This window comes from Pelomonas sp. Root1217 (assembly GCF_001425705.1).
Classification (GTDB): Bacteria; Pseudomonadota; Gammaproteobacteria; order Burkholderiales; family Burkholderiaceae_C; genus Pelomonas.
This window is the reverse complement of the sequence record NZ_LMDC01000027.1, coordinates 172,724-287,580: the sequence shown is the minus strand read 5'-3', so window position 1 is coordinate 287,580 and position 114,857 is coordinate 172,724. Positions and strand designations below refer to the sequence as shown.

Here is a 114,857-nt window from a genome sequence, read left to right as displayed (position 1 = left end):
CGGCATTGCCACGGACTGGGATGCCACCCAGCGTGGTGTCGATACCGAACTTGGCGTAGGCGGTGGCGACCTTCTCGGTCACGACCCAGTTCTTGTTGGCGATGTCCGGCACCAGCTTGGCGGCGATGGTGTAGACCGAGCCGATGGAGCCATCCGGGTTCCAGGCCACGTAAGGCGTGCCCGTCTGCGGGCCGACGGCAGCCGCGCCACCCGGGACCGCGACGCCAGCGAACGGGTCGCTGGCCGCAGCCACCAGCAGGCGGCCTTCCACGTAGGTGCGCGTCTTCTTGCGGTCCGAATAGTTGAAGCCGAGATCCATGTCGGAGAAGAAGCCATCACCCAGGCTGCGCTTGGCGCTGAGGCGGAAAGAGTTCAGCTTGTCGTCCGTGGCGGCCACCTTGGAATAGCCGGCCTGCGGCAGGTTCGGGCCGCCGCCCCAGCCTTCCACGTCAGTCAGCTTGATCTTGCTGACGTCGTCCAGGGCGTACGGGAACGTGTACTTGGCGCTTTGCACGTTGTTGCCGTCAAAACCCGTCCACGAGACGCTGCCGCACAGCGCGGGGTTGGCCTTGCAGTTGCCTGTGAGGCCGGCAGTGGTCTCCAGGTGCGGCGCGTCGCGCTTGGCTTGCGAGGTCGCCAGGTCCAGCACACCGGTCCACTCGCCCATCACGAGCTGGTTGTTCCAGCCGATGGAGTGCACCTTGTCGTGATTGGCGTTCACGTCGTTGCGCGACACGGCCTTGAAGCCATTGATCGAACCGGCGGTGATGACGCCACCGGTCACGGTCGTCGGTGTGACGGTCGTGCCGCCATAGTTCTGGCCCCATTCGGGGAAGGCCGGCGCCAGCGGGATCTGAGCGCCCTGCTCCAACTGCGTCTGGTCGAACTTCGTATAGAACAAGTCCAGGGTGCTGTTGAAGTTCTTGTTGGGCTTGTACTGCAGCGTGCCCATGAAGGCGTCGCGCTTTTGCGTGCCGCTGTCCACCAGGTCGTTGAAGCCGCCCGGGGCCTTGCCCAGCGTCGCCACCGGGCAGCCGTTGTTGTTGCCGACCGGGCAGACGTCGTTGATGCCCCAGGAGCCGAAGTTCTGTTGCACGCCCAGCGTTTCCTTCAGGCGTGCAAAGCCCAGGGCCACACCGATGGTGCGGTCGGCGAACTGGTCGATGTAGGCCAGGTTGATGCGCGAGCCATTGCCGGCTGGCGTGCTCAGCCCCTTGCCCAGCTTCTCATCGCGGTAGTTCAAGGCCACGACGCGGTTGCTGAAATTCAGCGGGCGAGCCGATTCCATGTTGACAGTGCCCGACAAGCCTTGGCCCACCAGACCGGCGTCCGGCGTCTTGTAGAGGGTCACGCCGCTCATCAGCTCGGACGGGTACTGGTCGTACTCGACGTAGCGGCTGTCGCCGGTGGAGACCTGCTCGCGGCCGTTCAGCAGCGAGGTGGCGAAGTCGGGCGAGAAGCCACGCACGCTGATGCCCGATGCACGGCCCGTCGCGGCGTTTCGCTGAGCCGCCACGCCAGGCAGGCGGGCGATGGACTCGGCGATGCTGGTGTCGGGCAGCTTGCCGATGTCTTCAGCCGAGATGGCTTCGACGATGGAGTCGCTGTTGCGCTTGACCGAGATGGCGTCCTCGATGCCCTTGCGAATGCCGGTGACCGTCACGGTCTCGAGTTGCTGCGGTTGCGCCTGCTGCGCCATCGCGCCAGTGGCGGCGATCAGCAGCGTGCAGCCGATGGCCACCGGGCTGATGCGGAAGGACGCTGCGCCCCCGCGCTTGTCTTGGCTCATGGTCATGGATGTCTCCTCTAGTTCATTGGAAAACGGCTTGGCCCGAAGTCCGCCTCCGGGGCCACCGGCGCGCGTCTCGTGGGCGAGAACCCAACGTCTCGAGCAGGTTTGTATCAAAACTAGATTTTTTCCAGCATCTGCGTAAACCCTAGACGTTGCGAAGAAACGACCCGATTTCAGTCAAAAACCGCGGGTAAACCAGCATGGAATTGACACTGCCGGCGAAACATCAGGGCGAACAACTACGCAAGAAGTCAAAACTTGTAGCGCAACTACAGCATCAACTTAGGGGTTAACAACAGGTCTGCCGGCGTGACCAATCGCGTCCGGGCGACGCAAGGCGCAAGGGCGGTCATGCAAGGCGAGAGCACGCAAGGCGAAGCCACACCGGCCGCGCGGCGGCGGCGTGGTGCCAAAGATCGCGTGTGAGAAGACGGCGCGCGCAGACCGCGCGCGCCGTGTCAGGCGTCGGCCTGCTCCAGCGCCAGGGCGGCGCCGGACAATGCGGCCAGCGTGTCGGTGATGAGGGCCGTGGGGATGCCCGCCAGGAAGGGCTGGAAGCGCCCCTTGGCCTCGAAACGGGCGCGAAACTCCGATTGGAAGAAGCGCTCGCCCAGGCGCGGCACGATGCCGCCGCCGATGAAGACGCCGCCGCGCGAACCCAGCGTCAGCGCGACGCTGCCGGCGAAACCACCCAGCATGGCGCAGAAGAGATCCAGCGTGCGCACGCAAGCAGTCGATTCACCGGCCAGGCCCCGGGCGACGATCTGCTCGGTCGGCAGCGAGCTGACGTCTTCGCCCTCGCCGAGCGCGGCCGCGACGGCGCGGCACAGCACCGGCAGGCCGATGCCCGACAGGAAGCGCTCGGCCGACACATGCGGGAACTCGCGGCGCGCCTGGCTCAGCACGGCGCTCTCAAAATCGTCCGCCGGCGCCAGCGTCGCGTGCCCACCCTCACCCGGCAGCGCCAGCCAGCGCCCGGGTGCGCGCACGACGCCGCCCACGCCCAGGCCCGTGCCCGGGCCGATGACAGCCATGACCGTGCCCACAGCCACATCACCTGTCGCCGGCGGGGGCGCACCCCAGGCGCGCAGCTGGTCGGCCCGCAGCCGCGGCAGCGACAGCGCCTGGGCCTCGAAATCATTCAGGCAGAGCAGCGTCTTCAGGCCCAGTTCGGCCTGCGTGCCGGCGCGCGAGAAGCTCCAGGCACCGTTGGTCAGCTCGATGTGATCGCCGTCCAGCGCCGTCGCGAGCGCAAAGGCCGCACTTTGCGGTTTGGCCTTGCCGGCTGGCTGCCCCTGCAGATAAGCGCGGACAGCGGCCGCCGGGCCCGCATGGCCCGCCACCGACAGCACCCGCACGTCTTCCACTGCGGCGCCGGGGCCGGCCACGGTGCCGAAACGCGCATTGGTGCCGCCGACGTCGGCCACCAACCAGGGGTAGGCGGCACTCATACAGGAACTCCCGAAACAAGGAGGGGCGCAAGGCAGCGGATATTCAGGAGTCGGACAGTGGCAAACACAAGGCTGAAAAGGGTGTAGTACGGTCGCGGCGGACGGTAGCAAAACTACATCAAATCGACAATACATACTCGCCCTTGGAACCAAATCTCGAATGAGAAATCGCTTTCAACTCCCGGCAAGCCAGCCATCGCCCTGGGGAAACTCGATTGCCGAGGCTCTGTAGTGAAGCTACAACCTGTTTGAGCTTCCACACCAGGAATCGCGCCCGAAAGGGTCCAAGGCAGGTCGCCTGCGCGCCTGCTGATAATCGCCCGTCTTTCCTCAGGTTCCTTCAGCGCCCATGCCCCGTTTCGACAGCCCCCGCCTGCTTGCCGATATTGGCGGCACCTATGCCCGTTTCGCACTGGAAATCGGCCCGGGCGAGTTCACGCAGATGGCCTCGCTGCGCTGCGCCGACCACGCCGACTTCCACGCCGCCGTGCGCGCCTATCTGCAAGGTCTGAGCTGGCAGGACGGCGGCGCACAGCAAATCGCGCATGCGGCCATCGCCATCGCCAACCCGGTCGAAGGCGATCGGGTGCGCATGACCAACTACCACTGGCAGTTCTCCATCGACGAGATGCGCCAGCGCCTGAGCCTGGACACCCTCGTCGTCGTCAACGACTTCACTGCGCTCGCCATGGCCCTGCCCCGGCTGGCCGAAGTGGATGTGCACCAGGTCGGCGGCGGCCAGGCACGCCGGCCCAGCGTCATCGGCCTGCTGGGCGCGGGCACGGGCCTGGGCGTTTCAGGCCTGATTCCCGCCGGGGAAGGCTGGATTGCGCTCGGCACCGAGGGCGGCCACGTCAACTTCGGCCCGCGCGACGAGCGCGAGATGGACATCCTGAAGTTCGCCTGGAAGACGCTCGATCACGTCTCCTATGAGCGCCTGATCTCCGGACCCGGCCTGGAGCTGATCTACAAGGCCCTGGCCGACCGCAACGGTGTGACCACCGAGCCGCTTCAGGCGCCTGCCATCACCCAACGCGCGCTGGAGGACGGCGACGCGCTGTGCCTGGAGACGCTGGAAGTCTTCTGCGGCCTGCTTGGCACCTGCGCGGCCAACCTGGCCGTCACGCTCGGTTCGCTGGGCGGCATCTATATCGGCGGCGGCATCGTGCCGCGCCTGGGCGAGTACTTCGACCGCAGCCCGTTTCGCGAGCGCTTCGAGGACAAGGGGCGCTTCCGCGACTACGTGTCGGCCATCCCGACCTTCGTCATCACCGCCGAGCACGCCACTTTCAAGGGTGCCTCGGCCATCCTCGAGAACCAGTTGCGCAACCTGCAGGCTTCGCCCGGCTCGGCCATCCTCGGCCAGATCCGCCGTGCGCGCAGCGAGCTGTCGCCGGCCGAGCTGCGCGTGGCCGACCTGGTGCTGGCCCAGCCGCGCTCGGTGTTGAACGACCCCATCGCCGAGATCGCCCGCGCCGCCGGCGTCAGCCAGCCGACCGTCATCCGCTTCTGCCGGTCGCTGGGTTGCGAGGGCCTGTCCGATTTCAAGCTGCGCCTGGCCTCGGGCCTGACCGGCACCGTGCCCGTCACCCACACCCAGGTCAACACCAACGACTCCATGCTGGAGCTCGGCGCCAAGGTGCTGGGCAACACCGCCAGCGCCATCCTGCAGGTGCGTAGCCACCTGAACCGCGACACCATCGACCGCGCCATCGACATGCTGCTGTCGGCCCACCGCATCGAGTTCTTCGCACTGGGCCATTACGGCGTCGTCGCCCAGGACGCGCAGTTCAAGTTCCTGCGCTTCGGCATGCCCTGCGGCGCCTACACCGACCCGCGCCTGCAGCTGCTGGCCGCCGACGTGCTGCGCGAGGGCGACGTGGCCGTCGTCATCAGCAGCGGCGGCCGCCTGCCGGAGCTGCTGTCTGTCGTCGAAAAGGCGCAGGAGCGCGGCGCCAAGGTCGTGGCCATCACGGCCAGCCAGAGCCCGCTGGCCAAGAAGGCCGACGTGACGCTGATCGTCGACCACATCGAGGACATCGCCACCCACCTGCCGATGGTCAGCCGCATCCTGCACCTGCTGGTCATCGACATCCTGGCCGTGGGCGTGGCCATGCGCCGCAGCCCGGACAGCATCGCCGCGCTGACCGTCGGCGGCGAGGACGACGACGGCAAGACTGCGCGCGGCGCCAGCACGGCGGCCCCCGGGGTCAGCATGGCTTCGCCGCTGGCGCGCCTGACGTCGCACAGCCGCTGAGCCTAGGGATTGAGGCCGCAACGCCTGACCCCACATGACTTTTGCCAAGCGGCGCTTTACTCACGACGATGGGTGAAGTGGGGCCGCCCGGCTCCGTTCAACTGCTACGCTAGCCGACCCATCACGCCAATGCCGGCCGGAAGGGGCGAATAAGACCCCATCGTCCTGGGAGGGACATGAAAGCTTCTTTTCTGAAACGCTGGCGCGTGCGCCTGATCGTCATTGCCGTGCTCGCCGCTGGCGGGGCCACCTGGTGGTTCACCCGCACGCCGCCGCCGCCACCACCGCCGCCCAGCGGCCTCGTCGCCCTGGCTGACGTGACCCAGACCGTGCAGGCCGCCGGCGTGCTGCAGGCCAAGACGCGCGTCGACGTGGGCGCCCAGGTCAGCGGCCAGGTCCAGACCATCCACATCGAGCTGGGCCAGCAGGTCAAAAAGGGCGACCTCCTGGTCAGCCTCGACCCCGAGCTGGCGCGCAGCGACGTGGCGCAAGCCGAAGCCGCCGTGGCCCAGGCCAGCGCGTCCATCGACAGCCGCCGCGTCGACGCCGAAGCCGCTCGCCGCGAACTCAAGCGCCAGCAGCGCCTGCTGGCCGGCCAGGCCACTTCGGGCAACGAAGCCGAGAAGGCCGAAATCGACATCGCCAAGATCGAAGCCGACCTGCGCGGCCAGGCCGCCAATCTCACGCGCTTGCAGGCCGAGTTGGACAAGAAGAAGGTCAGCCTCTCCTACACGCGCATCACCGCGCCCATGAACGGCACCGTCGTCAACCTGCCCGTGCAGGTGGGCCAGACGCTGATCTCCGTGCAGATCACGCCCGTCATCCTGACGCTGGCCGATCTCGACACCATCACCGTGCGAACCAAGGTGCCCGAAGCCGACATCCAGGCCATCAAGGTCGGCCAGACGGCGCGCTTCACGACGCTGTCGGGCGAAGGCAAGCGCTACGAGGGCAAGGTGCGCGTCATCCAGCCGGTGCCGGAGCGCGCGGGCAATGCGGTCTTCTACAACGTGCTGTTCGAGGTCGACAACCGCGAGCGGGCGCTGTTCAGCGACATGACGGTGCAGGTCGACATCGAGACCGGCTCGGCCAAGCAGGTGCTCGCCATGCCCATCGTCGCGCTGGGTGAACGCGGCAAGGATGGCCGCTTCACGGTGCAGGTGCTGGACGCGGCGAACAAACAGACGCCGCGGCAGGTCAAGGTGGGCCTGCAAGACGGCGCCAAGGTGCAGGTGCTGGACGGCCTGAAGGCCGGCGAGAAGGTGTTGCTGGCGCCGCCAAGTGCGGCGGATGCAGCCTCCGCTCCCGCCAGCGCAGCGTCCACCTGACATGGCTCTCATCGAGCTGAAGGACGTCGCCCGGCACTACCAGCTGGGCGAAATCGACGTCCCCGCCCTCGACGGCGTCAGCCTCAACATCGAGGCCGGCGAATTTGTCGCCATCATGGGCCAGTCCGGCTCCGGCAAGAGCACATTGATGAACGTGCTCGGCTGCCTGGACAACCCCACCAGCGGCAGCTTCGTCATCGACGGCCAGGACGCCAGCACCCTCGGCCCGGATGAGCTCGCCGCACTTCGCCGCGAGCGCTTCGGCTTCATCTTCCAGCGCTACCACCTGCTGCCCCACCTGGACGCCCGCGCCAACGCTGCGCTCCCTGCGGTCTACGCTGGCGTCGGCACCGGAGCGCGCGGCGGGCGGGCCCGCGCGCTGCTGGAGCGACTGGGCCTGGGTGACCGCCTGCATCACCGGCCCAACGAACTCTCGGGCGGCCAACAGCAGCGCGTGTCCATCGCCCGGGCGCTGATGAATGGCGGCCAGATCATCCTGGCCGACGAGCCCACCGGCGCGCTGGACTCCGCCTCCGGCGCCGAGATGCTGCGCCTGCTGGAAGAGCTGAACCAGCGCGGCCACACGATCATCCTCGTCACCCACGATGCCGCCGTGGCCGCCCATGCACGGCGCGTCATCGAGCTGAAGGATGGCAAGGTCGTCGCCGACAACGGCACGCCGGCCGGCCACATCGCACCCACCGAACTGCCCAGCGATGCGCCGCCGGTCAAGGAAGGCGGCCGGCTTCGTCGCCTGCAGGTGCAATGGCGCGAAGCCATCGCCACCGCGCTGCTCGCACTCAAGGGCAACCGGCTGCGCACGGCCCTGTCCATGCTGGGCATCAGCATCGGCATCGCCTCCGTCGTCAGCATCGTCGCGCTGACCACCGCCGCCCGTGACTCCATCGAGACCGACCTCAGCAGCCTGATCTCCGGCCGCATCCCCGTCTGGCGCGGCAACCCCGCGCTGCCGCCCGGTGCCGTGCCCCAACCCTTCCGGCCGCACGAGATCGACTCGCTGCGCGCGCTCAACGGCGTCAAGAGCATCACACTGAACCGCCAGATGCAGCTGACCGCCCGCCACCAGTCGCGCGACGCGATGCTGGAGGCCATTGGTGGCGACACGGCCACGCTGAAGGCGCGCAAGCTCAAGCTCGTGCAGGGCCGCTACCTCAGCGCGATGGACTTCGAGACGCGCAGCCAGGTCGTCGTCCTCGACGAGAAATCGCGCGACGCGCTGTTCAAGAAGGGCGAATCGCCGCTGGGCCAGCTCGTCTTCGTCAACCCCGGCATGGCGCCTGACGCCCAGGCCGCCCAGCAGCCAGGCGCGCCGCCACCGCCCACGGCCGCCCTGCCCTTCACGGTCGTCGGCGTCGTCGCCCCCGAAGGCGGCGCTTTCAGCTTTGGCAGCTGGCTGGGGCAGCTCTACATCCCGCACACCACCTTCTCGCGCAAGCTGGACGCGCGCGCCGACGTCGACAACTTCGACGTGCTGCTGGACCTGACCGTGCCACCGCAGCAGGTGCGCGAGCAGATCATCCACCGCCTCAAGGCCCTGCATGGGCGCGAGGACTTCGGCACCTGGAACGGCGAAGAGGAGTTCCGCAAGTTCCAGAGCGTCACCAGCGCGATGGCGGCGCTGTTCGCCGGCGTCGCGGCCATCTCGCTGCTGGTGGGCGGCGTGGGCGTCATGAACATCATGCTGGTGTCGGTCTCCGAGCGCACCCGCGAGATCGGCATCCGCATGGCGGTCGGCGCACGCCAGGGCGATGTGCGGCTGCAGTTCCTCATCGAGGCCGTCGTGTTGTGCTTCCTGGGCGGGCTGGTGGGCGTCTGCCTCAGCTGGCTGGCGGCGCAGGCCGTCAACGCGGCCCAGCAGCACCTGCATGTCGTCATCAGCTGGGCGGCCCTGGGCGTGGCCTTCGCGGTGTCCAGCGGCGTGGGCCTGGTGTTCGGCACGCTGCCCGCGCGCCGTGCGGCGGCTCTCAGCCCGGTCGACGCGTTGGCACGGGAGTAGAAATGGAGCCCCTCGTCCAAGGAGAACCTTGGCCGGTCCCCCGAGGGGACGGCGATGCTTGCGGCATCAAGCCGCAAGCACATCGCCAGAGCGGGCCGGCTAGGGAGCGGCCCGTCGCTCGTCCCGCCAGATTCACGACGTATGCGACGCGAGGCGAATGGACAACTGATATGAAAACGAGACAGACCCTGATCGTCCTGGCCGCCGCCCTGCTGCTGGCCGGCTGCGCGAATGGCCCTGCGGCCAAGGCACCCGACGTGGCCATGCCCACTGCCTGGAGCCTGGGCAGCGGCGACGTGGCGCCCGACTGGGCCGGGCTGCTCGATCCCCAGCTCGCCGCGCTGCAGGCCCGCGCACTGGAGGCCAACCGCGACATCGCCCGCGCCGCGCTGAGCTGGAAGCAGGCGCAGTTGCTGGCCGAGCAGAGCGCGCTGCGCTGGTCTCCGAGCGCCAGCCTGTCCGCCAACGCCAGCCGCCCGATCGAGACGCAGAGCAGCACGCGCAACGTCGAGGTCGGCGGCGTGACGATCCCGGTGACCACCTCGACCGGCTGGAGCCGCAGCTATGGCGCGTCCGTCGGCGTCGGCTACGAGCTGGACCTGTGGGACCGCCTGGCCCAGAGCACGGCCGCCCAGCGCGCCAATGCCGAGGCCACGCGCACGGACATCGATGCCGCCCGCCTGTCCATCCGCAGCCAGGTGGCCGAGGCCTACTGGACGCTGGCCGCCATCCGCGCGCAAAAGCCGCTGGCCGAGACCCAGCTCGCGCTGACCCGCGAGACGCTGGAGCTGACGCGGCAGCGCGTGCGTGAAGGCAAGCTGCTGCCCATCGAGCTCGACAAGATCGCGGTCAATGTGCAGGCCGCCGAGTCGCGCCTGGCCGACCTCGCCGCCGACGCGCAACTGCAGCGCCAGATCCTCGCGTTGCTGCTCGACGAGCCCCTGCCCGGCCCTTCGCCCGAGGCGGCGCTGCCGGCTGGAGAGCCGCCACGCTGGCGCCTGGCCGAGCCCGCCGAGGTGCTCGCGCGCCGCCCCGATGTGCAGAAGGCCCGCTTCGGTGTGGATGCGTCCCTGGCGCGGCTGCGCGTCAGCGAGGCCGACCGCTACCCGCGCCTGTCCTTCTCCGCGGGCCTGAGCACTGGCGGCAGCCATGCACGAGACTGGTTGTCGCAGCCACTGGCGTCTCTCGGCACCAACCTCATCGTGCCGATGATCGACTGGCAGCGCCTGGCCCTGCAGCGCGACGGCGCCCGCACAGAGCTCGATGCCGCCGCGCTCGCCCTGCGCGATACGCTGCAACGCGCGCTGGCCGACATCGAGACCCAGCGCATCGAGGCTGAGCGCGTGGCCCAGCAGCTTGCCGCCAACGAAGGCCGGCTGCGCGAAGCGACCGAGAACGAGCGCCTGGCCGCGCTGCGCTACGAGGTAGGCGCCGTGGCCCGTGCTGACTGGCTGCAGACGCGCAGCGCCGTGCTCGACGCGGAGCAGGGACGCATTCGGTTGCGCCTGCAGCAATGGGTCCGGCAGGCGGCGCTGTTCAAGTCGCTCGGCGGGGCATGAGCCAAGACAGGCTCAAGGTCCTGTTCATCTGCAGCCGCAATCAGTGGCGCAGTCCGACGGCCGAGCAGGTGTTCCGCCGCCACCCGGCCCTGCACGTGCGCTCGGCCGGCACCAGCGCCAGCGCGCGCAAGCAGGTCAGCGCTGCCGACCTCGAGTGGGCCGACGTCATCCTCGTCATGGAAAGCAAGCACCGCTCGCGCCTCATGCAGGACCACGCCACATCGCTGGCGGGCAAGGAACTGCATGTGCTGGACATCCCGGACGACTACCGCTTCATGGACGCTGAGCTCGTCGAACTCTTGCAGACAGCTGTGCCGCCGCTGCTTCGGCTAGGCTGACGGCATGCGTTCTACCTTCTCCTCTTTTCTGCAGCGGCGCGCTGCCCTCGCGCTGATCGCTGCGGCATTGACGGCGCCAGTCATCGCCGCCACGCCCGTGCAGGGCTTCAAGGTCGTCAAGAGCTACCCGCACGACGGCGATGCCTTCACCCAGGGCCTGTTCTTCCACGATGGCTTCCTGTTCGAAGGCACCGGCCTGCGTGGGCGCTCCAGCATCCGCAAGGTCGAGATCGAGACCGGCAAGGTGGTCCAGCAGGTGGACCTGCCGGCCGAGGTCTTCGGCGAAGGCATCTCGCAATGGGGTGACCGCCTCATCGGCATCACCTGGACCGAGCAGACCGCCTATGTGCTCGACCTCAAGACCTTCAAGCTGTGGCGTAAGTTCAACTACCCCGGCGAGGGCTGGGGCCTGACGCACAGCGACAAGGAGCTGGTCATGAGCGACGGCAGCCCTGAGCTGCGCTTCCTCGACCCGCTGACCTTCAAGGAACTGCGCCGCGTGAGCGTGACGGCGGATGGCAAGCCCGTTGACCAGATCAACGAGCTGGAATGGGTGGAGGGCGAGGTGCTGGCCAACATCTGGCAGACCGACCGCATCGCCCGCATCGACCCCAAGACCGGCCGCGTGACCGCCTGGATCGACCTGAGCGGCCTGCTGCCTGACAACCTGCGCAGCAGCCCGGATGCGGTGCTCAACGGCATTGCCTATGACGCCAAGACCAAGCGGCTGTTTGTCACCGGCAAGCTGTGGCCGAAGCTGTTCGAGATCCAGCTGACCAAGAAATAGCCGAGTGCCACCAAGCTCACCTCCTCCAATCCATGGTCAATAGACCTGCGCCTCATATGCCGCCGAAGCGAAGCCTTGCCGTTTTGATCATCCTCGCAACGCTGGGCGCAGGCGCACAAGCCCTCGAACCCAACCCCAAGCTTCGCGAGATCGCCGCCGCGGATCAACAGGACAGGGCGGGTCCCATCGAGGGCATCGACTACACCCAGTTGGCCGGTAGAGATGCCGAACGCCGGATCCAGGTCAGGCGCTTGCTGGAGCAGGGCGAAGTCCGTGCCGCCGAAGACTATTTCTACGCCGCGCTCGTCTTCCAGCACGGCGAAACGGTGGAGGACTTCAAGCTTGCCTTCTCGCTGGTCAGCATCGCCGCAGCGCTGCGACCCGAACGCCCTGGCCCCAAGGCCGCCGCCTGCTCCGCGTGGGACAGGTTGCTCCTGCGGTCAGGAAAACCGCAGTGGTATGGCACGCAGTTCGAGCGTTCAGCAAAGACGGGGAAGATGGAACTCTCAGCCGTCGATGAGTCCGCAGTGACGGACGGGGACCGGAAGGCCTGCGGACTGCCAACGCTGCAAGAGTCTCGCGACGGCGCCGGTCAGCTCAAGTAGCCTCGCGTGAACTGCAGGACGCGCGCCTGAACGGCGCTCTCGCGTCGCTCGGGAACGATCAGCGGCAGACTTCCGTCCCGAAGTCAAAAACGATCTCCCAGCCACCCGCCGGCTTGCGCCGCCACACTGACTGGAAGCGCGCCGTCACCTTGCCCTCGGTATCAAGCACCGGCCCGGTGGTGCGGGCCAGGTCGCCGCTGGGCAGCACCAGCACCAGGTCGGGGGACCAGCTGAAGGGCGGCTTGGGCGAAGTGAGCATGCCGGTCCAGGCCGCCATGACGGCGTCGGGACCGTGCAGCGGTGCCTTGCCCATCCAGATGGTGTCCGGCGCCAGCAAACGCCGGAAGCCCGCCACGTCACGTGCTGCGAAGGCCGCGGCAAAGGCGGTCTCAGCGGCGCGAGCCTCTTCGACCCGCCTGGCGATTTCGTCGGTTGACGGCCAACCCGGTTGCGACGCGGCCGAAGCAGCGGCGGGCAGCGTGGCGGCGGCAAGCAAGGCATGGCGGCGGGTGGTCATCGGCTTCTCCGTGTTCTGGAAGCCGAGAGCATGCCTCTTGGGCCAAGCCGTGCCTCAAGTCACCCAGGGCGGTTGCGGTCTTGCTCGTGTTGCTCGGCACCCGGGATCGGCAGCAACCACGGCTCGCGGCGCTTTACCCACAGCTCGTAGCTCGGCACGAGAGCGGTCGGCGCCTGCGACAGCGCACCAAGCTTGACCTCCGCCTCCCGGTCGTCGACCGCGAAGAGACGGGACCCGCAGCGCGGGCAGAAATGCCGGCCGCGGAACTGCGCGGTTTCTCCTGCGCGTTCAAACCGGGTCGCAGGCCAGACCCCGAAGAAGGTGAAGGCCGAACCGCTCTCCTGCCGGCAGTCGGTGCAGTGGCAGATGCCTGTGCGAAGCGGCTCGCCGCTGACTGAAAACTTCACCTGCCCGCAAAGGCAGGCCCCGGAAATCACCGCCATGGCTATCCCCTGTCCGCTGAATCGGTTCGATTGAAGAACAGCGGCGGCGCGCCTGCCAGCTCAGGGCAGCGCGGCCTCGCGTCAGCCCAGTCCGACAAAGCCCCCCGCTCACGCCGCCTGGCGCTTGCACGTGAAAAAACCGTTCAGCGTGAGGCGGCCTCGAAGCGCGTCGGAGCTCAGCAGCGCGGGCTGATCCACATCAGGCGAATGAAAAAGGGATCCGTCGTAGAAGATGGCGCGGTTCCAGACCGCGAGGACTCTGGCCACACGCGCGAAATGCGCGTTGTCGCCTTTCATGTACCCCGGCTCCACACCATAGCGTGCACTGAAGGTCGGGCCGTCCAGCTTGAAACTGTCCTCCAGCACGCGGTCGATCTCTTGCGGATCTCGCAGTGGGCGATAGAAGCTGGTCCCCCCCAGCGCAGGGTCATGAAACAAATACAGCACACTGGCTGCGCACAACAAACTTCGGTCGACGAGCACAACGTCGCGGTGGCACAGCCAAAGCCGGTGATCAAGCGCCTCGGGAGGCGTGTTCAGCAATGACAGCCGCGCCTCCTGATGCAGCGTGCGACGGCCACCGAGCGGCGCACGCGCATGCTCCGCGAAGAAATCGGCCATCCGCTCGCCCAGCACCTTGGGCGCGTCGAGCACCAAGCCCGGATAAGGAAAGTGCGTCGGCGGCCGGAAAGCTTGCGAGGCCGCCCATTGGCGCACGCCTTCCGGATTGGCCAGGGCGTTGTCCACCACCACGCAGTGGCTGCCATGCGGCAGAGGCACGACCCGCACGCTCGGCTCGGGATGAAAAAAACGACCCTCGGCGTCCAGCCACTCTGTCAACACGGCGCTCCTCCCCAACCTGTCTTGTGTTCGTTCATCCTGGAAACCGCGGCGGGCTCGTCCGAAGGGCTGCGATGGCGAGGTGCGCAGTTCTGCCCGAAAGGAAGGAGCTACGCGGCCAGCGTACTGGCAGCGTTGTCTTTCGACTGGTGAATATGGCGGTGAGCCAACACGGCTGACGGCCCCTCAACTGCGGTGTCCAGAATGATAGGTGAGGCCAGCGCTGGCGCCGGTCGTCCAGCCTGCCGGGGACGCCCGTCAGCCTTCCAATTCTCAGAACGCAGCAATCCCCGTGATCGCCCGGCCCAGGATCAACGCATGGATGTCGTGCGTGCCCTCATACGTGTTCACCACCTCCAGGTTCACCAGATGGCGGGCGATGCCGAACTCGTCGGAAATGCCGTTGCCGCCGAGCATGTCGCGCGCCATGCGGGCGATGTCCAGGCTCTTGCCGCAGCTGTTGCGCTTCATGATGGACGTGATCTCCACCGCCGCCGTGCCCTCGTCCTTCATGCGGCCCAGGCGCAGGCAGCCTTGCAGGCCCAGAGTGATCTCGGTCTGCATGTCGGCCAGCTTCTTCTGCACCAGCTGGTTGGCGGCCAGCGGCTTGCCGAACTGCTTGCGGTCCATCGTGTACTGGCGGGCCGTGTGCCAGCAATCCTCGGCCGCACCGAGCGCGCCCCAGGCAATGCCGTAGCGAGCCGAGTTCAAGCAGGTGAACGGGCCCTTGAGGCCTCGCACCTCGGGGAAGGCGTTCTCCTCGGGGCAGAACACGCTGTCCATGACGATCTCGCCGGTGATGGACGCCCGCAGGCCCACCTTGCCATGGATGGCCGGCGCGCTCAGGCCCTTGGCGCCCTTTTCCAGCACGAAGCCGCGGATCTGGCCGCCATCATCCTTGGCCCAGACGACGAACACGTCGGCGATGGGGCTGTTGGTGATCCACATCTTGCTGCCGGTCAGCTCGTAGCCGCCGTCCACCTTGCGGGCGCGCGTGACCATGGAGCCGGGGTCGGAGCCGTGGTTGGGCTCGGTCAGGCCGAAGCAGCCGATCCACTCGCCGCTGGCCAGCTTGGGCAGGTACTTCTGCTTGGTGGCCTCGTTGCCGAACTCGTTGATGGGCACCATGACGAGGGACGACTGCACGCTCATCATCGAGCGGTAGCCCGAGTCGACACGCTCCACCTCGCGGGCGATCAGGCCGTAGGACACGTAGTTCAGGCCGGCGCCGCCGTATTCACTGGGGATGGTCGGGCCCAGCAAGCCCAGCTCGCCCATCTCGCGAAAGATGCTCGCATCGGTCTTCTCGTTGCGGAAGGCCTCGAGCACTCGCGGCTTCAGGCGGTCGGTGCAATAGGCCGCAGCGGCGTCGCGCACCATGCGTTCATCGTCGGTGAGCTGCTCGTTCAGCAGCAGCGGGTCGTCCCAGTGAAAGCCTGCCTTGGTGGCCATGGTGCGCGTCCTGATGAGCAACGCCCGGCAAAAGCGCCGGGCGCGAATGGCAGAAGTATTGCGCCGCGGACCGATTCGTGTCCAATTCAAGAAACGACTTCGACGATTCGCAATGCCTATCGACACAGCTGCAGCCGCCACCCGCTCGCTGGAGTTCCGCCACCTGCGCTACTTCATCGCCTTGGCCGAGGAGCTGCACTACGGCCGCGCCGCCCAGCGCCTGGCCATCTCTCAGCCGCCGCTGTCGGTCGCCATCCAGCAGCTGGAGGCCAGCGTCGGCGCACGCCTGTTCGACCGCGACAGCAAGGGCGTGCGCCTCACGCCCGCGGGCGACGCCTTCCGCACCAGCGCCCAAGCCCTGCTGGACCGCGCCGAAGACGCCTGCGCGCTGGCCCGCGAGGTGCAGGCCGGTGAGGTGGGCCGGCTGCGCCTGGGCTTTGTCGGCTCCACGCTGTTCAACGGCCTGTCCACCTGGTTGCAGGCCTTCCAGGCCAGCCATCCCAAGGTCGAGGTGATCGTCATCGAGTTGAACTCGCAGGACCAGATCGAGGCCTTGCTCCGCGAGGAGCTTGACCTCGGCCTCGTCCACACCGACCGCCTGCCGCCCGCCCTCACCTCGCAGCCGCTCTACAGCGAACCCTTCCTCGCCTGCCTGCCCGCCAACCACCCGAGCGCCAAGCTGAAGAAGATTCCCTTGGCGACGCTGAGCGACCAGCCCTTCATCCTCTTCTCCCGCAAGGGCTCACCCGACTACCACGCCCGCATCGTCGAGATCTGCCGCCAGCACGGCTTCTACCCGCGGCTGCAGCACGAGGGCCGGCACTGGCTGTCCGTGGTGTCGCTGGTGGCCCAGGGCATGGGCGTCAGCATCGTGCCGGCGGCCTTCCAGCGCGCGGGCGTGCAGGGCGCGGTGTTCAAGCCGCTGGCCGAGGCCATCGAGCCATCGGCGGTGTTTGCGGCGTGGCGGGCTGACTCGACTGGCGTGTTGAGAGAACGTTTTCTCGACGCCAGACCCGGCCGCTGAGCGCGACCGCTTGTTTCACATCAGCGGGTAAGCCCGATGGTCGAACTAATTGTTCGCGGCTCGAATTTATTTGCCCATGACAACGCTGCCATTCACAAGGTAGCGGTCATGGGCGATGACCCTTTCAACCATAACGGAGACATATGAAATCAATCCACCGCGCGTTGGGCGCTGCCGCCTTTGTCGTCATGTCCCTCGCCTCCCCGGGCGCGCAGGCCGCCACTTGGGGGGCCTCCTCGCCCGCCACGTCATCCTGCTCGGCCCCCAACCTGTTCGCCAGCTGGAACTACGGCAGCTACAACTTCAACAACGACGTCTGGGGCCCGTGCGGCGGTGCCGCCGTCGGCCCGCAGACCATTTGGGCCAACACGAATGCCGACTGGGGTGTCTGGTCCGACCAGCCCAACACCGGCGGGATCAAGTCGTACCCGCACATCGGCTACGCGGTCAACCGCACCATCAGCTCGCTGTCGCAGTTGTCGTCCACCATCTCCGCCACCACGCCGGGCGGCGGCGCCTGGTCATCGACCTTCGACGTCTGGGTGGGCAACAACGCCCACGAGATCATGCTGTGGCTGAACTACACCGGCACCGCGGCCGGCTGCGGCAACGTCAAGCCCATCTCCTACAACTGGAACGCGCAGGGCTGCGCGATCCCCGTCTACACCAACGTGAACGTGGGCGGTGCCACGTGGAACGTCTACCGCGGCAACAACGGCGCCAACATGGTCTATTCCTTCCTGCGCACCTCGAAGACGAACAACACCACGATCGACGTTCTGGGCATCCTCAACTACCTGAGGAACCTCGGCTGGATGGCCGACCTGGTCGTGGGTGACGTGCAGTACGGCTTCGAGATCACGTCGTCGTCGGGCGGCATGAACTTCGGGTCGAGGAACTTCTCCGTCACCGTGAGGTAGCCGAGGCAAAGCGCGGCCAGCACGGCCGCGCTTACATCCCCGTACACCTGGGCGTGCTCGCTGCGACGCACTTGTTTCAACATGGTCGCCGGCACTTCGGCCGGCGCCCTGTTGAAGAAGAACAAATGCAAAGCGACCCGATCAAGAAGAGCATCGGCGGGCTCGTCCTGCTGGCCACGGCCGTCGGCCTGACGGCCTGTGGCGGCGGTGGCGGCAGCCCACTGCCGCCGCCAGCCCCATCGCCCGCTCCCACGCCCTCTCCTGCGCCGCCGCCACCTCCGCCGGCCCCTGCTCCGGCTCCTGCTCCTGCTCCTGCGCCCTCCCCTGCACCCGATGCCTCGCCGCAGATCGGCGGCTGCGATGTCTTCCCCGCCACGGCGGTGTTCAACACGCGCATCGACGATGCCCAGCGCTTCCCCGTGCACGCCAGCAGCGCGACGTGGATCAGCAACATCGGCACGACGAGGTCATTTCATCCGGACTGGGGCACCAGCGAGAACCAGCAGCAGCCGGCCGACTACTACGGCATCCCGTACAACGTGGTGGACGGCAGCACCGCGGCCACGGCCACCACCAGCTGGCCGACGGTGGCCTTCAATCCCACCGACCCACGCGCCGGCAGCGGCGACGGCGCGCCCGACGAGAGCGACTGCGGCGCACCCGTGGGCGGCGGCTACAGCCTCGTGCGCGACTGCACGACGCTGACCGCGCCCAACCGCCGCTTCCCCTTCCCGCGCGACGACCTGCTCAAGGCCGAGGGCGGCGCCTGCAATGACGCCCAGCAATGCAGCGACCGCCATGTGTTGGTGGTCGAGCAAGGCAGCTGCCGGCTGTGGGAGAGCTACGCCAGCTTCAAGCTCAACGCGCAGTGGTACAGCTACTCGACAGCCGCGTGGGACCTGAAGAGCAACGCGATGCGCCCCGACACCTGGACCTCGGGCGACGCCGCCGGCCTGCCCATGCTGCCCCTGCTGGCGCGGGCCGCTGAAGCCAGCGCGGGCGAGATCCGCCATGCCTTGCGCGTCACGCTGCGCGACAGCGTGCTGGCCCGCAGCCACGTCTGGCCGGCGCGCCATCACGCGGGCGGCGAGACGGCCGGCGGCGTGCCCTTTGGCGCCGTGATGCGCCTGAAGGCCAGCTTCTTACCGCCAGCCTCCTGGAGCGCCCAGGCCAAGGCTGTCGCGGTGGCGATGCAGCGCTATGGCCTCTACGTCGCCGACATCGGCTCCGACCTGTACGTGCAGGGCGAGCCCAGTGCGCAGTGGCAAGACGCGACGATCTCCAGCCTCAAGACGCTGCGGGCGTCGGATTTTGAGTTTGTGGACATGGGCGCGGTCACGGGGGATAGCCGGTTCAGTGGGGATTCGTTTCAGGCGAGCTGGTAGTCATCTCTCGGTCTGGCGGCAGCCGACCGGCGCCTGACGCACCACACGGCCGCTAACGCCGCCAGCACAAGGGCCGCGCTTGCGGGTTCAGGGTTGGTGCGGTGCTCGGGCGACTCCGCGATGGCGGCAAAGATCGTGCCGCTGCGCACGTTGCCCGTGACCGGGCTGAGGTACTGAACGGTCAGGGCGCCCGCCAACTCGCCGAGGCGTGCGCTGGTGGACTTGCCATCCTCCGGATCGATATAGCCAATGTTCGCGGCCTCACCGGCGTCGATGCTTCCGTCGCCGTCGTCGTCGCTCCAGAACAAAGAGGTCAGCGTGACGTAGTGGCCACCGTCGGTGCCGAAGTCGAGCAGCAGCTCGATATCCTGGTTGTGGCTCAACTCGTTCAGCAGGAATTGCGGCGTCGGGTTGGTTTCGTCGATGTTGTCGGGCTTGGCACCGCCCTCAACCGGATCCCAGTCCTTCACTTGCCCGTGGATGACAGTGGTGTTGGGCGCCACCGTGTCGAAGTACTTCTGCTTGCCGTTGATGAAGTTCGTGATGTGAGTGCCCTTCTCACAGCAGGTGTCCATGTAGTTCTTCGCCAGGTCGGCGGCAACCGCAATAAGTTCGGCTTGAGTGGGCTTGGTGCCATCGACTGCCGGGATCAGCTTGGAGCCGTAGATCAGGGAGTACTCGCGCTGCAGGAAGACAAAGGAGTTGACGGCTGCCACCGGCCCGCAGGCCATGTTGGGACAGGGAGCCACATTCTTCTGAGACAGATCACCGAACTTGTCGACGTCCTCATGCTCAAAATGCACCACCGGCACGGGGTCGGCCAGCGCTGGCGTACAGAGCAGGAGGCCTACAAGTGCGGCAAGAAGCCAAGAGCTGCGAACCGCCTGCGAAACGTCGATGTTCATGCTGCGCCCCCGCGTGCCGAATCCGGCAACGTCCCGTTTTGCGCCTGCATCGCTGGCCTGTCAACGGCAACAGGCGCTGGTCGCGCCCGGCACATCCTCTACCTGCACGATGAATTGCTCGCGGGCAAACGGGCGTGCACGATGCCCGGTAAGACTTAAAAGTTGAGACCTGACCCCGATCCTGCGCGAAAGCATGCGAACCTCCTGTGAGCTCGACGCCGAGCACTCCACAAGGAGGAAACGACGCCCCCGGAAATACCGGTACGCCAGCGGGCGGCTGGACGGGAGGTTCAATTTCTCCCCCTGCGGGTTGCACAGGAGCTTGTGGAGGCGGGGGTAGTTTGGTTAACGTTACCGATCCCGTCCCGGTTCAGACTAGCAAATAAACTCCGCGGAGAATTGAAATGAAAAAGCGGCGTTCAGTCGGAATGATCTTATTCTCCGCACCAATTTTTTTGTGGTCTACGGTTGAATTTTCAAAGTATGAATGGATATGGAATCGGACACAATATAGCATTGTTGCCGGCACAATCGCCGCCCTACTCAGTTTCATTGTTATGACTTTAGGGCTCTACTTTTTTTATGGCTCACATCAAAAAATAGCAGGACGGACAGTCTTATTGGGCGCCGCAATTCTAACCATTCAGCTCTTCAATATCGGAACAGATGGCTTTGCCCAAATGAGCAAGACCGAATCTATAGGGGATGGAAGTGAAGCGTTTGCTTTACGTTACGCAGCATTAGGAAGTTCCTGGACCGACTTATACGTAACAAGAGCGAAATGGCTGATACTTCGGGAAACCGATCATATTCATCAATACAGCTCGCCAACTGTCACACAGTTACAACGGAATGCCAACGGCATCCTTGAAGTACATCTAACTGAATATGGAAAACCAGATAGAGTTGATCGCTATTCGCCGAGCGATTTGCAGAATAAGCAGCACTCTCGCTAGCGGGCTTTATCGCTGTGATTTTGATTCAACTGCGCTTGGTGCAAACTTTTCAATCTATCTCACGGGGTCGAGGTCAAGTCTCACCGAGTGACCCTTTTGATTTTGGCATTCGGCTGTTGGCTGTTTCGCCTGATCCCTTGAAGAGGCCGAGCGTCGTGCGCAGCACGCTTCGTGAACTGACTCCGCGCAACTGTTTGACCGGAGCGTAGCGGCCGGAGTTTTGCGCGGGCCTCGGCGACCAAGACTAAGAAGGGACCGAGCGCAGCACCTGCGTGCTGCGCGACGCCTGTCGAAGGCCATGCCGCTTGCAAGCGGCATGCGGAAGCCGGCAAATACGCACTATCCACATCGGCACTACGCCCTGCGCCAGTGCCTCGCATGCTTGAATGAGCGCTCCCGCAAGCAGGCCGCCAAGAGCCCGCCGCAGCCAGGGGCAGCCAGGAGACAAACCATGACCACACTTCGGCAGCAGGCCAGCCGCCTCTTCGCCATCGCCGTCACGGCAACAGCCGCCCTCGCCACCACCGCCCACGCCGACCTCACCATCGGCCAGACCGCCGGCCACACCGGCCAGGTGGCGGCCAGCGTGGGTGAGGCGACGAAGGGCGCCAAGCTCTACTTCGACATCGTCAACGCCGGCGGCGGCGTCAATGGCCAGAAGATCAACCTGGTGTCGCTGGACGACAAGTTCGACCCCAAGATCGCCGTCACGAATGCCAAGCAGCTGATCGACCAGGGCGTCATCTCGCTGTTCCTGAACCGCGGCACGCCCCATACGCAGGCCATCATGCCGCTGCTGACCGAGCACAAGGTGCCGCTGGTGGGGCCGTCGACCGGCGCCATGGTGCTGCACAAGCCGGTGCACCCGTGGCTGTTCAATGTGCGCGCCACCTACCAGCGCGAGGCCGAGCGGGCGATCGAGCACCTGAGCCTGATCGGCATGGAGCGCATCGCCATCGTGCAGGTGGACGACTCATTTGGCGACGATGCCGTGCAGGGCGCCATGGCCGGGCTGACCAAGACGAACAAGAAGCCCGTGGCCCACGAGAAGTACGACCGCGCCAAGCCCGACTTCGGCCCCATCGTGCCCAAGCTGCTGGAGAAGCAGCCCCAGGCGGTGATGTTCATCGGCTCGGGCACGGCCGTTGTGCAGGGCATGAAGGCGGTGCGCGCCGCGGGTTCGAATGCGCAGCTGGTGACCCTGTCCAACAACGCCTCGATGGGCTTCATCAAGGACCTGGGCGACATCGGCTATGGCGTCATCGTCAGCCAGGTGTTCCCTTATGAACGCTCCATCGCCAAGCCCATCATCAAGGAGATCTCCGAGGCGGCCCAGAAGGCCGGCGTGGACGTGACGCCCACCGTCGTCGAGGGCTATGTGTCGGCCAAGGTGCTGGTGGAAGGCCTGAAGCGCGCCGGCAAGCAGCCCACGCGCGACGGCCTGCGCAAGGCGCTGGAGGGCATGAGCCGCTATGACCTGGGCGGCATCGAGCTGGGCTACAGCCCGACCGACCACAGCGGCCTGGACTATGTGGACCTGGCCATCATTGACCAGAACGGCAAGTTCCGCCGCTGAAGCGCTGACCCTGCGATCGCCCGCCCTCGCCTTCTTCTTCGCCCTCTTCCTCTTCTGCTAACGGCGCGGCTTCGCGCACACCCCAGCACCCCCCTCTTCCTCCCGATTGATGAAGGCGCCGGAGCGCACCGGCGCGCGCGGCCATGGAGGGCCGCCCAACTGCCCGCTCCCGCCGTGTGTTCTGCGGGATGGCGCCCGCTCGCCCCACGTCCAACAGTCCGCCGCCTAGGCCGGCGCATGCATGGGCCGCAGCAAGGCGAGGCAGGGACGTATGAAGAGCATCAAACAACATCTGTCCGACGACAAGCTGCTGGCCCAGCTCATCACCAGCGTGCCGGTGGACGCGCTGCTATCCACGCTGCAGATCGTCTCCACCACGGTGCTGTCCGATCAGACCGAAAAAGGCAGGATGTTGCTGGCCGCGGACGAGCAGGCGTTGGGTGTGTTCAACCTGCATCTGGTTCCACCGCCTGATGCAGTTCCCGAACGCGACTATTTCCTGTCCTTCGACGGCGCGCCTGGCGCGCGCACGGGCTTCCGGCTGGCGGTGTCGCTGGAGGAAGGCGCGCAGCGGCCGCTATTCAACCTGGCGCGCTCGGTGGCATCGCACGGCCTGGTGGCAGCCACGCTGGCGGCAGACGGCCAGTCGCTGACGGCCGCCCCGGGCAACCCGCCGGTGCAGCTCGTCGGCCAGGGCCTGTTCCTGGTGCTGCAGGGGCAGGCGCGTGGCAGCGTCAAGCTGAGCCTGTCACCCAACCGCGAGGCGCCGGACGACGTCGTCGTGCTGCAGGTGCAGCCGCCCACGGTGCTGCTGGGTGGCACCACCTTCGGGTTCGAGTTCACGCACGGCATCGTGCTGGACTTTTCCAGCGAGGCCGGGCCGGCGGACGGCGTGGTGGTCGACGGCGTTGCGCTTGCCACGCCTGCGGACGCGCCCGCCTGGCAGGGCATTGCCGTCAACCGCGCGCGCTTCTTCCTGCCCCAGGGCGTGCCCTTCCTCGGCGGCCATGCGGTGGACGCCTGGCTGCAGCTCGGCCTGCCGCCCACGCCGGGCATCGACCTCATCGTGAATGCCCAGGTGCCGGCCGACGGCGACCGGCCGGCCATCGCCGTGCGCATCGAATGCCGCGACCCCACGGCCACGGGGCTGGACGGCTTCGTGCCCACGTTGGTCGAGGCGGTGATGGAGCTGCCACTGAACGGCCGCACCGAGAACTTCGGCCACGCGCTGACGTTTGCGGCCGGCACGCCGGTGCTGGCGCGGCTGCGCTATGCGCGCAAGCCAGGATCGGCCGCCGCGGCGCCCGCGTCTGAAATGAGCCTGGCACTGGAAAGCCAGGGGCCGGACGGGCTGCTGAAGATCGACAGCACGCCCGGCGGCCTGGGCGCCAAGATCGCCGTCACCGCGGCCACGCTGGCCACCGCGCTGATTGCCCAGCAGCCACCGCCGCCCGGCGGCGACGACAGCGGCGTGGTGCTGCAGACGCTGCTGGTGGCGGCCACGGGGCTGTCGAGCTTCCTGGAGCACGGCGAGCTGGTGCTGCACGGCGCGGAGCTGATCAGCAGCGGTGCCAAGCTGCCGGGCGGCGACGCGGTGCGGTTGAAGCTCGACTATTCGGTGGCGGCCACCGTCACGGGCATTGACGTGGGCGTGCTGTCGGTGCAGATGCAGCCCAACCAGCCGCTGCGCGTGCGGGTGCGCGAGGTGGTGCTGAGCATCTTCCCCGACAAGCCCGGGCTGGAGAAATTCCACCTCGACTACGCCCGCAGCTCGATGGAGGTGGAGGACCCCGGCGGCTGGCTGGTGCAGGGGCCGGGCTCGCTCTTCGACGTGCTGGGCACACGCTCGGGCCGCGGCTCGATGTGGATCGAGGTGGACCTGCGCTTCAAGCTCGACCTCGGGCCGGTGAAGGTCAGCGGTTGCACCATCCGCGGCACGCTCGACCAGAACGGCAAGCTCAGCGGCGAGCTGCGCGGGCTGGAAGCGTCCATCGCGCTGCAGCCCATGATCACCGGCAGCGGCGCGGTGATGTTGACGCCCAATGGCTTTCGCGCCGCGATGGAAGCCAGCATCATGCCTCTGGGCGGTCTGGGCGCGAGCGCCGAGATCGAGACCGAAGGCGAGATGCTCAAGCTGGCGCTGGGCGTGGACCTGCCTGGCCCGCTGCCATTGGCCAACTCGGGCCTGGCGATCTACGGCGTGGGCGGCATGTTCGCGATCAACGCCAAGCCCAAGCCGGTGCCGGCGGGCGATGACCCGGTGCAGGCGGCGCTGGACTGGGACTACCGCGAGGCGGGCATGTTCGTGGAGGAAACGGGCGCCTTCAGCTTCGGCCTGGAGGCCGTCATCGGCACGGCGCCGGACATGGGTTTCACCTTCAGCGCCCGCGCCGGCCTGTTCGTGACCACCCCGGACATCATCGTGCGCGGCTCGGTCGAGGGCCGCTACATGGGCCCGCGCATGAAGATCGCACGCGGCGGCAACGACCTGTCGCTGCTGCAGGCCAAGGGCGTGATCCTGGTGGACCCGGCCGATGGCGTCACCATCGCCGTCGAGGGCGAGTACAAGATCCCGCACATCGTCACCACCACGGTGCCCGTGGGCGCGCATTTCCCGACGGAATCAGCGGACTGGTTCATTCATCTGGGCGCCGACGGTTACCCCGCCGAAAGCCGCGAGCGCGGCCCGGTGCGCTCGATCTTCCTGCCCGACATCGTGGGCCAGAGCTCCGACGCCTATCTGATGATCCGCGGCAACGGCATCAACAATTGGCCGCGCGGCGGCACCTTCTGCGCCGCCCCGGGCAGCTTCGTCCTCGCCTTCGGTGTCGGCTTCGACATCGTCTATGGCTTCAAGCCGGTGGTCTGGGCCGACGTGTTCGCGCGGGCCGACATCCTGGTGGCCACGCACCCGATGAGCTTCGTCGGCGCGGGCACCATCGGCGGCGGGCTGCACATCGGTATCTTCTCGGTGGGCATCGACGCGACCATCAACGTCGTGCTGGTGGACGGTTCCGACCCGCACGTGAAGGCCGAGCTGTGCGGCAGCATCGACCTGTTCTTCGACGAGATCCGCAAGTGCGTGACGTTGGAATACGGCAGCCCGTCGCCCAAGGACAAGGTGCCCGAGCCCGAGCACCCGCTGGATGGCCACGCGCATTCGCTGGTGGACGACCAATACCATCGCCTGGCGCCGCTGGCCACCAAGCCCGAGGATGCGACGCCCGAGAGTGCGGTGTGGCCCGACAGCATCCCGCTGCTGGCCTTCAGCACCGCGCCCAAGCTGTCGTTCGCCTCGGCGCAATTCCCCGATGCCGGCGGCTACCCCGAGGGCTTGCGTGCCAAGCCCCTCGGCAGCGATCTGCTCAGCTACGACTGGGAGCTGCTGGACGTGGCGCTGATCGACGCCACCGAGGCCGACGTGGTGGTCGCCGGGCCCTTCAGCAGTGCCTGGCACGGAGGCAAGCATGGCAATGCCGGCGGCCAGCCGCAGCCGGCCGAGCTGCTATTGCTGACGCCCTTTCGCGACCCGTGGATGCATGCGGTGGGCGACGCGGGCGCAGGCGTGGCGGGAAAGCCGCTGCAGGAGCTCGCCGACATCTGTCATCTGCGGGCGGATGCACATTTCGGCTGGGCGCTGGGCGGCTCGGCCGCGCGCGAAGGCAGTGGTTTCCGGTTGCCGCCCGACCCGCACAGCGCCGACCCGCTGCAAAGCCAGGTGCGGGCGCGCGTGGAGCTTTTGCTGACGCAGCCCGCGCAGGCCCCCGTCGTGCTCGACAAGACCGCGGCGAACCTGCTGCCCCTGCACATGGGCTACACCGGCCCGCGCGTGTGGCCGTTCGCGCCGCAGTCGCTGGACGGGCGGCAGTTCAACGCCTGGCTCGACCCCGGCGCCGTGCAGTTCACGCCGCGCATCGACTTCGCCTTCCAGCGCGTGCAGCCGCGGCACGACCTGCGCATCGTGCCCGACGAGGCGTTGACGCAGCCGCGCCTGTGGCTGGTGGTGCGCGCCACCGACTGGCAGGCCAATGCCGCCGGTGCGCGGCCCTTCGTCGTCGTCGACGACCTGGCGCGCCGCTGGGCACCCGATCTGCAAGCGGATCTGGGCGACGGCTGGCTGGCCGTGCGCTGGCTGCCGCCTGCCGACGGCGCCGTCAAGCTCATCGAGGCGAGCTGCGTCGCGGGAACGCGGCTGGGCTTGCTGGCGCTGGGCGGCATCACGTTATCGGCTGCCGCCGCCGCTGCGGCGCGCAATGCTGCCACGGCTGCCGAAGCGGCCAAACAGAAAAAGGCCGCCGACGACGGGCCGCCCAAGGCCGACGCGCCGGCGTCGCCAACGCGCCGCGCCGTGCTCGACCCCGGGCGGCTGTACCGCATCGATGTGAGCATGCGCTGGTCCGGCACGCTGTACGAGGTGGATGACAAAGGCCAAAAGCAGGTGCTGGTGCCCCAGGCCGCCGATGGCACGACCGACAGAATGCGTAGCTACTGGTTTCGCACCGCGCCGCTGCTCGGGGCGGGCGGCAAGCCGGCGCCCAGCACGCACGCCTACCTCGACCTGATCCACCGCAAGCGCGATTTTTTCGACCCGGCCATGCTCCAGCGCTACCTGCTGGGCTACGAGCCCGCGCAGAGCGAATTGCACCGGTTTGCCCACGACCCCGTGCGCATGCGCTTCGCACCGGGCCACGTGGCGCTGCTGGCCGCGGCCTACAAGTACGAGCTGCTGTGCGGCCTGCGCCGGCTCGACCAGCCCGAGGCGGTGGAGCCCGACCAGTTGCTCGTGCCCAAGCTCGCGTGGGTCACCAGCACCACACAGCTGGCCGGCAGCGCCGCCGTCATCGCCAATGCCTATCTCACCTCGACCTGCGGCCTGGCGCCCAACGTGGCCGAGCTGCGCGTGGACGTGAAGCTCACGCGCGACACCTGGTACGAGGTGTTCGCGCTGGCCCGTTCCACGCGGGAAGGCGTGGCGGACGGGCGGCTGCCCGGCGTGAGCTTTCGCACCTCGCGCTGGGCCACCGGCACCGAGATGCTGGCGGGCCTGCACTTCCCGATCAGCGGCCTGGCGGGTCACCCGCAGGGCGACGTGGCGCTGCAGCCCGGCACGGTGCTAGCCGCGCAGGTCAGCAAGGGGGACGCCGCCTTCGATGCCTTCCTCGACAGCCTCGGGATGGACGGCTGGCCCGCCGCCGCCGAGCCGCGCATCAGCTTGCTGTGGCTGCCGCCGGTGGCTGCGGGGACGCCTTGGCTGTGTGCCGGCGTGCTGATCGAATCGCCCGAGCCGGTGCACCGTGATGGCCGTTTCGATGTGACCGACCTGCAGCTCGTGAGTGGCGCCAACAGCGCCAACTTCAACGTGCGGCTGCGCGACCGCAGCGGCTCGCGGCTGCTGTTCGCCGCGTCCGCGCCCTTCGTGCCGCGGCGCACGCGGCGCGGCATTGGCTTTGCGTGGGTCATGCCCAGGCTGCGCCTGCATTGCACCGACCAGCCCATCGGCCTGCCACCCAAGCCGTTGCAGGGGCTGCTTGAAGTTCCGCTGCAGCCCAGTTTTGCCCAGGAGGCCGCATGAACAGCTGGCTCGTTGACCCGTGCTATTTCTCGGCCCACGCGGCGGCAGCCGGCATCGCCGCCCCCGACCCCGACCTGCCAAAGGGCACGCACCTGCGCCTGTTCCCGTCGGCCGCACTCGGCTTTCCGCTGGCGCCCTTTCTGGTGTGGCCGGTGGAGGCGTTTGCGACCGATGCGCCGGCCATGGACTGGTTCACGCGCGACCACCGGCTATTGCCCGCACTGAACCTGGACGCCGGTGGCGGCGAGCTCACCGGCCGCCGCCAGATGGAGGCGCCCAGCGACGCCCGCGTGGCCGGCATCGAGGCGCGCTTCCAGGGCAGCGGCGAGCTGGCCCTGCTCGACCGCAGCGGCAGCCGCGTCGTGGCGGCACGGTCTTCGCCACGCTGGCTGGTGGCCGCACCGCAGATCACCGGCCTGCGGCTGCGCGGCCGCGGCCGGGTCACGCTGCAGGGCTGGGTGATCTCGGCCGGGCGGGCGATCGAGGCACTGCTCGGCCAGCAGCCCTTCGCCAGCTTGTCGTTGCCGATCGAGGGCGATCAGCCCTGGTATGCCGGCGGCGAAGGCACCGCGGTTGCGCTGCAGCGCGCCGAGCGTGCGGCATCTGAGCGCTGGACCCGCCCCGACCGCCCCGACGGCCCCTTCGATGCGCTACCGCCCTCTGCCGAACGCGCGCGCGTGGCCGCCTTCCAGGCCGACCTGGACGACGACACCCAACGCCTGGTGGGCGACGCGGAGAAGCCGCCGTCACTGGTGCAGCGCACCCATCTCTGGGAGGCTGCCGTGGCTCTCAACGGCAAGCGCCGGCCGTGGCAGCGCGCCACCGAATGGGTGCAGAGCAGCCTGCTGATGAAGGCGCTGGACCCTGGCGCAGGGCGGTACCTGGGCACCGCCACGCTGCTGGACAACCTGCTCGTGCCTGACAACCCGTTCCAGCCACCCGGCGCGCGCGGCTGGCTGGCGGCGGGCCTGTTTGCCGTCGGCCCGGCCATGCGCTTCGAGCTGCCTGACGCCGATGCAATGGAACTGCAGCTGATCGAGCGGCTGATGCAACTGCAACCTGGGCTGCGCGGCCCGGCCGAACTGGCCGTGCAGCGCCACGGGCTGACGCTGCGCGCCTTCGTGGCCACGGCACTTGCCGCGCCGCCGCCCGACCTGCCAGCCGCGCCCGAGGTGCTGCTGGGCGATGCCGGCTGGCAGCGCGAGGACGAGGGGCCGAGCATTCGGTTCCGCCAGCAGCTGCGCATCGCCACACCGGCGCTGGCCACGCTGGTGGCGCTGGGCCGTCTCGAGGCCGACGGCTGGCGCACGCGCCATGACATGGTGGACCTGACGGCCGCCACGCCCGATGCCGACCCCGCCGAGCGCGCCGCCCCGCGCATGCTGGGCAATGCCGACAAGCTGCACGACGGCGTCTTCGGCATCGTGTCGGATGCCAACATCGACGCCGGCAACGCGCCCTGGAGCTACCGCGTGGCCCTGGCCGACGTGTTCGGCCGCTTCGGCGCCGCGACCGAGATCGTCGTGCCGACGCCGCCGCGGCCGTCCCTGCCGCAGCCGGTGCTGCGCTCGCACCTGCAACTGGCCGGGCGGGCGGCTGGCGACGCGGCGGCCGTGGCCGGCAGCGTGCGCTGGTCGGTGGTGGTGCCCGCGCTGCACGAGATGACGGCCGGCTCGCGGCCCTTGTCGCGCGTCGTGATCGACCTTGATGGCGCGCTGCAGGACGCCGCGGCACCGCAGGACGGCGGCGTGCTTCACTTCGATTTCGAGCTGCCGGCGCTGCTGCCGATGGAAAGCCGCGCCGTCACCGCGACGGCCCATTTTGAAGACGACGAGGGCACGCCCGGCCCCACCGTGGCAGCGACCATCGCCATCCACGACCCGCGCACACCGCCGGTGCCGCAGACCGGCATCGCCATCGTCTGGAGCAGCCGCCCGGCGCCGGCGACCGATGTCGAGTTCCGGCTGCGCTTCACCGGCGTGGCCGGCGCCCGCTACCGCGCCTACCTGGCGGATGCGCGTGGCCTGGAGATCGCGCTGATGGAGGGCGAGCGGCCGCGCACCCGCGCCGAGGTGGCCGTCGATGGCGCGCAGAAGGGCCTGGCTGGCCTGGGGTTGCGCGATCGTTTCCGCCTGCTCACCGACACGCCGCTGACGCCCGGCGGCGACGGCAGCGTGCTGTTCGACACGCGCCTGCCGCGGGCGCTGGAGACCGTGCAGTTCCTGCGCTTCGTGCCACTCAGCAGCCAGGGCAACGAGGCCGCATTCGAGAGCTGCCCGCTGCTGCCGGTGGCCGTGCCCAGCGACCGGCGCCCGCCCGCACCGCAGGTGGAGACCCGCGTCGACCCGGTCAGCGGCGTGGCCACCATCACCGTGCGCGCGCCTGGCCTGGACCTGGTGGCGCTGCGCGCCGCCGAGCCGGGCCTGTTCGACGAACCACCGGCCGCGGACGCGCGGCCGCCCGAGTACCGGCTGCGGCGCGCCAGCGGCGGCGTGCCCGAGGCGCTCTACGCCCGCGAGATCGGGCGGGGCGTGTTGAGGCGCGACGGCGAGGAATTCGTCGCCGAGGTGGACGACTCGCCAACGCCCGAGGGCTTGAGCGCCTACGTGCGCTACCACTACTGGGCCGAGCTGCGCATGCCGCCCGAGCGCCGCCTGCCGCCCGGCGTGGCCGAGATCCCGCTGCCCGCCGGCGCCGTCGAGCCGCTGCAGCCGGCGCAGCGCCTGGACGCGCCGAGCGCGTTCAGCAGCGCGTCCGCGCCCGCGATGGCCATGTTCGTGCCGGCGGATATCCCGGCGTTGCCGGACGGCAGCGTGACGGTAACGGTAGGCGCCGGTGCCGCAGCCGGCACGTGGCGGCTGACGCTGGCGATCCGCGGCGGCCCGGTGGCCCACCCACGTGCGGTGGGCGGCTTCAGGGTGCAGGTGCATCTGAAGCTGGATGACGGCGACTGGGCGCCCGAGGCTGCCGCGGTGCCGCTGGACAGCGGCGCGCTGGACCTCGTCATCGAGCGTGCCGTGCCTGCCGTGCCGCCGGTGCCGGCCTTGCAGCTGGCGCTGGTGCTGGTCGACCCGGTCGGCCGCGAGGCGCCGCTGCTGCGGGTCGCCGCCACGCCGGTGTGACGCCGGCGGCGGTGGCTCAGGCCGTCATTGCTCTGGCCACCAGCAAGGTGTCGGTGAACTGCTCGAAGGCCACCACCCGCCCCGCCTTCAGCCGCCACACGTGGGCCACTCGCGCATGCAGGTCCTTGTCCGTGGCGCGATGGCGGCCGCTGTAGTGGCCCAGGGCGACCAGCTGCTCGCCGCCGTCGATGAGTTGCTCCAGCGTGAAGCGATAGTCGTCCCAGTCACGGCCCAGCACGGCAAAGACGTTGCTGACCACGGCCGCGGGGCCGATCCAGGTGCCGGCACAGGGAAATCCGGCCATCTCCGTCCAGGCCACGTCGGGGGCCATGTCGGCCATCATGGCCAGGACGTCGCCGCGCGCCGAGGCGGCGTAGTGGTCGCTGACGATTTGCAGGTTGCTCTTCATGCCTGCCTCCGGCTCACGAGGCACAGCCATCGATGCTGCAGAGCGCGGCTGCGTCGCCCGGCTGCGCCGGCGCCTGGCCGAGCAAGCCTTGCAAGGCGGACGCGAAGTCCTGCGGCCGCCCCAGGTAGGCCGAGGCTTCTACGCGGCTGAGGCCGGCTTGAGTCTCCAGCACAAAGCTCGGGAATCCGCGCGCGCCCGTCTGCGCCATGAAGGCACGGGTCTGCTCGATGTGGGCCTGCACCGGGCCCAGGCTCTGGCGGCCGAGCTCGGCCGCGAATTCCGCCCTTGGCAGGCCGATGGCAACGGCCTGCTCTATCAGCACGGCGGGCTCGGCGATGCGGCGGCCCTGCACGTAATGGGCGGCCTGCAACTCGGCCAGCAGGTCGGTGCCACGGCCGGCGAGGGCCTCGGCGGCGAGGATGGCGGCGGTGGGCGGCTCGGAGTCGAACACGGCCTGCGGGTCGCACAGCAGGCCGTCACGGTAGGCGTCGCCGAAGGGCTGGCCGGTGGCCTGGGCAATGCGCTGGTCATGCGCCAGCACGTAGGCGCGCAGCTCGGGCGTGACGGGCTGCCGCTGCGGGCCGGTCATCATGCCGCCGGCATGCAGGCGCACCGGCAGCAGGTCGCGGGCCGCGCGCACCAGCGGCGCGGCGCCCCAGCACCAGCCGCACAGGGGGTCGTAGATGTAGTGGAGGACAGGGCTCGTCATGGTGCTCACCAGGCCATTTCGCCCTTGTTGACCTTGGCGCCGATGTCCAGGGCCATGCCCAGACCGGCCTGGGGATAGGCCTGCTTCATGGCGGCGATGAGGTCGGCGCCGGTCTTGGCCTTGGCGGCCTCGGCGTCGAAGCGGCGCAGGTAGTCGCGGGTGTAGCGGATGGCGCTGGTGTCCAGCGCGGTGCCGGCGGCCATGTGGCCGGGCACGACGGTGGCGGGCTGCAGGGCCTCGATCTCGTCGAGCTGGGCCAGCCAGGCCTGGCGTTCGGCGGGCTTCTGGGTGTCGGCCGTCCAGACGTGCAGGTTGCCGAAGATGGCGATGTTGCCGGCCACGGTCTTGATGGACGGGATCCACACATAGGGCCGGTGGGCCAGCAGGCCGGTGGTGCCGCGCACCTCGATGGTCTCGCCGTCGACCGTCAGGCTCGTGCCCTGCAGGGCCTCGGGCACGATGGGCTGCTGGGGCGCGTTGGCGCCCATCTTGGGTGACCAGAAAGCCAGCTTGCCGGCCAGCTTGGCCTGGATCTTCTCGCGCACGGCGGGCGTGGTCAGCACGCGGGCCTGGGGGAAGACGGTCTTGAGCGTCTCGGCGCCGAAGTAGTAGTCCGGGTCGGCGTTGCTGATGAAGATGGTCTTGAGCGTCTTGCCGCTGTCCAGCACGTTGGCGGCCACGCGCAGGGCGTCGGCACGGGTGAAGCCGCTGTCGATGACCAGGGCCTCGGTCTTGCCGCTGATGACGACGGCGTTGACGTGGAAACTGTTGCCGTCGGCGTTGTAGACCTTGACGTTGAGCGGGGCCTGGGCCAGGGCGCTGCCCGTGGCAACCATGCCCAGGGCCAGGGTGGGCAGCAGGCGGCGGGCGAGTTGGCTGAGAGGGAACATGGGCATCTCCGGTGGTGATCAGGGGGACGTGCCGAGGTGTCGGCGGGGTGTGGGGCGAACTCTAGGTTTTGCGGTATGGTTGATAAAGACCGATTCGGTTGACTATTTATTTCGTTTTTCGTCGCAATCAAAGAAAGAGATCATGGATCGCCTGACCGCCATGCGCGTCTTTGTCGAGGTGGCCGACCGCGCCAGCCTGACCCAGGCGGCCGATCAGCTGGAGATGTCCACCGCCATGGTCAGCCGCTATCTGGCGGCGGCCGAGGACTGGTTCGGCGCCCGGCTGCTGCACCGCACGACACGCCGCGTCAGCCTGACGGATGCCGGCAGCGCCGTGCTGCCCGCCTGCCGCCAGATGCTGGACCTGGCGCTGGAGACCCAGCACCTGGCCGCCGAGCGCAGCCGCGAGCCGGCCGGCCTGCTGCGCGTGACGACGCCGGGCTCGCTGGCCGAAGCGCAGCTGACGGCCGCGGTGGTGGATTTCCAGCGCCAGTACCGCCAGGTGGAAGTGATGCTGTCGGTGGCCGACAAACCGGCCGACCTGGTGGCAGAGCGGGTGGACCTGGCCGTGCGCATCACCAACACGCTGGACCCGGCCATGATCACCCGCCCGCTGGCCGTGTGCCGCTCGGTGCTGTGCGCCTCGCCGGCCTATCTGCAGCAGCACGGCACGCCGCGCACCGCCGACGAGTTGCGCCAGCACCGCTGCGTGGCGCACGCCTTCGGCATCGGCAAGCAGTACCGCTTCATGCGCGGCGCCGAACTGATTACCGTGCCGGTGGAGTGGAGCCTGCACACCAACGAGACCGCCGTGCTGCGCCGCGCCGTGCTGGCCGGGGCCGGCGTGGGCATGCTGCCGACCTACTACCTGGGCGATGATCTGCGCGCCGGCCGGCTCGTGCCGCTGCTGCCCGACCATGAACCCGAGGTGCTGGGCATCCACGCCATCTACCTGTCGCGCCAGCACCAGCCGCTGGCGCTGCGGCTGCTGGTGGATTTCCTGGCGGCACGCTTCGCAGGCGAGCCTTGGGACCGTGAACTGAACGCCGCCCCTGCGGCTGCGCACGAGGAGACTGCATGAACCAGCCCTTGCTCGACGTGCTGGCGCTGCTGCGCGCCGGCCAATGGGTGCAGGCGCACGACGAGGTGCAGCGCCACGGCTCGCCCGAGGCCGCCTGGCTGCATGCCCTGGTGCATGTGCAGGAGGGCGACCTGGAGGACGCCGAGTACTGGTACGGCAAGGCCGGCCGGGACTTCCAGAGCCGTCCTGGCCTTGCCGAGGAACTGGACGCGCTGGAGCGGCAGCTCCGTGAAGCCGCGGCGCCCGATTGACAGCCAGTTGGAATTAACCGACACCACACGGGCCGCTGCAACGCTAAGGTGCCGCCGCCATGAACGCCAACCTCTCTTCCCGACTCTGGGACATCTCGCCCACCGTCGCCCCCGACGCGCCCACCTTCCCGGGTGACGAGCCCTACAGCCTGCGCTGGACGGCGCAGCTGTCGCCCGGTTGCCCGGTCAATCTCAGCGCCATCACGATGAGCCCCCACGTGGGCGCACATGCCGATGCGCCGCTGCACTACGCCAACGACGCGCCGGCGATTTCCGACGTGCCGCTGGACACCTACCTGGGCCGCTGCCGCGTCATCCACGCCATCGGTGCCGCGCCGCTGATCACGGTCGCGCACCTGCTGCACGCCGAGGCCGACCTGCCGCCGCGCGTGCTGGTGCGCTGCTGCGACAAGGCCGACACGGCGTGGAACCCGGCCTTCACCGCCTACGCCCCCGAGGCCGTCGAGTGGCTGGCCGAGCGCGGCGTCAAGCTGATCGGTATTGACACGCCCAGCGTCGACCCAGCCGACTCCAAGGCCCTGCACAGCCACCAGCAGCTGCGCCGCCACGACCTGCGCGTGCTGGAGAACCTGGTTCTCGACGACGTATCCGAGGGCGATTACGAGCTGATCGCCCTGCCACTCAAACTCCAAGGCGCCTGTGCCAGCCCGGTACGCGCCGTCCTGAGGGAACTGCCATGACTCTCGATGATGCCAAGCGGCTTGACGCCGCCGACCCCCTGCGCAGCCTGCGCGAGCTGTTCACGCTGCCCGACGGCGTCACTTACCTGGATGGCAACTCGCTGGGCGCCCTGCCCCGCGCCACACCCGAGCGCATCCAGCGCGCGGTGGAGCAGGAGTGGGGTCAGGGCCTGATCAAGAGCTGGAACACCGCCGGCTGGATCGACCTGCCGCGCCGCCTGGGCGACCGGCTGGCGCCGTGGCTGGGCGCGCGCCCGGGCGAGGTGCTGGTGGCGGACTCGACCTCCGTCAACCTCTACAAGGTGCTGCACGCAGCGCTGCAGTTGCAGCAGGGCAAGCGCAAGGTCGTCATCAGCGAGCGCAGCAACTTCCCGACCGACAACTACATCGCGCAGAGCGTGGTGCGGGCGCATGGCGGCGAGCTGATCCTGACCGAGACGCCGGAAGACATCCCGCCGCTGCTGGACGAGCGCTGCGCCGTGCTGATGCTGACGCATGTGAACTACCGCACCGGCCGCATGCATGACATGGGTCTGCTGACGCGCTGGGCGCAGCAGGCCGGCGCGCTGGCCGTGTGGGACCTGGCGCACAGCGCTGGCGCAGTGCCCATCGACCTGCTGGGCAGCGCGGCGGACTTCGCCATTGGCTGCGGCTACAAATACCTCAACGGCGGCCCGGGCGCGCCGGCCTTCGTGTGGATGCACCCGCGCCACGAGGGCCAGGTGTGGCAGCCGCTGACCGGCTGGCTGGGCCACGCCAACCCCTTCGATTTCGACAGCGAATACCAGCCCGCGCCGGGCATCCAGCAGTACCAATGCGGCACGCCGGCGGTGCTGGCCATGACCGGGCTGGACACGGCGCTGGACGTGTACGACGCGGCGAACAAACTGGGCGGCATCAAGGCGCTGCGCAACAAGTCGCTGGCGCTGACCGAGGCCTTCATCGGTGGCGTGGAGGCGCGCGTGCCGGGCGCCGTCATTGCCACGCCGCGGGACTCGGCCATGCGCGGCTCGCAGGTGTCGTTTTCGCTGCCCCAGCGGATCGATGGCTATGCGGTCATGCAGGCGCTGATTGTCCAGGGCGTCATCGGCGACTTCCGCGCCGGCGACCCCGAGCTGCTGCGCTTCGGTTTCGCGCCGCTGTACAACGGTTTCGCCGATGTGGCGTGCGCGGTGCGGGTGCTGGGGGACATCCTTGACTCACGCTCCTGGGACGCGCCGCAGTTCACGTCTCGCTCGAAGGTGACCTGAGCATGTCCGATGTTCAACACCACGGCGCCCAGCTCGATTTCTCCAAGGACATGAGCTATGGAGACTACCTCCAGCTCGACGCCATCCTCAGCGCCCAGAAGCCGCTCTCGCCCGACCACAACGAGATGCTCTTCATCGTGCAGCACCAGACCTCGGAACTGTGGATGAAGCTGATGCTGCATGAGCTGCAGGCGGCCATCGCCAACGTGGCGGCCGACCGCCTGCCCGAGGCCTTCAAGATGCTGGCGCGGGTGTCGCGCATCATGGAGCAGCTGGTGCACGCCTGGGACGTGCTGGCGACGATGACGCCGCCCGAGTACAGCGCGATCCGCCCCTACCTGGCCAAGAGCAGCGGTTTCCAGAGCGCGCAGTACCGGCGCATCGAATTCATGCTCGGCAACAAGAACGCCGCCATGCTCAAGCCGCACGAGCACCGGCCCGACCTGCTGGCCCAGGTGAAGCAAGCCTATGACGCGCCGTCGCTATACGACGAGGCGCTCAAGCTGATGGCGCGCCGCGGCATCGCCGTCCCCGCCGCTAACCTGGACCGCGACTGGACCCAGCCGCATGTAGCCGACGAGGGCGTCAAGGAAGCCTGGCTGACCGTCTACCGCGCACCTGAGAAAAACTGGGACCTCTACCAGATGGGTGAGGAGCTGGTGGACCTGGAGGACGCCTTCCGCCTCTGGCGCTTCCGCCATGTGACCACCGTGGAGCGCGTCATCGGTTTCAAGCGCGGCACCGGCGGCACGGGCGGCGTCAGCTACCTGCGCAAGATGCTGGACGTGGTGCTGTTCCCGGAGCTGTGGGCGCTGCGGACAGAGTTGTGATGTCGATTCCGGCGGTGCTCGATCGTCGTTCCTAGCCCGGCCCGTCGGCCGGGTTTCGGAAAGGCCCCATGAAGCTCCTCCTCACCTCCGCCGGCATCCGCAACGCCAGCATCCATGCCGCGCGGCTCGACCTGCTGGGCAAACCCATCGCCGAGTGCCATGCGTTGTGCATCCCCACGGCGCTGTACGGGCATCCGCAGGGCACCCCTGACAACACCTGGCGTTTCATCAGCGGCCAGGAGCCTGCCACGCCAATGTGCGAGCTGGGGTGGAAGTCGGTCGGCGTGCTGGAGCTCACCGCGCTGCCGAGCATCGACGAGGCGCGCTGGCAAAGCTGGGTGCGGCAGGCGGACGTGCTGCTGGTGAACGGCGGCGATGCGCTGTACCTGTGCCACTGGATGCGCCAGTCGGGGCTAGCCGAGCTGCTGGAGTCGCTGCCCGAGATGGTCTGGGTGGGCCTGAGCGCCGGCAGCATGGTGATGACGCCGCGCATCGGCGACGCCTTTGTCGAGACCAAGCCGCCCATCACCGGAGACGACAAGGCGCTCGGCATGGTCGATTTCGCGATCTTTCCCCACCTGGACTACCCAGGCTGGCCAAGCAACTCCATGGCCGCCGCGGAGGTGTGGGCCGCCGGCATCGGCTGCCCGGCCTACGCCCTCGACGACGAGAGCGCCATCAAGGTGGTGGACGGCAGGGCCGAAGTCGTTTCCGAAGGTCACTGGAAAGCCTTCGGCCGCCAGTGACCGCGAACGTGACCCCCGGGCGGGCCGCACCCCGGCTCCTACAATCCGCGCCACCCCTTTCCACGACCCGGCGCCCACCCGGCGCGAGTCTCTCAACGAGGTCCTGACGCCATGGACACCCGCACCCACGAAACCCGCCTGCGCATCGAGCGCCTGCGCGACGCCCTCAACGCCCATGGCGTGCATGCCGTGCTGGTGCCGTCCAGCGACCCGCACCTGTCCGAATACCTGCCCGACCGCTGGCAGGGCCGCGAATGGCTGTCGGGCTTCACCGGCTCGGTCGGCAGCCTCGTCGTCACGCGCGACCAGGCCGCGCTGTTTGTCGACAGCCGCTACTGGGCGCAGGCCGAGGCGCAGATTGCCGGCAGCGGCATCCAGCTGGAAAAGATGAACTCGGGCGCGTCGACGCAATACATCGACTGGATCGCCAAGGCCCTGAAGCCTGGAGAGTCGATTGCCGTGGACGGCCAGGTGCTGGGCCTGGCCCTGGCCAATGCGCTGCGCACGGCCCTGGGCCGCGCCGGCATCACGCTGCGCACCGATCTCGACCTCGTGCAGGACGCCTGGGACGGCCGCCCCGGCCTGCCCACCGAACCCGTCTACGAACATGCCGCGCCGCAGGCCGCCGTGTCCCGTGCCGACAAGCTGGCCCGCGTGCGCGCCGCCATGGCGACGGTGCAGGCCACCCACCACCTCGTCTCCACCGTGGACGACGTGGCTTGGCTGCTGAACCTGCGGGGCAGCGACGTGCAGTGCAACCCGGTCTTCATCGCCCACCTGCTGCTCGACCCGGCCGGTGGCCGCCTCTTCATCGGCGACGGCAAGGTGCCGGCCGATGTGGCGGCCCGCCTGGCGGCCGATGGCATCCAGCTGGCGCCCTATGAACAGGCCGCATCCGCCCTGGCCGCCCTGCCCGCTTCGGCCAAGCTGCTGATCGACCCGCGCCGCGTGACCTTGGGCCTGCGCGAAGCCGTGCCCGCGGGCGTGGCCGTCGTCGAGCAGATCAACCCGAGCACGCTGCTGAAAAGCCGCAAGACCGCCGCCGAGGCCGCCTTCATCCGCGAAGCCATGGCCGAGGACGGCGCGGCGATGTGCGAGTTCTATGCGGAATTCGAGGCGTCCCTCGCCCGCGGCGAGCGCTGGAGCGAGCTGGACGTCGACACCAAGCTGACAGCGCAGCGCAAAAAGCGCCCGGGCTTCGTGGGCCTGAGCTTCTCGACGATTGCCGGCTGGATGGCCAACGGCGCCCAACCGCACTACCGCGCCACGCCCGAGTCGTTCGCGCAGATCGAGGGCAACGGCCTCCTGCTGATCGACTCCGGCGGCCAGTACGTCGGCGGCACGACGGACGTCACGCGCGTCTGGCCCATCGGCACCGTCAGCGCGGCGCAAAAGCGCGACTACACGCTGGTGCTCAAGGGCACGCTGGCGCTGTCGCGCACCCGCTTCCCGCGCGGCACGCTCAGCCCCATGCTGGACGCCATCGCCCGTGCGCCGCTGTGGGAGCACGGCCTGGACTATGGCCACGGCACCGGCCACGGCGTGGGCTACTTCATGAACGTGCATGAGGGCCCGCAGAGCATCAGCAAGGCGATTGCCGAGCCGGCCATGGCCATGGAGCCCGGCATGATCACGTCCATCGAGCCGGGCCTGTACCGGCCGGGCCTGTGGGGTGTGCGCATCGAGAACCTGGTGCTCAACGTCGCCATCGACACGCCGGAGAAGAATGCCTTCGGCGAGATGCTGGAGTTCGAGACACTGACGCTGTGCCCCATCGACACGCGCTGCATTGACACGAGCCTGATGCGTGCCGACGAGATCGACTGGCTGAACCGCTACCACGCGACCGTGCGTGAGCGCTTGAGCTCGAAGGTCAGCGGCGCGGCCCTGGCCTGGTTGCTGCTGCGCACCGCGCCGTTGGCGGCCTGATGCGCGCGCTGGCTGCGCTGCTGCTGTGTGCGGTAGGCGCGGCCACAGCACACACGCGCTACGAAGGCCTGTGCGATGCCTCGGCAGCGGTGGCGTTGGATGCGCGTCATTTCGTTGTTGCCGACGATGAGCACAACCGGCTGACTGTCTACAGGCGCGGCGAGGCCAAAAGCGTCGGCGGGGTCGACCTCGACAAGTTCCTGAAGGCCGACAAGGAAGCCGATCTCGAAGGTGCGGCCCAGGTCGGCAGCCGCATCTACTGGATCGCCTCGCATGCGCGCAACAGCGCGGGCAAGGTGCGCGAGGATCGACAGCGTTTCTTTGCCACCGAGATCCGCGGCGCGACGGTAGAGCCCGTGGGCCAGCCCTATACGGCGTTGCTGGCCGACCTGTTGACGGCGCCAACCCTGGCACCACTGAAGCTGTCCGATGCGACCCAGCGCGCTGCCGAGGCGGAGGGCGGCTTCAACATCGAAGGCCTGGCCGCAGCGCCCGATGGCAGCCTCCTGATTGGCTTGCGCAACCCCATCCCGCAGGGCCGCGCACTGGTCATCCCGCTGCTGAACCCGGCCGAGCTGGTGGCGGCCAAGAGCCCGGCGCGCTTTGGCAGCGTCATCCGCCTGGACCTGGGCGGCCGCGGCGTGCGTTCCATCGAGCGCGTGGGCAACGGCTATCTGATCGCCGCTGGTCCGCCGGCTGACGCGGGCACGTTCGCGTTGTTCCGCTGGAGCGGCAAGGCCACCGATGTGCCGACCCCGGTCAAGGCTGAACTCGGCACGCTGCGGCCGGAGGCGCTGTTCGCCTGGCCCGATGGGCAGGTGACGTTGCTCAGCGACGACGGCGGCGTCATGGTGGGCAAGAAAGCCTGCAAGGACGCGGACAAGGGGAAGCGCGCCTTCCGCGCCCTGGATATCAAGCCTTAGCCAGGCGCTGCCGCCTCAGCGCCAAGCCCGCCAGCGCCGGCAGCAGCAGGGCGAGCGTCGAGGGTTCGGGCACGCTGTTGGTGATGTAGGCCGCGCTGGTGCTCGCAGGCGTCCACCAGATCGCATTGGTCTTGCCCTGAATGGAATAGGCAAAGGCATTGACGGCGGGGTTGACGCGATCGAAGACGAGCAGGAAATCGTTGAACGCCCCATCGCCGATGACGGCATTGGCGCCGCGCGCGATGGCGCCGATCGCGGTCTGCGTCGTGCCCTGGTTGGCGATGCCGACTTCGGCCAGCGTGTACTGATGGCCGGCGATCTCGATGTCGATGCTGAGGAAGCTGGCGATGGGGTCGGCCTTGTTGGCCGTGTCCCAGCTCAGGCGGACGTCGACCTCGCCATCGAAGCCAGGGTATTGCGTGCCGGCATTGGTGAAGCCCGAGGCCTTGAGCTCCAGTGTGACGGGGCTGGCGAATGCGGCGCTGCCCAGGCTCAGGGCAAGGACGACAGCAGCGCGGGTGAGGACGGATGAAGCGAAGGACATGGAGTGCTCTCAGGTTGAAGACATGTCCAACTTAGAAGCACTTCCCCGCCCTCTCTACCCCCGAGCCACTGGGCCCTCGCAGGGGAACTGCGGGGCCGGATCGGGCACTACATGCGCGTGTGCTGACGCTATGCAAACCTCAGAGCGCCGGCTTGAGCGCGGTGTTTGTCCCCCCGAAGCTGGTGGGCCAGCTGCGCCTTGGCGCCGCCTTTGGTGCAGGCGCCGCGCCTCGCCACCGGGCCGAGTTCTCAGGCGCTGGAAGCAGCCGCATCGGCTTGCCGCAGGGCCGGGTAGCGCCACACCAGGACCGCGCTCACCAGCAGTTGGATCAGCACGCCAGCGAACACCGGCACTGCGCTGTCCACATGCCCGAGGAAAGGCGCCACCAACTGCGTACCGACGGCGCCGGCGGCAAGCAGCGCCAGCACCAGCAGGGCCGTCGCGCGGCCCATCTGCGCAGGCGGCACGGCCAGGGCATCGACGAAGGTGGCCGGCCCACGAATGGCCAGGGCGCCGCAGAAACACATCCAGTAGGCTGCCACCGCCGCATAAGGCAGCTGCGCCCCACTCCAGGCAGCCAGCAGCGCCAGCGCGCAGGCCACCAGCTGCACCACGCTGCCCAGCCTGACGACGCGCGCATGGCCCAGGCGCGCGGCCAGCCGGCCCGACTGTGACGCGCCCAGCATGAAGGACCCGACACCCAGCACCTGCAGCAGCGCGAATGCCGCCGTGCCCAGGCCCAAGGTGTGCTGCAGCAGCTGGGGCGCGCTGGCCAGGAAGGTCAGCAGCGCGCCGATGCACAGCGCATGCGAACCGGCCAGCCGCAGATAGCTGCGGTTGCACAGGATGCCGAAGTAGCCGGCGTCGTGCTCAAGGTTCAACCCGGGCAGCTTGCGCGGCGCGATCTTCACCACCCACGGCAGCAACAGCAGCGCCAGGGCCGCCAGCACCCAGAAGGTGCCGCGCCAGTCCGTCACGCGCAGCATCAGCGCGCCCAGTACGGGCCCCGCAGCGGGCACGATGGCCTCGACCATGGAGATGGCGGCGATGCCACGCACCACGTCCGCATCGGCCAACGTGGCGCGCACGACGGTGGGTGCCACCACGGTGGCCGCTGCGGCCGAGACGCCTTGGAGCAGGCGCAGCACCAGCAGCGTCTCGATATTGGGCGCCAACGCGCAGCCGAGGCTGGTCAACACGAGCAGCAGCAGGCCCACCTCGATGCAGCGGCGCGGGCCGAGGCGGTTCAGCAGCTCACCCCACAGCAATTGGGCGCCCGCCAAGCCGGCAAGGTAGACGGCCACGGTGGCCTGGGCCAGCGGCACGCTGATGCCCATGCCGGCCTGCAGGGCGGGCACGGCGGGCAGGTAGAGATCCATCGCGGCCATGCTGACGCCGGTAACGAAGGCCAGGGGCAGGATGGTGCGTATTGATGGGGACGGTGATTGCATGCGGGAGCCTCTTCTTCACAGAGGGCGCCCTTGTCCTGTCGTCCCTGCCAAGCGTGGCGGAAGCAACATGGCTTCCGTCGCAGCACCCCTCGGCGGGACGGCGCCGCAACAACGGTCCAACGGCGCGCCGCCATTCTAGGCAGGGCAAACTCCATTCATGGACCAGGTGGATATTGCCGTCATCGGCGCCGGTGTCGTCGGCCTCGCAATCGCGCGCGAGCTGGCGCTGCGCGGGCGCGAAGTCGTCGTCATCGAGGCCGCCGGCGCCATCGGCACGGGCATCTCCTCGCGCAACAGCGAGGTCATCCATGCCGGCCTGTATTACGCGGCCGGCAGCGTGAAGGCGCGGCTGTGCGTGCGCGGCAAGGCTTTGCTCTACGACTACTGCGAAGCGCGCGGCATTGCGCACAGTCGCTGCGGCAAGCTGGTGGTGGCGACCCGTGCCGAGGATCTGCCACGGCTCGAACAGATCGCCGCGGCTGGAGCGGCCAATGGCGTTGGCGACCTGCGCCTGCTGAGCCGGGCCGAAACGCTGGCGCTGGAACCGGCCTTGAACGCTGCAGGTGCGCTGCTGTCGCCGTCCAGCGGCGTCGTCGACAGCCACGGCCTGATGACGGCTCTACTGGCCGACGCCGAGAACGCCGGCGCGACGCTGGCCCTCGCCAGCGCAGTGACTGGTGGCGCGCGGGATGGTGATGGCTGGCGGCTGCTGGTCGGAGATTTCGAGCTGGGCGCACGCGTCGTCATCAACGCAGCGGGGCTGTTTGCGGCGCAGGTCGCCGAGAGCCTCGGCACGCCGGCGCCGCCGCTGCGCTTTGCCCGCGGCCACTACTTCTCGCTTGCCGGACGGGCGCCGTTCTCGCGGCTGATCTACCCGCTGCCGGTGAATGGCGGCCTGGGTGTGCACCTGACGCTGGACCTGGGCGGTCAGGCGCGCTTCGGGCCCGATGTGCAATGGCTGGCCGACACCGACCCGGCCAAGCTGGATTACGCCGTCGACCCAGCGCTGGCCCCGGCCTTCGAAGCCGAGGTGCGCGGCTACTGGCCTGGCCTGCCCGCAGGCGCGCTGCAGCCGGCCTACAGCGGCATCCGGCCCAAGCTGAGCGGCCCGGGCGAGGCGGCTGCCGACTTTTGCATCGATACCGCGACGCCCGGGCTCGTGCAGCTCTTCGGCATCGAATCGCCCGGGCTGACGGCCTCGCTGGCCCTGGCCGAAGAGGTCGCCTCCAGGCTTTGAACCCAGGACGCTGAACTGGTTTCAGGTCCGGCGCTCAGATGGCCAGTGCAGCGTCGGCACCGGCAAGCGCCCGCGGCCACAGCGCTAGGCCGCCGCCCAGGCTCCAAGCCTGCTCATGCCCAAGCCGCCGCAACGCCTGCGCGGCTTGCGCACTGCGATTGCCGCTGCGGCAGAAGAAGACGATGGGCGTCTCGGCAGGCTGGGTCAGCCAGCGCGCCAGCGCATTGGACAGGCCCGACAGCGGCACGGCCTCGCGGCGCACGGCAGGACCAAGTTCGGGGGCCTGGCCCAGCCGCTGCTCATAGGGCTCGCGCACATCGACGAGCAGGAGCTGCGGGTGCTTGCGCAGCAGGTCCTTCAGCTCGTCCAGGTTCATTTCGCTGGAGGCCAGCGGGCAGGCGCTGTCGACCCGCGCGCCGCAGGCCACGGTCTGGTACTCCGTCAAGGCCAAACCCAGCTCCAGCCGGGCCTTGGCGGCGGCAAAACCGGCGTTGTCGATACGGCCCGTGAGCACGTCGGCCAGCAAGGGTTGGGCGACGCATTCCACGGCCAGCGTGCTGGCGAAGCGGTCGTCATAGTCATGGCCAGGCAGCAACAGGGTGTGCAGGCCGACGGCCTCTTCCAGCCGTCCCAGCGAGGCGCCGTATTCCAGCGGCGCGCTCTGTTCGAAGTCGCTGCGACCCAGCGCCCCGGGCATCACCGTGTCGCCGACAAAGGCCAGGCGCAACCCACCCGCGTCGTGCAGCAGATAGGCCGTCGAATCCTGCGTGTGGCCGGGGATGGACATGCGGCTCAGCCGGGAGGCGCCCATCGCGACGGTGTCAACGCCAATGGGCCAGCCCAGGCCGTCGACATCCCCGCGCACCCGGCCTGCGGCGGCAAGCAGTTCCGGGGCGGACGAGGCGTGGTCGCCATGGCTGTGCGTGTCCAGCACGGCGGCCAGTTCATAGCCTTGGCAGGTCAGCCATTGAGCCAGACGCTCAGTCAGCTCGGGCAGCGGGTCAATGACGACGGCGCGCCGGCTGGCGGCGTCGGCCAGCAAATAGCAGCAGGCGCCATCGACGACAAAGCGCGTCAGGCCGTCGGCCGGCAGGGCCTGGCCGGGGGCGTTCGGGTCCAGGCAGCTCTCGCGCAGCGACTCGCCGCAGACCCGGATGCGCGCGCAGGCCTCGTCGATGAAGGCGGTATCGGCCACCGGGCCGAAGGACAGGCGCACGGCCGAGGCTGTCTGCCACGCCGGCAGGCCCATGGCTTCGAGCACATAGCTGGGCTGGGCCTTGGCCGCGCTGCAGGCGGAGCCGCCGCTGACGCGCAGTTCGGCGGCATCGAAGAGGTCCAGCAGCAGCTTGGAGCTGATGCCGGGCACGGCGAAGTTCAGCGTCGTCGGCAGGCAGACCTCGGGCGGCGCGTTGAACACCAGGCCTGGGAAGGCCTGCTGCAGCGCGCCAGCCAAGCGGTCGCGAAAGGCGACGAGGGTGGCGTGGTCACGGAAGGTCCTGCCATCCTCCAGCGCCGCCAGCACCGCGCCCAAGGCGGCGATGCCAGACATGTTCTCGGTGCCCGACCGCAGCGCGCCCTCCTGGCCGCCGCCGGCCAGCAATGGCGTGAAGGGCGTGCCTTCGCGCACATAGAGCAGGCCGATGCCTTTGGGCGCGTAGAGCTTGTGGCCGGAGAACGGCGCATAGTCGATGCGACGCTCCGCCAGGCGCAGCGGCAGTTTGCCCAGGGCCTGCACACCATCGACCATCCACAGCGCCGGGCTGCCGGCCAGCGCCTGCTCGATGCCGTCAAGGTCGCTGATGACGCCGGTCTCGTTGTTCGCCGCCATCGTGCAGACGAGGCCGGCACGCGGCGCATGCTCGCGCAGCCAGGCGAGGTCATGGCGGCCGTCGCGGCCAACAGGAATGGCCAGCACCTGCAGGTTCAGGCCGAGCAACGCATTCCAGTGCTTGATCGCCTCGGGCACAGCCTTGTGCTCGGTGGCGCCGTAGAGCAGCAGCTCGGGCCGGGCCGATACGCCACGCAGGGCACTCAGCGCAGACAGCACGGCCGTCTGGATGCCCTCGGTGGCACCGCTGAGGAAGAGCAGCTTGCCCGAACTCGCCCCGAGCACGCGACGGGCGCGGGCCCGAACGCCATCCATCAGCGCCCTCGCCTTCAGCCCCGTGCTGTGGACGCTGCTGGGGTTGCCGAAGTCATCAGCCATCGCCGCCATGGCGGCCTCGCGGGCTTGTGACAGGACAGGCGTGGTGGCGTTGGCGTCGAGATAGATTTCCATGGTGCTGGCCGCTGTGGATGCGCTGCCGGTATTGTTGCCACCCTAGGGCACAAACGGTTTGCGCAAGCCGCGCTTCCAATCGCCCCGACCGAGCATGCAATGCTTTATATGATCGAATCCATGAAACTGGATTCCATAGACATACGCATCCTCGACATCCTTCAACAGAATGCCGAGCTCCAAACCGCCGAGGTGGCGCAGCAGGTCGGCCTGTCGACGACGCCTTGCTGGCGGCGCATCCAGCGCCTGAAGGAATCGGGCGTCATCACGCGCCAGGTGGCGCTGCTGGATGCGCGGAAAGTGAATGTCGGTGTCACCGTCTTTGTCTCGGTGCGCACGAGCACGCACAGCCAGGAGTGGTTCGAGACCTTCAAGGCCACTGTGCAGGCCATTCCCGAGGTCGTCGAGTTCTATCGCATGAGCGGCGACGTGGACTATCTGCTGCGGGTGGTGGTGCCCGACATCGCCGCTTATGACCGTGTCTACAAGCGACTCATTGCCGGCACTCAGCTCCGTGACGTCAGCTCCAGCTTCGCCATGGAGGAACTCAAGCTGACGACGGCATTGCCCTTGGGCTATGCCGGTTGACACGCTATTTGCTACGGCGTGTTGCAAATTGCGGGCAGCCGCAGTACACCGTACAGGCATTGCGGCGTTAAGTTCACCGCATCCGACCTGAGCGAGCCTGTCATGAAGACCCTTGTCCGCGCCTCCGTTGTTCTGGCCCTGCTGGCCGCCCAAGGCTTGGCGAGCGCCGGCCCCCGCTACTACCACCATCACCATCATCACCGCGGCCCAGGCCTCGGTGGCTTGGTCCTCGGCTTGGCAGTGGCTGTGCCGCTGATTGCGATGGCGAATCAAGCTGAGCGCGAGGTCGTCTATGTACCCCCGCCGCCACCGCCGCCCCAACCGGTGTATGTGCAGCCGGCGCAACCGGTTTACACGCAGCCGTCGCGTTCCGTGCCGATCATCTATCCGCGCAACGGCCAAAGCGGCGCCCAACTGGAAGCCGACAGCCGCGAATGCAACCGCTGGGCGACGACTCAGCAGGCCGCGATGTCCGACGCCGGCGTGTTCCAGCGCGCCGTCGAAGCCTGCATGGACGGGCGCGGATACACGATGCGCTGAGGCGTGAACCGGCCGGGACGGCGCGTACGGCGGCCGCCCAAAAGCAAAAAGGACCTGGAGGCTTTCGCTTCCAGGTCCTTGCTTTATTTGGGGTGGCTGATGGGACTCGAACCCACGACGACAGGAATCACAATCCTGGACTCTACCAACTGAGCTACAGCCACCGCAGAGCCAAAAAGTATAACCGAAAAGTTAGGGCGCGCTGGCCGCGGAGGCCGGTGCTTCGACCTTGATGGCGGCCTTGTATCGCGACTTCAGCGCGGCCAGATAAGCCTGACCTTCGGCACGCGCCCAGGCGCCGGCGTATTGCTGGGCAGCGCGCTTGTCGTCAATGACGGCGGCGTCGCGTGGCTGCAGCTGGTTGATGCGCACGATGACATAGCCGCCGTCGTCAGCTGCCACGCCAACGGCGGCTGGCAGCTTGGTGGCATCGGCACCGAGCACGGCTTCGAGCTGGGGGCGCGTCAGGGTCTGCGGCTTGGCACGCGAAACCGAGACGGCGGCTTCCAGGCCGGCGGTGTCAGCCGGGTTGGATTTCAGCGCCGCCAGGCGGGCTTCGCCGGCTTTCTTGGCCTGCTCGGCGGCGAGCTTGTGCACGAGCTGCTCGCGCACCTTGTCCTTCACGTCGGCCAGCGGCGGCACGCGTGCCGGCTTGTGTTGGGTGACGTGTGCCGACACGAGCTGGCTGGGGCCAGTCTCGACAGCTTCGGTGTTGCGCTTGTTGCGCAGTGCGTCGTTGCCGAAGATAGCTTCCAGCAGCTTGGGCGAGGCGAGCGGCCCCGCGGCGCCTGGCTGCGGCTGGCGCTGCACGGTGGCAGTCTGGACCTGCAGCTTGAGCTTGTCGGCTGCAGGCTGCAGGCTGTCGGATTGCTCGTAGACGAGATTGCCGAACTGCTCGGCCGCTTCGGAGTAGCGACGCTGCGCGAGCTGCTTGCGCACTTCGTTCTCGACCTCGGTGCGCACCGCCTCGAAGGGCTTCTTGTCGCCGCCGCGGGTGCCGGTCAGCTGGATGATGTGATAGCCGAAGTCAGTCTCGACGAGGTTGCTGATCTCGCCCTGCTTCATCGCGTAGACAGCCGCGTCGAACTCCTTGACCATGGCGCCCCGGCTGAAGAAGTCGAGGTCGCCGCCATTGACGGCCGAACCTTCGTCCTGGGAGTTCTTCTTGGCCAGCGCGGCGAACTCGCTCGGGTTCTTGCGGACCTGCGCCAGGATCTCTTCCGCCTTGGCCTTGGCCTTGGCGCGTTCCTCAGCCGGCGCGCTGCGCTCCACCTTGATGAGGATATGGCTGGCCCGGCGCTCCTCGGGCACACCGTAGCGCGCCGCGTTTTCCTTGTAGTAGTTCTGCAGGTCGTCTTCGCTGAACTTGACGTCCTTCTTCAGCGCATCCAGGTCGAGCACGACGTACTGGATCTGGGCCGATTCGGGCAGCTGGAACTTGGCGGCATTGGCCGGCTCCTTGTAGAAGGCCTCGATGTCAGCGTCACTCGGGTTGAGCTTGGCGGCAAAGTCCTTGACATCGAAACGCTGCAGCTGCACCTCGCGTTGCTGCAGCAGGGCGTCGAAAGCCAGTTTGGGACTGGCGGCGCCGACAGCGGCCGAAGTCTCGATGGGGGCCGTGACCTGACGGACGGCGTAGTCCTGGCGCAGGCGCTCCATGAAGATGGAAGGCGTCATGCCCTGGGCCGCGAGCAAGGCCTTGTTGACCGTACCGTCGGGGTTGCGCAGGAAGGCGAATTGCGGGTCGTTCCAGAAGCGGGCGTTGACGGACTCAGGGCTGGGCGTGAAGTACTGGTGCTCCGCGGCGGCCTTGAGGGTGCGCTCGTTGACCAGGTTCTCAAGGGCCTGGCGCTTCACTTCGGGCGTATCGAGCAGCTTGGCATCGACGCCCGGGTTCTGGCGGCGGATGCGGTCGGCCTGCTCACGCTGGGCGACTTCCCATTCGGCCTGGGTGATCTTGCGGCCATCGACGCTCGCCACGCCGGCGTTGGCGCCGCCCATCATGCTGGTGTAGCCCTGCATGCCGACGAGGGCGAAGGACGGCAGGATCAACAACAGCAGGACAAACTGGAACAGGCGATTGTGCGTGCGGACGAATTCAAACATCTCGGGGAGCCTTGAGGATCAAACGCGACGAAGGCGAACCGAGGTTCGCCTTCGAGGAAGCCGCATTCTAAATGCGAGACGGCTGACGCCGCCCTGGGATCGGGTGGTGGGCGCTGACGGGCTCGAACCGCCGACAATCTCCGTGTAAGGGAGGTGCTCTACCAACTGAGCTAAGCGCCCGGGGGAAACCGGGAAATCGCGGAACCGGCGAAGGTTCAGTTCACAGCGTCCTTGAGCGCCTTGCCGGGTTTGAACTTGGGCACCTTGGCCGATTTGATCTTGATGGTATCGCCGGTGCGTGGGTTGCGGCCGGCGCGCGCAGCACGCTTGGTGATGCTGAAGGTGCCGAAGCCTACCAGCGAGACGGTGCCGTTCTTCTTCAGCGTCGTCTTGACGCCGCCGATCACGGCTTCGAGCGCACGGCCTGCGGCAGCCTTGGAGATGTCGGCCTGCTTGGCGATGTGCTCGATCAATTCGGACTTGTTCACTCGTGCCCCCTCATGACGATTCAGCGGACTGTTGAGCCCTGCACCCTGACTGGCTGCAAGACTGCGGCAGATGTCGATCCCGCGCACTGCGCAGCCCGTGACAGGCCGACTACAAGCGGCCAAGGCACTCGCGGGGAAGCGGATTCTAGACGCGCGTCCGGTGCTGGGCGGGGCGGGAAAAGTCCCGATACAACTCGGTATCCAGCGTGAACCAGGACGGCGCCTAGCGGGCCTTGGCGCGGATTTCCGGCAAGGCCTTCTGTAGGTAATAGACCATGGACCAGATGGTCAGCACCACGGCCGCATAGATCAGCCAGGTGCCCCAGAGCCGCGTCGGGATGAGGCCGAAGAGCTGGCCGTCATAGAGCAGGAAGGGGATAGCCACCATCTGCACCGTCGTCTTCAGCTTGCCTACCATGTGCACGGCAACGCTTCGCGAGGCGCCGATCTGGGCCATCCATTCGCGCAGGGCCGAGATCGCAATCTCGCGGCCGACGATGACCAGGGCGACGAAGGCATTGACCCGGCCGAGCTCCAGCAGGATCAGCAGCGCCGAGCAGACCAGGAATTTGTCGGCCACCGGGTCAAGGAAAGCGCCGAACGAAGACGTCTGGTTGAGCTTGCGCGCCAGATAGCCGTCCAGCCAGTCGGTCAACGCGACCACGACGAACAGGACGGTCGCGAACAGATTCTTGTGCGCCGGCTGCATTTCCAGATAGAACACGCCGACGATCAGCGGGATCGCCACGATGCGGGCCCAGGTCAGCAGAGTCGGCAGCGTCAGGAACATCGCAGCATTGTGCCCAAGCCCGCGACGCGCCTTGGACGACCTGCCGCGCGACTGTGGCAAGAAGGTATCAGTTCAGGCTGAGCGGCTTGAAGCGCCGGTCCTCTTCGAAAAGAAAGGTCTCGGTGAACTTCCAGGGCTCGGGCATGCGGCGCACGTCGCCAAAGGGCGCTGCGCGATGGATGGCGTCGATGGCCAGTTGCAGGGTTTCCGGCGCAAACCTGGGCTTGCGGACGACGTTGACGCGGCGCACGCTGCCGTCGGCCTTGACCTCGATCTCCAGCACCACGACGCTCAGCACATGGGAAGGCGCCTGTGTCATGAAGCTGCCTTCTGGGTTGGCCACGACGAGGCGCTCGGCGGCCTGGCGGCGCAACTCGTCGTGGGTGCGCACCGGCTTGGGCGGCGGTAAGCCGGCGGGCTTGGGAGCCGCCACAACGGTTGGCGACGGCTGCGGCGCGGGCTCCAGGACCACGGCGCGTGGCACGCCGTCAGTGGGCACCGCAGGTACCGGCGCACGTGGCGTTGCCGCGCAGCCGGCCAGCAGCGGACCGATCAGCCAGCGTGCGGCGCGCTTCAACGGGGCGATGGTGGGCACGGCGTTCTCCTCATGGCTCGAATTGTTCTGCTTCGTTCCCTGCTCTGCGTGCGACGGATTTCTCACCACGACCACGGCGCTGGTAGCGCAATGCAACGCAGCGTAAGCGTTTTGCACCTCAGTGCAGCGCGCGGTAGATTTCTTCAGCCAACTCGCGCGTTCTGCACTTCAGTGCAGCGCGCGGTAGATCTCCTCGGCAAGTTCGCGCGTTCTGCACCTCAGTGCAGCGCGCGGTAGATTTCTTCGGCCAACTCGCGCGACACGCCCTTCACACTGCACAGCTCATCCACGCTTGCGCCCGCTACGCCGCGCACGCCGCCAAAGCGCTGCAGTAACTGGGCGCGCTTCTTCGGGCCGACCCCCGGCACGTCCTCCAACCGAGAGCCGCCGGTGCGGGTCGCGGCGCGCTTGGCGCGCATGCCCGTGATGGCAAAGCGGTGCGCCTCGTCGCGGATCTGAGCAATCAGCATCAGCGCCGCCGAGTCGCGGCCCAGATAGATCTTCGCGCGCCCGTCGGCAAAGACCAGTTCCTCCAGGCCGACCTTGCGGCCCTCACCTTTCTCGACGCCGGCAATGAGGCCGAGGTCCAGCCCGAGTTCCTCGAAAACCTCACGCGCCATCGACACCTGGCCACGCCCACCGTCAACGAGCACCAGATCGGGCAGCCGCCCGGTGCCCAGCTGGGCCGCTTCGGCCATCTTGCTGTAGCGGCGCGTCAGCACCTGGCGCATGGCTGCGTAGTCGTCGCCGCCGGTGATGCCCTCGATGTTGTAGCGCCGGTACTGGCTGCTCTGCATCTGGTGGTTCTCGAAGACGACGCAGCTCGCCAGCGTCGCCTCGCCTGCCGTGTGGCTGATGTCGAAGCATTCAACACGGAACTTGTCGATCTCGGCCACCGACAGATCCAGCGCATCGACCAGCGCCCGCGTGCGCGCATGCTGCGAGCCTTCCTCCGCCAGCAGCCGCGCCAGCGCCAGTTCAGCGCCCTTGACGCACATCTCCAGCCAGATGCGCCGCTGCCCGCGCGGCTGGGCCTGCACGGTCACGCGGCTGCCGATCTGGATGCCAAGGGCTTCCGCTAGCTCGGGATCGGTCGCCTCGCTGACGACGATCAAACCGGGAGCCGGCGAGGCCAGGTAATGCTGGGCCATGAAGGCCTCAAGCACCTGCCGCTCGGGCGACAACATCTCTTCATCGCTGAGCTGAACGGCAGTCGCGTCATCGACATGCTTGGGGAAGAAGGCGCGGTCACCCAGATGCCGCCCACCGCGCACCATGGCGAGGTTCACGCAGGCCTTGCCGCCCTGCACCTTGACGGCCAGCACGTCGACATCGCGGTCGCGGCCCGTGGCACTGCTTTCTTCGATGACCTGCTGCTGCAGCACCTTGGACAGCGCCTGGATCTGGTTGCGCACCTCGGCCGCCAGCTCGTACTCGAAGCGTTCGGCGTAGGCGCCCATCTGCTCCTGCAGCGCGGCCATCACCTCGTTGGTCTCGCCGCGCAGGAAGCGCTCGGCGCTTTCCACATCGCGCGCGTACTCGGGCGTCTGCCCGGCCAGCACGCAAGGGCCGGAGCAGCGCTTGATCTGGTGCAGCAGGCAGGGTCGGCTGCGGTTGTTGAAGACGCTGTCCTCGCACGTGCGTAAGCGGAAGACCTTCTGCATCAGTTGGATGGACTCCTTCACCGCCCAGGCGCTTGGGAAAGGGCCGAAGTATTTGTGCCGCTTGTCCACCGCACCACGGTAGTAGGCCATGCGCGGCCAGGCGTGCGAGGTGATCTTCAGATAGGGGTAGCTCTTGTCATCCCGGAACACGATGTTGAAGCGCGGGTTCAACGTCTTGATCAGGTTGTTCTCGAGCAGCAGCGCCTCGGCCTCGGTGCGCACCACCGTGGTTTCCAGCCGCGCCACGCGGGCCACCATCAGGCCGATGCGGGTGCCGCCATGGTTCTTCTGGAAATAGCTGCAGACGCGGCGCTTCAGGTCCTTGGCCTTGCCGACGTACAGCACCTCGCCCTTGGCATCGAAATAGCGGTAGACGCCCGGCAGCGCCGGCAGCGCGTTGACTTCGGTCAGCAGCCTTTCACGGCCCTCGCGTGCGGCGGCCTCCACCTCGGCGGTGCGTTGCTTTTCGGCGGCGGCGATGGTGGCCCGCTCGGCCTGCTGCTGGTCACCGTCATCGGTGTGGGAAGGGGTCGTACTCGACATGCCCGGAATTGTGGCCTGGGAGAATCGGCCCATGAGAGCGCCGATGCTTTGGGACATCTTCTGCCGCGTCATCGACAACCATGGCGATCTGGGCGTTTGCTGGCGGCTGGCACGCGACATCGCGGCTCGCGGCCACCAGGCCAGGCTCTGGATCGACGACGCGACGGCCCTGGCCTGGATGGCACCGGACCGCCCCGCCGCGGTCGACGTGCGCGTCTGGCCCGGCGGCGATGTGCACGTACAGCCAGGCAACGTCGTTATCGAGGCTTTCGGCTGTGAATTGCCGCCAGCCTTCGTCGCCCGCATGGCCGCTCTGCAGCAGCCAGCGCGCTGGATCAACCTCGAATACCTCAGCGCCGAGGACTATGTCGAGCGCAGCCATGGCCTGGCCTCACCGCAGTTCAGCGGCCCGGGCGCAGGGCTGACCAAGCATTTCTTCTACCCCGGCTTCACGTCACGCACCGGCGGCCTGCTGCGCGAACCAGGTTTACTCGAACGCATCGCCGGCTTCGATGGCGCGGCCTGGCTGGCTGAACGGGGCTGGGCGCCGCAGCCGGGCGAGCGCGTCGTCAGCCTGTTCGCCTATGCCAATGCGGCCTTGCCGGCCCTGCTCGACGCGCTGGGCAGCCAACCCACGCTGCTGCTCGCCTGCCCCGGCCCTTTGCAGGCACTGATCCAGGGCGGGCCCAGCCTGCGCACCGTCGCCCTGCCCTACCTGACGCAGGACGACTACGACCGGCTGCTTTGGGCCTGCGATCTGAATTTCGTGCGCGGCGAGGATTCGTTCGTCCGAGCCCAGTGGGCTGGCAAGCCGTTTGTCTGGCACATCTACCCCCAGCATGACAACGCCCACCACGCCAAGCTCGAAGCCTTCATGGCGCGTGCCGAACTGCCAGCGGGCTGGCGCGCGGTCTGGCGTGGCTGGAATGGCTTGGCCGCCATGCCCGCGTCACTCACCGGCCTGGATGAGGCCGCCGGGCATGCGAGGAAGTGGCGTGCGCAATTGGCGGCGCAGCCCGATCTGCTGACGCAGCTGCGGGGCTTCTTAGGGGTTTCCAGCTAGAATGACGGGCTTTGCCGCGCCAACCCGAGACGGGTTCTCCTGGAGTCTGGTGCGCCGTCCAGCCGGAATCTCCGGCGCCTCACACCGCAATTCACCATGAAACTCGCTCAAGAAATCCGCGCCGGCAACGTGATCATGCAGGGCAAGGACCCGATGGTCGTCCTGAAGACCGAATACAGCCGTGGTGGCCGTGGTGCAGCCACCGTGCGCATCAAGATGAAGAACCTGCTGAACGGCGCGGGCGCCGAGCTGGTCTTCAAGGCCGACGACAAGATGGAGCAGATCATCCTCGACAAGAAGGAGTGCACCTACTCCTACTTCGCCGACCCGATGTATGTCTTCATGGACACCGAGTACAACCAGTACGAAGTCGAGTCCGAGAACATGGGCGACGCCATCTCCTATCTGGAAGACGGCATGGCCGCGGAAGTGACCTTCTACGACGGCAAGGCCATCTCCATCGAACTGCCCACCAGCGTCGTGCGCGAGATCGAGACCGAGCCGGCCGCCAAGGGCGACACCTCGGGCAAGGTCATGAAGCCCGCCCGCCTGAAGGGCACCGGCTTCGAGATTTCCGTGCCGGCGTTCGTCGAGAACGGCGACAAGATCGAAATCGACACCCGCACCCACGAATACCGCAAGCGCGTCTGAGACGGCTCAGGTTTCAATAAAACGCCCGCTGATGCGGGCGTTTTGCTTTATTCGGCGTCGTCAGAAAGATCGGGAACTTCCAGCTCGGCGTCGATCTCGCTGTCGAAATCGGCCGAAGCCTTGACCGGGATCCAGGGGCGGTCCAGTGGGCGGTAGACGCGGCTTTGCAGGCGGGCCAGGCGGTCGGAACGCTCGATGGCGTTCATCACCTCGGCGGGGGAAATCAGCATCGCGAAGGGATCAGCCAGATTCGGGGTGTTGGACAGCATGGTGGACCTCGTGTTTGACGATGACTCCACTTTAGGCAGCCGTGCTTGGCCGCAACAGTCGGCTCAGCGCGCTAGCCGCTGTAAGACTTTTCCCTACACGGCCCACTGGGCGAGAACTAATTGGCGCTCTTGTCGATCTTGGTGGCTTCGGCGGCGCGCTGGCGCTCCTGAATGGCGCGCCGCAGTTCCTTGGCCATCAGGTCACGGCCGCCACGCTGCGCAAAGTCGGCCGCGGTCAGTTCCTGCTCGTTGGCTGCACGCGGCTCGGCGCCAGCCTTGATCAGCAGCGGCACCAGGTCGCTGTTGCCGTAGCGCGCCGCCATCATCAGCGGCGTCGTGCCGTTCTCGGAGCGCGCATTGAGCTCGGCCCCCTGCGCGATCAGGAAGGCGGCCACGCCGTTGTCCGGCCCGCTGCAGGCGTAGTGCAGCGGGGTCCAGCCCTTGCGGTTGACGGCCGCGCCACGCTTGACCAAGGCCTGCACGGCCGGCAGCGATCCGCGGATGGCCGCCACCATCAACGGGGTCTCGCCCTGGGCGTTGGCCTCGTCCACCTGCGTTTGCGGCGACGCCAGCAGGCTGTCCAGCGCGCGCAACGACTCTTCTCGCACGGCGATGAAGAGGGCCTTGCGGCCCCGCGAATCGGCCTGGTTGGGGTCCACGCCCTTGAGCAGCAGGGCCAGCACGGCGCGGCCATCGTTCATTTCGGCGGCAATGACGAGTTCGTCAACGGGCGCGGCACGCAGGGCCGCCGAGGCCAACAGTGCCAGTGCGGCAATCCATGCTTTCTTCATGCCGCCTCGGGCAGGCCAAAGAGCCGCCGTGTGTTTGCCGTCGTGCGCGCAGCCAACTCGGCCACCGGCAGGCCCACAGCATCGGCCACCGCCTTGGCGACGTGGGGCACATAGGCCGGGGAATTGGTCTTGCCACGGAAGGGAACGGGCGCGAGATAGGGACTGTCGGTCTCGATCAGGACGCGGTCCAGCGGCAGCAGCTTCAGCAGTTCGCGCAGGTCTTGGGCGTTCTTGAAGCTGACGATGCCGGAGAAGGAGATGTAGTAGCCGCGTTCCACGGCGGCCAAGGCAACTTCCGCCGTCTCGGTGAAGCAGTGGAAGACACCGCCTGCCTGCTCACCGCCCTCTTCGTCCAGCACGCGCAGCGTGTCGGCCGCGCTGGAGCGGGTGTGGATGACCAGCGGCTTGGCCGCCTGCTTCGCGGCGCGGATATGGGTGCGAAAGCGCTCGCGCTGCCACTCCATGTCGTCGATGCTGCGGCCGTTGAGGCGGTAGTAGTCCAGCCCGGTCTCGCCGATGGCGACGACTCGCGGCAGCCCGGCCAGGCGCACCAGTTCCGCCACGTCGGGTTCGCGCATGTCTTCGGTGTCGGGGTGCACGCCGACGGTGGCCCACAGCTGGGCATGCTCAAGCGCCAGCGCATGCACGGCCTCGAACTCCTCCATCTGCGTGCAGATGCAGATGGCCTGCTCGACCTGGGCGGCCTGCATGTCGGCCAGGATGGCGGGCAGGTTCTGCTTCAGCTCCGGGAAGCTGAGATGGCAATGCGAGTCAACGAACATCGACGGGAGCAGGGATCAAAGGGTCTGTGTCGGCTTGCTCGACGAGATTGCAGTGCCTAGGATTTCCTCGATCCTGATGCGGATCAGCCGGGTCTTCTCGTCGCCGGGGAAGCGCACGCCCACGCCCTGGGTGCGGCCGCCCGACGCGTTGGCTGGCGTCAGCCAGGCCACCTTGCCGGCCACCGGATAGCGCTGGTTGTCCTCGGGCAGGGCCAGCAGCAGATAGACATCCTCGCCGAGCTTGTAGTCGCGCGTCGTCGGCACGAACAGGCCGCCTTCCGTGAAGGCCGGGATATAGGCGGCATAGAGCGCCGACTTCTCGCGGAAAACCAATTGGATGACGCTGGGCCGTGCACCCGACGATGCGCCCTGACCGCTCACCGCGGGCAAGGGCAGGCTACCGCTCACCTTGCTGGGCTGGAATTGCGGAGACTTGGAGGAGGGGGCGTCGCTCATGAAGGGCGAGTGTAGTCAGCGCGCGGCGGCCGAGATGGCAGCCTGGGCTTGTGCCACCAAGGCCTCGATCCACAGCCCGGCGTTCAGCGGATGGTCGGCATGGCGGGCGGCGCGGCGCAGCTCCGCGTCCCAGCTCAGCAACGGTGCGGCGCGCTTGGGCGCTGGCAGGGCCGCTGGCGCGAAGAACTGGCCTCGTTGCCCGTGGCTGCGGCGCACGAGGTCATGGCACAGGCGCTGCAGTGCGTCGATGACACGGGGCGGCGCCCAGTCCGACAAGGCCGCTACCTCGCCGCGGGCCACGCGCTTGGGCAGGGCCTGCCATGCGGCATCGGTCAAGCCGCCTTCGGACCAGGCCAGCGCCTGCTGCGGCCGCCCGCCCGTGGCATCGAGCAGCCCCTCGGCACCGTCGACACCCTTGGACGCCAGCCAGGCCAGCGCGGCCGCGCGTTCGGGCAAAGGCAGGGGCAACGGCTGGCAGCGGCTGCGGATGGTGGGCAGCAGGCTGGCGCTGTCATGGCTGGCCAGTGCAAAGCGCAGCAGGCCGGAGGGCTCCTCCAGCGTCTTCAGCAGCGCATTGGCCGCAATGCCGTTCAGCGCCTCGGCCGGGAAGATGACGACCACCTTGGCCTTGCCGCGCGCCGACGTCGCCTGGGCAAAGGCGAGCAGGTTGCGCACCGCTTCGACCTTGATTTCCTTGCTGGGCTTGGCCTTGCCGGCCTTGGGCGCGTCGGGTTCCTCGAAAGGCAGGCCGAGGGACTCGCGGGCAGCCGCGTCAAGGGCTTCCGGCATCAGAAGCTGGAAGTCCGGGTGGGTGCCGCTGGCGAACAGCTTGCAGCTTGCGCAGTGGCCGCAGGCGGGTTGAGCTTCCGCGCGGTCCTCGCACAGCCAGCTCTGCGCCAGTTTGACGGCCAGTTCAAGCTGGCCGACGCCCGCCGGCCCCTGCACGAGCAGTGCATGCGAGCGAGCCCGCGCCAGCGCGTCGGCCAGCGGCGCCTGCAGCCAGGGGAGATCGGCGTTCAGCATGGGTAGCGTTCTGCAAGGACGGCCAGCAGGTGGGCACCCACCTGGTCGACCGTGCCACTGGCGTCGACACGCACGATGCGGCCCGGCGCCTTGGCCGCACGCGCCGCGTAGCCAGCGCGTACACGCTCGAAGAAGTCCAGGTCCTGCTGCTCGATGCGGTCGGCCTCGCGGGCACTGGCACGGCGGGCGGCGGCTTGTTCGGCGGGCAGGTCGAACCACAGCGTCAGCTCGGGCTCGGTGCCCTCCTGCACCCAGTCGGCCAGCGGCTCCAGCACCGACAGCGGCAGCCCGCGGCCGCCACCCTGGTAGGCAAAGCTGGCGTCAGTGAAGCGGTCGCACAGCAGCGTCTTGCCGGCGGCCAGCGCGGGCTTGATGACGGCCTCGACATGGTCACGCCGGCCGGCAAACATCAGCAGAAGCTCGGTCAGCGAACCCATGGGCTGACTCAGCACGATGTCGCGCAGCGTCTCAGCCAGCGGCGTGCCACCGGGCTCGCGGCTCAACTGCACATCGGCACCGCGGGCGCGGAACCAGTCGGCCACCGCCTGGATGTGGGTGGACTTGCCGGCACCATCGATGCCTTCGAAAGAAATGAACCGACCAGTCACTTGCCGCCGCGTTGGTATTTGTTGACCGCGCGATTGTGCGCGGCGAGGTCTTCGCTGAATTCGCTGCTGCCGTCACCCCGGGACACGAAGTAGACCGCCTTGATGGCCGCCGGGTTCAGCGCCGCCTGCAACGAGGCGGCGCCCGGCATGGCGATCGGCGTCGGCGGCAGGCCGCCGCGGGTGTAGCTGTTGTAGGGCGTGTCGCCCAGCAGGTCGCGCTTGCGCAAGTTGCCGTCGAAGCTTTCGCCCAGGCCGTAGATGACGGTGGGATCGGTTTGCAGCGGCATGCCCACGCGAAGCCGGTTCACGAACACAGCGGCGACCTTGGAGCGGTCGGAAGACACGCCGGTTTCCTTTTCGACAATGGAGGCCAGGATCAGCGCCTCGTCGGCTGATTTCAGCGGCAGGTCACTCGCCCGCTTGCTCCAGGCTGCCGCAAGCCGGCCTCGCATCGCCGCGTGGGCGCGCTTGAGCACCGTCAGGTCGCTGACACCGCGGCTGTAGGCATAGGTGTCGGGAAAGAAGCGGCCCTCGGGCGCCACGCCGGGCTCGCCCAGCGCCGTCATGATTTCGGCATCACTCATCTGCGCCGTCTTGGGCTTCAACGCTGGCGCCGCGGCCAGGGCCGCCCTCACCTGGCGCCAGTTCCAGCCTTCGATGAGGCGCAGCTGTTCCATGACCTGGTCGCCGCGCACCATCTTGTCGAGCAGCTCGCGCGGCGTGATGCCGGCATGCACCTCATAGCTGCCTGCGCGGATCTGCTTGGCCTGGCCCGACCACTTGAACCATTGGTAGAGGAAGCGGGTATCGGTTTGCACGCCGGCAGCGACCCAAGCGCGGGCGACCTCCACCGGGTTGGTGCCCGGCTCGATGGACAGCTCCACCGAAGGTGCTGACAGCGCCAGCGGGCTGCGCAGCCATTGCCAGACGGCGCCTGCAGCAATTGCCGCGATCAACAACAACGCGAGCATCGCCCGCAACAACCACTTCATGCCCTTGCCCGGGGTCTGCCCAAAGAGGGCTGATGATAATTGCGGCATGCCTGAACCCACCCAACTCCGACTCAGCGACTGGGGCGTGATCCGCGCCCAGGGTGCTGACGCCGCCAGCTTCCTGCACAGCCAGCTGACCCAGGACTTCGCCCTGCTCGACCGCGACCACGCCCGCCTTGCTGGTTTCTGCACGGCCAAGGGCCGGCTGCTGGCGACGATGGTGGGCTGGCGCGGCGGCGATGAAGAGATCCTGCTGGCTTTGCCGGCCGAGACATTGGCGGCGACGCTCAAGCGCCTGTCCATGTTCGTCATGCGCGCCAAATGCAAGCTCAGCGACGCGAGCGCGGAGTTTGCGGTCTACGGAATGCTGGGGGCGCCGGCCGCAGAAGCCTGGACGCTCGCGCACGACGGCGACGCGGTGCAGATCGCCCTGCCCGGCTCGGGTCGCGCGCTGCGCGTGCAGCCGGCGGATGCGCCTGCACCGGCGGGTGCAGCTCTCACGGCCGATGACTGGGCGTTCGCCGAAGCCGAGGCCGGCATGGCCTGGGTGCGCGGCGCCACCGTCGAGGCCTTTGTGCCGCAGATGATCAATTTCGAGGTGCTGGGCGGTGTGAACTTCAAGAAGGGCTGCTACCCCGGCCAGGAGATCGTCGCGCGCAGCCAGTACCGCGGCACGCTGAAGCGGCGGTTGCAGGTCTTCGAGACGGATACGGCCGCCACGGTCGGCCAGGAGATCTTCAACAGCGCCGATCCGGAACAACCCGCTGGCGTCGTTGCGGGCAGCGGGTCCAAGGGCGGACGGACCGCCATTGCCGCCGAGATCAAGCTCGCGGCACTGGAAGGCGGCAGCCTGCACCTGGGCAGCGCGACCGGCACCACGCTGCAGCCGCGCCCTTTGCCCTACGAGATCCCGCCACAAGACTGAGACCGGACCGAGGACAAGCCCTGCGGCTTGTCCGACGCCGGACGAAGGACAGACGCCATGCAGGGCGGCTGGCATGATGCCGTCATGCTTTTGTACGTCTATTACCGCGTCGCCGCGGAACATGTCGATGACGCCCTCATCGCCTTCCGCAAGGCGCGCGTCGAAGCACCCATCGAGTTGCTACAGCGCCCTGAGCCGGACGCCGATGGGCGGTGGACATGGATGGAGATCTACCCGGAAGGCTGGACCCACCGCGAGCCGCAGGTGGCGGCGGCGGTGGCCGAGTGGCTGGCGAGCGAACGCACCGTCGAGCGGTTCGAGATGCTGGGTTAGTCAGTCCTCGGCAGCCAGTATCCAGGCTGGTACCGGTCGGGCGCGATGGCGAACACGATGACTGCAGCCGGCTCGTCACGGTAGATCACAGTGAACGGAAAACCCTTGACTTTGGTGCGTCGTGTCGACGCTGGCCCGGGCGCGCCGCCCGACGGGAAACGGCGGATCAAGTCGAACGACGCAGCGACCGATTCACGGAATCGCTTGCCCGTACCCTCGCGCTTGCTTTCGTAATACGCCGTTTCGCGCAGCAGTTCGGCACGTGCCTCATCGCGCAGGCGCAACGGTTTCAAGGCGCGATTCTTCGAGCTTCGGCCATCACGTCGTCCAGCTCATGAAGGACGCCTTCGCCCCGCTCGTGTGCGGCGACACGCCGTTCAATTTCCTGTGTCCAGGCCTCCTCACCGAGTGGCGTGGACTTGGGTTGGAGTGATTCCAGCAACAAGTCGAGCAGGCGCACCCGGTCTTCGGGAGACAGGTTGCGGCCTTGCTCGGCCAGTTCTGCAACGGGATCGGGCATGGCGTCCTCCGGCGTTACTGTGGATCAGCGGATACCGACATTGTCTCGCGCGGTCGGCAAGATGTCCTCACAGCCCACGCACCATTTCCACATGCCCAATCCCGGCCTCCTCAAAAGGCTGGCCGCGCCGCTGGAACCCAGCCCGCAGATAAAAGTTCTCGGCAGACAGCTGCGCATGCAGCAGCACCTCGCGGTAGCCCTGCTTTCTGGCCTCGGCCATCAGCGCGTCCAGCACCTGGCGGCCGATCTGCGTGCCGCGCATGGCGCGCAGCACGGCCATGCGGCCGATCTTGGCCACGCCGGGCACATGCTCCAGCATGCGACCCGTCGCCAGCGGCACGCCGAAGCGGTTGCGCGCCAGCGCGTGCAGGCAGCTGGCGTCGGCGGCGTCCCATTCCATGTCGGCCGGGATACCCTGCTCCTCGATGAAGACCTGGCGGCGGATGGCGCCGGCGGCTTCGCCGTGCTCGCTCCAGGCGCCGACGCTGACGTCGATGACGCTCTGGCCGGCCTCGAAGCCATGGATGACGTCGCGCAGTGAATCGGGCAGGCGCTGCGGCGTCTGCGCGACCGGGTCGGCAAAGACGTAGATCATGTCGGCTTGCACCAGCAGCTGGTCGCCGCGGAAGAAGGCGCCGTCGACCTTCATTGAGCTGTTGCCGAACTCGCGGCAGCGCACGCCGATGTCCAGGCGGTCGTCATAGCGGGCGGAGGCGAGATAGTCCAGCGCCGCCCGGCGCACGAACAGATCGCCGCCCAGCATCTTCATCGTGTCGGCATAGGGCAGCGCCAGGGCTCGCCAATAGCCGCTGATGGCCGTGTCCATATAGGTCAGGTAGTGGCCGTTGAAGACGATGCCCTGGGCGTCGATCTCGGCCCAGCGCACGCGCAGCGGTTCGAAAAAGCGGAAGTCCTGGCGTTTCATGGTTGCAGATGCTCCCTGATTGCAGACGCGCAGAAGTCCAGGGCCGTCAGGGCCTCGGGCAGGCTGCGGCCCATCTTGATGAAGTCGTGGGTCACGCCACGTGCGAGCTCCAATTGCACCGGCACGCCGGCCGCACGCAGCACGTCGGCATAGGCCAGGCCTTCATCCACCAGCGGGTCGGCCTCGGCCAGCAGCACGGCTGCGGGTGCGAGGTCGGCATGATCGTCGGCATGCAGCGGCGCAAAGCGCCAGTCGCTACGCTGGTCGGCGTCGATGTAGTGGCTGAAGAACCACTCGATGCTCGCCGCGTCGAGCAGGTAGCCCTCGGCGAAGCGTCGATGCGAGTCGTGGTTCATGTGGCTGTCCGTGCCAGGCGTGATCAGCAACTGCAATGCAAGCGGCAAGCCCCGCTCGCGGGCGAAGAAGGCTGTGCTGGCCGCCAGCGTGCCGCCGGCGCTGTCGCCGCCGACGCCCAGCCGGTTGCCGTCCAGGCCGAGCGTCGCCGCCCGCTCATGCAGCCAGGCCAGGCCGGCCCAGGCATCGTCGACAGCGGCCGGAAAACGGTGCTCAGGCGCCAGGCGGTAGTCCAGCGCCAGCACGGCCGCGCCGCTGCGGTTGCTGAGCTGGCGGCACAGGCTGTCATGCGTCTCCAGGTCGCCAATCGTGAAGCCGCCGCCGTGCAGATACAGCAGCACGGGCAACTTGTCGGCGCTTGGCGCGTACAGACGTGAGGGCCGGCCGGCTACCTCCAGATCTTCAACGCGGGCCAAGGGCGCGCGCGGCAGGTCCAGGATCTCTGCGCCCATGCGATAGGCCAGCCGGGCCTCTCGCGGCGTCAGCGAGTGGAACGGCGGCCGCTTGGCGCGCTGGATGCGCGTCAGCAGTTCGGCCATGCGTGGGGTAAGGGGCGTCGTCATCGGGCCCGCATTGTCGGCGGCACCCAGGGGTCTCGCAGCGGGGCTTGGAAGGCGCTTTCGCTCGTTGGCGCCACGCTGCCCGGCTGCTGCGGCGTACCGGCGCGATCCACCATCACGAAGGGCCGAGCCTGCAACGCTCGTCGTTCGGGTCCGAGGTCGGCCGCGGCACGCAGGGCCAGCGTGTTCGCGTAGAAGGCCTTGAGGTCGGCGAGCTGAGCAACACGGGTCGCATCGTCGAGATAGCTCATGTGGCCGCCAGCGTAGTTGCGGATCTTCACGCGGCTGGCATCGACGCGCCCCAGGTCGGTCTCGGTCAGATGAAAAGGTGTGGCCAGGTCGTGATAACCGCTGACGGCGAGCACGCGCAGGCGGGCGTTCTGAGCCAGGGCCACCGAGAGGTCGGGCAAGGTGTCCGGCAAGGGCCGGCCGGCGTGGCTGAAGTTCCAGAAGTTGATGGCGTTGCTCAGCACGACATAGGTGGAACTGTTGCGGTAGCCGAGCTGGTCGCGCAGATGCGTGGCGATGCCGGTGGCGAAGCTGCTGCCGATCCAGGTGCTGGATACATCGCCCTCGGAAGCGAGCTGGCTGCCGATGGCTGCCTTCATGCGGCCGTCGTAGCGGCCAAGTTGCTGGCCGGAGATCAGCCAGACCCGGAAGTTGTCGGCCGACACGTTCAGGCTGGTCTGCCATTGCGTCGCGGGCAGGCCGGTCAGGTCGGCCAGGGGCTGCCAGATCGACGGTGTCGGCGCATTGGCCAGCCAGGCCTGCAGGGCCGGCGCGTAAACCTGGTCAGCATAGACACGCGCTTGCGCCGCCCAGGTATCGAGATCGGCCGGCACCGGTTGGGTGAGGCGGTGGAAGGCGCCGACGGCGGCGAAGCTGGGCAGATAGCCGCCGCAGCCCTGCCCGTTAGTGATGCCGCAATTGCTGTTGTAGTCCATCGCCGGGGACTGCAGCACCAGCCCGTCGAGCATGACGCCGGCCTCCTGCAACTGGCGCGCGAGCACGGCCGTACGCGGGCCGCCGTAGCTTTCGCCGTAGAGGTATTTGGGCGAGGCGGCGCGGTTGTTGGCAGCCAGGTAGCGCTGGATGGCGTCGCGGAACAGCGCCGCGTCGGCATCCACACCCCAGAAGCTGCGGTTGGTGAAGGGCGCGATGGCCTGGGAGTAGCCGCTGCCCACTGCGTTGATGAAGACGAGGTCGGTTTGGCCCAGCAGGTGCTCGGCGTTGTCGATCATCGGGAAAGGCCGCGCCGCCGTCGTGTCGGGTGCGCTGGTCACAAGCCGCCTGGGCCCAAAGCTGCCCAGCTGCAACCAGACCGAGGCCGACCCTGGGCCGCCGTTGTAAAAGAAGGTGACGGGGCGGGTCGCCACATCGGCACCGGGCAGGGTGTAGGCGACGTAGAAGACCGAGGCTTCGGCGGCGCCAGTGGCGTCGCGCGCGATCAGGTGGCCGGCGGTGGCGGTGTAGCTCAGCGTCTGGCCGTTGGCCGTGAGCGTCTGGGTGCTGACGGCGGCGGCCTCGACGGCGCCCGACAGCGAAGCATCGGCCGCCGAGGAATAGACCGTCGTGTCGGTCAGCCCCGGCTGGTTGTCGACAGGCGGCGTCGGCGTTGGGGCCGAGCCCCCGCCTCCGCCCCCGCAGGCCGCGAGCAGGACCAGGAGCAGCAGGGGCAGTGAAGTCGCGCGCATGACGGCGAGTCTAGACACGCCGGACTAGGATGCGCAAAGACATTGCAGGGAGTGCGCCGTGGCCCAGATCCTCTACCTGACCCGCATCGAGCTTGAGTTCGGCGCCAGCCGCCTGCTGCCGGCCGAGTGCGAGCGCATCGGCATCCGCCGCCCGCTCGTCGTCACCGACGCTGGCGTGCGCGCAGCCGGCGTGCTGGACGAGGCGCTGGCAGCCTTCGACGTCAAGCCTCCCGTGTTCGACCGCACCCCCGCCAACCCGACCGAGGCGGCCGTGCGGCTGGCGGTGCAGATGGCCCAGGAGTTCGACTGCGATGGCCTGATCGCCATCGGCGGCGGCTCCAGCATGGACCTGGCCAAGGGTGTGGCCATCGCCGCCACGCACGAGGGCCCGCTGACGCATTACGCGACCATCGAAGGCGGCGCCGGGCGCATCAGCCCCAAGGTGCTGCCGCTGATCGCCGTGCCGACGACGGCGGGCACTGGCAGCGAGGTGGCCCGCGGCGCCATCATCATCGTCGACGACGGCCGCAAGCTGGGCTTCCACAACTGGGAGCTGCTGCCCAAGGCGGCCATCTGCGACCCGGCGCTGACCCTGAAACTGCCGCCCGGCCTGACGGCTGCGACCGGCATGGACGCCATTGCCCACTGCATCGAAACCTTCCTCGCACCGGCCTTCAATCCGCCGGCCGACGGCATCGCGCTGGAAGGGCTGCGCCGGGGCTGGCAATCCATCGAACGCGCCACGAGTGACGGCCAGGACCGGGATGCGCGCATGGACATGATGTGCGCCAGCGTGCATGGTGCGATGGCTTTCCAGAAGGGACTGGGCGCGGTGCACTCGCTGAGCCATGCACTGGGCGGGCTGAATCCGCGCCTGCATCACGGCACGCTGAACGCGGTCTTCCTGCCGGCCGTGGTCCGCTTCAATGCCGAGGCCGACAGTGTGCGGCGCGAGCGGCGCATCGAAAGGCTGGCCCAGGCGATGGGGCTGGCCGGCAGCGGCGCCGACGCGGTGGCCGATGCCATCAGCGCGTTGAACACGCGCCTGGGCCTGCCCAGCGGGCTCGCGGCCATGGAGGTCGGCCCCGAGCTGGACGACCGCATCATCGAACGCGCCCTTGTCGATCACTGCCATAAGACCAACCCGCGCATTGCGAGCGCCGAGGAGTACCGGGGACTGCTCGCGGCATCGCGCTGAACATCGTTTTCATCGCGGGCAGCGTGACCGAAGTCCCAGTTTGCGGCCGACACGGCTTGTAACCCGCACTAGCATTCCCTATTGCCCGCGCCCGCGCGGCGTAGAGATGAAAAGACTGGAGACCTCATGAACAAGCTTTCCATCGGCAAGCGCCTGGCCGCCGGCTTTGCTCTGGTGCTGGCATTGGCCGCCTGCGTGATTGCGCTGGCTTCGTGGCGCCTGGCCTCGACGGCCGCGGCGACGCGCCAGATGATGGACGAGCCGCTGACCAAGGAGCGGCTGATTGCGGACTGGAACCGCAACATCAACTCGGGCGTGCGCCGCACCATGGCCATCGCCAAGAGTTCTGACGCCTCGCTGGTGGAGTTGTTCAAGGAGGATCAGGCGCAATCCACCAAGTCGTCCAGCGAGATGCAGGACAAGCTGAAGGCGCTGATCCGCTCGCCCGAGGAGCAGGTGCTGTTCGACGAAGTCGGCAAGGCGCGCAAGATCTACATCGATTCACGCGACACGATCGTCAAGCTCAAGAAGGACGGCCAAGCCGAGGCGGCCGACAAGCTGCTGATGGATGTCTTCGTGCCCGGCTCCAAGGTCTATCTGGCCAAGATGCAGGACTTTCTGGACTACCAGCGCAAGGCCATCGACCAGACCGCCGCCGGCATCGATACCGCCAACAGCAACGGCCGCTTGCTGTTGCTGGGTTTCGGTATTGCCATGCTGGGCCTGGGTGTGGCCGCGGCCTGGACCATCACGCGCAGCATCACGCTGCCGCTGGCGGCAGCCAACGAACTGGCCGAGCGCGTGGCGGACGGCAACCTGATGCGCTCGGGCGCGGGGCAGATCGCGAGTTCCGACGAAATCGGCCAGCTGCAGACGACGCTGCGCCGCATGCGCGAAACGCTGGCGCAGACGATTGGCAGCATCCGTGATTCGGCCGAGTCGATCGGCACGGCTTCCGCCGAGATCGCCAGCGGCAACCAGGACCTGAGCGCCCGCACGGAAAAGGCAGCCTCCAGCCTGGAGCAGACGGCCAGCGCGATGGAGGAACTCACCGGCACGGTGCAGCAGTCCGCGGCGTCGGCCGGCCAGGCGAATTCGCTGGCGGTCTCGGCCGCCAACGTGGCTCAGCGGGGCGGCGAGGTGGTCGGCCAGGTCGTGCACACCATGGACGAGATCAATGCCAGCTCGCGCAAGATCGCCGACATCATCAGCGTCATTGATGGCATCGCCTTCCAGACCAACATCCTGGCGCTGAACGCGGCCGTCGAGGCGGCCCGAGCCGGTGAACAGGGGCGCGGCTTTGCGGTTGTCGCCAGCGAAGTACGCTCGCTGGCCGGCCGCTCGGCGGATGCGGCCAAGGAGATCAAGAGCCTGATCGGCAGCAGTGTCGAGCGCGTGGAAGCGGGCTCGCGGCTGGTGGCCGAGGCGGGCAAGACGATGGGCGAACTCGTGGGCGCCGTGCAACGCGTCAAGGACATCATGGGCGAGATCACGACCGCCACGGCCGAGCAGTCCGACGGCATCGCCCAGGTCAATAGCGCGATTGCCCAGCTCGACCAGGTCACGCAGCAGAACGCCGCGCTGGTGGAGGAATCGACCGCCGCGGCCGAGAGCCTGCGCGAGCAGGCAACGACGCTGAACGGCGCGGTCGGCACCTTCCAGGTCGCGCGGCGCTAACTGCCTCCGCCGCCTCCGCAGCCCGAGCCGCCGCAGCTGCTACCGCCACCGCCGTCACAGCTGGCACCACCGCCATCGCTGCTGCCACAGTCGCTGCTGCCGCCATCGCTGAAGCTGTAGCCCCAGCTGAAGCCGCCATCGCCGCTGCCGCTGTCATCACGGCGGCGCTGCGTCGCCTGGGCCTCTGAGGCACTGAGCAGCCCCAGGCCCGCCAAGCCGGCAGCACCGACAGCGGCATGAGCCGTCGAGCTGCCGCTGAACTGACCAAAGCCGTCGATCTGGCGGTGCACCAGCACACCGCGCTCATGACCATAGGCCCAGCCGGTGGGCAGGCGCATCAGGCCGTCGAGCGCGAACAAGAAGGGCAGCCGCTGCGCGATCGGGCTGCGCCCTTCGCTGCGGCAGGCGCCGGCCCAGGCGCGGGCAAGGCATTCATCCAGAGGCGCGCCCAATGCCTCGGCTTCGCGGTGTTCGACGTGCTGGCCGAAGTAGCGTTGCTGCCAGGCAGCCAGGCCGGCGGCATCCGTTTGCAGCCAGACATGCCACACCGAATCCGCCGCCTTGCTGGGCAAGGCGCACGGCCCCTGAGCCTGCTGCAGCCGGCAGGCCTCGAAGAACTGGGCCAAGCCTGTGGAGCAACGCAACCAAGCCGCGTCATCGACGGCAAGGCCGGGAAAGTCATCGGGGGCTTGCCGCATCCAGGCCGCGCGAACCGCGGGCGGGATCTGCTCTGCCGCCAGCGTGGCCGGCGGGCACTGGCGGCGCAGCGCCTGACGGAATCGGGCCTCGCGTCGCCGGCCGACCCAGGCGCCCAGACGATGTGCGAGGCTGAACTTTGTTGTTGTCGTTGTGCTGTTCATGGGCACGAGTGTTTGACATGAATATGACACGACCGTGACGACCGGGCAAACACTCACAACGCCATAAAAAAGGCCCGCCGAAGCGGGCCACAAAAGTCAGGAGTTGAAGCCGACTGATTTAACCGTGCTTGGCATCGAAGAACTGCTCGTCTTCCGTCGAGCCCTTCAGCGCGGCCGTGGAAGCGTTGGCCTCGATGGTCGTCGTGACGGCGTCGAAGTAGCCGGTGCCGACTTCGCGCTGGTGCTTGACAGCGGTGAAGCCCTTCTCGGCGGCGGCGAATTCCTTCTCCTGCAGTTCGACGAAGGCGCTCATCTGGTGGCGGGCGTAGCCATGGGCCAGCTCGAACATCGAGTAGTTCAGGCTGTGGAAGCCGGCCAGCGTGATGAACTGGAACTTGTAGCCCAGGGCACCCAGTTCGCGCTGGAACTTGGCGATGGTCGCGTCGTCGAGATTCTTCTTCCAGTTGAAGCTCGGCGAGCAGTTGTAGGCCAGCAGCTTGCCGGGGAACTTGGCATGGATGGCGTCGGCGAAGGCCTTGGCGAAGGCCAGGTCGGGCTTGCCGGTCTCGCACCAGATCAGGTCGGCATAGGGCGCGTACGCCAGGCCGCGGCTGATGGCCTGGTCCAGGCCGTTGCGGGTACGGTAGAAGCCTTCGACGGTGCGCTCGCCGGTGCAGAACGGCTTGTCGTTGTCGTCGATGTCGGCGGTGACGAGGTCGCCGGCTTCGGCGTCGGTACGGGCGACCAGCAGCGTGGGCGTGCCCATGACGTCGGCAGCCAGGCGGGCGGCGACGAGCTTGGCCACGGCTTCACGGGTGGGCACGAGCACCTTGCCGCCCATGTGGCCGCACTTCTTGGCGCTGGCCAGTTGGTCTTCGAAATGGACGCCGGCGGCGCCGGCTTCGATCATGGCCTTCATCAGCTCGAAGGCGTTCAGCACGCCGCCAAAGCCCGCTTCGGCGTCGGCCACGATGGGGGCGAAGAAGTCGATGTCGTCCTTGCCTTCGCTCCACTGGATCTGGTCGGCGCGCTGGAAGGTGGCGTTGATCTTCTTGACGACCTTGGGCACCGAGTCCACCGAGTACAGCGACTGGTCGGGGTACATCTCGCCGTTGCTGTTGGCGTCGCCGGCGACTTGCCAGCCGGACAGGTAGATGGCCTTCAGGCCGGCCTTGACCTGCTGCATGGCCTGGTTGCCGGTCAGGGCGCCCAGGGCATTGACGAAGGGCTCGGTGTTCACCAGGCCCCAGAGCTTCTCGGCACCGCGCTTGGCCAGCGTGTGTTCGATCTCGATGGAGCCGCGCAGGCGCACGACGTCGGCAGCGTTGTAGCCGCGGGTGATGCCCTTCCAACGGGGGTTCTCGGCCCAGTCTTTTTCCAGGGCGGCGATCTGTTGGTCACGGGTGAGGCGGGTCATGAAAAGCTCCTTGCTGAACATCGAAAACCGATAACGCAAGACTAGGCCTTGGGCCCTTCGTTGTGAAGCCACTAGTCTTATATAAGACAAAAAACTTTCTCTTTTAAAAACAGCTAGTTAGATTTTCATTTTCAAATCAAGAAATGCAATTCACCATAATGAGAAATCATGCGGCAGTGCAGCATGGGTACTTTTCATGATTTGAAAAGTGACTTTCGAATCGTGAGAACGCGCCGCTTCAGAATGCACCCAACCGTGATCCTTCCAGTTTCGATGCCATGACCCTCTTGTTGACGCCTCGGCTGCGCCTGGAGCCGCTGAACGACAGCCATTTCGATGCCCTGCACCGGCTGAACAGTGACCCGGTCGTCATGCGCTACATCACCGGCCGGCCCGATACGCCGGAGGACACGCAGTCCATGATCGACCGCGTGAAGGCCCGCTGGGCCGAGTTCGGCTATTCCTGGTGGGGTTTCGTCCGCCAGGACAACGGTGACCTGATCGGCACCGGTTGCATCCAGCACCTGAACCGTGATCCGGCCGGGCCGTTGGAAACAGGCTGGCGGCTGCGCCAGGACGCGTGGGGCCAGGGCTATGCCAGCGAAGCCGCCCGCCACATGGTCGGCTGGGCGTTCAAGACGCTCAAGCCGGAGTTGATCTGCGCCGTCTGCCAGCCCGAGAACACGCCCTCCTCCACCGTCATGGAGCGCCTGGGCATGACCTTCACCGGCAACGGCCGCTGGTATGACATGGACTGCAAGCGCTACGACATCACTTCAGCGCAATGGGCGGTAAGCCCAGCTAAAACACGCTACGACGCTGAGGCATAGTTCGGTTTCTCGCAATCACTCTGCACGGAGGACCTATGGCCAACACCGAACAACGCGGCAACAAGATGACGAAGAAACCCAAGAAGGACACGGGCCCCGGCAAGGCGGCGGGCTCGGATCGCCCGGTGCCACCGATGACGGCCGTCCTGCCCAAGGGCAAGGAAGCCAAGCTGAAGAGCAAGTAAGGCCAGACACTGGCCGGCCGCGGACTACAAACCGCCGACGAAGTAGCGCTTCAGGCCGGCCAGCACCATCTCGACCGCGATCGCGGTCAGCACCAGGCCCATCAGCTTCTCGATGGCCGACACCACCGAGTCGCCGAGCAGCTTGCGGATGCGGTCTGCCAGCACGAGCACGAGGCCCGAAACCAGCAGTGCCGCACTGAGCGCACCGATCCATTCGTAGATGCGGTCCGGCTGGCGGGATGCCAGCAGCAGCACCGTGGCCATGGCCGAGGGACCGGCCAGCAGCGGCACGGCCAGCGGAAAGATCAGCGGCTCCTTGCCGGGCTCCAGGCCATAGGCCGATTCGCCCGAGCTGCCGAAGATCATGCGGATGGCAATGATCACCAGGATGACGCCACCGGCCACCTCCAGCGAGCGCTCCGACAGGTGCATGACCTGCAGGAAGCTGTCGCCCAGGAACATGAAGGCGAACAGCACGCAGAAGGCGATGCCCACCTCGCGCAGCGCCACGCGCGTGCGCCGTTCCTTGGGCACCGCACGCATGATGGGAATGAAGACGGGCAGGCTGCCGAGCGGGTCGAGCACCAGCAGCAGCAGGATCAGGGCGGAGAGGAAGCTGTGGTCCATCGGACCATTGTCCCCGCCGCCCTGCCGAAAAGGCTGGCACGCGGCGCAACAGCGCGGGCACAAAGCACGCCAGGCGCTTCCCGCGCAGCACTACGTCAGCGACGAGCCTCGCGCCTCAGGAGCCCGAAGGCCATCGCTAGACTACGCCGCTTCGCCAACGACAACAGGTTCACCTGGATTCACGACGCATGATGGATCTGATTTGCGCGACGCGCCTGACCTCTGACGACTTCTGGAACCGCTCGGCACTGGGTCTGTCGTTGCAGCGCATCTCGCATGACCACCGACTGAAACCCCGCATCGCCTTCGAGAACCGCCGGGGTTTGCCATCGGTCTACAACGAACGCATCGACGCCGCCGACGCCGAGGCGATCCTGGTCTTCATCCACGACGACGTCTGGCTGGACGACCATTTCTTCTTCGAGCATGTGTCGGCGGCCGTGAACGCGGTCGACATCATCGGCGTGGCGGGCAACCGCCGCCGCGTGCCGGGGCAGCCTTCTTGGGCCTTTCCGACCCCGCGTTTCGAATGGGATGCCGCGGAGCACCTCAGCGGCGCGGTCTGCCACGGGCAGCAGGCTTTCGGCAAGGTCGCCCACTTCGGGCCGGTGCCGGCCAGCTGCGAGCTGTTGGACGGCGTGTTGCTCGCCACCCGGCGCGACCTGCTCAGGGAACGACAAGTTCGTTTTGACGAGCGCTTCGACTTCCACTTTTACGACATGGACTTTTGCCGCAGTGCCCGTCAGGCCGGGCTGTGGCTGGCCACGTGGCCTATCGCCATCACTCACCAAAGCAGCGGCCGTGCAGGCTCGCCCGACTGGCAGGAAAACTACGACAAATACCTCGCCAAATGGGGCGACTGAGGCGGGCGGCGCCCAGTCCACAACGGGCCTGAACGGCAGTTGCTCCTCGATGCAGGTCCCCAGGCAAAGATTGCACGATCATGCCCGCCGACTTGCATGTCGGCGGGCCGTCGCAGGCTTTGCACAGCCCGCGGGTACCGTGCTTTGTCCGGGCTCAGAACTTGTAGTACGCGCGCGCGAAGTAGGACGCGCCATTCAGGCCGAACTGCACGCTGTCGTAGTAGAAGCCGTTGTCGGTTTGGCCCGAATCCTGCCGAGTCGGCTTGACGTTGAAGACGTTGTTGCCGCCCAAGCTGAACTTCAAGGCCGGCGTGGCCTGCCAGCTCATGCCCAGATCCATGGAGGTCTTGGGCTTGTAGTGCAAATATTCGCCGACATTGAATGTGCCTTGGGTCTGGCTGCCGAAGTGGATGATCTTGGCCTCGCCCGTCCAGGCACCCTGGCTGTATTCGAAGCCCAGCGTGGCCTTGGCGCGCGGGCCGGCCTCTTCGATGAACAGGCGCTCACGCTCTGACAGGAGCACGTCGGGCTCGATCTTCAGCGTGGACGGCACGTGGATCTTCGTGACAGTGGTCCGGCTGAGGTTCAAGGCCAGGAAGGTGTTCAGCGAGCCTGCACCCAGCTTGCTGCGGGTCGAGGCCGTCAGGTCCAGGCCACGCGTGCGGGTGTCGACTGAGTTCACAAAGAACTGCGCCTGGCCCACGCCCAGGCCTTGCAGGATGGGGCCCAGGTTCGGGTCGCTGGAATCCACGCGACCGGACAGCACGATGCGGTCCTTGATCTTGATCTGGTAGAGGTCGGCCGTGAGGGCGGTGTCCTGGCTGGGCTTGACGGTAAAGCCGACGGTGAAGTTCGTGGACTTCTCCTGCTTCAGGGCCGGCACGCCCGCGGCGTTGGTGAGCGTGCTGCCATTGGGGGCAATCACCACGTCCACCGGTTGCAGGTTGATGAAGTCCGTGATGGTGGACGAGAAGTAGAGCTGCTGCAGACTTGGCGCGCGGAAGCCGGTGCTGGCTGCACCGCGAAGCAGGAAGGCATTGTTGAATTTGTAGCTGCCGGCGAGCTTGGCCGTCGTCGACGAACCGAAATCGCTGTAGTGCTCGGCGCGAACGGCGGCATCCACGGTCAGGGCCTGCGTCAGGTTGGCCTCCCAATCGGCGTACAGGGCCTGGCTGTTGCGACTGCGGTTGGTCACGTCGCCCGGCTGGAAGCCCGGGAAGCCCTGGCTGCCAGCGTTGCCTCCGAAGCCCAAGCCGTCGACGTCGTTGTACGAGCCAGGCTCGCCTGCGACGATGTTGTACTTCTCGCGACGGTACTCGGCGCCGAACGCGATGTTGCTGCCACCCAGCAGGTCCGGAAAGAAGCGGCTCACGTCGAAGTTGGTCGTGGCCTGGCTGAAGCCGAAGCCGCCGGCATCGAAGCTGGTCGGACTGATGCCCTTGCCGCCGGCGAGCAGGTCCTTGTTGGCAATGGATGCGTTCAACGTATGGCTGATGTTGTAGCGCATCTTGTTGCTGCCATAGGTCTGGGACAGGTCGGTATCCCAGCCAGCGAGGGCCGACTTCCAGCCGACGATGACATAGCGGTCCTCGATATCGCCGTTGATGTACGGCACGAAGCCGTCCGGATACATCGCGGCCGAGTTGCGGCTGGGGATGTCGTCGGAACCGACGCCGCCCCGCGACCAGGCCGCAGAGGACGCATCGCGGTTCTGGGCACCGGCGGTCAGGTAGAGCTTGTTGTCGGTGGACAGGGGGAACTCGCCGTTCAGGTAAACGGTCTTGTTCTTGACTTGGGTGTCGCCGATGGTGCGCAGATCGCCCGGGTCGGCGCGATTGGAGCGGCCACGGTCCTGCCACTCACCCGTGACGCCTAGGGTGCCGTCGGCGATCTTGACGCCGCAGTAGGCCGAGGCGAGATAGTTCTTGCCATCACCCGCTGAATACTGGCCGAAGCCAGCCACGGCCTCACAGCCCTGCTTCTTCTTCAACTGGATGTTGATGACGCCCGCGATGGCGTCCGAACCGTACTGGGCCGCCGCACCGTCGCGCAGCACCTGCACGTTGTCGATGGCCAGCAGCGGCAGGGAGTTCATGTCCGTGCCGGTCGTGCCGCGGTTGCGCGCGCCGAACAAGTTGACCAGGGCCACGGTGTGGCGGCGCTTGCCGTTGACGAGCACCAGGGTCTGGTCCGAGCCCAGGCCACGCAGCGAAGCGGAGTCGATCAGGTCGGCACCGTCAGCGCCGGTCTGGCGCGTCGAGTTGAAGGAAGGCGACAGGTATTGCAGCGTCTGCGCCAGGTCGAATTGACCCCCGCCCTCGGTGATCTTGCTCATCGAATAGATGTCGACGGGCACCAGCGTGTCGGTGCTGGACGCGGCGGGCAGGCTCTTGCGGGAGCCGATGACTGTCACGCGCTCGAGGTTGCTGGCTTCCTGAGCCAGGGCTGAGGCGGTGGCAAAGAGGGTGACGGCGGCAAGCGCGGTCGGCAGCAGGCGGGTGGCATGCATAGAAGGACTCCGTGATCGATTTGTGATGGCGGCGGAGTTTGCCCCTCGTAACAGGGTCGCGAGGGCGGGTGTTGTGGCCTGCCGACAGGTTTGAAACCAACGAAACGAACGAAGCTTCGGTGCAACCCGAGGGCGGGAAAACGAGAGGCCGCCGCGCTCAGCCCCGCGGATGGTGCTCGGCGTGCAAGGCTTTGAGGCGCTCCCGCGCCACATGGGTGTAGATCTGCGTCGTCGACAGGTCGGCATGCCCCAGAAGCAGCTGCACGGCACGCAGATCCGCACCATGATTGAGCAGATGCGTGGCGAAGGCGTGGCGCAGCGTGTGCGGCGACAGCGGCACGGTGATGCCGGCCGCCAGCGCGTGTCGCTTGATCAGGGTCCAGAACATCTGCCGCGTCATGCCGGCGCCTCGGGCGGTCACGAAGAGGTCGTCGCTGCTCTGGCCGGCCAGGATCTCGGCGCGGGCCTCGCGCAGATAGCGCGTCATCCAGTCCCTTGCGTGTTCGCCAAAGGGCACGAGGCGGGCCTTGCTGCCCTTGCCCGTGACATGCAGCACCGCATCCTTGAAGGCGACATGCGCGCTCTTGAGCGTGACGAGTTCGCTCACGCGCAGGCCGCTGGCATACATCAGCTCCAGCATCGCACGGTCGCGCAGGCCCAGCGGCGTATCGACGTCCGGCGCATCCAGCAGCGCGCTGACCTGGGCCTCGCTGAGCAGCTTGGGCACGCGCAGCGGCTGCTTGGCCGTCGTCAGCTTGAGCGTCGGGTCGGCCTGGATACGCCCCTCGCGCAACGCCCAGCGGAAATAGCGCTTGAAGACCGACAGGCGGCGATTCGAGCTGGTCGCCTTGCCAGCCGGCTTGGCGGCCGCGTACTCGAACAGCTTCAGCTCGCTGCAGGCGTCCAGCGAGGCGGGCGCCAGCCAGGCCGCCAGCGCACTCAAGTCGCGCCGGTAGGCCGCCTGCGTGTTGGCACTCAGGCCGTCTTCCAGCCAGAGCGCCTCGATGAAGTTCTCAATGCCAGGGTCAGCGGCCACGGCGCATCTGGCATTCGGGCCGAGCGCCGGGCCGTTCCCAAGCCGGCCCGCGTTGGCGATGTGCTTGCGGTTCGAAGCCGCAAGCATCGCCGTCCCCTCGGGGGACCGACCAGACTCGCTCGCGTGCAGCGATGCGAGGTTGGGCGAGGGGCTTCAAGTCAGTCAAGCTTCAACTTTTGAGCAGCCACAACTTTCTTGTAGACCTCGAACTCCGCCGCGATCTGGGCGGCGAACTGCTCGGGCGTGTTGGCCACGATCAGCGAGCCGGTGTCCTCGATGCGCTTCTTGACGTCGGGAATCTCGAGCGCCTTCTTGACCCCGTCGTGCACCTTGTCCACGATGTCGCGCGGCAGGCCCTTGGGACCGTGGATGCCGTAGTAGGCCAGGCGGTTGACGGCTTCCAGGCCGACTTCCTTGAAGGTCGGCACATTCGGCAGCGCCGCCAGGCGCTGCGGTGCTGCCACGACGATGGGAATGAGGCGGCCGTCCTTGATGAAAGGCAAGGCCGAGGGCAGGTTGTCGAAGATCATTGGCACCTGGCCGGCCACCGTGTCGTTCAGCGCCGGGCCGGCGCCGCGGTAGGGGATGTGCAGCACGAAGACGCCGGCCAGCGTCTTGTAGAGCTCCATCTGCAAGTGGCCGATGCCACCGGTGCCCGAAGTGGCGTAGCTGTGCTTGGCCGGGTTCTTCTTGAGTTCGGCGACGAAGCCCTTGTAGTCACGCGCCGGGAAGCTGGGGTGCACGGCAATGATGTTGGGCGTCGCCGCGACGTTGATGATGGGCGTGAAGTCGGTCAGCGGGTTGTAGGCGATCTTGGGGTTGATCGCCGGGTTGGCCGCCGTCGTCGACACCGTGGCCATGCCCAGCGTGTAGCCGTCGGGCGCGGAGCGCACGATTTCCATCGCTCCGACTGTGCCGCCGCCGCCGGCCTTGTTGTCGACCACCATGGTCTGGCCCAGGACGCTGGACATGCGCTCGGCGACGATGCGGGCAATGATGTCCGTCGTGCCGCCCGGTGCGAACGGCACGATCAGGCGGATGGGTTTCGCGGGGTAGCCCTGCGCCCAGGCCAGATGCCCGAAGGGGCCGAGGCTGGCGAGCGTGGCGGCTTGGAGGACGGAACGGCGTTGCATGGGGTCGGTCTCCTTGGTTTGATGGGGCGATGCTAGTTCAGGACGGCTGGCCCAGCAGGCCCGCGCGCAACCGGGCATCGCTGTTGCTGTCGCCCAGGAAAACCTTCAGGAAGGCCGTGTAGAAGTCCTGGCCCTCAATGGGCTTGCCCCAGACCTTGCCATTGACCGACAGGATGGTGCCACCCTGGGCCGGCAGATAGTCGATGTGCAGCAGGTCACCCTTCTTCACGCGGCCCACCTCGGCGATGGCGGTGTTGAACTGCTTCAGGCGCTCGGCCACCGCCGCCTTCTCGGCCTCGGTGGAGTTGCGGTTCACGCCCTTGGTGATGGCCTTGACGAATTCCTGGGTCGACACGTCCTTGACGAGGGGAATGACGATGCGCATCTCCAGCCGCTTGGGGCCGGACTCGGCGTAGATCGCGTCGGGCGCCGCCGCCTTTTGCGGCAGGTAGAGGGCCGCGAGATAGAGCGGGTAGATGGCCACCTGGCGCTTCCCGGTACCGTTCAGCACGAGGGTGCTGCCGCCGAGCTGCAGCGTGTCGGGGAAGTCCTGATTTTCATAACGGACGGCCAGGGCGGGCGCGGATGCGGTTGCGGCCAGGGCGAGAACGGCCACACGGCGGCGGATGGACAAGGTCATTCACGGGCTCCAACGGTCAGCGGGCCGGACGATAACGCGGCAGCCGACGCGGACGAGGACAAGGCCCAGGCGATGTGCTCGGCCACCACCTCGTCGGCTCCGTGCCCGGCTTGCTGCAAAGCGGCACGCAGGGCCGGATCGTCGCGGACCCGCAAGGCATTGCCCGCCGCCACCGCCAGATTGCGCCGCCAGCGGGCGAAACCGATGCGGCGGATGGCCGAGCCTTCCGTGCGGCGCAGGAATTCGCTTTCGTCCCATCCAAGCAGCGTGGCAATCGGCTCGCCCGCCATGCCTGGGCGCACGTCGAAGTCGGCCAGCACAGCGGGCTGCGCGAACTTGTTCCATGGGCAGGCCAGTTGGCAGTCATCGCAGCCATAGACGCGATTGCCCAGCAAGGGCCGCAGCTCGACGGGTATCGGCCCATCGTGTTCGATGGTCAGGTAAGAGATGCAACGCCGAGCGTCGACGCGGTAGGGCGCGGTGATCGCCGCGGTCGGGCAGACGTCGATGCATGCCCGGCATTCGCCGCAATGCGCGCTGACAGCTTCGGTCAAGGGCAAGGCCAGATCGATGAAGAGCTCGCCCAGGAAGAACATCGAGCCGGCCTCGCGGTGCAGTGTCAAGGTGTGCTTGCCACGCCAGCCCAGGCCCGAGCGCGCGGCCAATTCGACCTCCAGCACCGGCGCAGAGTCGGTGAAGACGCGGTAGCCCAACGGCCCGACTTCGGCCTCCAGTCTCTCTGCAAGCTTTTGCAGCCGCTGGCGCAGCACCTTGTGATAGTCCCGGCCGCGGGCATAGATCGAGATCTGCGCCTGCTCCGGCTTCGCCAAGCCAGCCCATTCGACGGCCTGCCAGCCCGGCTCGGTGGCCTGGGGCAGGTAGTCCATGCGCGCCGTGATGACGCGCAGCGTGCCGGGCACCAGCTCGGCAGGCCGTGCGCGCTTCATGCCATGCGTGGCCATGTACTGCATGCGGCCATGGTGGCCGGCGTCCAGCCAGGCCTGCAGGCCCGGCTCGGCGCTGCTGAGGTCCACGTCGGCCACGGCGATCTGTGAGAATCCCAACTCATGCGCCCAGCCGCGCAAACGGAACAGCAGCGCGCTGGCATCGACAGTGGACGGGACCTCTTGCATTTGGCACCGATTTTAGAAACCGATCTGCTGTGGCCCGACGAGGCCGCGGCCCAGGTCACCGCCGAACGTCTTGCGGCGGTACTGCTCCCCTCTCCCGACGCCACGATTGAACTACACGGGCCGCTCGGTGCGGGCAAGACGACCTTCGTGCGGCTGCTGCTGCGCGCCCTGGGCGTGCAAGGCCGCATCAAGAGTCCGAGCTATGCCGTGATGGAGGTGTACGAGCTTCCGGGGGGCGGCAGCGCGAGCCACTTCGACTTCTACCGCTTTGGCGACCCACGCGAGTGGGAGGACGCCGGCTTTCGCGACGTCTTCGCCGCGCCGGGGCTCAAGCTCTGTGAATGGCCCGAGAAGGCCGCCGGCCAGTTGCCGCCGGCCGACCTGCAGCTCTTCCTCGAACTGATGCCCGACGACAGCCGCCGCGTGCGCGTGGTGGGCACGCAAAACCTCGTCGAGGCCGTGAAATGAAGCGTCGTCATTCCCTCGGCATGCTCGCCCTGCTGCTGAAGGCTCCCGACACGCTGGCTGCGAGCAGCCAGGCCAGCATCGTCGCCGTGCGCGTCTGGCCGGCGCAGGAGTACACCCGCGTCACCATCGAGTCCGACAAGCCGCTGACGGTCAAGCATTTCCTGGTCGACTCGCCCCACCGCCTCGTCATCGACATCGACGGCCTGGAACTGAGCCCGGGGCTGCGCGAGCTGATTGGCAAGGTCAAGGCCGACGACCCCTACATCACCGGCGTGCGCGTCGGCCAGAACACGCCCACCGTCGTGCGCATCGTGCTGGACCTGCGCCAGCCCGTGGCGCCGCAGATCTTCACGCTGGCGCCGGTGGCCGCTTACAAGAACCGCCTGGTCTTCGATCTCCACCCCAAGTTCGAGGCCGACCCGCTGGTGGCCATCGCCAACGAGCGCACCAAGGCACCGGCGGCAGCCCCGCCCTCCCCAGCCCAGCGCGCCGAGGCTGCTGCCAGTGCCGTCAACGATGCTCTCGGCGACCTGATCCAGAAGATCGAGCGCCCGCCCGCGCCGGCGGCCTCGGCCCCGGTGCAGCCGCCCGCGCCGGCCGCCTCCAAACCCGCGCCTGCGCCGGCTCCCGGCCCTGCCGTCGAACCCAAGATCGACCGCCTCATCATCATTGCGCTGGACCCCGGCCACGGCGGCGAAGACCCCGGCGCCGTCGGCCCCTCCGGGCTGCGCGAGAAGGATGTCGTCCTGGCAGTAGGCCTCAAGCTGCGCAAGCGGCTCCAGACCAACCCCAACATCCGCGTGCTGATGACACGCGACGCCGACTTTTTCGTGCCGCTGCAGGACCGCGTGCACAAGGCGCGCCGCGTGCAGGCCGATCTCTTCGTCTCCATCCATGCCGACGCGTTCTTCACGCCACAGGCGCGGGGCGCCTCGGTCTTCGTGCTCAGCGACGGCGCGGCGACGAGTGCCGCCGCGCGCTGGATGGCCAACCGCGAGAACGCGGCCGACATGGTTGGCGGCGTCAATGTCGGCGCGGCCACCAAGGACGCCAATGTGCTGCGCGCCCTGCTCGACATGAGCACCACGGCGCAGATCAAGGACAGCTTGAAGCTCGGCAGCGAGGTGCTGGGGCAGATCGGCAAGGTCGGCCGGCTGCACAAGGCCAAGGTCGAGCAGGCAGGCTTCGCGGTGCTGAAGGCGCCAGACATTCCCAGCATCCTGGTGGAGACGGCCTTCATCTCCAACCCGGAGGAAGAGAAGAAGCTGCGCGACGCGGACTATCAGGACGAACTGGTGGATGCGCTGGCGTCAGGCATCGCCAGGTACTTTGCGAAGAATCCGCCGATGGCGAGGAAGCGGAGCACGACGTTGTAGGGTGGGTTGCTTTTTCGCAGAGCGGTTTTGTTCGCTGCATTGCCGGGAGTCCGTCCCGGCGGCCGGGTAACTTTCTTCTGCGGGGCCAGAAGAAAGTCACCAAAGAAGAGGCCCTGAACCGCACACGAGCGCGACGCCGCCATCAGCGGCGCGCGAAAACAGCCACCGGCATTGCGACAAAAAGCGAGCCGCTGCGCTCTCGCACACGACTTGTGACGAGCCCGACGCATCGCACGAGCACCCCGTTCGACGCGCGGCTGCACGCCGGGCTCATCAAAACAGCCCAATGCAGCGTCGCTCGGGCGACGCGGCTGTTCGGTATTTCCTGATGAGCCCGGCGTGCAGCCGGCGTCAACTGGCATGATGGTCCGATCGCTGGCGCTCTTCACAAGTCGTGTGCGAGAGCGCAGCGGTTCGCTTGTAGGCCCGGCGCTGCTTCGAGCTTGCGAGCGCCTGATCCCGCTCGAGTGCGGATTGCATTGGCGCTCCTCTTTTGGTGACTTTTCTCTGGCGCGTCAGAGAAAAGTTACCCGCCCTCGCGGGGCGGATTCCCGCGGCACTGCACGCGAGTCATAAGGACAACGGCAAAAGCAACCTAACCAATCAGCAGCATTTACCAACCCGCGCCGAGTACCTCGCCGCCTGCCTCTCCCTGAAGAACTCCTCATAGCTCATCGCCGCCCTCTCCGGGTGCGTCGCCTGGTGGTGGGCCAGGTAGCTGCCGTAATCCGGCACGCCCACCATCAGGCGCAGGCTCTGCGTCAGATACCGCCCGGCCTGGGCCAGTTCGCGCAGCTCAAGCACGTTGTCCCGCCGGCAGCAGCACAAAGGCGGTTTCCTGCGCCGTGACCTTGGCAGCGCGGCGTGCAGCCAGCACGGCCTTGACGCTGTAGATCAGCACGCTGATGACCACGCCCATGAAAAGCGCACACAGCGCCGCATCCAGCCTGTCGTTGAACACCACCCGCGACATCGCATCCAGTGTCTTGGCCGGCGCCAACACCTTGCCCTCGGCAATCGCCGCGGCGTATTTGTCGGCATGGGCCAGGAAACCGAGCTTGGGGTCGGCCGCGAAGATCTTCAGCCAGCCGGCCGTCATCGTGCACACCAGCAGCCAGGCCGCCGGCACGGCCGTGACCCAGGCGTAGCGGTCCTTCTTCATCTTGAAGATGACGACCGTGCCCAGCAGCAGCGCCACTGCGGCCAGCATCTGATTGGCGATGCCGAACAGCGGCCACAGCGTGTTGATACCGCCCAGCGGATCGACGACACCCTGGTAGAGGAAGTAGCCCCAGGCCGCCACGCACAGTCCGGTCGCGACGAAATTGGCCACCCAGCTCTCGGTGCGCTTGAGCGACGGCACAAAGCTGCCCAGCAGGTCCTGCAGCATGAAGCGGCCGGCGCGCGTTCCCGCGTCAACGGCGGTCAGGATGAAGAGCGCCTCGAACAGGATGGCGAAGTGGTACCAGAAGGCCATCAGCGCCTTGCCGCCCACCACCTGGTGCAGGATCTCGGCCATGCCCACGGCCAGCGTTGGCGCGCCGCCAGCACGGGCCAGGATGGTTTTCTCGCCGACGTCGGCCGCGGCCTGGGTCAGCATCTCGGGCGTGACGACGAAGCCCCAGGTGGACAACGTCTGCGCGACCGTGGCCGCGTCCTTGCCGACGACCGCGGCCGGGCTGTTCATCGCGAAATAGACGCCCGGCTCGATGCAGGAGGCAGCTACCAGCGCCATCACGGCAACGAAGCTCTCTGCCAGCATGCCGCCATAACCGATGTAGCGGGCATGGGTTTCGTTCTCCAGCAGCTTCGGTGACGTGCCCGAGGAGATCAGTGCATGGAAACCCGACACGGCGCCGCAGGCGATGGTGATGAACAGGAAGGGAAAGAGGCTGCCCGCCCAGACTGGGCCGTTGCCACCGGCGAACTGCGTCAGCGCCGGCATCTTCAGCGGCGGCGCGACGATGACGATGCCGATGGCCAGCGCGATGATGGTGCCAATCTTCAGGAAGGTGCTGAGGTAGTCGCGCGGCGCCAGCAGCAGCCAGACCGGGATGCAGGCGGCGACGAAGCCGTAGCCAATCAGCAGGCCGACCAGCGTCGTCGGTTGCAGCGTGAAGATGGGCGCGAGCGTCGGACTCTCGCTGACGGCCTGGCCGCCGAAGATGGCACCCATCAGCAGCACGAAGCCGATGACCGACACCTCGCCGATACGGCCCGGCCGGATGAAGCGCAGGTAGACGCCCATGAACAGCGCCACGGGAATCGTCGCCGCCACCGTGAACAGGCCCCAGGGCGAATCGGCCAGGGCCTTGACAACGATCAGCGCCAGCACCGCCAGGATGATGATCATGATCATGAAGGCGCCAAACAGCGCGATCAGCCCGGGCACCGTGCCCATCTCCTGCTTGACGAGGTCGCCAAGGGACCGGCCATCGCGGCGCGTGGAAATGAAAAGAACGATGAAATCCTGCACCGCGCCGGCAAAGACGACGCCGGCCAGGATCCACAGCAGGCCTGGCAGATAACCCATCTGCGCCGCCAGCACCGGGCCGACCAGCGGGCCGGCACCGGCAATCGCCGCAAAGTGGTGGCCGTAGAGCACGTGCTTGTTGGTGGGCACGTAGTCGAGCCCGTCGTTGTACTTCCAGGCCGGCGTCTGGCGCTTGGGGTCCAGTTCCAGCACCTTGTTGGCGATGAACAGGCTGTAGTAGCGGTAGGCGATGAGGTAGGTGCACAGGGCGGCAGCCACGACCCACAGTGCGCTGATCGTCTCGCCGCGGCTCAGGGCCACGGTGGCGAGGGATGCGGCACCCAGGATCGCAACGCCCGCCCACGCAAGGTGGCGGCGCAGATTCATGAGGTTTGTCTCCGTTGCGGTGCACACCTCGACACGGGGCGCGACCGTGATGGAAGTCTCGGCAAACGGGCGCTGCGCGGCATCGGTCAAGCCACGCGGGCCAGGCGCGCGGCAATACCTAAGGGTCAACCCCGAAACACCCTCTTACGCAACGGCGCAGGACGGCGTCAACGACGGGCGGGGCGTAGCGTTGTTCGAGCACGGCCAGCATCTTGTTCGGCCCTGTAGGAGTCCCGCCATGCTTCGTTCCCTCATCGCCGCTTTTGCCGCCACCGCCGCCCTGCTGGGCGCCGCTTCCGCCCAGGCAGGCACACACTGGTCCATCGGCGTCAACCTGCCGGCCGCGGGTGTCGTCGTGTCGAACGGCGGTTACTACGCACCTGCACCCGCTCCGGTCTACTACGAGCCGGCACCGGTCTACTACGAGCCCGCACCCGTCGTGCGCTATGCGCCGGCTCCCCGCTATGTCGAGCGTGACGTCTATTACGCGCCGCCGCCGCGGGTGGTTTATGCGCCGTCGTACCGCGAGCGTCGCTGGGAAGGTCGCGACGACCGCTGGAACCACGGCCGCCACGAGCGCAACGACCGTTGGAGCCATGACCGCGACGACTACGGTCCCCGACGCGGTCACTGAATGCGCCCCGGCCCGATCAGCGCCCTGCCATCTCGCCGCGGATCTCGGTCAGCAGCACCTGCAGATCGGGCAGGTCGAAGGGCTTGAGCAGCGCCCGCACATGGGGGCCGAAGTCCGACAGGTCCGAGCCCATCTCATAGCCCGACGAGAACACCAGCCATTCCTGCGGCGAGAGGCGCAGGATGGCTCGGGCCAAGTCGATGCCTGACATGCCGGGCAGGCTGACGTCGGTCACCACGAGGTCGAACTTGCCAGGCGCATAGATTGCAAGAGCCTCTTCTGCCGTGGCGCAGCTTTGCGGCTGCAGGCCCGCCTCCTCGAGCAGGTAGGCGATCTGTTCACGCAGGTCGGCGTTGTCCTCCACGAACAGCACCTGCATGGCTGGCTCCGGCGTGGCCTCAGGGGCGGTACGGTGCAGCTCAGCCACGGCGCGGGCCAGCAGATGCGGCGACACCGCCTTGGGCAGGCAGCGCTGGAAGCCCGCCTCGAGCGCGGCCTGACGATCGGTCGCGCGCACATAGGCCGTGACGGCCGCCGCGGGCAGCACGTCGGGGCTCAGCCCCATCGCCTTGCGCACATGCCGGATCAGGTCATAACCACCCATGCCGGGCATGCCCAGATCGCTCAACATCACGTCAAAGCGCTGCTGCTGCAGCAAGGCGATGGCGGCCTCGGCCGACTCGGCCGTGACGACATCGGCACCGCGCTCGGACAGCAGGCGGGCATGGGCCTCGAGCACGTCGGGGTGGTCGTCAACGAGCAGCACCCGCACGCCCGAGATCAAGGGCTCGACACCGCCCGCCTCGGTTTCAATCCCCGACACGTTTGACAGGCCGGCGCGCGGCAGGCGCAGGCTGAACACCGAGCCCTGGCCGCGGCCCGCACTGTGGGCCGCCACCTCGCCGCCATGCAGCTCGACGAGGTTCTTGACGATGGACAAGCCCAGCCCCAGGCCGCCATGCACGCTGGAGGCGGTGCCATCGGCCTGGGTGAAGCGGTCGAAGAGCTGCGGCAGGAATTCAGGGTCAATTCCCTGGCCGGTATCACTGACGGCCACTTCGGCGATGGGGCCGTTGACTTTCGTCGACAGCGTGACGCTGCCGCCCGCGGGCGTGAACTTCATCGCGTTGGTGACGAGGTTCATGACGACCTGCGTGAGCCGGCGAGCGTCGCCGAAGACCTCGGCAGCCTCGGGCGCCAGTTGCAGCAGGATCTCGATCTGGCGCGACTGCGCCGTCGGGCGGGCCGTGTCGGCTGCCCCTGCAACGATGCCGTTCAGATCCACCCGCTCGACGTTCATCAACTGCTTGCCAGCGACGATGCGGCTCATCTCCAGCAGGTCGTCGACCAGGACGGCCTGGGCCTGGGCATTGCGCGCGATGGCCTGGATGCCCCGCTGCAGCATGCCGGGCTGCACGCCGGGGTGGGTGAGCACATTGACCCAGCCGAGGATGGCCGCCAACGGCGTGCGCAGCTCGTGGCTGATGGCGGCGACGAACTCCTCCTTGGCGCGAGCGGCCTGGTCGGCGGCCCCGCGCGCGGCCTGCTCCGCGGCCAGCAGCTGATCGCGGCGCAGCTGCAGCTCGCGGCGGTCGGTGATGTCGTGGAAGTAGACGGACAGGCCGTCGTGAGAGGGATAGCAATGGCATTCCAGCCAGCGCTCCGGGGCACCCGGCGCCATGGCCTCGAAGGACACGGCCTGGCTACCCTTGGCCCGGGCCTTGTCGAAGCCGGCCTCGAACTCGCCGGCGCCGAAGACTTCGCCGCTGCGTCGCCCCGTGAGTTCGGCGGCCCCACGGCCGAGCAGGCGAGCGCCCTGCTCGTTGACGTAACCGATGCGCCCGTCATGCTCGATGAGAAGCAGGCCATCGGTGATGCTGCTCATCATGGCCCGCAGCCGGCGGTCGGCCACGTGGAAGGCCTCGGTACGCTCGGTGACGCGGCGCTCCAGCGTCTCGTTGAGCTCGCGCAAACGCTCCTCGGCGAGGCGCTTCTCCTCCACCTCGGCCTGCAGGGCCAGGTTGGCGCGCTGCAGCTGGCGGGTCTTGCGGTCCAGCTCGGCAAAGACTGCCACCTTGGAACGCAGCACCGCCGGGTTCACGGGCTTGTGCAGATAGTCGACGGCGCCTGAGCCATAGCCCTGCAGGCGGTACTGGTCCTGATCGAAATAGGCGGTCAGGAAGATGATGGGCAGGTGGGCATTGCGCTTGCGCTCCTTGATCATCTGCGCCAGCTCGATGCCATTCATGTCGGGCAGCTGGATGTCCAGCACCATGACGGCGAACTCCTGGCCCATCAGCGCGAGCAGGGCCTGGTCGGCCGACAGCGCCCGCACGATGCGGTAGCCCGGGTCCGCCAGCACGCTCTCCAGCACAAGCAGGTTGGCCGGTTCGTCGTCAACGATCAGGATGTTAGTGAGCTCTTCAGCGCCCGCCACCGGCTCCACGACGTCGTCTGTCGTTGTCGGCATCGTCATCACCGGTACAGCCACACGCGCATCAGCGACAGCAGCTGGGCCGTGTTGACGGGTTTGGAGATGTAGTCGCTGGCGCCGGCCTCCAGGCATTTCTCGCGGTCACCCTTCATGGCCTTGGCGGTCAGGGCCAGGATGGGCAGGTTGCGGAACTCGGCATGTGAGCGGATCTCGCGCATGGTTTCGTAGCCATCCATGTCCGGCATCATGATGTCCATCAGCACCAGGTCGAGATCGGGTGTGTGCTGGATGATCTCGACGGCGGCACGGCCGCTGGTGGCGGTCAGCACCTGCATCTCCTGATTCTCCAGCAATGTCGTCAGCGCAAAGATGTTGCGGGCGTCGTCGTCCACCACCAGCACGCGTCGGCCATGCAGCATCTCGGCGGCGCCATGCAGCTTGTGCAGGATCTCCTGCTTGCCCGGCGGCAGCTCGGTGACGACGCGGTGCAGGAAGAGGGCCGTCTCGTCGAGCAGGCGTTCAGGGCTCTGCACATCCTTGAGCACCACGCTCTTGGCCAGGGCGCGCAGCTGCTTCTGCTCGGCGCTGGACAGATCCTTGCCGGTGAAGACGACGACCGGCACGGCCGCCAGGGAAGGGTCGGCATGCAGCTGCTCCAGCAGGCCGAAACCGCTGACGTCGGGCAGGCGAAGATCCAGCACGATGCAGTCGAAGGTCTGCTCACGCAGCATCTGCAACGCCGCCGCGCCGGTGCCGACGGCCTGCAGCTCGATGTCGTCGTGGCCGAGCAGCTCGATGATGGCCTGGCGCTCGATGTCGTTGTCCTCGATGACGAGCAGCCGCTTGGTGCGCGGCACCGTGAAGTCGCGGATGCGGTCCAGTGCCGCCTCCATCTCCTCGCTGGTGGATGACTTCACCACATAGGAGAAGGCGCCGTGGGCCAGGCCGTGGTTGCGGTCCTCCTCGGCGACGCTGAAGATCTGCACCGGGATGTGGCGGGTCAGCGGGTCGAGCTTGAGCTGGTTGAGCACCGTCCAGCCCAGCATGTCGGGCAGGAAGATATCCAGCGACACGGCGGTCGGCTTGAAGCGCCGCGCCAGCTCCAGGCCCAAGCTGCCCTTGAGCGCCACCAGCCCTTTGAAGCCGCGGTCCCGCGCCAGGCCCAGCACGATGCGGGCGAAGTGGGGGTCGTCCTCGATGATGAGCAGGACCGAGTCGCCCTCCTCGATGTTCTCGCGGTCGTCAGGCACCTGGGTTTCGCGCACCAGCGGCAGGTTGTTGCGCGCCGGGGTGGTCGGGCGGCTGTGCGTGGGCAGGGCCGACATGCTGGCGCTGTCCGCGCCGGCGAAATGCAGGGGCAGGAAGAGCGTGAACGTGCTGCCATGGCCGTGCACGCTGCTCAGGCGGATTTCGCCGCCCAGCAGGGCTGCCAGCTCACGACTGATGGCCAGGCCCAGGCCGGTGCCGCCGTATTTGCGCGAAGTGCCGGCATCGGCCTGCTGGAAGGCCTCGAAGATCAGGCGCTGCTTCTCGGGCGCCACGCCAATGCCGGTGTCCTCGACGGCAAAGGCCAGCACATGCTGGGCCTTGCTCAGCACCGGATGCTCCGTACTCCAGCCCTCAGTGGCCAGGCTGACGCGAAGTTCCACATGGCCGTGCGCCGTGAACTTCACTGCGTTGGACAGCAGGTTCTTCAGGATCTGCTGCAGGCGTTTGGCATCGCTTTCCATGCTGCGCGGCAGGTCGTCGGCGAACGTCAGGCGCAGCGGCAGGCTCTTGGCTTCGGCCACATGGCGGAAGTTGCGGTCGATGCTGTCGCGCAGCGACACGAACGAGATGTCCTCGATCTCCACCGTGACGGTGCCCGACTCGATCTTGGACAGGTCCAGGATGTCGTTGATCAGGTGCAGCAGGTCGGAGCCCGACGAGTTGATGTTGCGCGAGAACTCGACCTGCTTGGTAGAGAGGTTGCCGTCGTTGTTGCTGGCCAGCTGCTGGCTCAAGATCAGGATGGAGTTCAGCGGCGTGCGCAGCTCGTGCGACATGTTGGCCAGGAACTCCGACTTGTATTTGGACGTCAGCGCCAGTTCGGCGGCCTTGTCCTCCAGCGCGTGGCGGGCCTGCTCGACCTCAGCATTCTTGCGCTCCACTTCCTCGTTCTGCTCGGCCAGCAGCCGGGCCTTGGTGCCGAGCTGCTCGTTGGTCTCCTGCAGTTCGCTCTGGCGCGACTGCAGCTCCACCGTCAGCTGCTGCGACTGGGCCAGCAGCGACTCGGTGCGCATCGTCGCCTCGATGGTGTTGAACACGGCGCCGATGCTCTGCGTCAGCAGTTCCAGGAAGGCCAGCGAGCCGCTCGTGAAGGGCTGCAGCGTGGCCAGTTCGATGACGGCCTTGGTTTGCCCCTCGAACAGCACCGGCAGCACGACGACGCTGACGCGCTGCGCATGGCCCAGGCTGGACGAGATGGCGACGAAGTCGGAGGCAATGTCGGCCAGCAGCGTGCTGCGCTTTTCCAGCGCGCATTGCCCGACCAGGCCTTCGCCCATCTCGATGGTCGGCGCCAGCCGCACGGCACCCGACTGCGCGTAGCTGGCCAGCAGGCGCAACTGCGGCCGGTTGTCGCCTTCGGCGGCGGCGACGTGATAGATGGTGCCCTGGTGCGCCTGCACCAGCGGCGCCAGCTCGGTCAGCAGCATCTGGCTGACGGTCTGCAGCTCGCGTTGGCCCTGCAACATGCCGGTGAACTTGGCCAGGTTGGTCTTGAGCCAGTCCTGCTCGCGGTTGCGCTCGGTCGTCTCGCGCAGGTTGGAGATCATCGTGTTGATGTTGTCCTTGAGTTCGGACACCTCGCCCTTGGCCTCCACCTGGATGGCGCGCGTCAGGTCGCCCTTGGTTACGGCCGTGGCCACCTCGGCGATGGCGCGCACCTGCGTCGTCAGGTTGGCGGCCAGCAGGTTGACGTTGCCGGTCAAGTCCTTCCATGTGCCCGACGCGCCGGGCACGTGGGCCTGGCCACCCAGGCGCCCGTCCACGCCCACCTCGCGCGCCACGTTGGTCACCTGCTCGGCGAAGGTGGCCAGCGTGTCGGTCATGTTGTTGATGGTGTCGGCCAGCGCCGCCACCTCGCCCTTGGCCTGCACCGTCAGGCGCTGGGTCAGGTTGCCGTTGGCCACGGCCGTCACGACCTTGACGATGCCACGCACCTGCTCGGTCAGGTTGGAGGCCATGAAGTTGACGTTGTCGGTCAGGTCCTTCCAGGTGCCGCCCACGCCGGCCACCTTGGCCTGGCCGCCGAGCTTGCCCTCGGTGCCCACCTCGCGGGCCACGCGCGTGACCTCGCCGGCAAAGGCGTTGAGCTGGTCGACCATGGTGTTGATGGTGTTCTTCAGCTCCAGGATCTCGCCGCTGACGTCCACCGTGATCTTGCGGTTCAGGTCGCCGCGGGCCACGGCTGTCGTCACCTCGGCGATGTTGCGCACCTGGGCCGTCAGGTTGGCGCCCATGGTGTTGACCGAGTCGGTCAGGTCCTTCCAGGTGCCGGCCACGCCGGGCACCACGGCCTGCACGCCCAGGCGCCCTTCGGTGCCGACCTCGCGGGCCACCCGCGTGACCTCGGACGCGAAGGAGCGCAGCTGCTCTACCATGGTGTTGATGGTTTCCTTGAGCTGCAGGATCTCGCCGCGCACGTCCACAGTGATCTTCTTGGACAGGTCGCCGTTGGCCACGGCAATGGTCACGTCGGCGATGTTGCGCACCTGACCGGTCAGGTTGGAAGCCATCGAGTTCACGTTGTCCGTCAGGTCCTTCCAGGTACCGGCCACGCCGGGCACCTGGGCCTGGCCACCGAGCTTGCCTTCCGTGCCCACCTCGCGCGCCACGCGGCTCACTTCGGAGGCGAAGGCGCCGAGCTGCTCGACCATGGTGTTCATGGTTTCCTTCAGCTGCAGGATTTCGCCCTGCACGTCCACCGTGATCTTGCGGCTGAGGTCGCCGCGCGCAATTGCCGTGGCCACGTCGGCGATGTTGCGCACCTGGCCCGTCAGGTTGGAGGCCATCGAGTTGACGTTGTCGGTCAGGTCCTTCCACACGCCCGCCACGCCTGGCACCGCCGCCTGGCCACCCAGCTTGCCCTCGGTGCCGACCTCGCGCGCCACCCGCGTCACTTCGGACGCGAAGGCTCGCAGCTGGTCGACCATCGTGTTGATGGTTTCCTTCAGCTGAAGGATCTCGCCGCGCACGTCGACGGTGATCTTCTTGGACAGGTCGCCGTTGGCCACCGCGATCGTCACGTCGGCGATGTTGCGCACCTGGCCGGTGAGGTTGGACGCCATCGAGTTGACGTTGTCGGTCAGGTCCTTCCAGGTGCCGGCCACGCCCGGCACCTGCGCCTGGCCCCCGAGCTTGCCTTCGGTGCCCACCTCGCGCGCCACCCGCGTCACTTCACCGGCGAAGGCGTTGAGCTGGTCGACCATGGTGTTGATGGTGTCCTTGAGCTCCAGGATTTCGCCGCGCACGTCGACCGTGATCTTCTTGGACAGGTCACCGTTGGCCACGGCCGTGGTCACCTCGGCGATGTTGCGCACCTGACCGGTCAGGTTGGACGCCATGAAGTTGACGTTGTCCGTCAGGTCCTTCCAGGTGCCGGCCACGCCGGGCACCTGGGCCTGGCCGCCGAGCTTGCCGTCCGTGCCCACCTCGCGCGCCACGCGGCTGACCTCGGAGGCGAAGCCGTTGAGCTGGTCGACCATGGTGTTGAGCGTGTTCTTCAGGGCCAGGATCTCGCCCTTGACCTCCACGGTGATCTTCTTGGACAGGTCGCCGCTGGCCACGGCGGTGGCCACGTCGGCGATGTTGCGCACCTGACCGGTCAGGTTCGACGCCATGAAGTTGACGTTGTCGGTCAGGTCCTTCCACGTGCCCGCCACGCCCGGCACCTGGGCCTGGCCGCCGAGCTTGCCGTCCGTGCCCACCTCGCGCGCAACACGGCTCACTTCGGAGGCGAAACCGTTGAGCTGGTCCACCATCGTGTTGAGCGTGTTCTTCAGCTCCAGGATCTCGCCCTTCACGTCCACGGTGATCTTCTTGGACAGGTCGCCATTGGCCACGGCCGTGGCCACGTCGGCGATGTTGCGCACCTGGCCGGTCAGGTTAGACGCCATCGAGTTGACGTTGTCGGTCAGGTCCTTCCACGTGCCCGCAACACCTGGCACCTGGGCCTGGCCGCCGAGCTTGCCGTCGGTGCCCACCTCGCGCGCCACGCGGCTGACCTCGCCGGCGAAACCGTTGAGCTGGTCCACCATCGTGTTGATCGTGTTCTTCAGCTCCAGGATCTCGCCGCGCACGTCCACGGTGATCTTCTTGGACAGGTCGCCGTTGGCCACCGCCGTGGTCACGTCGGCGATGTTGCGCACCTGGGCGGTCAGGTTGGTCGCCATCGCGTTGACGGAGTCGGTCAGGTCCTTCCAGATGCCGGCCACACCGCGGCCTTGCGCCTGGCCGCCGAGCTTGCCGTCGGTGCCCACCTCGCGCGCCACCCGTGTCACTTCGGAGGCAAAGCCGCCAAGCTGGTCGACCATGGTGTTGATGGTGTTCTTCAGCTCCAGGATTTCGCCGCGCACGTCCACGGTGATCTTCTTGGACAGGTCGCCGTTGGCCACGGCCGTCGTCACCTCGGCGATGTTGCGCACCTGGCCGGTCAGGTTGGAGGCCATGAAGTTGACGTTGTCGGTCAGGTCCTTCCAGGTGCCGGCCACGCCGGGCACCTGGGCCTGGCCGCCGAGCTTGCCGTCCGTGCCCACCTCGCGCGCCACGCGGCTGACCTCGCCGGCAAAGCCGTTGAGCTGGTCGACCATCGTGTTCATGGTGTTCTTCAAGGCCAGGATTTCGCCCTTGACCTCCACGGTGATCTTCTTGGACAAGTCGCCGCTCGCCACGGCGGTGGCCACGTCGGCGATGTTGCGCACCTGGTTGGTCAGGTTGGACGCCATCGAGTTGACGTTGTCGGTCAGGTCCTTCCAGGTGCCGGCCACGCCGGGCACCGCGGCCTGGCCGCCGAGCTTGCCCTCGGTGCCCACCTCGCGGGCCACGCGGGTCACTTCGGAGGAGAAGCCGTTGAGCTGGTCGACCATCGTGTTGATGGTTTCCTTCAGCTCCAGGATCTCGCCCTTCACGTCCACCGTGATCTTGCGGCTCAGGTCGCCGCGCGCCACGGCCGTCGTCACGTTGGCGATATTGCGCACCTGGGCCGTCAGGTTGGTCGCCATCGCGTTGACCGAGTCCGTCAAGTCCTTCCAGGTGCCTGCCACGCCGGGCACCACGGCCTGGCCGCCCAGGCGCCCGTCGGTGCCCACCTCGCGCGCCACGCGGGTCACTTCGGACGCAAACGAGCGCAGCTGATCCACCATGGTGTTGGTGGCTTCCTTGAGCTGCAGGATCTCGCCGCGCACGTCCACGGTGATCTTCTTGGACAGGTCGCCATTGGCCACCGCGATCGTCACCTCGGCGATGTTGCGCACCTGCGCGGTCAGGTTGCCTGCCATCTGGTTGACCGAGTCGGTCAGGTCCTTCCAGACGCCCGACACGCCCTTCACCTGGGCCTGGCCGCCGAGCTTGCCCTCGGTACCCACCTCGCGAGCCACGCGAGTCACTTCACTCGTGAACACCGACAGCTGGTCGATCATGGTGTTGACCAGGCGCGCGGAGCGCAGGAACTCGCCCTTGAGCTCGCGGCCGTCCACTTCCAGCTCCATCGACTGGCTCAGGTCGCCCTTGGCCACGGCGCCGATGGTGCGCGCGATCTCGGCGGTCGGCCGCACCAGGTCGTCCATCAGCGTGTTGATCGACTCCACCTTGGTGGCCCAGCCGCCCAGGGAACCCGGCATCGACATGCGGTGCTTGAGCCGGCCTTCCTTGCCGACCGTGGCGGAGAGCCGCGACACCTCGGAGGCAATGCGCGCCTCCTGGGCGGTGATCTGGTTGAAAGCGGCAGCGATCTGGCCGTCGACGCCGTCCCAGCTGTTGGGCAGGCGGATCGTGAAGTCACCGTCGCGCAGTGCAGACAACGCCGCCAGTATCTGGCGCGAGCGTGGGGCGCTCAACCCGGCATCGCCGTTCAATACACTGGTCGCCACAGCCTGTGCCGCTGCCTTGGGATTGGCGCGCTTCCTGCCAGGTTGCTGCGCGATGTCGACACTCATGGTCCCGCCCGATTCAGAAATTAGGAGTGAGTTTCGCCCGGCGCGCGAGTCATTTCAAACCGTTGCGCGGTGAACGAAAAATGCCCGCTTCTAGCATGGCAATCTAGGGGGATCAAGTCCCTTTTCCCGGCCGCTCTTGCGTGAACACGCGAGTCATTTCAATCCGGCTTCTCGTGCATGCTCGACCGCATATCGGATCAGCTCCGCCTGCCCGTCCAGCTCCAGCTTGCGCTTGATGCTTTGACGGTGGGCTTCGACGGTGCGCACCGACAGGTCCAGGTCACGTGCAATCTGTTTGCTTGAAGCGCCCTGCCCCAGCAGGCTGAGGATCTCGCTTTCGCGTGGCGTCAGCACCGGCTTGGGGGCCTGGCCACGGAAGAGCCGGCCTGAGACTGCAGCGCTCAGGAAGGTACCGCCCGCGGCCACCGCGTCAATCGCCGACACGATCTCGGTCGCCGGCGCATCCTTGAGCACATAACCCCGCGCACCAGCGGTCAGCGCGCGTTGCACGTATTCGGGGTTGTCATACATGCTGAACATCAGCAACTTGATGGACGGCCGGACGGCCAGCATCTCAGCACCCAGCGTGATGCCGTTGCCGTCCTTCAAGCCGACATCCATCAGCACGACGTCGGGCGCCGTGCGCACTAACTGCTCCAGGGCCTCAGCGCGCCCGCCGGCCTCACCGACGATCTCGAAGCGCGGCACGGCGGCCAGGCGCGCAACCAGGCCCTCACGCACCATCGGGTGGTCGTCAACGAGCAGGATGCGGATGGGTGTCGGGGTCATGCGGCAGCGCGAGCCAGGTCGGAAGCCGCTAGTTTGACCGTGAGGCGACTGCCCATGCCGGGGGAAGCGAAAAGGCTCAGGCGGGCACCGAGGGCGGCCGCCCGCTCGCGCATGCTGCGCAGGCCGAGGCCCTGGTCGGCCGCGGCCTGCGCGGCTTCGGCGTCGAAACCCTGGCCGTCGTCGTTGATTTCCAGCGCCAGGCCACCGTCTCGCTCGAAACGCAGCAGCACGCTTACCGTCGTCGCATGGGCATGCCGGGCCGCGTTGTTCAGCGCCTCCTGGGCAATGCGGAACAGCGCCGTATTCACGGCCTCGGGCAGGCCGACTTCCTCGCCCTCGACCACTACTGAGAAATGCGTGCCACCGGCCGCGTCGAACTCGCCCGCCAGATGCTGCAGCGCCGCAGGCAGGCCGAGGGTGTCCAGCAATGCCGGCCGCAACGCGTGGGACAGGTGGCGCACCTCGGCCAGCGTGCTGTTCAGGCGCTTCAAGGCCAGCTCCTGCAGCCTCGCAGCGCCCTCGGGTTCGTGCTGGGCCGACTCGATCAGCAGCTTGGTGGCCACCAGGGCCTGGCTGACGCCGTCATGCAGCTCGAGTGCCAGCCGTGCCCGCTCGTCCTCCTGGCTCTGCACGACCTGGCGAGCGAGGGCGCGCAGCTTGGCCTCGGCGCTGCGGTGCTCGCTCAGGTTCAGGGCCAGCGCGCCGGCGCTGATCAGCGCGACGCCGAAGACGGCAACGGCGCCCACCCACAGCATGGTGGCCGTGATGTTCTGGCGCGCGCCACGCTCCAGCTCGGCCATCGTCGCCTCGATGCCGTCCAGGTACAGGCCCGTGCCCAGCATCCACTGCCACTGCGGCACGGCGACGACATAGCCCAGCTTGGGCGCCAGCAGGCTGCTCGAAGGTTTGCGCCACAGGTACTCGACATAGCCGCCGCCAGCCTGGGCCTGGGCAATCAACTGCTGGATGGTGGGCCGACCCTGGGGGTCACGCAGCTCCCACAGGTTCTGCCCGATCAGCTCAGGCTGGCGTGAATGCATCAGCACGCGGCCGTCGAGGGAATAGACGAAGAAATAGCCGTCGCGGCCGTAGTCCAGCGACGACAGGATGGCCAGCGCCCTCTCGGGCCCGCCCGGCTGGCCGAGCAGCGGCTGGATGGTGCTGACCGCCAGGTCGACGTAATGCTTGAGTTCGGTGCGCCGCGCGTCCATGTAGCTGGCGCGCACCAGCGCATGCTCGCGTGCGGCCAACTCGCTTTCCTGCTGGCGCACGGCCAACGCAATCAGCGCCAGCGACGCCAGCAGCGGCAGCAGGGCCAGCAGGAACAGGCGGCCCCGCAGGGACAGGGCCGCCCATGGCTTCATCAGCGCCCCAAGGTCGCCGCGGCGGGCGCCGATTTGCGCTGGATCGGCTTCCAGGCCTCCAGCCGCTTCAGCACATCGGCGATCGCCGCGTCCAGCTGCGTGTCATCACCGCGGTTGACGGCGGCCGGGTCGAGTTCGACGTCGATGTCCGGCGCCACGCCCTCGTTCTCGATGCGCCATTCGCCTTCGGGGGTGTAGAAGCGGAAGAAAGGCACGGTCAGGAAACCACCATCGATCAGCGGCGGGTTCACCGAGATGCCGATCAGCCCGCCCCAGGTGCGCTTGCCGATCAGCGGCCCCAGGCCCACGCGCTTGAAGGCATAGGGCATGAAGTCGCCGCCCGAGCCGGCATCCTGGTCGATCAGCATGGCCTTGGGGCCGTAGATGGCGCCGCCCGGTGTGTCGAAGACCAGACCGTCACGGTCCTTCCAGCTGCCCAGGTAAGGCCGGGCCAACAGCTCGGTCACGTAGTTTGCCGCTTGCCCACCGCCATTGCGGCGGTCGTCGACGATCAGCGCCTGCTTGTCGACCTGTGCAAAGAACATGCGGTTGAAATGCTCGAAGCCCTGGCCCGCGGTGTCGGGCATGTAGACGTAGGCGATCTTGCCACCGCTCTTTTGCTCGACCTTCCTGCGGTTGCCGTCGATCCAGGCCCAGCGGCGCAGCAGGCTCTCGTTGGCGATGGGCTCGACCGTGATGTCGCGGCGGCCCTTGCCGGTGCCGTCGTGGGCGATGCTCAGCACCACCTGCTTGCCAACGGTGTTCTCCAGCAGCGCATAGATGTTGGTCTTGTCATCCAGCTCATGCCCACCGATGGCCAGGATGTAGTCGCCCTCCTTCACGCCCAGGCCCGGCACGCTCAGCGGCGAGCTCAGGTTGGGGTTCAGGCGGTCGCCGGCATAAAGCTTGGCGATGCGATAGCGGCCCTGCTCCACGGCAAAGTCCGCGCCGAGCAGGCCGACGGCCACATTGGCCTCATGGTGCACATCGCCACCGCCGGTGCGGTTGTGGCCCACCTGCAGCTCGGCAATCATCTGCACCAGCAGGTCGTTCAGGTCCTCGCGGCGCTGCACATGGCCGAGCTGGGGCAGGTAGCGGTCGTAGACGGCCTGCCAGTTCAGTCCGTGCAGCGCGGGGTCGTAGAAGAAGGCGCGCTCCATCCACCAGGCCTCGTCGAAGATCTGCTTCCATTCGGCCTTGGGGTCGACGCGGGCGCGCAGGCCGGAGGTGTCCACCGGCTTGCTGTCGCCCTTGTCATTGGCGTCACCCACCTCGAGCTTGCCGCCGGCCACCGTCAGCAGCAGCTTCTTGCGGTCCTCGCTGAGCGAGAAGTCGGCGATGCTGGTGCGCAACAGCTTGGGCTTGCGCTCCTCGAAATCGAAACGCCACAACTCGGCCGTCGCACGGCGCTCGGCCTGCGGCGGCTCGGTGCTGGCGCCGGGCTGTGGGTGCTGCAGATACAGGAGTGCGCCGTCGGACGCGACGGACAGGCTGTCGTAGTTGCGCTCGGCCACCGGCAGGGCCACGAGGCGGTCGGCCAGGCCATCGAGGTCGATCTTGATGGGCTTGACCGGCTTGACAGGTTCCGGCTTGGACTTCTCGTCCTTCTTGGCATCAGCCTTCTTGTCTTCCTTCTTGGCATCAGCCTTCTTGTCTTCCTTCTTGGCCTCGTCCTTGGTCTCGTCCTTGGCGTCGTCTTTCTTGTCGTCCTTCTTGCCATCCTCATCGCCGGCCTTGGGCGCCAGCGGCGACTTGCCGTCCGCGGCCAGCACCAGCGCATAGAGGCCGACGCGGCGCGGGCGTTCCTGGGTGGAAAGATCCAGGCCGACGGCCGTCGGACCGGAGTTGATGGAGGCCGTGAAGTAGAGGTAGTCTCCCTTGGCCGAGAAGGCCGGGTTGGCCGCATGGGCAAGGCCATCGGTCACCGCATGGTTGCGGCCGGTCGCCATGTCGTGCAGCCAGACGCGGCCGAAATAGTTGTCACCCGAACTCGTGAAGGCCAGCCAGCGGCTGTCCGGAGAAATGGAGATGTCGGTGGCACCGCGGCGCACATCGGTCGCGACCTTGACGAGCTGGCCGCGCTGCGGTCCCGCCGCCAGGCTCATGCGGTAGAGGTTGAGGTGGTTGTCCGCCAGCACGAGCTGGTTGCCGTCGGGCGTCCAGTCGGCCAACGTGAAGTAACCCTCCTTGGGCAGCAGGAAACGCTCCTTGGCCCCCAGGCCGTTCTGCGCCGACAGCACCACCTCATGGCGCATGCCGGGCGCGTCCGAGAGGTAGGCGATGCGCTGGCCGTCGGTGCTCCACAGCGCGTCCTTCTCGCGCACGCCGGCGGTCTCGGTCAGGTTGCGCACGCTGCCATCCTTGACCGGCACCGTGAACACCTCGCCACGGGCGCTGACGACAACGCGTTTGCCGGTGCTGGACAGCTGGGCATGGGTGAGCGTCTTGCCCGCATCCTTCCACTGTGGCCGCGCCTGGGGCGCGATGCTGGTCAGCTGAATGTCGAGCACGCGCGGCTCGCCGCCCGACAGCTCGATCTGCTTGATGCGGCCACCCGATTCATAGACCAGGGTCGTGCCGACGGCGTCCACGCTGCGCACGTCCCACTGCGTCTCCTTCGTCAGCTGGCGCAACGATTGCGTCGCGGGGTTGAAGGCAAAGAGATTGGCTGCGCCGTCGGCCCGGTCGGAGATGAAGACGACTTCGCCGCCGGCCCAGACCGGCGCCGAGTCGGTCGCATTGACGTGGGGAATCTGCTGCCATTTCTGGCTGGCCACATCCATGATCCACACCGGCGGCGTCGAGCCGCCGCGGCTCTGGCGCCAGCCGCTCACGCCGGCATAGGCGGCGTTGTAGGGGCGGTAGGCGAGCTGCCTGCCGTCGGCCGACCAGGCGCCCTCGAAGGCCACGGCCTTCATGACCTGCTTCTCGTAGCCGCCTTCCACGCTGACCTCGTAGAGCTGGTTGCTGCGGTTGTTCAACACCTCGCGCGGCGAGGCGAACAGCACGCGCTTGCCGTCGGGGCTCCAGCCGCTGACAACATCAGCCGTCGGATGCCAGGTCAGGCGCCTGGGTGCGCCGCCGTCCAGGCCGATGACGTAGACGTCGGTATTGCCGTCATAGCTGGCCGAGAAAGCGATGCTCCTGCCATCCGGTGAGAAGCGCGGCGCGAACTCGGCAGCGGCATGGCTGGTCAGGCGGCGGGCATTGCCGCCATTGCGGTCGGCCAGCCAGAGATCGCCGGCGTAGACGAAGGCCAGGTGGTCCTTGGACACGGCGGGCTGGCGCAGCATCAGCGTCGGTTCAGCCGCCAAGGCCGCGCCGGAGGTCATCCAGGCGCAGGCCAGGGCCAGGGCAATACGGGACAGGGTCATCGGGATCTCCGATTGGACGAAACCCGCGACTCTATTGCGCCTCGAGCACGGCGCCGAAAGTCAGCCGGCCGCCTCAGCCCGGCTGGCGCTTGAACCTGGCTTTGAGGCCGCCGGCGATGATGACCAGGCCGGGGATGAGGATCATGGCCCAGATGATCTTGTCCAGGTTGGTCTTGACCCAGGGCACATTGCCGAAGACATAGCCGATCAGCGTGACGCCGCAGACCCACAGCACGCCGCCGCCCACGTCATACAGCGTGAACTTGCGCCGCGTCATCTGCGCCACGCCGGCCACGAAGGGCGCGAAGGTGCGCAAAAAGGGCATGAAGCGGGCCGCGACGAGGGTGATGCCGCCGTACTTCTCGTAGAAGGCATGGGCCTTCTCGAAGGCGGCCTTGTTGAAGAAGCGCGAGTCCTCCCACTGGAAGACGCGCGGGCCGAAATGCCGGCCGATGCTGTAGTTGCTCTGGTTACCGAGGATGGCCGCTGCCGTCAGCAGCGCCATGGACAGGCCCAGGTCCATCAGCCCGACGCCACACATGGCGCCGACGACAAAGAGCAGGGAGTCCCCGGGCAGAAAGGGCATGACGACCACGCCGGTCTCGACGAAGATGATCAGGAAGAGCAGCGCATACACCCAGGCGCCGTAACTCGCGACGAAGTTGGCCAGGTGCTGGTCGACGTGCAGGACGAAGTCGATGAGGAAGGGAAGGAAATCCATGGGCGGCGATTATCCCGGCCCGGACGTGACAGCCGGACGGCGCCGATAATCCGGTCGATGGATTTGCCCCTGCCCGACCTCCCTGCCCCACGCGCCATCCGCGAACTGCCCGATGAGCTGATCAGCCAGATCGCCGCCGGCGAGGTCGTCGAGCGCCCGGCCTCGGTGGTGCGCGAGCTGGTGGATAACGCGCTGGACGCCGGCGCGAAGAACATCCAGGTCAAGCTGATGGCCGGCGGCGTGCGGGCCATCGTCGTCGAGGACGACGGCTGCGGCATCCCTGTCAACCAGTTGCCCTTGGCGCTCAAGCGCCATGCAACGAGCAAGATCGCCAGCCTGAGTGACCTGGAATCCGTCGCGACGATGGGATTCCGCGGCGAGGCCCTGGCCGCCATCTCGTCGGTCTCCGACATGGCCATTGCCAGCCGCACCGCCGCCGACGCTCACGCCCACCGGCTGGACGCCCGCAGCGGCGAGCTGCAGCCGGCCGCCCGTGCGCGCGGCACCAGCGTCGAGGTGCGCGAGCTGTTTTTCGCCACCCCCGCCCGCCGCAAGTTCCTGAAGACCGACGCCACCGAGCTGGCCCATTGCGTGGAGGCCGTGCGCCGCCATGCGCTGGCGCGGCCCGACGTCGGCTTTGCGATCTGGCACGAAGGCAAGCTCGTCGACCAATGGCGCGCCGCGTCCAGCGAGCAGCGCATTGCCGATGCGCTGGGCGCAGACTTTGTCACCGAGAGCCGCCCCTTCGAGCACAGCTTCGGCCCCTTGGCCCTGACCGGCCGCGCCGGCCTGCCCGAGGCGGCACGCTCGCGGGCCGATCAGCAATACGTCTGGGTCAACGGCCGCCATGTGCGCGACAAGCTCATCAGCCACGCCATCCGCTCCGCCTACGAGGACGTGCTGCACGGCCAGCGCCAGCCCAGCTATGTGCTCTTCATCGAGATCGCGCCCGAACTGGTGGACGTGAACGTGCACCCGACCAAGATCGAGGTGCGCTTCCGTGATGGCCGTGCCATCCATCAATCCGTGCGCCGCGCCTTCATCGACGCGCTGGCCCAGTCACGCAGCGCCGAGGCCGCCGGCGTCGAGTCGGCGATGGCACCCCTGGCCTTCGAGCCGACGATGCCGGCCACGCTCTATGTCTCGGAGCCACGCCCGGCCTACCAGTCTTATGTGCCGCCCGTGCCGGCGACGGCCGAACAGGTCAGGCTGTCTCTCGTCCAACACGAGGCGCTGTGGAACCCCGCCGAGGCGCCCGACCCCTCACCCGCAACGGCCGCGCCGACGATCAGCTTGAAGATGAAGTTGCCGGACGAGGACTGGCCGCTGGGCCGCGCCATCGCGCAGATCCAGGGCGTCTACATCCTGGCCGAGAACAAGCAGGGCCTGGTCATCGTCGACATGCATGCGGCCCACGAGCGCGTCGTCTACGAGCGGCTCAAGGCCAGGCTCGGCGCGACGCAGATCGAGAGCCAGCCGCTGCTGATCCCGGTCAGCTTTGCGGCCACGGCCGAAGAAGTGGCCGCCGCCGAGCAGCATGCCGACACGCTGTCAAAGCTCGGCCTGGACGTCGCCCCGCTGTCCGCCCGCACTCTGGCCGTGCGCTCCCGCCCTGCCCTGCTGGCGGCCTCCGACCTCGTTGCGCTGACCCGCGAGCTGCTCGCCGAAATGGCCCAGTTCGACGCCAGCTCGGTGCTTGAACGCGCCCAGCACGAAATCCTCGCCACCATGGCCTGCCACGGCGCCGTGCGCGCCAACCGGCAATTGACTCTGGATGAAATGAACGCGCTGCTGCGCGACATGGAAGCCACCGAGCGCGCCGACCAATGCAACCACGGCCGCCCCACCTGGCGCCAGCTCGACATGCGCGAGCTGGATGCCCTTTTCCTGCGCGGACGCTGAAAGAAGAATTCGATGGTCACCATCACCCTCAAGGGCAAACCCAAGCCCGCTGCCAAGACTCGCAACGCCGAGGGCGAGAAGCGCGCGCCCGTTCGTGGCAAGGGCGTGTCCAAACCGCGGACAACGCTGGCCAAGGCACAAGCCGACCGCGCCGAGCGCGAGGAGCAGTTCCAGAAAGCGCAGCAACAGCGCAACGAGCGGCCCGCGCCTCAACGCGACGTTCAGCGCGACGAACGCCCGGCCCACCCCAAGCCGTCTGGCTTCAAGCCCGACCGCCCGCAGCAGGCTCGCGGTGATGTGCCCCAGCGTTCTGAGCGCAGCCCATGGGCACGGCAAGACGAACGCCCACCGCAACAACGCGGCGACGCACCGCCGCGGCCCGAACGCGGTCCACGTGCACGGCCAGACGAGCGCCCGCCGCAACACCGCGGAGATGCACCGCAGCGCCCTGAACGCGCCCCTCGCTCGCGACCGGACGAACGCCCGCCTGTGGACCGCCCGCCGCGCGTCGACCAGCGCCGCGTGGCTAACCGCGGCCCGAACTTCGAGCCACCACAACGCCCTCAGCAACGCCGCAACCCGGCCCGCGAAGTTGCCCCTGAAGACGGCGAACGCCTGTCCAAGCGCATGGGCGAGCTCAAGCTTGCGTCGCGCCGCGAGGCCGATGACTGGATTGCCGCAGGCTGGGTGCGCGTCAACGGCAAGGTCGCCGTGCTCGGCCAGCGCGTCGGCCCCGACGTGCAGATCGACATCGACCCCGCTGCCCGCAACCAGCAGGCCCAGCTCGTCACCGTGCTGCTGCACAAGCCCATCGGTTACGTCTCGGGCCAGGCCGAAGACGGCTATGAACCGGCCGTGGTGCTGTTCCAGCCCGAGAACCGCTGGGCGGAGGACGCCTCCGGCATCAAGCCCAACGCCGGCCACCATCGCAACCTGGCACCCGCCGGGCGGCTGGACATCGACTCCACCGGCCTGCTGGTGCTGACACAGGACGGCCGCATCGCCCGCGTGCTGATCGGCGACGACTCCGACATCGAGAAGGAATACCTCGTGCGCGTCGAGTACGTCGGCCTGCCCGGCAGCGAGCCGGTGCCCGAGGGAACGCTGCCCAACGCGGCGCTGTCGAACAACAAGCTCGCCCTGCTCAACCATGGCCTGGAGCTGGACGGCGAAGAACTCAAACCCGCCAAGGTCAGCTGGCAGAACGAGCACCAGCTGCGCTTTGTGCTGCGCGAGGGCAAGAAGCGCCAGATCCGCCGCATGTGCGAACTGGTCGGCCTCAAGGTCGTCGGCCTGAAGCGCGTGCGCATCGGCCGCATTCCACTGGGGCACCTGCCGGTTGGGCAGTGGCGCTATCTCGCGCCATGGGAGAAGTTCTGAACCTCGCCGCAGGAGACACAGCCACAGAGGCACAGAGCCACAGAGGAACAGCCTCTTGCTACTGAATTTCTCTGTGTCTCTGTGGCTCTGTGGCTGTGTTGGGCTGTATTGATGAGCGCGCCCTTGTCACCCATTTGCATCGCCGGCCCGACCGGTTGCGGCAAGACGGCGGCGGCTCTCGCGATTGCCGAAGTGCTGCCCGTTGAGATCATCAGCGTCGATTCGGCACTGGTCTACCGCGGCATGGACATCGGCACCGCCAAGCCCACCGCCGCCGAGCAGGCCGCCGCGCCGCATCACCTCATCGACATCCTTGACCCGACCGAGAGCTATTCGGCCGCCGAGTTCGTGCGCGAGGCCAAACGGCTTGCTGCGGAGATCAGCGCACGCGGCAAATTGCCGCTGCTGGTGGGCGGCACCATGCTGTATTTCAAGGCGCTGTTCGATGGCCTGTCGACGCTGCCCCAGGCCGACGCCGACCTGCGTGCCGCCATCGACACCGAGGCGGCCGTGCGCGGCTGGCCAGCGATGCATGCGGAGCTGGCCAAGCTCGACCCTGAAACGGGCGCCCGCCTGGCGCCCAACGACAGCCAGCGCATCCAGCGCGCGCTGGAAGTCATCCGCTTGACCGGCCAGCCTTTGAGCGCGCTGCATGCCGCGTCACGCGACGAAGGCGTGGACTGGCCGCTGTTCTCGCTGGAGCCCAGCGACCGCGCTTGGCTGCACGAGCGCCTGGCGCAGCGTTTCGACGTCATGTTGGCCCAAGGGCTGGTCGACGAGGTCAAGAGCTTGCGGGCCCGTGGCGATCTGAGCCTGGCCCTGCCCTCCATGCGCTGCGTCGGCTACCGCCAGACCTGGGAGGCGTTGGATACCGGCGACTTCTCCGACCTGCGCGAGCACGGCATCGCCGCCACTCGCCAGTTGGCCAAGCGCCAGATCACGTGGCTGCGCAGCATGCCGCAGCGCCGCGTCATCGCTTGCGACGGCCCGCAACCCATCCCCGAGCTGCTGGCCGGCCTGCACCGGCTGCTCGCATGATGGACCCAGAATCCGGTTCATGAGTCTTCTGAGTGCGCGCCGCCTGGCGAAGTCCTACGGCGAGGTGGCAGTGTTTGCCGATGTGGATCTGGACCTGGACGCCGGTGAGATCGTCGCCCTGCTAGGTGAGTCCGGCAGCGGCAAGTCCACGTTGCTGAACTGCTTGGCCGGGCTGGACGAGGCCGACGCCGGCACCATCACGCTGGTGGGCCAGGACCTGCGGGCGCTGGACGACGAGGCCCGCTCGGCACTGCGGCGCCGCGAGCTGGGGTTCATCTTCCAGGCCTTCCACCTGCTGCCGCATCTGAACGTTGCCGACAACGTGGCCCTGCCGCTGCGCCTGCTCGGCCAGCGCGATGACGGGCGGGTGCGGGAGATGCTGGCCGCGGTCGAGCTGGCGTCGCTGGCGGCCCGCATGCCCAGGCAGCTGTCGGGCGGGCAGTTGCAGCGCGTGGCGATCGCGCGGGCTCTGGTGCACCGCCCCCGCCTCGTGTTGGCCGATGAGCCGACCGGCAATCTCGACCCACGCCATGCCGGCGAAGTGCTGGCCCTGCTGCGCCGCTGCACGCAGGAAGCCGGTGCAGCCTGCCTGCTGGTGACGCATTCCGAGCGCGCGGCGGAGGCGGCACACCGCCGGCTTCGGCTGGATGCCACCGGTCTGCGCTTGCAATGATGCTGTGGCGCCATTTCACCTGGCCCGCCTGGCGGGACCAGCCTGGCCGCGTCATGCTGGCCGTCATCGCCGTCATGCTGGGCGTGGCCCTGGCTTTCGGCGTGCATCTGCTCAATGGCGCCGCCCTGGCCGAATTCGCGCGGGCGGCGCGCAGCGTCAACGGCCAGCCCGATCTGGTGCTGAAGGCGCGCGCCGGCCTGCTGACCGATGCCGACCTCGTCGATCTGCTGAACCGCCCTGAAGTCGCCGCCGCCAACCCGGTCGTCGAGGCTATGGCGCTGTGGCCCGGCCAAGTCGGCCCTGGCGGCCGAGGCCTGTCCATCCGCCTCATCGGCCTGGACCCGCTGGCGCTGCTGGCCTCGGCCGCTGCCGGCCGTCCGCTGGCTGCCGAACTGGCGCCCCAGGTCGAAGGCGGGCCGGCGGCGCTGCTGAGGGCCAACGTCGTCCACCTGAACGCCGCCGCCCGCAAATTGCTGCCCAGCGGGGCCACCCGGCTGGCGCTGCGTCTGCCGGCTGAGGGCACGCCGCGCGACATCGAGCTGGCCATCGGTGGCCGCGTCGCCGCCGACAACACGCCGCTGGGCGTGCTGGACATCGCCGATGCGCAAGCGCTGTTCGGCCGCGTGGGCAGCCTGGACCGCATCGACGTGCAGCTCGCGCCCGGCGTGGACGCCACGGCCTGGGCCAACCAACTGCCCGCACGCTGGCAGGCCACGCCGCCGGCCGATACCGGTGCCCGGCTGTCGGACATGACGCGCTCCTACCGCGTCAACCTCGGCCTGCTGGCTCTGATGGCCCTGTTCACCGGCAGTTTCCTCGTGTATGCCGTGCTGTCCCTGGCCACGGCGCAGCGCCTGGCGCAATGGGCCCTGGTGGGCGTGCTCGGCGTGTCGGCGCGCATGCGCTGGCGGTTGATCCTGACCGAAGGCTTGGTCATCGGCCTCGCGGGCACGGCGCTGGGGCTGGCCCTGGGCGTCGGCCTGGCCGCGGGGGCGCTGAAGCTGATGGGCAGCGACCTGGGCTTGCACGGCGCCACCGATTCATCGGCCGACCTGCTGTTCAACCAGCCGCTGCTGCTGCCGGCCCTGGTCTACGCGGCACTGGGCCTGGCCGCCGCCCTGGTCGCGGCACTGGCGCCCGCACTGACGGTGCGCCGCATCGCGCCCGCGCTCGTGCTCAAGGGCCTGGGCCTGCCGGCGGCGCGCACCTTGCCCGCCTGGGCCGGCCTGGCGTTGCTGGCTGTGGGGGCGTCGCTGGCCTGGCTGCCGCCTGTCTGGGGCGACACATCGGTCGCTGCCTATGCGGCCATGTTCTTTCTGCTGATGGGCGGCCTGGCCCTGGTGCCGGCCCTGGTGCAGCTGATGACGGCGCTGCTTGCGCGCCTGCCGGCGGGCGCGCTGCTGCTGCTGGCCCGCGAACGCAGCCGCGACCAGGCGACCGAAGCGCGCCGGTCGCTGGCCGGCGTCCTGGTTGCCCTGGCCTTGGCCGTGGCCATGACGGTCATGATCGGCAGCTTCCGTGAATCGCTGCTGCGCTGGCTGGACCAGGCCCTGCCGGCCGACCTCTATGTGCGCAGCGCGCTGCGCGGCGCCAACGGCATGCCCGCACCTTTGCCACCGCTCCTATTGACGGCGTTGTCTCGCCTGCCCGAAGCCGCGCGCACCTCACCGCAGCTCACGGCCCGGCTGCGGCTGGCATCCAGCGGCGAACCCGTGGCCCTGACTGCGCGCGACCTCCAGGCCGGCGGCCTGCCCCTCGTCGAAAACTGGACGGGCCCAGCCGCGGCGGGCACCCTGGCCGTCTGGGTCAACGAGGCCGCACGGGACCGCGACGGGCTGAAGCCGGGTCATGTTTTCCAAGGCGAGTTGGTCGATAGCGGCCGCGCGCTGAAGCTGCAGGTGCGCGGCGTCTGGCGTGACTATTCGCGCCAGAACACGGCGCTGTGGATGGCGCTGGACGACTACCGCCGCGCCAGTGGCGACACCAGCACCGCCGAGCTGGCACTCTGGCTGGCACCGGGCCGGTCGCTGGAATCGGCGCGCACCGCGGTTCGCCAGCTCGGCGGCGACAACGTCGAAATGGCCGACGCTGGCGAGCTGCGCGCGCTGTCGCTGAAGATCTTCGACCGCAGCTTTGCCATCACCGTGTGGCTGCAGGCCGTGGCCCTGGCCGTGGGGCTGTTCGGCGTCATCGCCAGCCAGTCGGCCCAGGCGCTGGCGCGCAAACGCGAGTTCGGCCTGTTGCGCCACCTCGGCCTGTCCAGGCGGCAGTTGCAGCGGCTGCTGCTCATCGAGGCCAGCCTGTCGGGCGGCGCGGGCGCGCTGGCCGGGCTGGCGCTGGGCCTGGGCCTGAGCGTGGTGCTCGTCTACGTCGTCAACCCGCAAAGCTTTCACTGGAGCATGGAGATGCATTTGCCGGTTGCGCGCCTAGCAGCCCTGGTCGGCCTGGCCTTCGCGGCGGCGGTCGGCGCTTCGCTGCTGGCCGGCCGGCGCGCCCTCGGCGCTGACGCCGTGCGCGCCGTGAGGGAGGACGCATGAAGCGCCGCGCCCTGTTGCTCGCCGCCCTGCCACTGCCCGCGCGCGCCGCCCTCAACTTCCCGCACGACTTCGGCGCCCACCCGGCCCAGGGCATCGAGTGGTGGTATCTGACGGGCCTGCTCGGCGACAGCGGGAGCGCACCGCCACGCTTCGGCTACCAGCTGACCTTCTTCCGCCTGCCCGGCCCGGCAGCGGCCGACCATCCCAGCGGACTCGCGGCCAGGCAGTTGCTGCTCGGCCATGTCGCCTTGTCCGACCTCGGTGCGAAGAAGCAGCACCACGGCCAGCGCCTGCTGCGCGCCCTGCCCGGCGCGGTGCAGGCTGAGATGGGCGACTGCAACGTCAAGCTGCGCGACTGGACGCTCAAGCGCAGCGGCAACGGCTATCGCGCCGCCTTCAACGGCCCGGGCTTCGCGCTGGCGCTGAACCTGTCCACGCCCGACGCGCCATTGCTGCAGGGCGAGGCCGGCCTGTCCCGCAAGGGGCCCGATCCCGCGCAGTTCAGCCGCTACTACTCGCGCCCCCAGCTCGCCACCGAGGCCATGCTGACCCTGGACGGCCAACGCCAGCGCCTCACCGGCCGCGCCTGGCTGGACCATGAATGGAGCGACAGCCTGCTGGGCCAGGCGCAGGGTTGGGACTGGCTGGGCATCAACCTCGATGATGGACGCGCGCTGACCCTCTTCCAGCTGCGCCGCAAGGACGGCAGCCGGGACTGGGCCGGCGGCAGCCTGCGCAGCCCCGGCCAACCCGACCGCAGCTTCACGCCCCAGCAGGTCGAGATGACACCGCTGCGGCACTGGACGAGCCCCGCCACGGGCGCGAATTACCCGGTCGAGTGGCGGCTGAAGAGCCCCGCCGGCGAGATGCTGCTGAGCACGTACTTCGACGCCCAGGAGATCGACGCGAGGCACAGCAGCGGTCTCGTCTATTGGGAAGGTGCCGCCCAGTTGTTCGATCGCGAAAAACGGCCACTCGGCGCCGGCTACCTGGAGTTGACCGGCTACGCAGGGCGCCTGCCGTTGCCGTGACCCACAATGCGCGCCGAATGCAGCCACGCCAAACTACCTACCATCTTTGGCTGGGAAAACCTGGCGCAGCCCTGTGCTGCAACTGCGCTGCCACCAGGACCTTGACGACGCGATGCTGGCCCGCACCAGAGCCGTGTTGACTGAAAAGCTGTAACCCCATGAGTTCCACGACCGAACGCCCCGCGTCCAAGCAGGCCCGCTCTTTGAGCGGCCTGGCCCCCTTCCTGCGTCCCTACCGTGGCCGCATCGCGCTGGCCTTTGCAGCCCTGTTGCTGTCTGCCATGGCCACGCTGGCCTTCCCGCTGGCGCTGCGCGGCCTCATCGACGCCGGCTTCGAGGCCGCCAACCCCGGCGAGAAGCTCATGGCGTTGCGCGAGCATTTCCTCGCGATGTTCGCCGTCGGTGCCGCACTGGGCCTTTTCTCGGCGTCGCGCTTCTACATGGTCACCTGGCTGGGCGAGCGCGTGACGGCCGACCTGCGCAATGCCGTCTACACCCATGTGCTGCGCCAGAGCCCCGAGTTCTTCGAGACGACGCAGACCGGCGAGGTGCTCTCCCGCATCACGACCGACACCACGGTCGTCCAGACCGTTGTCGGCTCCAGCCTGTCCATGGGCCTGCGCAACATGGTCATGGGCGCCGGCGCGCTGGTGATGCTCATCGTCACCAACCCCTATGTGATGGGCCAGGTGCTGGGCATCCTGGTGCTGGTCGTGGCGCCGGCGCTTTACTTCGGCCGCCGCGTGCGCAAGCTCTCGCGCGCCAGCCAGGACCGCGTCGCCGACACCTCGGCCATCGCCGCCGAAGTGCTGAACGCCGTCACCGTCGTGCAGAGCTACACCCAGGAGGCCGCAGAGGCCAAGCGCTTCTCCGCCGCCAGCGAGGCCGCCTTCGACACGGCGCGCAAGCGCACCCGCATCCGCAGCTTCATGGTCGCCTTCATCATCACGGCCGTATTCGGCGCCATGCTGTGGGGCCTCTACCAGGGCACCCAGGCCGTCATCGCCGGCAAGATCTCGGCCGGCCACCTGGGCCAGACCGTCGTCTACGTGACCCTGCTGGTCAGCAGCGTGGCCGTGCTGGCCGAAGTCTGGGGCGACGTGCTGCGCGCGGCCGGCGCAACCGAGCGCCTCATCGAGCTGATGGAAGCGCGCTCCCCGGTGGCCGAACCCGCAGCGCCGAAGGCCTTGACGGCCGCGCAGGGCGGCAGCCGCGTCGAGTTCGACGCTATCACCTTCAACTACCCCTCACGGCCCGCCACGGCGGCGCTGGACCGGCTCAGCCTGAACATCGCGCCGGGCGAGACCGTCGCCCTGGTCGGCCCCAGCGGAGCCGGCAAGAGCACAGTGCTGCAACTGCTGCTTCGCTTTTACGACCCGCAGTCCGGCTCGATCCGGCTCAACGGCGTCGAGACCCGCGAACTGAGCCTCAAGGATCTGCGCGCCAACATCGGCCTGGTGCCGCAGGACAGCGTCATCTTCTCGACCTCGGCCCTGGAGAACATCCGCTACGGCCGGCCGAGCGCGACGGACGACGAAGTCATCGCCGCCGCAAAGGCCGCTTTTGCCGACGACTTCATCCGCGCCCTGCCCGAGGGCTATCAGAGCTTCCTCGGCGAGCGCGGCGTGCGCCTGTCCGGCGGCCAGCGCCAGCGCATCAGCATCGCCCGGGCCATGCTCAAGAACCCGCCGCTGCTGCTGCTCGACGAAGCCACCAGCGCACTCGACGCTGAAAGCGAACGCGTCGTGCAGGCCGCACTGGAAGCAGCCATGCAGCACCGCACGACGCTCGTCATCGCCCACCGCCTGGCCACCATCCAGAAGGCCGACCGCATCGTCGTGCTGGACGCGGGGCGCATCGTCGACATCGGCCGGCATGACGAGCTGGTGGCCCGCGGCGGGCTGTATGCGAAGTTGGCGTCGATGCAGTTTGGCCTGAAGGCTGACGCGCAAGCCGCTGTCTGAGCGGCAGCCGGGCCCTCGAAGCCGGGACGCGTCCCGTGCGGCGCCATGCGCCTGGCCTGGCATTCGAATGAACCTTCCCGCATGAAAAAACTCGCCCTTGCAATGATCCCCACACTGCTGCCCCTCGCCATCGCGGCCCAGACGCTGGTCTATGTCGGCACCGACACCGGCCGCGAGAGCAAAGGCATCTACGTCTCCACCCTCGACGAGGCCACCGGCGTGCTGTCCCCGCCACTGCTGGCCGCCGCCATCGGCAACCCGGGCTTCCTCGCCATGCACCCGAGCAAGCCCCTTGTCTATTCAGTCGCCGCCGGCCGCGCCGCGGATGGGTCCTGGAAAGAGGAAGTTGCCGCGTTCACCGTGCAGGACGACGGCCGCTTGGTGCTGCTCAACACGCGGCCCTCGGGCGGCAACGGCCCTTGCCACATCTCCGTCGATGCCGGCGGGCGCGTGCTGCTGCTGGCCAACTACAACGGGGGCAACGTCGTGTCCTACCCCATCCAGGGCGACGGCAGCCTGGGGCCGGCGGCCTCCACGGTCCAGCACGAGGGCGCCAGCGTCAACCCGCAGCGCCAGAAGGAACCGCACCCGCACGGCATCTACCCCGGCCCGACCCAGACCCGCGCCTACGTGCCCGACCTGGGGCTGGACAAGGTCATGATCTACCGGCTGGACACGGCCAGCGGCCGGCTCTCGCCGAACGCGCCCGCGTACGCCACCACCGAGGCCGGCGGCGGCCCGCGCCACCTCGCCTTCCACCCGAATGGCCGCTTCGCCTACGTGAACCTTGAGATCACGTCCCGCGTGGCCGCCTACCGCGTAAACGCGGCCACCGGCGCGCTGGAGGGCTTTCAAGTGCTATCCAGCCTGCCGCCCGGCACCAAGGCCGAAGGCAACAGCACCGCCGAGATTCTGGTCCACCCAGGCGGCCGGTTCCTCTACGTGTCCAACCGCGGACACGACAGCATCGCGATGTTCGAGATCGACCCGCAGGACGGTTCGCTGCGCTTCATCGAGGCGACGAGCACCGGCGGGCACATGCCGCGCAGTTTTGGCATCGTGCCGGGCGGGCGCTTTCTGGTGGCGGCGAATCAGGACAGCGGCAATGTCATGGTCTTTCGCATTGATGCGGAGCGCGGGACGCTGTCACGCGTTGGCGGCGAGGTAGCGATTGACCGGCCGGTCTACGTGCGGTTCATGAGGCGCTAGACCCCGCCGGGACGGCAGCATCGAGAAGATCCAAGCCGGCAGCGACGCTGTTCTGGGAGGGACGGGCAACCCTGGCCGTTGGTTGATACCGCGTCTGGCATCCCTGGGTGTGGCGGCTTGACATCTAACACTTCGTGCGTACGATGTATACACATTTGATGATATACATCATGGACCTGCAAGTAGCGAAATGGGGCAATAGCCTTGCCCTACGGATTCCCTCTGAAATCGTGCGCCAGCTCGGGTTGCGTGAAGGGGCCACCGTGGAGGTTCAGCTCACCGTCGACGGAAGCTTGTCGATTCGGCCGGCGCAGTGGAATCGCAAGGCGTTCGCTCTGGAGTTGATCGAGGCCCACAGTTCCATGCCGATGAGTGAGCCCGTGATGGAAGAGCTTCGCAGCGGGGCACGGTACTGACATGGTGGTCTATGTCGACACCAGCGTACTCGTACCTCTGTTCCTGAATGAGGCGCACAGCGCGGCGGCAGTCGATTGGTATGCGCGCGAGAAGAGCGAACTCGTCGCCGCGGCTTGGTGCATTCCAGAATTCGCCAGCGCCTTGGGCATCAAGCAGCGCACCGGCGTGATCGATGCGCAGCAGGCCCACGGCGCATGGGCACGCTTTGAACGCATGGTTGCCGCTGACCTTCGATTGCTCCCGGTCGAGCCTGCCAACTTCCATCGAGCGGCCGAGTTGGTGCTCGACGCCGCGAGCGCCTTGCGCGCCGGCGACGCACTGCACCTGGCATGTGCGGAGGCCTCCGGAGCGAAGCAGATTGCAACCCTGGACGACGTCCTGAGCCGCAATGCACTGCGGCTGAAGATCAAGACAGTCGTGCTGCGCAGCACGCCCTGACACATACGATTGAGGTCGAAATGGGAATTGCGTTGTTGCCTATGGAAGTCGCTGTTCGGCCAGGTCCTGTCGTTCAACCTCGCAGAGCGGGCGGCAGCAAAGTGCCCGAAGCCGACGCTCGCGACCGACGACGGGGGGGCAGCATGGCAGCGGTTTTTGCAAATCCATCCGCCCGCATGTCGGCTGTTGGCTAGGGCGGTCGCCAGTGGCCTGCTGCCATATGGCGGCTAGTGTGGCCGCTCGGCAAGGCTCGCGCTGGCAGTTGGCGCCCGGGAAATACCACCGTTGTGCCGGGTCTGAGCGGCTGGCACAGTCACAGCCATGGATGCCGCTTTCGACATGAATTTAATGGAGCTGATTTCCGGCGGGTCGGGCAAATTCTCTTTACTGCACAACGACTTACCGTTAATGTCATCGACCTGGTTAAGCAGCAGTCGGCGGAGTTAAGCAGCATGGCCTGCTGGATAAACTAGTAGTTCCCTTGATCTACTGCTACAGCAAACCTAGCAGCATAGCGAAATACTGTATGTTTATACAGCGTCGAAAAACTGCTAGCTTGCGCTGCGTAGCAGGCGCGCTCGCCCAAGCGGGCTTGGTGCGGACGAGCCAGCAACGCAGCGTGAACGTATCAGCCTTACCGAGGCTTTTTGGCGCACAGAGCGGTTCGCAAACCAGCACTCGGACATGCCCCGCATTAGCTCCAGAGAACCTGTCGCTAGAACGGACGCCACTGCGTGGCGCCGCTCACCTGCCACGTTATGCAGCAGGCTAGGTTGAACTCCATCACGGGCTTTGTGCCTTGCTTGCGCGGCGGCCTCGTCGCGTCGGCGGCCGAGCGGTCCGCGGGTCGGGGCGAGCGCGTGTCGGTGTCACGCGTGGCCAGCCGCGCGGTATCGGCTTCCGCCTGCAATGCGCTTCCGGCTAGTCCACCAAGCCTGCTCGCCTCAGCCTGCGACGGGTTTCAACTTCGGCGTCTTCGTCGTGTCGCGGCCACCGGTACTTCGACCAACAGCGCTCGGCATAACCGGTCATTCCAGCGGACGCCTGCGGCGCCCGCTGAACTCGCACGTTAGGCCGCAGAGGAACGCAATGGCGCCGCAACGCAAAGACCTTCACTCCGATGACGATGATTCGATCTCCGATGAAGAGATTGAGGCGCAGTACTTCCCAGGCACAGTTCCTGTACTCCCGGGTCCCACCGCAAGCGCGCTGAACGAGCTTGTCTTCAAGGGCGACGAGTGGGAGTCGAGCAGCAACGCCTCTGTTGTGGTTGTCCTGCCCGGGACGCGAGAACAGCCTGACACCGCAGTTCTAGAGCTTGCTCGCTTCTCCCTAACTCGATTCCATGAATTCGAAGCGATTGCCAAGCAGGTCGCCCGGGACTTCTGCCGAGAAGAAGGTAGCTGGTCCGTCAGCGAAATGAACTTTGGCAAGGAGGCCTCAGCGAATTCTGCGGATCTCATTCTTCGGCTGCACTTGTCACCCAGGGACGGCTCGGCCGCTTTCGATTACACCGAGTACATCGTGTGCTTCAAGTTCAACCAGCTAACCGGACTGCGCGAAGGGTTCCGGATCAGTCGCGTTGTGATCCAGTTCGTATGAACCAACC

94 protein-coding genes, 2 tRNA genes and 1 riboswitch (1 of these 97 cut by a window edge) are annotated in these 114,857 nt (G+C 67.7%); of the genes, 48 read left to right on the top strand and 48 right to left on the bottom strand.

Annotated features, from left to right (window positions below; genetic code table 11):
- Both ASC95_RS19010 and glk read right to left on the bottom strand, forming a co-directional pair.
- On the bottom strand, positions 1–1,795 hold the 5' portion of the coding sequence (locus tag ASC95_RS19010; protein ID WP_057299270.1) for a TonB-dependent receptor. 1,001 nt of this gene lie to the left of the window's left edge; the window shows 1,795 of its 2,796 coding nt (coding positions 1–1,795); it begins with the start codon at positions 1,793–1,795; its stop codon lies off the left edge, out of view.
- A gap of 455 nt (positions 1,796–2,250) precedes the next feature.
- Positions 2,251–3,243, bottom strand: a complete 993-nt coding sequence (gene glk / locus ASC95_RS19005) for a glucokinase (RefSeq protein WP_056201784.1) — start codon at positions 3,241–3,243, stop codon at positions 2,251–2,253.
- A gap of 349 nt (positions 3,244–3,592) precedes the next feature.
- Between glk and ASC95_RS19000 the strand changes: the two genes are divergently transcribed.
- The 7 genes from ASC95_RS19000 (at position 3,593) to ASC95_RS18970 (ending at position 12,134) form a co-directional block, all read left to right on the top strand.
- Entirely contained in the window at positions 3,593–5,500 is a 1,908-nt protein-coding gene (locus ASC95_RS19000) for a glucokinase (protein ID WP_057299269.1), read from the top strand.
- 176 nt (positions 5,501–5,676) lie between these two features.
- A complete protein-coding gene (locus tag ASC95_RS18995) occupies positions 5,677–6,828 on the top strand; it encodes an efflux RND transporter periplasmic adaptor subunit (protein ID WP_057299268.1) in 1,152 nt (383 codons plus the stop codon).
- A 1-nt stretch (position 6,829) separates the two neighbouring features.
- Positions 6,830–8,845 carry an ATP-binding cassette domain-containing protein gene (locus tag ASC95_RS18990; RefSeq protein WP_057299267.1) on the top strand — a complete coding sequence of 672 codons (2,016 nt, stop codon included), beginning with the start codon at positions 6,830–6,832 and terminating at the stop codon, positions 8,843–8,845.
- Between the two features lie 170 nt (positions 8,846–9,015).
- Positions 9,016–10,404, top strand: coding sequence for a TolC family protein (locus ASC95_RS18985; protein WP_057299266.1), 1,389 nt, complete (start codon positions 9,016–9,018; stop codon positions 10,402–10,404).
- The gene (locus ASC95_RS18980) at positions 10,401–10,742 is read left to right on the top strand and encodes a low molecular weight protein tyrosine phosphatase family protein (RefSeq protein WP_057299265.1); all 342 of its coding nucleotides are present in this window, start codon (positions 10,401–10,403) and stop codon (positions 10,740–10,742) included. The genes ASC95_RS18985 and ASC95_RS18980 overlap by 4 nt, the downstream gene beginning before the upstream one ends.
- Positions 10,743–10,746: 4 nt before the next feature.
- Positions 10,747–11,529: a glutaminyl-peptide cyclotransferase gene (locus tag ASC95_RS18975; RefSeq protein WP_057299264.1), complete on the top strand. Its 783-nt coding sequence runs from the start codon at positions 10,747–10,749 to the stop codon at positions 11,527–11,529.
- An 83-nt stretch (positions 11,530–11,612) separates the two neighbouring features.
- Entirely contained in the window at positions 11,613–12,134 is a 522-nt protein-coding gene (locus ASC95_RS18970; protein WP_162250808.1) for a hypothetical protein, read from the top strand.
- A 58-nt stretch (positions 12,135–12,192) separates the two neighbouring features.
- On the opposite strand, the gene ASC95_RS18965 is transcribed toward ASC95_RS18970, so the two are convergent.
- From ASC95_RS18965 to ASC95_RS18950, 4 genes are all read right to left on the bottom strand, one after another.
- A complete protein-coding gene (locus ASC95_RS18965; RefSeq protein ID WP_057299262.1) occupies positions 12,193–12,651 on the bottom strand; it encodes a DUF4440 domain-containing protein in 459 nt (152 codons plus the stop codon).
- A 59-nt stretch (positions 12,652–12,710) separates the two neighbouring features.
- On the bottom strand, positions 12,711–13,094 hold the full coding sequence (locus ASC95_RS18960; protein WP_057299261.1) for a GFA family protein: 384 nt from the start codon (positions 13,092–13,094) through the stop codon (positions 12,711–12,713).
- 108 nt (positions 13,095–13,202) lie between these two features.
- Positions 13,203–13,934 (bottom strand): DUF6445 family protein, encoded by a 732-nt coding sequence (locus ASC95_RS18955; protein ID WP_157256399.1) that lies wholly within the window; start codon positions 13,932–13,934, stop codon positions 13,203–13,205.
- Positions 13,935–14,207: 273 nt separating this feature from the next.
- The gene (locus ASC95_RS18950; protein WP_057299505.1) at positions 14,208–15,386 is read right to left on the bottom strand and encodes an acyl-CoA dehydrogenase; all 1,179 of its coding nucleotides are present in this window, start codon (positions 15,384–15,386) and stop codon (positions 14,208–14,210) included.
- Positions 15,387–15,534: 148 nt separating this feature from the next.
- On the opposite strand from ASC95_RS18950, the gene ASC95_RS18945 reads away from it, so the two are divergent.
- The 3 genes from ASC95_RS18945 to ASC95_RS31450 all read left to right on the top strand — a co-directional run bounded on the left by ASC95_RS18945 (position 15,535) and on the right by ASC95_RS31450 (position 18,715).
- Positions 15,535–16,410: a LysR family transcriptional regulator gene (locus tag ASC95_RS18945; RefSeq protein ID WP_057299504.1), complete on the top strand. Its 876-nt coding sequence runs from the start codon at positions 15,535–15,537 to the stop codon at positions 16,408–16,410.
- A gap of 143 nt (positions 16,411–16,553) precedes the next feature.
- Positions 16,554–17,330, top strand: coding sequence for a glycosyl hydrolase (locus tag ASC95_RS18940; RefSeq protein WP_057299259.1), 777 nt, complete (start codon positions 16,554–16,556; stop codon positions 17,328–17,330).
- A gap of 125 nt (positions 17,331–17,455) precedes the next feature.
- Positions 17,456–18,715, top strand: a complete 1,260-nt coding sequence (locus tag ASC95_RS31450; protein ID WP_057299258.1) for a hypothetical protein — start codon at positions 17,456–17,458, stop codon at positions 18,713–18,715.
- Here ASC95_RS31450 and ASC95_RS18930 read toward each other — a convergent pair.
- Positions 18,700–19,620: a hypothetical protein gene (locus ASC95_RS18930; protein WP_057299257.1), complete on the bottom strand. Its 921-nt coding sequence runs from the start codon at positions 19,618–19,620 to the stop codon at positions 18,700–18,702. The two genes, ASC95_RS31450 and ASC95_RS18930, sit on opposite strands and share 16 nt — an antisense overlap.
- 404 nt (positions 19,621–20,024) lie before the next feature.
- On the opposite strand from ASC95_RS18930, the gene ASC95_RS30815 reads away from it, so the two are divergent.
- The 4 genes from ASC95_RS30815 (at position 20,025) to ASC95_RS18915 (ending at position 30,846) form a co-directional block, all read left to right on the top strand.
- Complete coding sequence (locus tag ASC95_RS30815) at positions 20,025–20,576, top strand: hypothetical protein (RefSeq protein ID WP_157256398.1); 552 nt, start codon at positions 20,025–20,027, stop codon at positions 20,574–20,576.
- Between the two features lie 451 nt (positions 20,577–21,027).
- Positions 21,028–22,152, top strand: a complete 1,125-nt coding sequence (locus ASC95_RS18925; protein ID WP_057299256.1) for an ABC transporter substrate-binding protein — start codon at positions 21,028–21,030, stop codon at positions 22,150–22,152.
- A gap of 271 nt (positions 22,153–22,423) precedes the next feature.
- A complete protein-coding gene (locus tag ASC95_RS18920) occupies positions 22,424–27,724 on the top strand; it encodes a hypothetical protein (RefSeq protein WP_057299255.1) in 5,301 nt (1,766 codons plus the stop codon).
- The gene (locus ASC95_RS18915) at positions 27,721–30,846 is read left to right on the top strand and encodes a hypothetical protein (RefSeq protein WP_057299254.1); all 3,126 of its coding nucleotides are present in this window, start codon (positions 27,721–27,723) and stop codon (positions 30,844–30,846) included. Before ASC95_RS18920 ends, ASC95_RS18915 begins: the two co-directional genes overlap by 4 nt.
- Before the next feature lie 16 nt (positions 30,847–30,862).
- Here the strand turns inward: ASC95_RS18915 and ASC95_RS18910 are convergent, their stop codons facing one another.
- Genes ASC95_RS18910 through ASC95_RS18900 form a run of 3 tightly spaced genes read right to left on the bottom strand, consistent with a single transcriptional unit; the run spans position 30,863 to position 32,854 of the window.
- Positions 30,863–31,255 (bottom strand): nuclear transport factor 2 family protein, encoded by a 393-nt coding sequence (locus ASC95_RS18910; protein WP_057299253.1) that lies wholly within the window; start codon positions 31,253–31,255, stop codon positions 30,863–30,865.
- Positions 31,256–31,268: 13 nt separating this feature from the next.
- On the bottom strand, positions 31,269–31,964 hold the full coding sequence (locus ASC95_RS18905; protein WP_057299503.1) for a DsbA family protein: 696 nt from the start codon (positions 31,962–31,964) through the stop codon (positions 31,269–31,271).
- A gap of 5 nt (positions 31,965–31,969) precedes the next feature.
- On the bottom strand, positions 31,970–32,854 hold the full coding sequence (locus tag ASC95_RS18900; RefSeq protein WP_057299252.1) for an MBL fold metallo-hydrolase: 885 nt from the start codon (positions 32,852–32,854) through the stop codon (positions 31,970–31,972).
- A 142-nt stretch (positions 32,855–32,996) separates the two neighbouring features.
- Between ASC95_RS18900 and ASC95_RS18895 the strand changes: the two genes are divergently transcribed.
- The 8 genes from ASC95_RS18895 (at position 32,997) to ASC95_RS18860 (ending at position 40,565) form a co-directional block, all read left to right on the top strand.
- A complete protein-coding gene (locus ASC95_RS18895) occupies positions 32,997–33,935 on the top strand; it encodes a LysR family transcriptional regulator (protein ID WP_057299251.1) in 939 nt (312 codons plus the stop codon).
- Complete coding sequence (locus tag ASC95_RS18890) at positions 33,932–34,186, top strand: hypothetical protein (RefSeq protein WP_057299250.1); 255 nt, start codon at positions 33,932–33,934, stop codon at positions 34,184–34,186. Before ASC95_RS18895 ends, ASC95_RS18890 begins: the two co-directional genes overlap by 4 nt.
- Before the next feature lie 59 nt (positions 34,187–34,245).
- The gene (gene kynB, locus ASC95_RS18885; protein WP_057299249.1) at positions 34,246–34,887 is read left to right on the top strand and encodes an arylformamidase; all 642 of its coding nucleotides are present in this window, start codon (positions 34,246–34,248) and stop codon (positions 34,885–34,887) included.
- The gene (kynU, locus tag ASC95_RS18880; protein ID WP_057299248.1) at positions 34,884–36,137 is read left to right on the top strand and encodes a kynureninase; all 1,254 of its coding nucleotides are present in this window, start codon (positions 34,884–34,886) and stop codon (positions 36,135–36,137) included. Before kynB ends, kynU begins: the two co-directional genes overlap by 4 nt.
- 2 nt (positions 36,138–36,139) lie before the next feature.
- Positions 36,140–36,967, top strand: coding sequence for a tryptophan 2,3-dioxygenase (gene kynA / locus ASC95_RS18875; RefSeq protein WP_082567919.1), 828 nt, complete (start codon positions 36,140–36,142; stop codon positions 36,965–36,967).
- Between the two features lie 68 nt (positions 36,968–37,035).
- Positions 37,036–37,713: a Type 1 glutamine amidotransferase-like domain-containing protein gene (locus ASC95_RS18870; protein ID WP_057299246.1), complete on the top strand. Its 678-nt coding sequence runs from the start codon at positions 37,036–37,038 to the stop codon at positions 37,711–37,713.
- A 111-nt stretch (positions 37,714–37,824) separates the two neighbouring features.
- The gene (locus ASC95_RS18865; RefSeq protein WP_057299245.1) at positions 37,825–39,642 is read left to right on the top strand and encodes an aminopeptidase P family protein; all 1,818 of its coding nucleotides are present in this window, start codon (positions 37,825–37,827) and stop codon (positions 39,640–39,642) included.
- The gene (locus ASC95_RS18860; RefSeq protein WP_057299244.1) at positions 39,642–40,565 is read left to right on the top strand and encodes a DUF3616 domain-containing protein; all 924 of its coding nucleotides are present in this window, start codon (positions 39,642–39,644) and stop codon (positions 40,563–40,565) included. The genes ASC95_RS18865 and ASC95_RS18860 overlap by 1 nt, the downstream gene beginning before the upstream one ends.
- On the opposite strand, the gene ASC95_RS32000 is transcribed toward ASC95_RS18860, so the two are convergent.
- Both ASC95_RS32000 and ASC95_RS18850 read right to left on the bottom strand, forming a co-directional pair.
- Positions 40,555–41,109, bottom strand: a complete 555-nt coding sequence (locus ASC95_RS32000; protein WP_057299243.1) for a PEP-CTERM sorting domain-containing protein — start codon at positions 41,107–41,109, stop codon at positions 40,555–40,557. The genes ASC95_RS18860 and ASC95_RS32000 overlap by 11 nt on opposite strands.
- Positions 41,110–41,357: 248 nt before the next feature.
- Positions 41,358–42,560 carry an MFS transporter gene (locus ASC95_RS18850; protein ID WP_057299242.1) on the bottom strand — a complete coding sequence of 401 codons (1,203 nt, stop codon included), beginning with the start codon at positions 42,558–42,560 and terminating at the stop codon, positions 41,358–41,360.
- Between the two features lie 15 nt (positions 42,561–42,575).
- A riboswitch (S-adenosyl-L-homocysteine riboswitch) is annotated at positions 42,576–42,657 on the bottom strand.
- Between the two features lie 60 nt (positions 42,658–42,717).
- Between ASC95_RS18850 and ASC95_RS18845 the strand changes: the two genes are divergently transcribed.
- Positions 42,718–43,797, top strand: coding sequence for an NAD(P)/FAD-dependent oxidoreductase (locus ASC95_RS18845; RefSeq protein ID WP_057299241.1), 1,080 nt, complete (start codon positions 42,718–42,720; stop codon positions 43,795–43,797).
- A 34-nt stretch (positions 43,798–43,831) separates the two neighbouring features.
- Here the strand turns inward: ASC95_RS18845 and ASC95_RS18840 are convergent, their stop codons facing one another.
- Positions 43,832–46,075 carry an aminotransferase class V-fold PLP-dependent enzyme gene (locus ASC95_RS18840; RefSeq protein WP_057299240.1) on the bottom strand — a complete coding sequence of 748 codons (2,244 nt, stop codon included), beginning with the start codon at positions 46,073–46,075 and terminating at the stop codon, positions 43,832–43,834.
- Positions 46,076–46,201: 126 nt separating this feature from the next.
- Between ASC95_RS18840 and ASC95_RS18835 the strand changes: the two genes are divergently transcribed.
- Positions 46,202–46,663, top strand: a complete 462-nt coding sequence (locus ASC95_RS18835) for an Lrp/AsnC family transcriptional regulator (protein ID WP_057299502.1) — start codon at positions 46,202–46,204, stop codon at positions 46,661–46,663.
- A 102-nt stretch (positions 46,664–46,765) separates the two neighbouring features.
- A complete protein-coding gene (locus ASC95_RS18830; RefSeq protein WP_057299239.1) occupies positions 46,766–47,203 on the top strand; it encodes a hypothetical protein in 438 nt (145 codons plus the stop codon).
- Between the two features lie 88 nt (positions 47,204–47,291).
- Here the strand turns inward: ASC95_RS18830 and ASC95_RS18825 are convergent.
- The 7 genes from ASC95_RS18825 to uvrC all read right to left on the bottom strand — a co-directional run bounded on the left by ASC95_RS18825 (position 47,292) and on the right by uvrC (position 53,389).
- Positions 47,292–47,367, bottom strand: a tRNA-His gene (locus ASC95_RS18825).
- Between the two features lie 28 nt (positions 47,368–47,395).
- Positions 47,396–49,309, bottom strand: a complete 1,914-nt coding sequence (locus ASC95_RS18820) for a SurA N-terminal domain-containing protein (RefSeq protein ID WP_057299238.1) — start codon at positions 49,307–49,309, stop codon at positions 47,396–47,398.
- Positions 49,310–49,413: 104 nt separating this feature from the next.
- Positions 49,414–49,489, bottom strand: a tRNA-Val gene (locus ASC95_RS18815).
- Between the two features lie 35 nt (positions 49,490–49,524).
- Positions 49,525–49,797: an HU family DNA-binding protein gene (locus ASC95_RS18810; RefSeq protein WP_056201680.1), complete on the bottom strand. Its 273-nt coding sequence runs from the start codon at positions 49,795–49,797 to the stop codon at positions 49,525–49,527.
- 223 nt (positions 49,798–50,020) lie between these two features.
- Entirely contained in the window at positions 50,021–50,587 is a 567-nt protein-coding gene (gene pgsA / locus ASC95_RS18805) for a CDP-diacylglycerol--glycerol-3-phosphate 3-phosphatidyltransferase (RefSeq protein ID WP_056201673.1), read from the bottom strand.
- 67 nt (positions 50,588–50,654) lie between these two features.
- Positions 50,655–51,182: a hypothetical protein gene (locus ASC95_RS18800; RefSeq protein ID WP_157256397.1), complete on the bottom strand. Its 528-nt coding sequence runs from the start codon at positions 51,180–51,182 to the stop codon at positions 50,655–50,657.
- 218 nt (positions 51,183–51,400) lie between these two features.
- Positions 51,401–53,389 carry an excinuclease ABC subunit UvrC gene (gene uvrC, locus ASC95_RS18795; protein WP_082567918.1) on the bottom strand — a complete coding sequence of 663 codons (1,989 nt, stop codon included), beginning with the start codon at positions 53,387–53,389 and terminating at the stop codon, positions 51,401–51,403.
- Between the two features lie 31 nt (positions 53,390–53,420).
- On the opposite strand from uvrC, the gene earP reads away from it, so the two are divergent.
- Positions 53,421–54,452 (top strand): elongation factor P maturation arginine rhamnosyltransferase EarP, encoded by a 1,032-nt coding sequence (gene earP / locus ASC95_RS18790; RefSeq protein WP_057299236.1) that lies wholly within the window; start codon positions 53,421–53,423, stop codon positions 54,450–54,452.
- Positions 54,453–54,548: 96 nt separating this feature from the next.
- Positions 54,549–55,103, top strand: a complete 555-nt coding sequence (efp, locus tag ASC95_RS18785) for an elongation factor P (protein WP_057299235.1) — start codon at positions 54,549–54,551, stop codon at positions 55,101–55,103.
- Positions 55,104–55,150: 47 nt separating this feature from the next.
- Here efp and ASC95_RS18780 read toward each other — a convergent pair whose 3' ends face one another.
- The 7 genes from ASC95_RS18780 to mltG form a co-directional block, all read right to left on the bottom strand.
- Positions 55,151–55,372, bottom strand: a complete 222-nt coding sequence (locus ASC95_RS18780) for a hypothetical protein (RefSeq protein WP_057299234.1) — start codon at positions 55,370–55,372, stop codon at positions 55,151–55,153.
- A 116-nt stretch (positions 55,373–55,488) separates the two neighbouring features.
- The gene (locus tag ASC95_RS18775; RefSeq protein WP_057299233.1) at positions 55,489–56,163 is read right to left on the bottom strand and encodes an ankyrin repeat domain-containing protein; all 675 of its coding nucleotides are present in this window, start codon (positions 56,161–56,163) and stop codon (positions 55,489–55,491) included.
- Positions 56,160–56,945, bottom strand: coding sequence for a TatD family hydrolase (locus tag ASC95_RS18770; protein WP_057299232.1), 786 nt, complete (start codon positions 56,943–56,945; stop codon positions 56,160–56,162). The genes ASC95_RS18775 and ASC95_RS18770 overlap by 4 nt, the downstream gene beginning before the upstream one ends.
- Before the next feature lie 15 nt (positions 56,946–56,960).
- Positions 56,961–57,401, bottom strand: coding sequence for a PilZ domain-containing protein (locus ASC95_RS18765; protein WP_082567917.1), 441 nt, complete (start codon positions 57,399–57,401; stop codon positions 56,961–56,963).
- A gap of 15 nt (positions 57,402–57,416) precedes the next feature.
- Entirely contained in the window at positions 57,417–58,424 is a 1,008-nt protein-coding gene (locus ASC95_RS18760; protein ID WP_057299231.1) for a hypothetical protein, read from the bottom strand.
- Positions 58,418–59,032 (bottom strand): dTMP kinase, encoded by a 615-nt coding sequence (gene tmk, locus ASC95_RS18755; protein ID WP_057299230.1) that lies wholly within the window; start codon positions 59,030–59,032, stop codon positions 58,418–58,420. The genes ASC95_RS18760 and tmk overlap by 7 nt, the downstream gene beginning before the upstream one ends.
- The gene (mltG, locus tag ASC95_RS18750) at positions 59,029–60,024 is read right to left on the bottom strand and encodes an endolytic transglycosylase MltG (RefSeq protein ID WP_057299229.1); all 996 of its coding nucleotides are present in this window, start codon (positions 60,022–60,024) and stop codon (positions 59,029–59,031) included. Before mltG ends, tmk begins: the two co-directional genes overlap by 4 nt.
- A 46-nt stretch (positions 60,025–60,070) precedes the next feature.
- On the opposite strand from mltG, the gene ASC95_RS18745 reads away from it, so the two are divergent.
- Both ASC95_RS18745 and ASC95_RS18740 read left to right on the top strand, forming a co-directional pair.
- A complete protein-coding gene (locus ASC95_RS18745; RefSeq protein WP_057299228.1) occupies positions 60,071–60,949 on the top strand; it encodes a folate-binding protein YgfZ in 879 nt (292 codons plus the stop codon).
- An 84-nt stretch (positions 60,950–61,033) separates the two neighbouring features.
- Positions 61,034–61,282 (top strand): DUF4936 family protein, encoded by a 249-nt coding sequence (locus ASC95_RS18740; protein WP_162250807.1) that lies wholly within the window; start codon positions 61,034–61,036, stop codon positions 61,280–61,282.
- On the opposite strand, the gene ASC95_RS18735 is transcribed toward ASC95_RS18740, so the two are convergent.
- The 5 genes from ASC95_RS18735 to ASC95_RS18715 all read right to left on the bottom strand — a co-directional run bounded on the left by ASC95_RS18735 (position 61,279) and on the right by ASC95_RS18715 (position 65,335).
- Entirely contained in the window at positions 61,279–61,575 is a 297-nt protein-coding gene (locus tag ASC95_RS18735) for a type II toxin-antitoxin system RelE/ParE family toxin (RefSeq protein WP_157256396.1), read from the bottom strand. The two genes, ASC95_RS18740 and ASC95_RS18735, sit on opposite strands and share 4 nt — an antisense overlap.
- Positions 61,572–61,802 (bottom strand): addiction module protein, encoded by a 231-nt coding sequence (locus ASC95_RS18730; protein WP_057299225.1) that lies wholly within the window; start codon positions 61,800–61,802, stop codon positions 61,572–61,574. The genes ASC95_RS18735 and ASC95_RS18730 overlap by 4 nt, the downstream gene beginning before the upstream one ends.
- 67 nt (positions 61,803–61,869) lie before the next feature.
- A complete protein-coding gene (locus tag ASC95_RS18725; RefSeq protein WP_057299224.1) occupies positions 61,870–62,727 on the bottom strand; it encodes a YbgC/FadM family acyl-CoA thioesterase in 858 nt (285 codons plus the stop codon).
- Positions 62,724–63,644: an alpha/beta hydrolase gene (locus tag ASC95_RS18720; RefSeq protein WP_235537972.1), complete on the bottom strand. Its 921-nt coding sequence runs from the start codon at positions 63,642–63,644 to the stop codon at positions 62,724–62,726. Before ASC95_RS18720 ends, ASC95_RS18725 begins: the two co-directional genes overlap by 4 nt.
- Positions 63,641–65,335 carry a S10 family peptidase gene (locus ASC95_RS18715; RefSeq protein ID WP_157256395.1) on the bottom strand — a complete coding sequence of 565 codons (1,695 nt, stop codon included), beginning with the start codon at positions 65,333–65,335 and terminating at the stop codon, positions 63,641–63,643. Before ASC95_RS18715 ends, ASC95_RS18720 begins: the two co-directional genes overlap by 4 nt.
- Positions 65,336–65,393: 58 nt before the next feature.
- Between ASC95_RS18715 and ASC95_RS18710 the strand changes: the two genes are divergently transcribed.
- Together ASC95_RS18710 and ASC95_RS18705 are read left to right on the top strand one after the other, a co-directional pair.
- A complete protein-coding gene (locus ASC95_RS18710) occupies positions 65,394–66,533 on the top strand; it encodes an iron-containing alcohol dehydrogenase (RefSeq protein ID WP_057299222.1) in 1,140 nt (379 codons plus the stop codon).
- A gap of 126 nt (positions 66,534–66,659) precedes the next feature.
- Complete coding sequence (locus ASC95_RS18705) at positions 66,660–68,210, top strand: methyl-accepting chemotaxis protein (RefSeq protein ID WP_057299221.1); 1,551 nt, start codon at positions 66,660–66,662, stop codon at positions 68,208–68,210.
- Here ASC95_RS18705 and ASC95_RS18700 read toward each other — a convergent pair.
- Both ASC95_RS18700 and aceA read right to left on the bottom strand, forming a co-directional pair.
- The gene (locus ASC95_RS18700; RefSeq protein ID WP_057299220.1) at positions 68,207–69,070 is read right to left on the bottom strand and encodes a hypothetical protein; all 864 of its coding nucleotides are present in this window, start codon (positions 69,068–69,070) and stop codon (positions 68,207–68,209) included. The genes ASC95_RS18705 and ASC95_RS18700 overlap by 4 nt on opposite strands.
- Positions 69,071–69,188: 118 nt before the next feature.
- On the bottom strand, positions 69,189–70,487 hold the full coding sequence (gene aceA, locus ASC95_RS18695; protein WP_057299499.1) for an isocitrate lyase: 1,299 nt from the start codon (positions 70,485–70,487) through the stop codon (positions 69,189–69,191).
- 278 nt (positions 70,488–70,765) lie between these two features.
- On the opposite strand from aceA, the gene ASC95_RS18690 reads away from it, so the two are divergent.
- Both ASC95_RS18690 and ASC95_RS31445 read left to right on the top strand, forming a co-directional pair.
- Positions 70,766–71,317, top strand: coding sequence for a GNAT family N-acetyltransferase (locus tag ASC95_RS18690; protein ID WP_057299219.1), 552 nt, complete (start codon positions 70,766–70,768; stop codon positions 71,315–71,317).
- A gap of 35 nt (positions 71,318–71,352) precedes the next feature.
- On the top strand, positions 71,353–71,502 hold the full coding sequence (locus tag ASC95_RS31445) for a hypothetical protein (protein WP_200960168.1): 150 nt from the start codon (positions 71,353–71,355) through the stop codon (positions 71,500–71,502).
- A gap of 24 nt (positions 71,503–71,526) precedes the next feature.
- Here ASC95_RS31445 and ASC95_RS18685 read toward each other — a convergent pair whose 3' ends face one another.
- Positions 71,527–72,129: a MarC family protein gene (locus ASC95_RS18685; RefSeq protein ID WP_057299218.1), complete on the bottom strand. Its 603-nt coding sequence runs from the start codon at positions 72,127–72,129 to the stop codon at positions 71,527–71,529.
- Positions 72,130–72,317: 188 nt separating this feature from the next.
- Between ASC95_RS18685 and ASC95_RS18680 the strand changes: the two genes are divergently transcribed.
- A complete protein-coding gene (locus ASC95_RS18680; RefSeq protein WP_057299217.1) occupies positions 72,318–72,992 on the top strand; it encodes a glycosyltransferase in 675 nt (224 codons plus the stop codon).
- 154 nt (positions 72,993–73,146) lie between these two features.
- On the opposite strand, the gene ASC95_RS18675 is transcribed toward ASC95_RS18680, so the two are convergent.
- The 5 genes from ASC95_RS18675 to queG all read right to left on the bottom strand — a co-directional run bounded on the left by ASC95_RS18675 (position 73,147) and on the right by queG (position 79,443).
- Positions 73,147–75,501, bottom strand: coding sequence for a TonB-dependent siderophore receptor (locus ASC95_RS18675; RefSeq protein ID WP_057299216.1), 2,355 nt, complete (start codon positions 75,499–75,501; stop codon positions 73,147–73,149).
- 157 nt (positions 75,502–75,658) lie between these two features.
- The gene (gene xerD / locus ASC95_RS18670; protein ID WP_082567916.1) at positions 75,659–76,624 is read right to left on the bottom strand and encodes a site-specific tyrosine recombinase XerD; all 966 of its coding nucleotides are present in this window, start codon (positions 76,622–76,624) and stop codon (positions 75,659–75,661) included.
- Between the two features lie 71 nt (positions 76,625–76,695).
- Entirely contained in the window at positions 76,696–77,670 is a 975-nt protein-coding gene (locus ASC95_RS18665) for a tripartite tricarboxylate transporter substrate binding protein BugE (protein WP_057299215.1), read from the bottom strand.
- A gap of 37 nt (positions 77,671–77,707) precedes the next feature.
- A complete protein-coding gene (locus tag ASC95_RS18660; protein ID WP_082567915.1) occupies positions 77,708–78,310 on the bottom strand; it encodes a chalcone isomerase family protein in 603 nt (200 codons plus the stop codon).
- Positions 78,307–79,443 (bottom strand): tRNA epoxyqueuosine(34) reductase QueG, encoded by a 1,137-nt coding sequence (gene queG, locus ASC95_RS18655; protein WP_200960167.1) that lies wholly within the window; start codon positions 79,441–79,443, stop codon positions 78,307–78,309. Before queG ends, ASC95_RS18660 begins: the two co-directional genes overlap by 4 nt.
- Here queG and tsaE point away from each other — a divergent pair, their 5' ends adjacent.
- Positions 79,444–79,911 (top strand): tRNA (adenosine(37)-N6)-threonylcarbamoyltransferase complex ATPase subunit type 1 TsaE, encoded by a 468-nt coding sequence (gene tsaE / locus ASC95_RS18650; RefSeq protein WP_235537971.1) that lies wholly within the window; start codon positions 79,444–79,446, stop codon positions 79,909–79,911.
- The gene (locus ASC95_RS18645; RefSeq protein ID WP_057299213.1) at positions 79,908–81,287 is read left to right on the top strand and encodes an N-acetylmuramoyl-L-alanine amidase; all 1,380 of its coding nucleotides are present in this window, start codon (positions 79,908–79,910) and stop codon (positions 81,285–81,287) included. The genes tsaE and ASC95_RS18645 overlap by 4 nt, the downstream gene beginning before the upstream one ends.
- 603 nt (positions 81,288–81,890) lie before the next feature.
- Here ASC95_RS18645 and ASC95_RS18640 read toward each other — a convergent pair.
- Together ASC95_RS18640 and ASC95_RS18635 are read right to left on the bottom strand one after the other, a co-directional pair.
- Positions 81,891–82,091 carry a YbdD/YjiX family protein gene (locus ASC95_RS18640; protein WP_057299212.1) on the bottom strand — a complete coding sequence of 67 codons (201 nt, stop codon included), beginning with the start codon at positions 82,089–82,091 and terminating at the stop codon, positions 81,891–81,893.
- Positions 82,084–84,147, bottom strand: a complete 2,064-nt coding sequence (locus ASC95_RS18635) for a carbon starvation CstA family protein (RefSeq protein ID WP_057299495.1) — start codon at positions 84,145–84,147, stop codon at positions 82,084–82,086. Before ASC95_RS18635 ends, ASC95_RS18640 begins: the two co-directional genes overlap by 8 nt.
- A 238-nt stretch (positions 84,148–84,385) precedes the next feature.
- Between ASC95_RS18635 and ASC95_RS18630 the strand changes: the two genes are divergently transcribed.
- A complete protein-coding gene (locus tag ASC95_RS18630) occupies positions 84,386–84,781 on the top strand; it encodes a hypothetical protein (protein WP_057299211.1) in 396 nt (131 codons plus the stop codon).
- A 16-nt stretch (positions 84,782–84,797) separates the two neighbouring features.
- Here the strand turns inward: ASC95_RS18630 and ASC95_RS30805 are convergent, their stop codons facing one another.
- The 6 genes from ASC95_RS30805 to ASC95_RS18600 form a co-directional block, all read right to left on the bottom strand.
- The gene (locus tag ASC95_RS30805; RefSeq protein WP_162250806.1) at positions 84,798–87,251 is read right to left on the bottom strand and encodes a response regulator; all 2,454 of its coding nucleotides are present in this window, start codon (positions 87,249–87,251) and stop codon (positions 84,798–84,800) included.
- Between the two features lie 5 nt (positions 87,252–87,256).
- Positions 87,257–94,411 carry a HAMP domain-containing protein gene (locus ASC95_RS18620; RefSeq protein ID WP_200960166.1) on the bottom strand — a complete coding sequence of 2,385 codons (7,155 nt, stop codon included), beginning with the start codon at positions 94,409–94,411 and terminating at the stop codon, positions 87,257–87,259.
- Positions 94,412–94,564: 153 nt separating this feature from the next.
- Positions 94,565–95,200, bottom strand: a complete 636-nt coding sequence (locus ASC95_RS18615; RefSeq protein ID WP_057299209.1) for a response regulator transcription factor — start codon at positions 95,198–95,200, stop codon at positions 94,565–94,567.
- On the bottom strand, positions 95,197–96,564 hold the full coding sequence (locus ASC95_RS18610; RefSeq protein WP_235537970.1) for a cache domain-containing protein: 1,368 nt from the start codon (positions 96,562–96,564) through the stop codon (positions 95,197–95,199). The genes ASC95_RS18615 and ASC95_RS18610 overlap by 4 nt, the downstream gene beginning before the upstream one ends.
- The gene (locus ASC95_RS18605; RefSeq protein ID WP_057299208.1) at positions 96,564–99,938 is read right to left on the bottom strand and encodes a S41 family peptidase; all 3,375 of its coding nucleotides are present in this window, start codon (positions 99,936–99,938) and stop codon (positions 96,564–96,566) included. Before ASC95_RS18605 ends, ASC95_RS18610 begins: the two co-directional genes overlap by 1 nt.
- Before the next feature lie 73 nt (positions 99,939–100,011).
- Complete coding sequence (locus tag ASC95_RS18600; protein WP_056201588.1) at positions 100,012–100,659, bottom strand: DedA family protein; 648 nt, start codon at positions 100,657–100,659, stop codon at positions 100,012–100,014.
- 57 nt (positions 100,660–100,716) lie between these two features.
- Here ASC95_RS18600 and mutL point away from each other — a divergent pair, with 57 nt between their 5' ends.
- From mutL to ASC95_RS18545, 11 genes are all read left to right on the top strand, one after another.
- Complete coding sequence (gene mutL / locus ASC95_RS18595; protein WP_057299207.1) at positions 100,717–102,561, top strand: DNA mismatch repair endonuclease MutL; 1,845 nt, start codon at positions 100,717–100,719, stop codon at positions 102,559–102,561.
- Positions 102,562–102,573: 12 nt separating this feature from the next.
- Positions 102,574–103,941, top strand: coding sequence for a pseudouridine synthase (locus ASC95_RS18590; RefSeq protein ID WP_057299206.1), 1,368 nt, complete (start codon positions 102,574–102,576; stop codon positions 103,939–103,941).
- A gap of 111 nt (positions 103,942–104,052) precedes the next feature.
- The gene (miaA, locus tag ASC95_RS18585) at positions 104,053–104,979 is read left to right on the top strand and encodes a tRNA (adenosine(37)-N6)-dimethylallyltransferase MiaA (protein WP_057299205.1); all 927 of its coding nucleotides are present in this window, start codon (positions 104,053–104,055) and stop codon (positions 104,977–104,979) included.
- Positions 104,980–104,998: 19 nt separating this feature from the next.
- On the top strand, positions 104,999–105,652 hold the full coding sequence (locus ASC95_RS18580; RefSeq protein WP_057299204.1) for an ABC transporter ATP-binding protein: 654 nt from the start codon (positions 104,999–105,001) through the stop codon (positions 105,650–105,652).
- Complete coding sequence (locus ASC95_RS18575) at positions 105,652–108,189, top strand: ABC transporter permease (RefSeq protein WP_235537969.1); 2,538 nt, start codon at positions 105,652–105,654, stop codon at positions 108,187–108,189. Before ASC95_RS18580 ends, ASC95_RS18575 begins: the two co-directional genes overlap by 1 nt.
- Entirely contained in the window at positions 108,186–109,220 is a 1,035-nt protein-coding gene (locus ASC95_RS18570; RefSeq protein ID WP_057299202.1) for a lipocalin-like domain-containing protein, read from the top strand. Before ASC95_RS18575 ends, ASC95_RS18570 begins: the two co-directional genes overlap by 4 nt.
- A gap of 158 nt (positions 109,221–109,378) precedes the next feature.
- On the top strand, positions 109,379–111,184 hold the full coding sequence (locus tag ASC95_RS18565; protein WP_057299201.1) for an ABC transporter transmembrane domain-containing protein: 1,806 nt from the start codon (positions 109,379–109,381) through the stop codon (positions 111,182–111,184).
- 81 nt (positions 111,185–111,265) lie between these two features.
- Entirely contained in the window at positions 111,266–112,393 is a 1,128-nt protein-coding gene (locus ASC95_RS18560; protein ID WP_162250805.1) for a lactonase family protein, read from the top strand.
- A gap of 170 nt (positions 112,394–112,563) precedes the next feature.
- On the top strand, positions 112,564–112,809 hold the full coding sequence (locus ASC95_RS18555) for an AbrB/MazE/SpoVT family DNA-binding domain-containing protein (RefSeq protein WP_057299492.1): 246 nt from the start codon (positions 112,564–112,566) through the stop codon (positions 112,807–112,809).
- Between the two features lies 1 nt (position 112,810).
- A complete protein-coding gene (locus ASC95_RS18550; protein ID WP_057299199.1) occupies positions 112,811–113,248 on the top strand; it encodes a type II toxin-antitoxin system VapC family toxin in 438 nt (145 codons plus the stop codon).
- Positions 113,249–114,337: 1,089 nt separating this feature from the next.
- Positions 114,338–114,850, top strand: a complete 513-nt coding sequence (locus ASC95_RS18545; protein ID WP_057299198.1) for a hypothetical protein — start codon at positions 114,338–114,340, stop codon at positions 114,848–114,850.
- Positions 114,851–114,857: the final 7 nt, after the last annotated feature.

Bases quoted from the DNA above. Each gene is read 5' to 3' on its own strand.
- ASC95_RS32000 (WP_057299243.1), bottom strand. From the start codon at position 41,109: ATGTCCTTCGCTTCATCCGTCCTCACCCGCGCTGCTGTCGTCCTTGCC.
- ASC95_RS18700 (WP_057299220.1), bottom strand. From the start codon at position 69,070: ATGAACAGCACAACGACAACAACAAAGTTCAGCCTCGCACATCGTCTG.
- ASC95_RS18840 (WP_057299240.1), bottom strand. From the start codon at position 46,075: ATGGAAATCTATCTCGACGCCAACGCCACCACGCCTGTCCTGTCACAA.
- ASC95_RS18600 (WP_056201588.1), bottom strand. From the start codon at position 100,659: ATGGATTTCCTTCCCTTCCTCATCGACTTCGTCCTGCACGTCGACCAG.
- glk (WP_056201784.1), bottom strand. From the start codon at position 3,243: ATGAGTGCCGCCTACCCCTGGTTGGTGGCCGACGTCGGCGGCACCAAT.
- efp (WP_057299235.1), top strand. From the start codon at position 54,549: ATGAAACTCGCTCAAGAAATCCGCGCCGGCAACGTGATCATGCAGGGC.
- ASC95_RS18730 (WP_057299225.1), bottom strand. From the start codon at position 61,802: ATGCCCGATCCCGTTGCAGAACTGGCCGAGCAAGGCCGCAACCTGTCT.
- ASC95_RS18920 (WP_057299255.1), top strand. From the start codon at position 22,424: ATGAAGAGCATCAAACAACATCTGTCCGACGACAAGCTGCTGGCCCAG.
- ASC95_RS18560 (WP_162250805.1), top strand. From the start codon at position 111,266: ATGAAAAAACTCGCCCTTGCAATGATCCCCACACTGCTGCCCCTCGCC.
- ASC95_RS18965 (WP_057299262.1), bottom strand. From the start codon at position 12,651: ATGACCACCCGCCGCCATGCCTTGCTTGCCGCCGCCACGCTGCCCGCC.
- ASC95_RS18870 (WP_057299246.1), top strand. From the start codon at position 37,036: ATGAAGCTCCTCCTCACCTCCGCCGGCATCCGCAACGCCAGCATCCAT.
- ASC95_RS18845 (WP_057299241.1), top strand. From the start codon at position 42,718: ATGGACCAGGTGGATATTGCCGTCATCGGCGCCGGTGTCGTCGGCCTC.
- ASC95_RS18635 (WP_057299495.1), bottom strand. From the start codon at position 84,147: ATGAATCTGCGCCGCCACCTTGCGTGGGCGGGCGTTGCGATCCTGGGT.
- ASC95_RS18745 (WP_057299228.1), top strand. From the start codon at position 60,071: ATGCCTGAACCCACCCAACTCCGACTCAGCGACTGGGGCGTGATCCGC.
- ASC95_RS18980 (WP_057299265.1), top strand. From the start codon at position 10,401: ATGAGCCAAGACAGGCTCAAGGTCCTGTTCATCTGCAGCCGCAATCAG.
- ASC95_RS18890 (WP_057299250.1), top strand. From the start codon at position 33,932: ATGAACCAGCCCTTGCTCGACGTGCTGGCGCTGCTGCGCGCCGGCCAA.
- ASC95_RS18925 (WP_057299256.1), top strand. From the start codon at position 21,028: ATGACCACACTTCGGCAGCAGGCCAGCCGCCTCTTCGCCATCGCCGTC.
- ASC95_RS18900 (WP_057299252.1), bottom strand. From the start codon at position 32,854: ATGTTCCCTCTCAGCCAACTCGCCCGCCGCCTGCTGCCCACCCTGGCC.
- pgsA (WP_056201673.1), bottom strand. From the start codon at position 50,587: ATGTTCCTGACGCTGCCGACTCTGCTGACCTGGGCCCGCATCGTGGCG.
- ASC95_RS18915 (WP_057299254.1), top strand. From the start codon at position 27,721: ATGAACAGCTGGCTCGTTGACCCGTGCTATTTCTCGGCCCACGCGGCG.
- ASC95_RS18580 (WP_057299204.1), top strand. From the start codon at position 104,999: ATGAGTCTTCTGAGTGCGCGCCGCCTGGCGAAGTCCTACGGCGAGGTG.
- ASC95_RS18605 (WP_057299208.1), bottom strand. From the start codon at position 99,938: ATGACCCTGTCCCGTATTGCCCTGGCCCTGGCCTGCGCCTGGATGACC.
- ASC95_RS18555 (WP_057299492.1), top strand. From the start codon at position 112,564: ATGGACCTGCAAGTAGCGAAATGGGGCAATAGCCTTGCCCTACGGATT.
- ASC95_RS18780 (WP_057299234.1), bottom strand. From the start codon at position 55,372: ATGCTGTCCAACACCCCGAATCTGGCTGATCCCTTCGCGATGCTGATT.
- ASC95_RS18720 (WP_235537972.1), bottom strand. From the start codon at position 63,644: ATGACGACGCCCCTTACCCCACGCATGGCCGAACTGCTGACGCGCATC.
- ASC95_RS18565 (WP_057299201.1), top strand. From the start codon at position 109,379: ATGAGTTCCACGACCGAACGCCCCGCGTCCAAGCAGGCCCGCTCTTTG.
- ASC95_RS18630 (WP_057299211.1), top strand. From the start codon at position 84,386: ATGCTTCGTTCCCTCATCGCCGCTTTTGCCGCCACCGCCGCCCTGCTG.
- ASC95_RS18665 (WP_057299215.1), bottom strand. From the start codon at position 77,670: ATGCAACGCCGTTCCGTCCTCCAAGCCGCCACGCTCGCCAGCCTCGGC.
- ASC95_RS18940 (WP_057299259.1), top strand. From the start codon at position 16,554: ATGAAATCAATCCACCGCGCGTTGGGCGCTGCCGCCTTTGTCGTCATG.
- ASC95_RS18690 (WP_057299219.1), top strand. From the start codon at position 70,766: ATGACCCTCTTGTTGACGCCTCGGCTGCGCCTGGAGCCGCTGAACGAC.
- ASC95_RS18990 (WP_057299267.1), top strand. From the start codon at position 6,830: ATGGCTCTCATCGAGCTGAAGGACGTCGCCCGGCACTACCAGCTGGGC.
- miaA (WP_057299205.1), top strand. From the start codon at position 104,053: ATGAGCGCGCCCTTGTCACCCATTTGCATCGCCGGCCCGACCGGTTGC.
- ASC95_RS18950 (WP_057299505.1), bottom strand. From the start codon at position 15,386: ATGGCCACCAAGGCAGGCTTTCACTGGGACGACCCGCTGCTGCTGAAC.
- kynB (WP_057299249.1), top strand. From the start codon at position 34,246: ATGAACGCCAACCTCTCTTCCCGACTCTGGGACATCTCGCCCACCGTC.
- ASC95_RS18905 (WP_057299503.1), bottom strand. From the start codon at position 31,964: ATGACGAGCCCTGTCCTCCACTACATCTACGACCCCCTGTGCGGCTGG.
- ASC95_RS18770 (WP_057299232.1), bottom strand. From the start codon at position 56,945: ATGTTCGTTGACTCGCATTGCCATCTCAGCTTCCCGGAGCTGAAGCAG.
- ASC95_RS18865 (WP_057299245.1), top strand. From the start codon at position 37,825: ATGGACACCCGCACCCACGAAACCCGCCTGCGCATCGAGCGCCTGCGC.
- ASC95_RS30805 (WP_162250806.1), bottom strand. From the start codon at position 87,251: ATGCCGACAACGACAGACGACGTCGTGGAGCCGGTGGCGGGCGCTGAA.
- ASC95_RS18775 (WP_057299233.1), bottom strand. From the start codon at position 56,163: ATGAAGAAAGCATGGATTGCCGCACTGGCACTGTTGGCCTCGGCGGCC.
- ASC95_RS18895 (WP_057299251.1), top strand. From the start codon at position 32,997: ATGGATCGCCTGACCGCCATGCGCGTCTTTGTCGAGGTGGCCGACCGC.
- mutL (WP_057299207.1), top strand. From the start codon at position 100,717: ATGGATTTGCCCCTGCCCGACCTCCCTGCCCCACGCGCCATCCGCGAA.
- ASC95_RS18975 (WP_057299264.1), top strand. From the start codon at position 10,747: ATGCGTTCTACCTTCTCCTCTTTTCTGCAGCGGCGCGCTGCCCTCGCG.
- ASC95_RS18620 (WP_200960166.1), bottom strand. From the start codon at position 94,411: ATGAGTGTCGACATCGCGCAGCAACCTGGCAGGAAGCGCGCCAATCCC.
- ASC95_RS30815 (WP_157256398.1), top strand. From the start codon at position 20,025: ATGAAAAAGCGGCGTTCAGTCGGAATGATCTTATTCTCCGCACCAATT.
- ASC95_RS18705 (WP_057299221.1), top strand. From the start codon at position 66,660: ATGAACAAGCTTTCCATCGGCAAGCGCCTGGCCGCCGGCTTTGCTCTG.
- ASC95_RS18725 (WP_057299224.1), bottom strand. From the start codon at position 62,727: ATGAAACGCCAGGACTTCCGCTTTTTCGAACCGCTGCGCGTGCGCTGG.
- ASC95_RS18960 (WP_057299261.1), bottom strand. From the start codon at position 13,094: ATGGCGGTGATTTCCGGGGCCTGCCTTTGCGGGCAGGTGAAGTTTTCA.
- mltG (WP_057299229.1), bottom strand. From the start codon at position 60,024: ATGAAGTGGTTGTTGCGGGCGATGCTCGCGTTGTTGTTGATCGCGGCA.
- ASC95_RS18715 (WP_157256395.1), bottom strand. From the start codon at position 65,335: ATGCGCGCGACTTCACTGCCCCTGCTGCTCCTGGTCCTGCTCGCGGCC.
- aceA (WP_057299499.1), bottom strand. From the start codon at position 70,487: ATGACCCGCCTCACCCGTGACCAACAGATCGCCGCCCTGGAAAAAGAC.
- ASC95_RS18995 (WP_057299268.1), top strand. From the start codon at position 5,677: ATGAAAGCTTCTTTTCTGAAACGCTGGCGCGTGCGCCTGATCGTCATT.
- ASC95_RS18765 (WP_082567917.1), bottom strand. From the start codon at position 57,401: ATGAGCGACGCCCCCTCCTCCAAGTCTCCGCAATTCCAGCCCAGCAAG.
- ASC95_RS31445 (WP_200960168.1), top strand. From the start codon at position 71,353: ATGGCCAACACCGAACAACGCGGCAACAAGATGACGAAGAAACCCAAG.
- earP (WP_057299236.1), top strand. From the start codon at position 53,421: ATGAGAGCGCCGATGCTTTGGGACATCTTCTGCCGCGTCATCGACAAC.
- ASC95_RS18550 (WP_057299199.1), top strand. From the start codon at position 112,811: ATGGTGGTCTATGTCGACACCAGCGTACTCGTACCTCTGTTCCTGAAT.
- ASC95_RS18985 (WP_057299266.1), top strand. From the start codon at position 9,016: ATGAAAACGAGACAGACCCTGATCGTCCTGGCCGCCGCCCTGCTGCTG.
- ASC95_RS18675 (WP_057299216.1), bottom strand. From the start codon at position 75,501: ATGCATGCCACCCGCCTGCTGCCGACCGCGCTTGCCGCCGTCACCCTC.
- xerD (WP_082567916.1), bottom strand. From the start codon at position 76,624: ATGCTTGCGGCTTCGAACCGCAAGCACATCGCCAACGCGGGCCGGCTT.
- ASC95_RS18760 (WP_057299231.1), bottom strand. From the start codon at position 58,424: ATGCTGAACGCCGATCTCCCCTGGCTGCAGGCGCCGCTGGCCGACGCG.
- ASC95_RS18590 (WP_057299206.1), top strand. From the start codon at position 102,574: ATGGTCACCATCACCCTCAAGGGCAAACCCAAGCCCGCTGCCAAGACT.
- ASC95_RS18610 (WP_235537970.1), bottom strand. From the start codon at position 96,564: ATGAAGCCATGGGCGGCCCTGTCCCTGCGGGGCCGCCTGTTCCTGCTG.
- kynU (WP_057299248.1), top strand. From the start codon at position 34,884: ATGACTCTCGATGATGCCAAGCGGCTTGACGCCGCCGACCCCCTGCGC.
- kynA (WP_082567919.1), top strand. From the start codon at position 36,140: ATGTCCGATGTTCAACACCACGGCGCCCAGCTCGATTTCTCCAAGGAC.
- ASC95_RS18820 (WP_057299238.1), bottom strand. From the start codon at position 49,309: ATGTTTGAATTCGTCCGCACGCACAATCGCCTGTTCCAGTTTGTCCTG.
- ASC95_RS18830 (WP_057299239.1), top strand. From the start codon at position 46,766: ATGAAGACCCTTGTCCGCGCCTCCGTTGTTCTGGCCCTGCTGGCCGCC.
- ASC95_RS18850 (WP_057299242.1), bottom strand. From the start codon at position 42,560: ATGCAATCACCGTCCCCATCAATACGCACCATCCTGCCCCTGGCCTTC.
- ASC95_RS18740 (WP_162250807.1), top strand. From the start codon at position 61,034: ATGCTTTTGTACGTCTATTACCGCGTCGCCGCGGAACATGTCGATGAC.
- ASC95_RS18910 (WP_057299253.1), bottom strand. From the start codon at position 31,255: ATGAAGAGCAACCTGCAAATCGTCAGCGACCACTACGCCGCCTCGGCG.
- ASC95_RS18645 (WP_057299213.1), top strand. From the start codon at position 79,908: ATGAAGCGTCGTCATTCCCTCGGCATGCTCGCCCTGCTGCTGAAGGCT.
- ASC95_RS18660 (WP_082567915.1), bottom strand. From the start codon at position 78,310: ATGACCTTGTCCATCCGCCGCCGTGTGGCCGTTCTCGCCCTGGCCGCA.
- queG (WP_200960167.1), bottom strand. From the start codon at position 79,443: ATGCAAGAGGTCCCGTCCACTGTCGATGCCAGCGCGCTGCTGTTCCGT.
- ASC95_RS18685 (WP_057299218.1), bottom strand. From the start codon at position 72,129: ATGGACCACAGCTTCCTCTCCGCCCTGATCCTGCTGCTGCTGGTGCTC.
- ASC95_RS18570 (WP_057299202.1), top strand. From the start codon at position 108,186: ATGAAGCGCCGCGCCCTGTTGCTCGCCGCCCTGCCACTGCCCGCGCGC.
- ASC95_RS18860 (WP_057299244.1), top strand. From the start codon at position 39,642: ATGCGCGCGCTGGCTGCGCTGCTGCTGTGTGCGGTAGGCGCGGCCACA.
- ASC95_RS18615 (WP_057299209.1), bottom strand. From the start codon at position 95,200: ATGACCCCGACACCCATCCGCATCCTGCTCGTTGACGACCACCCGATG.
- ASC95_RS18680 (WP_057299217.1), top strand. From the start codon at position 72,318: ATGATGGATCTGATTTGCGCGACGCGCCTGACCTCTGACGACTTCTGG.
- ASC95_RS19000 (WP_057299269.1), top strand. From the start codon at position 3,593: ATGCCCCGTTTCGACAGCCCCCGCCTGCTTGCCGATATTGGCGGCACC.
- ASC95_RS31450 (WP_057299258.1), top strand. From the start codon at position 17,456: ATGCAAAGCGACCCGATCAAGAAGAGCATCGGCGGGCTCGTCCTGCTG.
- uvrC (WP_082567918.1), bottom strand. From the start codon at position 53,389: ATGTCGAGTACGACCCCTTCCCACACCGATGACGGTGACCAGCAGCAG.
- ASC95_RS18545 (WP_057299198.1), top strand. From the start codon at position 114,338: ATGGCGCCGCAACGCAAAGACCTTCACTCCGATGACGATGATTCGATC.
- ASC95_RS18575 (WP_235537969.1), top strand. From the start codon at position 105,652: ATGCTGTGGCGCCATTTCACCTGGCCCGCCTGGCGGGACCAGCCTGGC.
- ASC95_RS18930 (WP_057299257.1), bottom strand. From the start codon at position 19,620: ATGAACATCGACGTTTCGCAGGCGGTTCGCAGCTCTTGGCTTCTTGCC.